This is a genomic window from Streptomyces sp. NPDC042638, from assembly GCF_040647235.1.
Classification (GTDB): domain Bacteria; phylum Actinomycetota; class Actinomycetes; order Streptomycetales; family Streptomycetaceae; genus Streptomyces; species Streptomyces rameus.
The window spans coordinates 228,774-341,173 of sequence record NZ_JBEZBT010000001.1; the positions used below are offsets into that span (position 1 = coordinate 228,774).

General features: G+C 71.2%; 106 protein-coding genes, 2 tRNA genes, 1 pseudogene and 1 riboswitch (1 of these 110 only partly in view). Of the genes and pseudogenes, 70 read left to right on the plus strand and 39 right to left on the minus strand.

Annotated elements, in window-relative coordinates; genetic code table 11:
• Positions 1-453: 453 nt before the first annotated feature.
• The 9 genes from AB0B40_RS01015 to AB0B40_RS01055 all read left to right on the plus strand — a co-directional run bounded on the left by AB0B40_RS01015 (position 454) and on the right by AB0B40_RS01055 (position 11,201).
• On the plus strand, positions 454-1,776 hold the full coding sequence (locus AB0B40_RS01015; protein WP_345052961.1) for a cytochrome P450: 1,323 nt from the start codon (positions 454-456) through the stop codon (positions 1,774-1,776).
• Between the two features lie 168 nt (positions 1,777-1,944).
• A complete protein-coding gene (locus tag AB0B40_RS01020; protein WP_362261867.1) occupies positions 1,945-3,036 on the plus strand; it encodes a transglycosylase family protein in 1,092 nt (363 codons plus the stop codon).
• A 183-nt stretch (positions 3,037-3,219) separates the two neighbouring features.
• A riboswitch (cyclic di-AMP (ydaO/yuaA leader) is annotated at positions 3,220-3,394 on the plus strand.
• 4 nt (positions 3,395-3,398) lie between these two features.
• The gene (locus AB0B40_RS01025; RefSeq protein ID WP_362261870.1) at positions 3,399-4,100 is read left to right on the plus strand and encodes a transglycosylase family protein; all 702 of its coding nucleotides are present in this window, start codon (positions 3,399-3,401) and stop codon (positions 4,098-4,100) included.
• 308 nt (positions 4,101-4,408) lie between these two features.
• The gene (gene eno / locus AB0B40_RS01030; RefSeq protein WP_345052954.1) at positions 4,409-5,695 is read left to right on the plus strand and encodes a phosphopyruvate hydratase; all 1,287 of its coding nucleotides are present in this window, start codon (positions 4,409-4,411) and stop codon (positions 5,693-5,695) included.
• 107 nt (positions 5,696-5,802) lie between these two features.
• Entirely contained in the window at positions 5,803-6,279 is a 477-nt protein-coding gene (locus tag AB0B40_RS01035; RefSeq protein ID WP_345052951.1) for a septum formation initiator family protein, read from the plus strand.
• 49 nt (positions 6,280-6,328) lie between these two features.
• Complete coding sequence (locus AB0B40_RS01040) at positions 6,329-6,856, plus strand: DUF501 domain-containing protein (RefSeq protein WP_345052948.1); 528 nt, start codon at positions 6,329-6,331, stop codon at positions 6,854-6,856.
• Between the two features lie 110 nt (positions 6,857-6,966).
• On the plus strand, positions 6,967-7,920 hold the full coding sequence (locus AB0B40_RS01045; protein ID WP_345052946.1) for a Ppx/GppA phosphatase family protein: 954 nt from the start codon (positions 6,967-6,969) through the stop codon (positions 7,918-7,920).
• Between the two features lie 396 nt (positions 7,921-8,316).
• Positions 8,317-9,696 (plus strand): NAD(P)/FAD-dependent oxidoreductase, encoded by a 1,380-nt coding sequence (locus tag AB0B40_RS01050; RefSeq protein ID WP_345052943.1) that lies wholly within the window; start codon positions 8,317-8,319, stop codon positions 9,694-9,696.
• Positions 9,697-9,908: 212 nt separating this feature from the next.
• The gene (locus tag AB0B40_RS01055; protein ID WP_345052941.1) at positions 9,909-11,201 is read left to right on the plus strand and encodes a cyclopropane-fatty-acyl-phospholipid synthase family protein; all 1,293 of its coding nucleotides are present in this window, start codon (positions 9,909-9,911) and stop codon (positions 11,199-11,201) included.
• Between the two features lie 69 nt (positions 11,202-11,270).
• Here AB0B40_RS01055 and AB0B40_RS01060 read toward each other — a convergent pair whose 3' ends face one another.
• Positions 11,271-13,799 (minus strand): FtsX-like permease family protein, encoded by a 2,529-nt coding sequence (locus AB0B40_RS01060; protein ID WP_362261876.1) that lies wholly within the window; start codon positions 13,797-13,799, stop codon positions 11,271-11,273.
• Entirely contained in the window at positions 13,799-14,569 is a 771-nt protein-coding gene (locus tag AB0B40_RS01065) for an ABC transporter ATP-binding protein (protein WP_345052936.1), read from the minus strand. Before AB0B40_RS01065 ends, AB0B40_RS01060 begins: the two co-directional genes overlap by 1 nt.
• Positions 14,570-14,979: 410 nt before the next feature.
• On the opposite strand from AB0B40_RS01065, the gene AB0B40_RS01070 reads away from it, so the two are divergent.
• The 3 genes from AB0B40_RS01070 (at position 14,980) to AB0B40_RS01080 (ending at position 15,877) form a co-directional block, all read left to right on the plus strand.
• A tRNA-Leu gene (locus AB0B40_RS01070) sits at positions 14,980-15,063 on the plus strand.
• A gap of 321 nt (positions 15,064-15,384) precedes the next feature.
• Positions 15,385-15,603, plus strand: coding sequence for a hypothetical protein (locus tag AB0B40_RS01075; protein ID WP_345052933.1), 219 nt, complete (start codon positions 15,385-15,387; stop codon positions 15,601-15,603).
• Positions 15,575-15,877 (plus strand): hypothetical protein, encoded by a 303-nt coding sequence (locus AB0B40_RS01080; RefSeq protein ID WP_345052931.1) that lies wholly within the window; start codon positions 15,575-15,577, stop codon positions 15,875-15,877. Before AB0B40_RS01075 ends, AB0B40_RS01080 begins: the two co-directional genes overlap by 29 nt.
• Before the next feature lie 357 nt (positions 15,878-16,234).
• Here the strand turns inward: AB0B40_RS01080 and AB0B40_RS01085 are convergent, their stop codons facing one another.
• Together AB0B40_RS01085 and AB0B40_RS01090 are read right to left on the minus strand one after the other, a co-directional pair.
• The gene (locus tag AB0B40_RS01085; protein ID WP_345052928.1) at positions 16,235-16,825 is read right to left on the minus strand and encodes an HD domain-containing protein; all 591 of its coding nucleotides are present in this window, start codon (positions 16,823-16,825) and stop codon (positions 16,235-16,237) included.
• Between the two features lie 13 nt (positions 16,826-16,838).
• Complete coding sequence (locus tag AB0B40_RS01090; protein ID WP_345053009.1) at positions 16,839-17,987, minus strand: helix-turn-helix transcriptional regulator; 1,149 nt, start codon at positions 17,985-17,987, stop codon at positions 16,839-16,841.
• Between the two features lie 173 nt (positions 17,988-18,160).
• Here AB0B40_RS01090 and AB0B40_RS01095 point away from each other — a divergent pair, with 173 nt between their 5' ends.
• From AB0B40_RS01095 to AB0B40_RS01145, 11 genes are all read left to right on the plus strand, one after another.
• Positions 18,161-18,883, plus strand: coding sequence for a hypothetical protein (locus AB0B40_RS01095; protein ID WP_362261881.1), 723 nt, complete (start codon positions 18,161-18,163; stop codon positions 18,881-18,883).
• A gap of 233 nt (positions 18,884-19,116) precedes the next feature.
• Complete coding sequence (locus AB0B40_RS01100) at positions 19,117-19,329, plus strand: hypothetical protein (RefSeq protein WP_362261884.1); 213 nt, start codon at positions 19,117-19,119, stop codon at positions 19,327-19,329.
• Between the two features lie 286 nt (positions 19,330-19,615).
• Positions 19,616-19,750: a hypothetical protein gene (locus tag AB0B40_RS01105; RefSeq protein ID WP_345052918.1), complete on the plus strand. Its 135-nt coding sequence runs from the start codon at positions 19,616-19,618 to the stop codon at positions 19,748-19,750.
• Between the two features lie 107 nt (positions 19,751-19,857).
• A complete protein-coding gene (locus AB0B40_RS01110; RefSeq protein ID WP_362261888.1) occupies positions 19,858-21,009 on the plus strand; it encodes a TfuA domain-containing protein in 1,152 nt (383 codons plus the stop codon).
• A complete protein-coding gene (locus AB0B40_RS01115; RefSeq protein WP_362261891.1) occupies positions 21,006-22,151 on the plus strand; it encodes a YcaO-like family protein in 1,146 nt (381 codons plus the stop codon). The genes AB0B40_RS01110 and AB0B40_RS01115 overlap by 4 nt, the downstream gene beginning before the upstream one ends.
• Complete coding sequence (locus tag AB0B40_RS01120; RefSeq protein ID WP_362261894.1) at positions 22,144-22,797, plus strand: class I SAM-dependent methyltransferase; 654 nt, start codon at positions 22,144-22,146, stop codon at positions 22,795-22,797. The genes AB0B40_RS01115 and AB0B40_RS01120 overlap by 8 nt, the downstream gene beginning before the upstream one ends.
• A gap of 147 nt (positions 22,798-22,944) precedes the next feature.
• Positions 22,945-23,955, plus strand: a complete 1,011-nt coding sequence (locus tag AB0B40_RS01125) for an NAD(P)H-dependent glycerol-3-phosphate dehydrogenase (RefSeq protein WP_345052909.1) — start codon at positions 22,945-22,947, stop codon at positions 23,953-23,955.
• A 738-nt stretch (positions 23,956-24,693) separates the two neighbouring features.
• Positions 24,694-24,767 (plus strand) — tRNA-Leu (locus AB0B40_RS01130).
• Positions 24,768-24,960: 193 nt separating this feature from the next.
• Positions 24,961-25,290, plus strand: coding sequence for a MazG-like family protein (locus AB0B40_RS01135; RefSeq protein WP_345052906.1), 330 nt, complete (start codon positions 24,961-24,963; stop codon positions 25,288-25,290).
• A 307-nt stretch (positions 25,291-25,597) separates the two neighbouring features.
• Complete coding sequence (locus tag AB0B40_RS01140; protein ID WP_345052904.1) at positions 25,598-26,773, plus strand: 4-hydroxybenzoate 3-monooxygenase; 1,176 nt, start codon at positions 25,598-25,600, stop codon at positions 26,771-26,773.
• A gap of 150 nt (positions 26,774-26,923) precedes the next feature.
• The gene (locus tag AB0B40_RS01145; RefSeq protein ID WP_345052901.1) at positions 26,924-27,784 is read left to right on the plus strand and encodes a Bax inhibitor-1/YccA family protein; all 861 of its coding nucleotides are present in this window, start codon (positions 26,924-26,926) and stop codon (positions 27,782-27,784) included.
• Positions 27,785-27,840: 56 nt separating this feature from the next.
• Here the strand turns inward: AB0B40_RS01145 and AB0B40_RS01150 are convergent, their stop codons facing one another.
• On the minus strand, positions 27,841-28,071 hold the full coding sequence (locus AB0B40_RS01150) for a DUF4287 domain-containing protein (RefSeq protein ID WP_345052900.1): 231 nt from the start codon (positions 28,069-28,071) through the stop codon (positions 27,841-27,843).
• A 99-nt stretch (positions 28,072-28,170) separates the two neighbouring features.
• Here AB0B40_RS01150 and AB0B40_RS01155 point away from each other — a divergent pair, with 99 nt between their 5' ends.
• Complete coding sequence (locus tag AB0B40_RS01155) at positions 28,171-28,482, plus strand: hypothetical protein (RefSeq protein WP_345052898.1); 312 nt, start codon at positions 28,171-28,173, stop codon at positions 28,480-28,482.
• Between the two features lie 27 nt (positions 28,483-28,509).
• Here AB0B40_RS01155 and AB0B40_RS01160 read toward each other — a convergent pair whose 3' ends face one another.
• The 3 genes from AB0B40_RS01160 to AB0B40_RS01170 form a co-directional block, all read right to left on the minus strand.
• Complete coding sequence (locus AB0B40_RS01160; protein ID WP_345052895.1) at positions 28,510-29,292, minus strand: hypothetical protein; 783 nt, start codon at positions 29,290-29,292, stop codon at positions 28,510-28,512.
• Between the two features lie 283 nt (positions 29,293-29,575).
• Positions 29,576-30,793 carry an acetyl-CoA C-acetyltransferase gene (locus tag AB0B40_RS01165; RefSeq protein WP_345052892.1) on the minus strand — a complete coding sequence of 406 codons (1,218 nt, stop codon included), beginning with the start codon at positions 30,791-30,793 and terminating at the stop codon, positions 29,576-29,578.
• Between the two features lie 173 nt (positions 30,794-30,966).
• On the minus strand, positions 30,967-31,986 hold the full coding sequence (locus AB0B40_RS01170) for an SGNH/GDSL hydrolase family protein (RefSeq protein WP_345052890.1): 1,020 nt from the start codon (positions 31,984-31,986) through the stop codon (positions 30,967-30,969).
• Between the two features lie 158 nt (positions 31,987-32,144).
• Here AB0B40_RS01170 and AB0B40_RS01175 point away from each other — a divergent pair, with 158 nt between their 5' ends.
• Entirely contained in the window at positions 32,145-33,536 is a 1,392-nt protein-coding gene (locus AB0B40_RS01175; RefSeq protein WP_362261901.1) for a cystathionine beta-synthase, read from the plus strand.
• A 996-nt stretch (positions 33,537-34,532) separates the two neighbouring features.
• Here the strand turns inward: AB0B40_RS01175 and AB0B40_RS01180 are convergent.
• Positions 34,533-34,982 carry a hypothetical protein gene (locus AB0B40_RS01180; protein ID WP_345052886.1) on the minus strand — a complete coding sequence of 150 codons (450 nt, stop codon included), beginning with the start codon at positions 34,980-34,982 and terminating at the stop codon, positions 34,533-34,535.
• Between the two features lie 10 nt (positions 34,983-34,992).
• Positions 34,993-36,405 (minus strand): cytosine permease, encoded by a 1,413-nt coding sequence (locus tag AB0B40_RS01185; RefSeq protein WP_362261905.1) that lies wholly within the window; start codon positions 36,403-36,405, stop codon positions 34,993-34,995.
• A 130-nt stretch (positions 36,406-36,535) separates the two neighbouring features.
• On the opposite strand from AB0B40_RS01185, the gene AB0B40_RS01190 reads away from it, so the two are divergent.
• Together AB0B40_RS01190 and AB0B40_RS01195 are read left to right on the plus strand one after the other, a co-directional pair.
• The gene (locus AB0B40_RS01190; RefSeq protein WP_345052882.1) at positions 36,536-37,378 is read left to right on the plus strand and encodes a MurR/RpiR family transcriptional regulator; all 843 of its coding nucleotides are present in this window, start codon (positions 36,536-36,538) and stop codon (positions 37,376-37,378) included.
• 155 nt (positions 37,379-37,533) lie between these two features.
• Entirely contained in the window at positions 37,534-38,088 is a 555-nt protein-coding gene (locus tag AB0B40_RS01195; protein ID WP_362262044.1) for a hypothetical protein, read from the plus strand.
• Positions 38,089-38,095: 7 nt separating this feature from the next.
• On the opposite strand, the gene AB0B40_RS01200 is transcribed toward AB0B40_RS01195, so the two are convergent.
• The 5 genes from AB0B40_RS01200 to AB0B40_RS01220 form a co-directional block, all read right to left on the minus strand.
• The gene (locus AB0B40_RS01200; protein ID WP_345052880.1) at positions 38,096-38,470 is read right to left on the minus strand and encodes a hypothetical protein; all 375 of its coding nucleotides are present in this window, start codon (positions 38,468-38,470) and stop codon (positions 38,096-38,098) included.
• 10 nt (positions 38,471-38,480) lie between these two features.
• Positions 38,481-38,972: a roadblock/LC7 domain-containing protein gene (locus AB0B40_RS01205; RefSeq protein WP_345052878.1), complete on the minus strand. Its 492-nt coding sequence runs from the start codon at positions 38,970-38,972 to the stop codon at positions 38,481-38,483.
• Between the two features lie 31 nt (positions 38,973-39,003).
• Positions 39,004-39,819, minus strand: coding sequence for a transcriptional regulator (locus AB0B40_RS01210; RefSeq protein WP_345052876.1), 816 nt, complete (start codon positions 39,817-39,819; stop codon positions 39,004-39,006).
• Complete coding sequence (locus AB0B40_RS01215) at positions 39,816-40,199, minus strand: hypothetical protein (protein ID WP_345052873.1); 384 nt, start codon at positions 40,197-40,199, stop codon at positions 39,816-39,818. The genes AB0B40_RS01210 and AB0B40_RS01215 overlap by 4 nt, the downstream gene beginning before the upstream one ends.
• 179 nt (positions 40,200-40,378) lie before the next feature.
• Positions 40,379-41,737: a diaminopimelate decarboxylase gene (locus AB0B40_RS01220; protein WP_362262047.1), complete on the minus strand. Its 1,359-nt coding sequence runs from the start codon at positions 41,735-41,737 to the stop codon at positions 40,379-40,381.
• A gap of 199 nt (positions 41,738-41,936) precedes the next feature.
• Between AB0B40_RS01220 and hutU the strand changes: the two genes are divergently transcribed.
• The 4 genes from hutU to hutI are packed head-to-tail and all read left to right on the plus strand — an operon-like array spanning position 41,937 to position 47,369.
• On the plus strand, positions 41,937-43,601 hold the full coding sequence (gene hutU / locus AB0B40_RS01225) for a urocanate hydratase (RefSeq protein WP_362261910.1): 1,665 nt from the start codon (positions 41,937-41,939) through the stop codon (positions 43,599-43,601).
• Positions 43,598-44,815 (plus strand): allantoate amidohydrolase, encoded by a 1,218-nt coding sequence (locus AB0B40_RS01230; protein WP_345052869.1) that lies wholly within the window; start codon positions 43,598-43,600, stop codon positions 44,813-44,815. Before hutU ends, AB0B40_RS01230 begins: the two co-directional genes overlap by 4 nt.
• Positions 44,812-46,149: a formimidoylglutamate deiminase gene (locus tag AB0B40_RS01235; protein ID WP_345052868.1), complete on the plus strand. Its 1,338-nt coding sequence runs from the start codon at positions 44,812-44,814 to the stop codon at positions 46,147-46,149. The genes AB0B40_RS01230 and AB0B40_RS01235 overlap by 4 nt, the downstream gene beginning before the upstream one ends.
• Before the next feature lie 44 nt (positions 46,150-46,193).
• Positions 46,194-47,369: an imidazolonepropionase gene (gene hutI, locus AB0B40_RS01240; protein WP_362261914.1), complete on the plus strand. Its 1,176-nt coding sequence runs from the start codon at positions 46,194-46,196 to the stop codon at positions 47,367-47,369.
• 534 nt (positions 47,370-47,903) lie between these two features.
• Here hutI and AB0B40_RS01245 read toward each other — a convergent pair.
• The gene (locus tag AB0B40_RS01245; protein ID WP_362261917.1) at positions 47,904-48,800 is read right to left on the minus strand and encodes an RNA polymerase sigma factor SigF; all 897 of its coding nucleotides are present in this window, start codon (positions 48,798-48,800) and stop codon (positions 47,904-47,906) included.
• Positions 48,801-49,046: 246 nt separating this feature from the next.
• On the opposite strand from AB0B40_RS01245, the gene AB0B40_RS01250 reads away from it, so the two are divergent.
• From AB0B40_RS01250 to AB0B40_RS01275, 6 genes are all read left to right on the plus strand, one after another.
• Entirely contained in the window at positions 49,047-49,424 is a 378-nt protein-coding gene (locus AB0B40_RS01250) for an STAS domain-containing protein (protein ID WP_161293920.1), read from the plus strand.
• Positions 49,425-49,822: 398 nt separating this feature from the next.
• A complete protein-coding gene (locus AB0B40_RS01255) occupies positions 49,823-50,392 on the plus strand; it encodes an ATP-binding protein (protein WP_345052862.1) in 570 nt (189 codons plus the stop codon).
• Between the two features lie 164 nt (positions 50,393-50,556).
• On the plus strand, positions 50,557-51,255 hold the full coding sequence (locus tag AB0B40_RS01260; protein ID WP_362261922.1) for an LPXTG cell wall anchor domain-containing protein: 699 nt from the start codon (positions 50,557-50,559) through the stop codon (positions 51,253-51,255).
• Between the two features lie 600 nt (positions 51,256-51,855).
• Entirely contained in the window at positions 51,856-52,683 is an 828-nt protein-coding gene (locus tag AB0B40_RS01265; protein WP_362261925.1) for a hypothetical protein, read from the plus strand.
• Positions 52,680-53,780, plus strand: a complete 1,101-nt coding sequence (locus tag AB0B40_RS01270) for a hypothetical protein (RefSeq protein ID WP_362261928.1) — start codon at positions 52,680-52,682, stop codon at positions 53,778-53,780. Before AB0B40_RS01265 ends, AB0B40_RS01270 begins: the two co-directional genes overlap by 4 nt.
• A gap of 2 nt (positions 53,781-53,782) precedes the next feature.
• On the plus strand, positions 53,783-55,081 hold the full coding sequence (locus tag AB0B40_RS01275) for a hypothetical protein (RefSeq protein WP_362261931.1): 1,299 nt from the start codon (positions 53,783-53,785) through the stop codon (positions 55,079-55,081).
• Between the two features lie 88 nt (positions 55,082-55,169).
• Here the strand turns inward: AB0B40_RS01275 and AB0B40_RS01280 are convergent, their stop codons facing one another.
• Positions 55,170-56,675, minus strand: coding sequence for an oligopeptide:H+ symporter (locus AB0B40_RS01280; RefSeq protein ID WP_345052851.1), 1,506 nt, complete (start codon positions 56,673-56,675; stop codon positions 55,170-55,172).
• 493 nt (positions 56,676-57,168) lie between these two features.
• Here AB0B40_RS01280 and AB0B40_RS01285 point away from each other — a divergent pair, with 493 nt between their 5' ends.
• On the plus strand, positions 57,169-57,846 hold the full coding sequence (locus AB0B40_RS01285; protein ID WP_030653180.1) for a response regulator transcription factor: 678 nt from the start codon (positions 57,169-57,171) through the stop codon (positions 57,844-57,846).
• A gap of 41 nt (positions 57,847-57,887) precedes the next feature.
• On the plus strand, positions 57,888-59,159 hold the full coding sequence (locus tag AB0B40_RS01290; protein ID WP_345052848.1) for an ATP-binding protein: 1,272 nt from the start codon (positions 57,888-57,890) through the stop codon (positions 59,157-59,159).
• Between the two features lie 43 nt (positions 59,160-59,202).
• On the opposite strand, the gene AB0B40_RS01295 is transcribed toward AB0B40_RS01290, so the two are convergent.
• Entirely contained in the window at positions 59,203-59,712 is a 510-nt protein-coding gene (locus AB0B40_RS01295) for a GtrA family protein (RefSeq protein ID WP_345052846.1), read from the minus strand.
• Between the two features lie 182 nt (positions 59,713-59,894).
• On the opposite strand from AB0B40_RS01295, the gene AB0B40_RS01300 reads away from it, so the two are divergent.
• The 4 genes from AB0B40_RS01300 to AB0B40_RS01315 all read left to right on the plus strand — a co-directional run bounded on the left by AB0B40_RS01300 (position 59,895) and on the right by AB0B40_RS01315 (position 64,059).
• Positions 59,895-61,034 (plus strand): 5-(carboxyamino)imidazole ribonucleotide synthase, encoded by a 1,140-nt coding sequence (locus AB0B40_RS01300; RefSeq protein WP_362261936.1) that lies wholly within the window; start codon positions 59,895-59,897, stop codon positions 61,032-61,034.
• Complete coding sequence (gene purE / locus AB0B40_RS01305) at positions 61,031-61,552, plus strand: 5-(carboxyamino)imidazole ribonucleotide mutase (protein WP_362261939.1); 522 nt, start codon at positions 61,031-61,033, stop codon at positions 61,550-61,552. The genes AB0B40_RS01300 and purE overlap by 4 nt, the downstream gene beginning before the upstream one ends.
• Positions 61,553-61,557: 5 nt before the next feature.
• Positions 61,558-62,754, plus strand: a complete 1,197-nt coding sequence (locus AB0B40_RS01310; protein ID WP_362261942.1) for a dipeptidase — start codon at positions 61,558-61,560, stop codon at positions 62,752-62,754.
• Between the two features lie 168 nt (positions 62,755-62,922).
• The gene (locus tag AB0B40_RS01315; protein WP_362261945.1) at positions 62,923-64,059 is read left to right on the plus strand and encodes a dipeptidase; all 1,137 of its coding nucleotides are present in this window, start codon (positions 62,923-62,925) and stop codon (positions 64,057-64,059) included.
• Positions 64,060-64,091: 32 nt separating this feature from the next.
• Here the strand turns inward: AB0B40_RS01315 and AB0B40_RS01320 are convergent, their stop codons facing one another.
• Both AB0B40_RS01320 and AB0B40_RS01325 read right to left on the minus strand, forming a co-directional pair.
• Positions 64,092-64,484 carry a VOC family protein gene (locus AB0B40_RS01320; RefSeq protein ID WP_345052833.1) on the minus strand — a complete coding sequence of 131 codons (393 nt, stop codon included), beginning with the start codon at positions 64,482-64,484 and terminating at the stop codon, positions 64,092-64,094.
• A 60-nt stretch (positions 64,485-64,544) separates the two neighbouring features.
• Positions 64,545-64,913, minus strand: a complete 369-nt coding sequence (locus tag AB0B40_RS01325; protein WP_345052831.1) for a VOC family protein — start codon at positions 64,911-64,913, stop codon at positions 64,545-64,547.
• An 83-nt stretch (positions 64,914-64,996) separates the two neighbouring features.
• Between AB0B40_RS01325 and AB0B40_RS01330 the strand changes: the two genes are divergently transcribed.
• Complete coding sequence (locus tag AB0B40_RS01330) at positions 64,997-65,503, plus strand: CGNR zinc finger domain-containing protein (protein WP_345052828.1); 507 nt, start codon at positions 64,997-64,999, stop codon at positions 65,501-65,503.
• 86 nt (positions 65,504-65,589) lie between these two features.
• Here AB0B40_RS01330 and AB0B40_RS01335 read toward each other — a convergent pair whose 3' ends face one another.
• The gene (locus AB0B40_RS01335; RefSeq protein ID WP_362261949.1) at positions 65,590-66,933 is read right to left on the minus strand and encodes a UDP-glucose/GDP-mannose dehydrogenase family protein; all 1,344 of its coding nucleotides are present in this window, start codon (positions 66,931-66,933) and stop codon (positions 65,590-65,592) included.
• 180 nt (positions 66,934-67,113) lie between these two features.
• Here AB0B40_RS01335 and AB0B40_RS01340 point away from each other — a divergent pair, with 180 nt between their 5' ends.
• Positions 67,114-68,271, plus strand: a complete 1,158-nt coding sequence (locus tag AB0B40_RS01340; RefSeq protein WP_362261951.1) for an acyl-CoA dehydrogenase — start codon at positions 67,114-67,116, stop codon at positions 68,269-68,271.
• A gap of 199 nt (positions 68,272-68,470) precedes the next feature.
• Here AB0B40_RS01340 and AB0B40_RS01345 read toward each other — a convergent pair whose 3' ends face one another.
• Positions 68,471-69,646: a site-specific integrase gene (locus AB0B40_RS01345; protein WP_362261954.1), complete on the minus strand. Its 1,176-nt coding sequence runs from the start codon at positions 69,644-69,646 to the stop codon at positions 68,471-68,473.
• 146 nt (positions 69,647-69,792) lie between these two features.
• Between AB0B40_RS01345 and AB0B40_RS01350 the strand changes: the two genes are divergently transcribed.
• The 11 genes from AB0B40_RS01350 to AB0B40_RS01400 all read left to right on the plus strand — a co-directional run bounded on the left by AB0B40_RS01350 (position 69,793) and on the right by AB0B40_RS01400 (position 77,646).
• Positions 69,793-70,344 (plus strand): hypothetical protein, encoded by a 552-nt coding sequence (locus AB0B40_RS01350; RefSeq protein ID WP_362261956.1) that lies wholly within the window; start codon positions 69,793-69,795, stop codon positions 70,342-70,344.
• Positions 70,345-70,432: 88 nt separating this feature from the next.
• Positions 70,433-70,585, plus strand: coding sequence for a helix-turn-helix domain-containing protein (locus tag AB0B40_RS01355; RefSeq protein ID WP_227025923.1), 153 nt, complete (start codon positions 70,433-70,435; stop codon positions 70,583-70,585).
• 64 nt (positions 70,586-70,649) lie between these two features.
• Positions 70,650-71,279, plus strand: a complete 630-nt coding sequence (locus AB0B40_RS01360; protein WP_362261959.1) for a hypothetical protein — start codon at positions 70,650-70,652, stop codon at positions 71,277-71,279.
• Positions 71,280-71,722: 443 nt separating this feature from the next.
• Complete coding sequence (locus tag AB0B40_RS01365) at positions 71,723-71,998, plus strand: helix-turn-helix transcriptional regulator (RefSeq protein WP_362261962.1); 276 nt, start codon at positions 71,723-71,725, stop codon at positions 71,996-71,998.
• The gene (locus tag AB0B40_RS01370; protein ID WP_362113612.1) at positions 71,988-72,158 is read left to right on the plus strand and encodes a hypothetical protein; all 171 of its coding nucleotides are present in this window, start codon (positions 71,988-71,990) and stop codon (positions 72,156-72,158) included. Before AB0B40_RS01365 ends, AB0B40_RS01370 begins: the two co-directional genes overlap by 11 nt.
• Before the next feature lie 15 nt (positions 72,159-72,173).
• Positions 72,174-72,884 carry a hypothetical protein gene (locus AB0B40_RS01375; protein ID WP_362261965.1) on the plus strand — a complete coding sequence of 237 codons (711 nt, stop codon included), beginning with the start codon at positions 72,174-72,176 and terminating at the stop codon, positions 72,882-72,884.
• 1,132 nt (positions 72,885-74,016) lie between these two features.
• Positions 74,017-74,763 (plus strand): histone-like nucleoid-structuring protein Lsr2, encoded by a 747-nt coding sequence (locus AB0B40_RS01380; RefSeq protein WP_362261968.1) that lies wholly within the window; start codon positions 74,017-74,019, stop codon positions 74,761-74,763.
• 62 nt (positions 74,764-74,825) lie between these two features.
• Positions 74,826-75,167, plus strand: coding sequence for a hypothetical protein (locus AB0B40_RS01385; RefSeq protein WP_362261971.1), 342 nt, complete (start codon positions 74,826-74,828; stop codon positions 75,165-75,167).
• Entirely contained in the window at positions 75,164-76,603 is a 1,440-nt protein-coding gene (locus tag AB0B40_RS01390; RefSeq protein WP_362261974.1) for a DUF3987 domain-containing protein, read from the plus strand. Before AB0B40_RS01385 ends, AB0B40_RS01390 begins: the two co-directional genes overlap by 4 nt.
• Before the next feature lie 180 nt (positions 76,604-76,783).
• On the plus strand, positions 76,784-77,101 hold the full coding sequence (locus AB0B40_RS01395) for a hypothetical protein (RefSeq protein WP_362261977.1): 318 nt from the start codon (positions 76,784-76,786) through the stop codon (positions 77,099-77,101).
• Positions 77,102-77,187: 86 nt separating this feature from the next.
• Positions 77,188-77,646 (plus strand): HNH endonuclease signature motif containing protein, encoded by a 459-nt coding sequence (locus tag AB0B40_RS01400; protein WP_362262050.1) that lies wholly within the window; start codon positions 77,188-77,190, stop codon positions 77,644-77,646.
• Between the two features lie 73 nt (positions 77,647-77,719).
• On the opposite strand, the gene AB0B40_RS01405 is transcribed toward AB0B40_RS01400, so the two are convergent.
• Positions 77,720-77,899 (minus strand): hypothetical protein, encoded by a 180-nt coding sequence (locus AB0B40_RS01405; RefSeq protein ID WP_362261980.1) that lies wholly within the window; start codon positions 77,897-77,899, stop codon positions 77,720-77,722.
• A gap of 959 nt (positions 77,900-78,858) precedes the next feature.
• On the opposite strand from AB0B40_RS01405, the gene AB0B40_RS01410 reads away from it, so the two are divergent.
• Positions 78,859-79,002: a hypothetical protein gene (locus AB0B40_RS01410; protein WP_362261983.1), complete on the plus strand. Its 144-nt coding sequence runs from the start codon at positions 78,859-78,861 to the stop codon at positions 79,000-79,002.
• A 251-nt stretch (positions 79,003-79,253) separates the two neighbouring features.
• On the opposite strand, the pseudogene AB0B40_RS01415 reads toward AB0B40_RS01410, so the two are convergent.
• From AB0B40_RS01415 to AB0B40_RS01435, 5 genes and pseudogenes are all read right to left on the minus strand, one after another.
• Positions 79,254-79,410, minus strand: a pseudogene (locus tag AB0B40_RS01415) (DUF397 domain-containing protein); the annotation flags it as partial.
• A 93-nt stretch (positions 79,411-79,503) separates the two neighbouring features.
• Entirely contained in the window at positions 79,504-79,728 is a 225-nt protein-coding gene (locus AB0B40_RS01420) for a hypothetical protein (RefSeq protein ID WP_362261986.1), read from the minus strand.
• A gap of 332 nt (positions 79,729-80,060) precedes the next feature.
• Entirely contained in the window at positions 80,061-80,891 is an 831-nt protein-coding gene (locus tag AB0B40_RS01425) for a helix-turn-helix transcriptional regulator (RefSeq protein WP_362261988.1), read from the minus strand.
• Positions 80,888-81,412 carry a DUF6879 family protein gene (locus AB0B40_RS01430; protein WP_352141651.1) on the minus strand — a complete coding sequence of 175 codons (525 nt, stop codon included), beginning with the start codon at positions 81,410-81,412 and terminating at the stop codon, positions 80,888-80,890. Before AB0B40_RS01430 ends, AB0B40_RS01425 begins: the two co-directional genes overlap by 4 nt.
• Positions 81,396-81,587, minus strand: coding sequence for a hypothetical protein (locus AB0B40_RS01435; RefSeq protein WP_030115393.1), 192 nt, complete (start codon positions 81,585-81,587; stop codon positions 81,396-81,398). Before AB0B40_RS01435 ends, AB0B40_RS01430 begins: the two co-directional genes overlap by 17 nt.
• 497 nt (positions 81,588-82,084) lie before the next feature.
• On the opposite strand from AB0B40_RS01435, the gene AB0B40_RS01440 reads away from it, so the two are divergent.
• Entirely contained in the window at positions 82,085-82,450 is a 366-nt protein-coding gene (locus AB0B40_RS01440) for a four-helix bundle copper-binding protein (RefSeq protein WP_345052813.1), read from the plus strand.
• Between the two features lie 66 nt (positions 82,451-82,516).
• Here AB0B40_RS01440 and AB0B40_RS01445 read toward each other — a convergent pair whose 3' ends face one another.
• Positions 82,517-83,842: an LCP family protein gene (locus tag AB0B40_RS01445; RefSeq protein WP_362261993.1), complete on the minus strand. Its 1,326-nt coding sequence runs from the start codon at positions 83,840-83,842 to the stop codon at positions 82,517-82,519.
• A gap of 117 nt (positions 83,843-83,959) precedes the next feature.
• Here AB0B40_RS01445 and AB0B40_RS01450 point away from each other — a divergent pair, with 117 nt between their 5' ends.
• Positions 83,960-84,508, plus strand: a complete 549-nt coding sequence (locus AB0B40_RS01450; RefSeq protein WP_345052808.1) for an acyl-CoA thioesterase — start codon at positions 83,960-83,962, stop codon at positions 84,506-84,508.
• A gap of 97 nt (positions 84,509-84,605) precedes the next feature.
• On the opposite strand, the gene AB0B40_RS01455 is transcribed toward AB0B40_RS01450, so the two are convergent.
• The gene (locus AB0B40_RS01455; protein ID WP_345052806.1) at positions 84,606-85,985 is read right to left on the minus strand and encodes an LCP family protein; all 1,380 of its coding nucleotides are present in this window, start codon (positions 85,983-85,985) and stop codon (positions 84,606-84,608) included.
• A gap of 251 nt (positions 85,986-86,236) precedes the next feature.
• Between AB0B40_RS01455 and AB0B40_RS01460 the strand changes: the two genes are divergently transcribed.
• Positions 86,237-87,265 carry a glycosyltransferase family 2 protein gene (locus tag AB0B40_RS01460; RefSeq protein WP_362261998.1) on the plus strand — a complete coding sequence of 343 codons (1,029 nt, stop codon included), beginning with the start codon at positions 86,237-86,239 and terminating at the stop codon, positions 87,263-87,265.
• Positions 87,266-87,322: 57 nt separating this feature from the next.
• On the opposite strand, the gene AB0B40_RS01465 is transcribed toward AB0B40_RS01460, so the two are convergent.
• The 4 genes from AB0B40_RS01465 to AB0B40_RS01480 all read right to left on the minus strand — a co-directional run bounded on the left by AB0B40_RS01465 (position 87,323) and on the right by AB0B40_RS01480 (position 93,427).
• The gene (locus tag AB0B40_RS01465; RefSeq protein WP_362262001.1) at positions 87,323-88,969 is read right to left on the minus strand and encodes an LCP family protein; all 1,647 of its coding nucleotides are present in this window, start codon (positions 88,967-88,969) and stop codon (positions 87,323-87,325) included.
• Between the two features lie 82 nt (positions 88,970-89,051).
• Positions 89,052-90,878 (minus strand): LCP family protein, encoded by a 1,827-nt coding sequence (locus AB0B40_RS01470; RefSeq protein WP_345052799.1) that lies wholly within the window; start codon positions 90,876-90,878, stop codon positions 89,052-89,054.
• 231 nt (positions 90,879-91,109) lie between these two features.
• Positions 91,110-92,297 carry an LCP family protein gene (locus tag AB0B40_RS01475; protein ID WP_345052797.1) on the minus strand — a complete coding sequence of 396 codons (1,188 nt, stop codon included), beginning with the start codon at positions 92,295-92,297 and terminating at the stop codon, positions 91,110-91,112.
• Positions 92,298-92,671: 374 nt separating this feature from the next.
• Entirely contained in the window at positions 92,672-93,427 is a 756-nt protein-coding gene (locus tag AB0B40_RS01480) for a TIGR03089 family protein (protein ID WP_345058589.1), read from the minus strand.
• 111 nt (positions 93,428-93,538) lie between these two features.
• On the opposite strand from AB0B40_RS01480, the gene AB0B40_RS01485 reads away from it, so the two are divergent.
• The 5 genes from AB0B40_RS01485 (at position 93,539) to AB0B40_RS01505 (ending at position 99,196) form a co-directional block, all read left to right on the plus strand.
• On the plus strand, positions 93,539-95,143 hold the full coding sequence (locus AB0B40_RS01485) for an N-acetylmuramoyl-L-alanine amidase (protein WP_362262053.1): 1,605 nt from the start codon (positions 93,539-93,541) through the stop codon (positions 95,141-95,143).
• Between the two features lie 238 nt (positions 95,144-95,381).
• Complete coding sequence (locus tag AB0B40_RS01490) at positions 95,382-96,464, plus strand: NDP-sugar synthase (protein ID WP_345058587.1); 1,083 nt, start codon at positions 95,382-95,384, stop codon at positions 96,462-96,464.
• A 243-nt stretch (positions 96,465-96,707) separates the two neighbouring features.
• The gene (locus AB0B40_RS01495; protein ID WP_345058585.1) at positions 96,708-97,544 is read left to right on the plus strand and encodes an NmrA family transcriptional regulator; all 837 of its coding nucleotides are present in this window, start codon (positions 96,708-96,710) and stop codon (positions 97,542-97,544) included.
• A gap of 36 nt (positions 97,545-97,580) precedes the next feature.
• A complete protein-coding gene (locus AB0B40_RS01500) occupies positions 97,581-98,618 on the plus strand; it encodes an AraC family transcriptional regulator (protein WP_345058583.1) in 1,038 nt (345 codons plus the stop codon).
• On the plus strand, positions 98,618-99,196 hold the full coding sequence (locus AB0B40_RS01505) for a DUF1772 domain-containing protein (RefSeq protein WP_362262056.1): 579 nt from the start codon (positions 98,618-98,620) through the stop codon (positions 99,194-99,196). The genes AB0B40_RS01500 and AB0B40_RS01505 overlap by 1 nt, the downstream gene beginning before the upstream one ends.
• Before the next feature lie 228 nt (positions 99,197-99,424).
• On the opposite strand, the gene AB0B40_RS01510 is transcribed toward AB0B40_RS01505, so the two are convergent.
• Genes AB0B40_RS01510 through AB0B40_RS01525 form a run of 4 tightly spaced genes read right to left on the minus strand, consistent with a single transcriptional unit; the run spans position 99,425 to position 103,319 of the window.
• A complete protein-coding gene (locus AB0B40_RS01510) occupies positions 99,425-100,438 on the minus strand; it encodes a DNA-3-methyladenine glycosylase 2 family protein (RefSeq protein ID WP_345058581.1) in 1,014 nt (337 codons plus the stop codon).
• 59 nt (positions 100,439-100,497) lie between these two features.
• Positions 100,498-101,835 (minus strand): coenzyme F420-0:L-glutamate ligase, encoded by a 1,338-nt coding sequence (locus tag AB0B40_RS01515; RefSeq protein ID WP_362262009.1) that lies wholly within the window; start codon positions 101,833-101,835, stop codon positions 100,498-100,500.
• A complete protein-coding gene (gene cofD / locus AB0B40_RS01520; protein WP_345058577.1) occupies positions 101,832-102,791 on the minus strand; it encodes a 2-phospho-L-lactate transferase in 960 nt (319 codons plus the stop codon). The genes AB0B40_RS01515 and cofD overlap by 4 nt, the downstream gene beginning before the upstream one ends.
• A 33-nt stretch (positions 102,792-102,824) precedes the next feature.
• Entirely contained in the window at positions 102,825-103,319 is a 495-nt protein-coding gene (locus AB0B40_RS01525; protein WP_345058575.1) for a cysteine dioxygenase family protein, read from the minus strand.
• A 676-nt stretch (positions 103,320-103,995) separates the two neighbouring features.
• Here AB0B40_RS01525 and AB0B40_RS01530 point away from each other — a divergent pair.
• From AB0B40_RS01530 to AB0B40_RS01540, 3 genes are all read left to right on the plus strand, one after another.
• Positions 103,996-104,259, plus strand: a complete 264-nt coding sequence (locus AB0B40_RS01530) for a WhiB family transcriptional regulator (protein ID WP_003975777.1) — start codon at positions 103,996-103,998, stop codon at positions 104,257-104,259.
• Between the two features lie 221 nt (positions 104,260-104,480).
• Entirely contained in the window at positions 104,481-108,248 is a 3,768-nt protein-coding gene (locus AB0B40_RS01535; RefSeq protein ID WP_345058573.1) for a glycosyltransferase, read from the plus strand.
• On the plus strand, positions 108,245-109,762 hold the full coding sequence (locus AB0B40_RS01540; RefSeq protein WP_362262014.1) for a DUF5719 family protein: 1,518 nt from the start codon (positions 108,245-108,247) through the stop codon (positions 109,760-109,762). Before AB0B40_RS01535 ends, AB0B40_RS01540 begins: the two co-directional genes overlap by 4 nt.
• 71 nt (positions 109,763-109,833) lie before the next feature.
• On the opposite strand, the gene AB0B40_RS01545 is transcribed toward AB0B40_RS01540, so the two are convergent.
• Complete coding sequence (locus AB0B40_RS01545; RefSeq protein WP_345058569.1) at positions 109,834-110,220, minus strand: metallopeptidase family protein; 387 nt, start codon at positions 110,218-110,220, stop codon at positions 109,834-109,836.
• A gap of 350 nt (positions 110,221-110,570) precedes the next feature.
• Between AB0B40_RS01545 and AB0B40_RS01550 the strand changes: the two genes are divergently transcribed.
• Together AB0B40_RS01550 and AB0B40_RS01555 are read left to right on the plus strand one after the other, a co-directional pair.
• A complete protein-coding gene (locus tag AB0B40_RS01550) occupies positions 110,571-110,996 on the plus strand; it encodes a DUF3499 domain-containing protein (protein ID WP_345058567.1) in 426 nt (141 codons plus the stop codon).
• Between the two features lie 264 nt (positions 110,997-111,260).
• On the plus strand, positions 111,261-112,400 hold the 5' portion of the coding sequence (locus tag AB0B40_RS01555; protein ID WP_345058565.1) for a phosphomannomutase/phosphoglucomutase. 225 nt of this gene lie beyond the right edge of the window; 1,140 of the gene's 1,365 nt are visible here — the first part of the coding sequence; the start codon lies at positions 111,261-111,263; its stop codon lies off the right edge, out of view.

Consider the following 112,400-nt stretch of genomic DNA (forward strand, 5'->3'; position numbering starts at 1 on the left):
GGACGGGCGGAGGCCCGGTCAACCGGCGGAGGCCCGGCGGACCGGCGGAGGGAGGGCGACGAGGCGGGGTGAGCGACTCCGGCGTCCGGTGACCGGCGGGGCCCGATGGACCGGTGGAGGCCCGGCGGACGGGCGGTGGCACGGTGAACCGACGGCGGCCCGGCGGACGGGCGGAGGCCCGGCGAGCCGACGGTGGCCTGGTCAGCCGGTGGTGGCCCGGCGGACGGGCGGTGGCCCGGTGGCCGGTGGAGGCCAGGCGGACGGGTGGAGGCCCGGCGAGCCGGCGGGGCCCGATGGATGGGCGGAGGCCCGGTCAACCGGCGGTGGCCCGGCGGACCGGCGGAGGCCCGGTGGACCGGCGCGGGGCCGGTGCCGCGAGGCGGCCGGGCTCGGGCACTCCGCCGCACGCAAGGCCCTCGGCGAGTCGTCCGAGGGGCCGGATACCGTCGAGGAGTGAGCGAACAGCACCACCCCGACGGGCCTCGTCCCGACCAGCCGGCCCCCGAGCAGCCCCGGCCCGCCTCCGGCCGGCCGGCGCCCGCCCTCTTCACGTGGGAGTTCGCCGCCGACCCCTACCCCGCCTACGCCTGGCTGCGCGAGCACGCCCCCGTGCACCGGACACGGCTGCCGAGCGGTGTCGAGGCGTGGCTGGTCACCCGGTACGCCGATGCCCGGCAGGCCCTGGCCGACCAGCGGCTGAGCAAGAACCCGGCCCATCACGACGAGCCCGAGCACGCCAGGGGCAAGACCGGCATCCCCGGCGAGCGCAAGGCCGAGCTGATGACCCATCTGCTGAACATCGACCCGCCGGACCACACCCGGCTGCGCCGCCTGGTCAGCAAGGCGTTCACCCCGCGCCGGGTCGCCGAGTTCGCGCCCCGGGTGCAGGAGCTGGCCGACCAGCTCATCGACCGGTTCGCCAAGACCGGCTCCGCCGACCTCATCCACGAGTTCGCCTTCCCGCTCCCCATCTACGCCATCTGCGACCTGCTCGGCGTCCCGCGCGAGGACCAGGACGACTTCCGGGACTGGGCGGGCATGATGATCCGGCACGGCGGCGGGCCCCGCGGCGGGGTCGCCCGGTCGGTGAAGAAGATGCGCGGCTATCTCGCCGAGCTGATCCACAAGAAGCGCGAGGCGCTGCCCGCCACGCCCGCGCCCGGCGAGGACCTGATCTCCGGCCTCATCCGCGCCTCCGACCACGGCGAGCACCTCACCGAGAACGAGGCCGCCGCCATGGCCTTCATCCTCCTGTTCGCCGGCTTCGAGACGACCGTCAACCTCATCGGCAACGGCACCTACGCCCTGCTCACCCACCCCGAGCAGCGTCGGCGGCTGGAGGAGTCCCTGGTGCGCGGGGAGACGGAGCTGCTGGCCACCGGCGTGGAGGAACTGCTGCGTTACGACGGTCCGGTGGAGCTGGCCACCTGGCGCTTCGCGACCGAGCCGGTGACCGTCGGCGGGCAGGACATCGCGCCGGGAGATCCGGTGCTCGTCGTACTCGCCGCCGCCGACCGGGATCCGGAGCGGTTCGCCGACCCGGACGTGCTGGACCTCGGCCGCCGCGACAACCAGCACCTCGGGTACGGCCACGGCATCCACTACTGCCTGGGCGCGCCGCTCGCCCGCCTGGAGGGCCAGACCGCGCTCGCCACCCTGCTCACCCGCCTGCCCGACCTGCGGCTGGGCGCGGACCCGGCCGAGCTGCGCTGGCGCGGCGGACTCATCATGCGCGGCCTGCGCACCCTGCCGGTGGAGTTCACGCCCGCCCTGTGAACACAGCCTCCGCAAGGGAACATGACGGACATTCAACTCTGTGATCTTCACGTTATCTGTGCGGCATGAACTTGTGACAAGTGATCGTATGCCTATACGTTCACCCATCAGCGCGGCGAGCGGCACCATCCGCCGCGCCGGTCCTGCTGTCGCTCGAAAGGCATCTGCATGCTCTCCGGGAACGGTCGACACCGTCGCCCCCGCCAGGCCCCGGCTCTCCTCGTCGCGGCCGGAGTGACCGGCTCCGCCATCGCCATCCCACTCCTCGGCGCGGCGAGCGCCAACGCGGCGGAGGGCACCACGTGGGACAAGGTGGCCGAGTGCGAGAGCGGCGGCTCCTGGAGCGCGGACACCGGCAACGGGTACTACGGCGGTCTGCAGATCGCGCAGGACGACTGGGACAAGTACGGCGGCTCCCAGTACGCGGCCAGCGCCGACCAGGCCAGCCGCCTCCAGCAGATCGCCGTCGCCGAGAAGATCCTCGCCGACCGGGGTACGACCCCCTGGGCCACCTGCGCGCTGCTGTCCGGCCTGACCTCCGACTCCGGCTCCGCGGACGTCGACACGGGCGTCGGCGGCTCCGGTGGCACCGGCGGTTCGGGCGACTCGTCCGGTCCGGCCGACTCCTCCGGCACAACCGACACCTCCGGCACCCCCGGTGCCTCCGACTCGTCCGGTCTGCCGGATTCGCCGCCCTCCACCGGGGCCGGCACCGGCTCTGACGACCGTTCTGGCTCCGGGACCGGGTCGGGATCCTCGTCCGACAAGGCCGACAGCCCTACCCCGAAGCCGGGCAAGGACGCCGGTGTGCCCACCGGACCCGCCGGATCCAACGGGACCAACACCCCCAAGTCCGACAAGTCCCCCTCGCGGGGCCCCGGAAGCCCACAGGGAACGGATAACACCCCCGCGGCCACCCCGGACGCCGCGACCGAACCCAACGCCCAGCAGGCCGCCGGTTCTTGGAGTCTGGTCGACACCGGGGCCCTCAGCAGTGGCGGACGTCACCGCGGGGCAAGTGCGGACGAAGGGGTGACAAACGGTCAGGACGCTCCCCGCTCCGGTCGGCACGCCTCGAGTGAACCGGGCACCTACACCGTCCGCGAGGGCGACTCCCTGATGTCCATCGCCGACTCCCTTGACGTCGACGGCGGGTGGCGTGCGCTCTACGCCGGGAACGAGAAGGCGATCGGGGCCGACCCGAATCGCATCACTGCCGGTCAGACCCTGGAAGTCGGGGGCGAAACGGGCGGCGAATAGAGGGAGTTGACGCCCCACTTAGCGCCCTAATGTCCGGTTTGGCGAAAGTGTGGGATGAGTCTCAGAAGCCCTGATCGTCTTTGAAATTCCACGGATCGCGTGTCTACGGTCGAGGCCGCTCGTCACCACGAGCCCCGGCAGCCACCACGCCGAATCCTGCCAGTGGTTGCCCGGGAACAGTCGTCGCGTCAAGCGCCGTAGGCAGGAGCGGGGGACCCAAGGTAGGCGCCGGGGCCAGCAGTTGAAGCTGGAACCGGCTGGGGGTGAAGCCGCACTCCGCGCAAGCGGGAGGTGCGGCCGGGCAACTCAACCGGCCCGAACCCGACAGCTCACCTCGTAGGCGTCGGTGAGGGGATCGATCCATGCTGTTTACCGGCAAGGGCAAGCACCGCCGTCCGTCCAAGGCCGTCCGCGCCGTCGCGCTGGCCGGTGTCACCGGCGCCGCCGTCGCCGCCCCGCTGATGGCGGCCGGCAACGCCTCCGCCGCCACCACCTCCGAGTGGGACGCGGTCGCCCAGTGCGAGTCCGGCGGTAACTGGTCCATCAACACCGGCAACGGCTACTACGGTGGCCTGCAGTTCTCCGCCTCCACCTGGGCCGCGTACGGCGGCACGCAGTACGCCGCCACCGCCGACAAGGCGAGCCAGTCCCAGCAGATCGCCGTGGCCGAGAAGGTTCTCGCCGCGCAGGGCAAGGGCGCCTGGCCGGTCTGCGGCACGGGCCTGTCGAGCACCCCCAACGGCGGCTCCGCCCCGAGCGCCCCCTCGACCCCGGACTCGGGCAGCGGCACCACCACCACCCGTTCCACCGGCCAGCAGGCCGCCTCCCGCTCCGCCGAGCGTCCGGCCGCGTCCACGACCAAGAGCAAGACCGTCACCACCCCGACCGGCAAGACGGTCAAGAAGGGCGACGGCGAGTACGAGGTCGTCACCGGTGACACCCTCGGCAGCATCGCCGGCAAGCACCACGTCCAGGGCGGCTGGCAGAAGCTGTTCGAGCTGAACAAGGACATCGTCCAGGACGCCGACCTCATCTACCCGGGCCAGCAGCTGCACCTGAAGTGACATCCGGCCCCGAGCCGGCCCGTCGGGCCCGCGCATCCGTGCGGGCCTGACCGAAGGCCCCCGTGCGGGCCACCCCCGTCCCCACGGGCCCCCGTCCCGGTGCGTGTTCCCCCGTACGCACCGGGACGGGGCTTTTTGTGCCCACCGCGCGCGGAAGTTCACCGGATTCCTTTGTTTCGTACAGAAACAAAAGGTACCGTCGCCTTGTCCACGGGACGGTCGGTCGGTGGCCGAGGGCCCCGGGACGGTTAGGCTCTAATCGCAAGGCACACCAGCCCCGCACCGTAAGCGTCACATCCAAGAAGGAGATGCTCGTGCCGTCCATCGACGTCGTCGTAGCCCGGGAAATCCTGGACTCCCGAGGCAATCCCACGGTCGAGGTCGAGGTCGGCCTCGACGACGGCAGCACGGGTCGTGCCGCCGTCCCGTCCGGCGCCTCGACCGGCGCCTTCGAGGCCATCGAGCTGCGTGACGGTGACCCCAACCGTTACCAGGGCAAGGGCGTCGAGAAGGCCGTCCTCGCCGTCATCGAGCAGATCGGCCCGGAGCTGGTCGGCTACGACGCCACCGAGCAGCGCCTGATCGACCAGGCCATGTTCGACCTGGACGCCACCGACAACAAGGGCTCCCTCGGCGCCAACGCCATCCTGGGTGTCTCCCTGGCCGTCGCGCACGCCGCCTCCGAGGCCAGCGACCTGCCCCTCTTCCGCTACCTGGGCGGCCCGAACGCGCACCTGCTGCCGGTGCCGATGATGAACATCCTGAACGGCGGCTCGCACGCCGACTCCAACGTGGACATCCAGGAGTTCATGATCGCCCCGATCGGCGCGGAGTCCTTCTCCGAGGCCCTGCGCTGGGGTGCCGAGGTCTACCACACCCTCAAGAAGGTGCTGAAGACCAAGGGCCTGTCCACCGGTCTGGGCGACGAGGGCGGCTTCGCCCCGAACCTGGAGTCCAACCGCGCCGCCCTCGACCTCATCGTCGAGGCCATCAAGCAGGCCGGTTACGTCCCCGGTGAGCAGATCGCGCTCGCGCTCGACGTCGCCGCGTCCGAGTTCTACAAGGACGGCAAGTACGAGTTCGAGGGCAAGTCCCGCTCGGCCGCCGAGATGACGGAGTACTACGAGGAGCTCGTGGCGGCCTACCCGCTCGTCTCCATCGAGGACCCGCTGTTCGAGGACGACTGGGCCGGCTGGAAGGTCATCACCGACAAGCTGGGCGACAAGGTCCAGATCGTCGGCGACGACCTCTTCGTCACCAACCCGGAGCGCCTGGCCCGCGGCATCGAGGAGGGCTCCGCGAACGCCCTGCTCGTCAAGGTCAACCAGATCGGTTCGCTGACCGAGACCCTGGACGCCGTCGAGCTGGCCCAGCGCAACGGCTTCAAGTGCATGATGTCCCACCGCTCCGGCGAGACCGAGGACGTCACCATCGCCGACCTCGCCGTCGCGGTGAACTGCGGCCAGATCAAGACCGGTGCCCCGGCCCGCTCGGACCGCGTCGCCAAGTACAACCAGCTGCTGCGCATCGAGGAGATCCTCGACGACGCCGCGGTGTACGCCGGCCGCTCCGCCTTCCCGCGCTTCAAGGGCTGAGGCTGACCCAACCTGGCGTAAGGCTTAGCCAGTCGTACGTACGTCCCCGTACCCGGTCCCGTACCGTGTGCGGGGACGTACGCGCGTGTGAACGGGAGGCGGGGAAGATGGCCGTGAAGGACCGGGACCGGTTCTCCACCGCGACCAGGCTCAGGCTGCTCGGCGAGCAGACGGCGGCCCGCGTCTACCGCTCCCAGACCAAGCGGCAGGCCCGCCGCTCCCGGCTCACCGGCCGGGCGGCGCTGCTCGCCCTGGTGCTGTGCACGCTGATCGTCGCGCTCGCCTACCCGATGCGTCAGTACGTCTCCCAGCGCGCCGAGATCGCCGAACAGCGACGGCAGCAGGAGCAGGCGCGCGAACGCGTCGAGCAGCTGCGCGACCTCAAGGCGCGCTGGCAGGACGACGCCTACGCCGAACAGCAGATCCGGCGCAGGCTGCACTATGTGAAGCCCGGCGAGACCGGGTACGTGGTCATCGACCCGGGCGCGGCCAAGCAGTCCCGCGCCGACCTCGGGGCCGCCCACCGGCCCTGGTACGCGAACGTCTGGGACGGCGTCGACAAGTCCGACGCCTCCGACCAGTGACCGGCCCGCCGGGCCGGTAGACCGACAGAAAGCCAGTCTGAAAGCAGTCATGCAAACGCCTCCGCCGCCCACTCCGCGCACCGAGCCCACCGACGCGGACGTCGAGGCCTTCAAGCAGCAGCTGGGCCGCCCGCCGCGGGGCCTGAGGGCCATCGCGCACCGCTGCCCGTGCGGTCAGCCGGACGTCGTGGAGACGGCACCGCGCCTGCCCGACGGCACGCCCTTCCCGACGCTGTACTACCTGACGTGCCCGAAGGCGTCCTCCGCCATCGGCACGCTGGAGGCGAACGGCGTGATGAAGGAGATGACCGAGCGGCTCCAGAGCGACCCCGAGCTGGCCGCCGCCTACCGCGCCGCGCACGAGGACTACATCCGCCGCCGGGACGAGATCGAGAAGCTGACGGGCTTCCCGAGCGCGGGCGGCATGCCGGACCGGGTGAAGTGCCTGCACGTGCTCGTCGCCCACTCCCTGGCCGCCGGACCGGGCGTGAACCCGCTCGGCGACGAGGCCCTCGCGATGCTGCCGGAGTGGTGGCGCAAGGGCGCGTGCGTCGTGCCCGAAGCCGCCGAGCAGTGACCGCCGGCCGGTCCGGCGCCGGGGGAGCGCCCCCGGCGCCCCCGCCTTCCGGCTTCCTGTCCGCGCCCGCCCGCCGCCCCTCCCGGTCGGCCGACACGAAGGACCTGTCCATGACCCGCGTCGCCGCCATCGACTGCGGTACCAACTCCATCCGGCTGCTGGTCGCCGACGCCGACCCGGGGACCGGTCAACTGACCGACCTGGACCGTCGGATGACGATCGTGCGGCTCGGCCAGGGGGTCGACCGCACCGGACGGCTCGCCCCCGAGGCGCTGGAGCGCACCTTCGCCGCCTGCCGTGAGTACGCGGCCGTCATCAAGGAGCACGGCGCCGAGCGCCTCCGCTTCGTCGCCACCTCCGCCTCCCGGGACGCCGAGAACCGTGACGACTTCGTGCGGGGCGTGCTGGACATCCTCGGGGTGGAGCCCGAGGTCATCACCGGTGACCAGGAGGCCGAGTTCTCCTTCACCGGCGCCACGAGGGAACTCTCCGGCCGCACCGACCTCGCCCGGCCCTACCTGGTCGTGGACATCGGCGGCGGCTCGACCGAGTTCGTCGTCGGCGACGACCACGTACGCGCCGCCCGGTCGGTGGACGTCGGGTGTGTGCGGATGACCGAGCGGCACCTGGTGCACGGGGACGAGGTGAGCGACCCTCCCGGCGAGGAGCAGGTGGCCGCCATGAGGGCCGACATCGAGGCCGCCCTGGACCTCGCCGAGGAGACGGTGCCGCTGCGCGAGGCGCGCACCCTGGTGGGCCTGGCCGGGTCCGTCACCACGGTGTCCGCCATCGCCCAGGAGCTGCCCGAGTACGACTCGGCGCGCATCCACCACTCCCGGATCTCCCGGGACCGCGTGCGCGAGATCACCGAGTGGCTGCTGCGCTCCACGCACGCCGAGCGCGCCGCCGTCCCGTCCATGCATCCCGGCCGGGTCGACGTCATCGGCGCGGGCGCCCTCGTCCTCCTCGCGATCATGGAGCGGACCGGTGCCGAGGAGGTCGTGGTGAGCGAGCACGACATCCTCGACGGCATCGCGTGGTCGGCGGCTGAGCAGGGTCGATGACGTTTGAGCGGCCTCGGGGGCGCCGTGCGGGGCCCCCGGGCGCGACCGCGCGGAAAAGTTCGTGAAGTTCTTCACAAGGATTTCCCCGGTGGCGGGCCCCGCAGGGGCGTCCGTTGGCCTTTTCGGGGGATCAAAGGCCGTTTGAACATGTTCAGATGAGGGTCGCGGGAGGGCTGGGGAGAGGGTCGTCCCGAGGGTGCCGCGGGGTCCTCGCAAGGGCCTCGCCGGCCTGGAGGAGCAGCTCACACGGCATTGACAACGGGGCGAAGCGCCCTCCGGTTCCCTCTCCTCGGCATGACCTGCGTCACGCGGGTCGCGGAGTTTAACACAGGCCCTCTGGATGCTTGTGAAGGGGCGCACGAGCGACCCCCGTGGGGCGGGTGGATACTCGATGGCATGAGCACCACGGAGCGTCCCAGGATCCTCGTAGTAGGCGGTGGGTACGTAGGCCTGTACGCAGCTCGGCGCATTCTCAAGAAGATGCGCTACGGCGAGGCGACCGTCACGGTCGTCGACCCCCGGTCGTACATGACCTACCAGCCCTTCCTCCCCGAAGCCGCCGCCGGCAACATCTCCCCTCGCCATGTCGTCGTCCCGCTGCGACGCGTGCTGCCCAAGGCGGAGGTCCTCACCGGTCGGGTCACCACCATCGACCAGGACCGCAAGGTCGCCACGATCGCCCCGCTGGTCGGCGAGGCGTACGAGCTGCCCTTCGACTACCTGGTCATCGCGATGGGCGCGGTCTCCCGCACCTTCCCGATCCCCGGCCTCGCCGAGCAGGGCATCGGCATGAAGGGCATCGAGGAGTCCATCGGCCTGCGCAACCACGTCCTGGAGCAGCTGGACAAGGCCGACTCCACGACCGACGAGGAGATCCGCCGCAAGGCCCTGACCTTCGTCTTCATCGGCGGCGGCTTCGCGGGCGCGGAGACCATCGGCGAGGTCGAGGACATGGCCCGGGACGCGGCCAAGTACTACAAGAACGTGTCCCGCGAGGACATGCGCTTCATCCTCGTCGACGCCGCCGACAAGATCCTGCCCGAGGTCGGCCCCAAGCTCGGCCAGTACGGCAAGGAGCACCTGGAGAGCCGGGGCGTGGAGATCTACCTCTCCACCTCGATGGACTCCTGCGTCGACGGCCACGTCGTGCTGAAGAACGGCCTCGAGGTCGACTCCAGCACCATCGTGTGGACCGCCGGTGTCAAGCCGAACCCGGCCCTCAGCCGCTTCGGTCTGCCGCTCGGCCCGCGCGGCCACGTCGACTGCGAGCCGACCCTCCAGGTCAAGGGCACGGACTACATCTGGGCCGCCGGTGACAACGCGCAGGTCCCGGACCTCGTCGGCCGCAAGGCGGGCAACGAGAACGCCTGGTGCCCGCCGAACGCCCAGCACGCGCTGCGCCAGGCCAAGGTCCTCGGCGACAACGTGATCTCCGGCCTGCGGGGCTTCCCGCAGAAGGAGTACGAGCACGCCAACAAGGGTGCGGTCGCCGGTCTCGGCCTGCACAAGGGCGTGGCGATGATCGTCATGGGCAAGATGAAGATCAAGCTCAAGGGCCGCCTCGCCTGGTACATGCACCGTGGCTACCACGGCATGGCGATGCCGACCTTCAACCGCAAGATCCGCGTCTTCGCCGACTGGACGCTCGGCATGTTCCTCAAGCGCGAGGTCGTCTCCCTCGGCGCCATGGAGAACCCCCGCGAGGAGTTCTACGAGGCCGCCAAGCCGGCGCCGGTCGCCGCCGCGAAGACCGAGGAGAAGGCCAAGGCCTCCTGACCTCAGGTCACGAACCGACCGAAGGACCTCCCGCCATCCGTGGTGCGGGAGGTCCTTCGGCGTTGTACGGCCACCCCGGATCCCCGCCCCAAATACATGCCCCCTACAGCTGTTTTGCTCAGTTGTAACTCCTTTGCGGGACTGCGCCGAGCGCCCCGCGGTGTTTACGTGGTGAACGGACATCCGGGATCGTCGTCTTGGAGGTGTGCGCCATGGCCGACGCCGCGTCGCGGCTGAGGAGTCTTGCCGAGCAGGTGCTGGGAACGCCGCTCCCCGTGCGGGTGCGGGCGTGGGACGGGTCGCTGGACGGACCACCTGAGGCACCCGCGCTCGTCATCCGCAATCGCCGCGCCCTGCGCCGCATGCTGTTCAAACCGGGCGAGCTGGGTCTCGCCCGTGCCTGGGTCGCCGGCGACCTGGACATCGAGGGGGACCTGTACACCGCGCTCGAGGCGGTGGCCGGGCTGGTGTGGGAGCGCGGGGAGGACGCCCGCGGCCTGCTCCAGGCGGCACGCGATCCGGACGTACGCGCCGCCGTCCGTGAACTGCTGAAGCTCGCCGGCCCGCCCCTGCCGCCCGCCCCGCCCCAGGAGGAGGTCCGCAGACCCCGGCGCCACCTGCACACCAGGCGCACCGACAAACGGGCCATCAGCCACCACTACGACGTCGGCAACGACTTCTACGAGTTGGTCCTCGGCCCCTCCATGGTGTACTCCTGCGCCTACTGGGAGGACGCCGGAACCCTGGAGTCCGCCCAGCGCGACAAGCTCGAACTGGTCTGCGCCAAGCTGGGCCTGAAAGAGGGTCGGCGGCTGCTGGACGTCGGCTGCGGCTGGGGCTCCATGGCCATCCACGCGGCCCGCGAGCACGGCGTGAGCGTCGTCGGGGTCACCCTCTCCCAGGAGCAGGCGGCGTACGCCCGTAAGCGCGTCGCCGAGGAGGGGCTGACGGACCGGGTGGAGATCAGGGTCCAGGACTACCGGGACGTCACGGACGGCCCCTTCGACGCGATCTCCTCCATCGGCATGGCCGAACACGTCGGCGCCGAACGCTATCTGGAGTACGCGCGCCTGCTGTACGCCCTGCTGGGACCCGGCGGCCGGCTGCTCAACCACCAGATCGCCCGGCGCCCGCAGCGGGACGAGTCGTCGTACGAGGTCGACCCGTTCATCGACGCCTACGTCTTCCCCGACGGTGAACTCGCCCCCATCGGCACCACCGTCACCCAGCTGGAGCGGGCCGGGTTCGAGGTGCGGGACGTGGAGTCCCTCCGCGAGCACTACGCCCGCACCCTGCGCCGGTGGGTGGCCAACCTGGAGGCCGACTGGGACCGCGCCGTCCGGCTCGCCGGCCCCGGTCGCGCCCGCGTCTGGCTGCTGTACATGGCCGCCTGCGCGCTCGCCTTCGAACGCAACCGCATCGGCGTCAACCAGGTCCTGGCGGTGCGTACCCCCGAGTCCGGCGCCTCCGGACTCCCGCTGCGGCCCCGCACCTGGCACGGCTGACGCCCGCCGCCCCACCGGTACGACAAGAGGGGCCCCGCGGTGGCGAGGCCCCTCCGGTGTGCCGTACCGCTACTCGGCCTTGATGGCCGCCAGCATGTTCATCCGGGCCGCGCGGCGGGCCGGCCACAGGGCGGCCAGGATGCCGACCGTGCCCGCCAGCAGCAGGAAGACCGCCAGCCGGCCCCAGGGCAGGACCAGTTCGTACGTCGGCATCTTCGTGCCCAGCAGCTCACCGGCCGCCCAGCCGAAGAACACGCCCAGTCCGATGCCCAGCACACCGCCGAACAGGGAGATCACCAGGGACTCCAGGCGGACCATCCGCTTGATCGCCCGGCGGTCCAGGCCGATCGCGCGCAGCATGCCGATCTCCTGCGCACGCTCGAAGACGGACATCGCCAGGGTGTTGATGACACCGAGCACGGCGACGATCACCGCCATGCCGAGCAGGCCGTAGACCATGTTCAGCATCAGCGTGAACATCTTCGCGATCTCGTCGGAGATGTCCTGCTTGTCCTGGACCTTGATCGCCGGGTTGGACCCGAGGGCCCGCTCCAGCGTGTCCTTGGCCGTGCCGGACGCGCCGTCCACGGTCTTCACCATGACCTGCATGTCGGCCGGGTCGGCCAGGTGCGGGGTGAGGACCTTGTTGTCGAGGATGACGCCGTTGAGCATGTCGTTGCCCTCGTACACGCCCGCGACCGTCAGCCGCTCGGCCTTGCCGTCCTCGAAGTGCGCGGTGAACCGCGAACCGGCCTTCCAGCCGTGCTCCTTCGCCCGGTCCTCGTCCACGACGACCCGCGAGCCGCCCACCGAGAAGGAACCGTCGGTCACCTTCAGGTCCGTCAGCCTGCCGATCACCTTGCCGTCGACGCCGGTCAGGAACTCCGTGCCGCCGTCGATGCGGGACTCGCCGTTGCGCAGCGGGCTGCTGGCGGTGACACCGTCGGCGGCGGCGAGCTTCTTCGCCACCTCGGGGGAGAGCGGGCCGCGGTTGGCCATCGAGACGACGTAGTCGGCGCGGATCGCCGAGCCGGCCATCTTGTCGATCGAGGTCTGCAGACTGCCCGCCATCACCGTCATGCCGGTGATCAGGGTCAGGCCGATCATCAGCGCGGAGGCGGTGGCCGCCGTACGGCGCGGGTTGCGCACCGAGTTCTGGCGGGCCAGCTTGCCCGACACCCCGAAGGCGCGCAGCACCGGCGCGGCGGCGGCGATCAGCGGGCGGGACAGCAGCGGGGTGAGCACGAACACGCCGATGATGAGCAGGACCGCGCCGATGCCCATCGCGCCCTGTCCGGAGTCGGCGTTCATCCTCGTGCCGGCGAGGACCACCGCGACGCCGGCCGCCGCGAACAGCGAGCCCAGCGTGTTGCGCAGCACCAGCGACTTGGTGGTCGCCTTGGCGTGCACGCTGCTCATCGCCGCCACCGGCGGGATTTTCGCGGCCCGGCGGCCGGGCAGCCACGCGGCCAGCATGGTGATGAGGATGCCGACGGCCAGGGCGGTCGCCACCGTGCCGGGGCTGATCACCAGTGGTCCGTCGGGCAGGCTCGCACCGAAGGACCCCAGCAGGGAGCGCAGGCCCGCGCCGATGCCGATACCGGCGGCCAGACCGGTCACACCGGCGACCGCACCGACCGCGAACGCCTCGATGAGCACCGACCGCGTGACCTGGCGGCGGGAGGCGCCGACCGCCCGCAGCAGGGCCAGCTCCCGGGTGCGCTGGGCGACCAGCATGGTGAAGGTGTTGGCGATGATGAACGTGCCGACGAACAGGGCGATGCCGGCGAAGACCAGCAGGGCCTGCTTCAGACCGCTCATCGACGAGGAGATCGTCCGCGCCTGGTCGTCGGCGAGCTGCCGGCCCGTGGTGGTCTCGACGAGCTTCGCGGGCAGGGCCTTGTCCAGCGCGGCCTTCAGCGCCGTCTGACCGGTGCCGGCCGCGGCCCGCACGTCGATCTCGTCGTACGTGCCCTTCTTGCCGAACAGGGCCTGGGCGGTGGGCGTGTCGAACAGGGCGAGGCTGCCGCCCGCGGCGACGTTGCCGTCGTCGGTGGTGAAGATGCCGCTGACGGTCGGGGTGAGGACCGGGCCGTCGACGGAGAGGCGCACGGTGTCGCCGACCCGGTAGCCGGCGCGCTTCGCGGTCCCGGAGTCGATCAGCACCTCGCCCTTGCCGTGCGGGGCGTGACCGTCGACCAGCGGGTAACGGGGGTCCTTCGTGCCCCAGTAGTTGCCGCCGGCGGACTGCCAGTCGCCGCCGACGAGCTTGCCGTCCTTGTCGGCGACGGCGGTGAAGCCGCTCACGACACCGGTGGCGGAGGCGGCGCCCGGGACCCGCGCGGCCCGGTCGAGCAGGGCCTGGGTCAGCTCGGGAGTCCTGCCGACCTTGTCGCCCTTGGAGTCCTGGTACTCGGGCCGTACGGCGACGTCGACCCGCTCGAAGCCCTTGGCCGAACTCTTCTGGTAGGCGTCGGAGATGGTGTTGGTGAAGACCAGCGTCCCGGAGACGAACGCCACGCCGAGCATGACGGCGAGCACGGTCATCAGGAGCCGGGCCTTGTGCGCGAGGACGTTGCGCAGGGCGGTGCGGAACATCAGCTGGTACGGCCCTTCGCGTCGAACTGCTTCATGAGGTCGAGCACGGAGTCGGCGGTGGGGCCGTGCATCTCGTCGACGATGCGGCCGTCCGCGAGGAAGACCACGCGGTCCGCGTAGGCGGCGGCCACCGGGTCGTGGGTCACCATGACCACGGTCTGGCCCAGCTCCCGCACGGAGTTGCGCAGGAAGCCGAGCACCTCGGCGCCGGAGCGGGAGTCCAGGTTTCCGGTGGGCTCGTCGCCGAAGATGATGTCGGGCTTGGAGGCGAGGGCCCGGGCGACGGCCACGCGCTGCTGCTGGCCGCCGGAGAGCTGGGAGGGCCGGTGGCTGAGTCGCCCCGACAGCCCCACCATCTGGATGACCTGATCCAGCCACGCCTTGTCCGCCTTGCGGCCGGCGATGTCCATCGGGAGCGTGATGTTCTCCAGCGCGGTCAGCGTCGGCAGCAGGTTGAACGCCTGGAAGATGAAGCCGATCTTGTCCCGGCGCAACCTCGTGAGCTGCTTGTCCTTCAGCTTGCCCAGCTCGGTGTCGCCGATGCGCACCGATCCCTCGGAGAAGGTGTCCAGACCGGCGACGCAGTGCATCAGCGTGGACTTGCCGGAGCCGGACGGCCCCATGATCGCGGTGAACTCGGCCTGCCGGAAGTCGACGGAGACCCGGTCCAGGGCGACCACCCGGGTCTCACCCTGTCCGTAGATCTTCGACAGCTCCGTGGCGCGTGCGGCCACGGCGGTGGTCCGGCCGGCGGTGGGTGTGGTGGTCACGGGAGGGTGCTCCTGACGGGATGACGTGTGGTGTGGGGACCGTTCCATCGTCCCGGCGCGGAGCGCGGGTGTAGTCAGCCGCTGTTCCGGTTCCGGGGGGCGACTCGGGTCGGACGGCGGGCCTGCGTGTCATACCTGGGGAGGACGGCCGACCCCGAGGTCTCGGCGCCCGGGATGTCCGGCGTCATGTCAAGAACCGGTGGACCACCCTTGTTCTGGAGGTGAAATTCCGTCATTTCGCGTACGCGCGTGCACCCGTCCCGTCAGGCTGTTGGCAAGTGCGGATGGCCTGTTCCGTGTGCTGATGCACCCTCAGACGTCAATAAAATAAGACAACATCGGTCCACCCTTCCGCTGTCCGGGGGACGGGTCCCGATAGGCTCGGAACCTCGTTGCGGAGCCCATGGCCTGCCCGGATGGTGGAATGCAGACACGGCGAGCTTAAACCTCGCTGCCCCTTCGCGGGCGTGCCGGTTCAAGTCCGGCTCCGGGCACCTCTTCGCCTCTGACGCCCCCTCGGATCCGCCGTACGACCGCTGACAGCGGGGTCGGTGCGGTCGGAGACTCGCGCGCAGCTCCTGATGAAGAAGAATTCACCAGGAGAACAGTGGGGCACCGTCGCCGGGAGCCGCGTGCCACCGCCGCGGGGCCAGGGGAGGGGTGACCGTCCTCCCGCATGTACTCCTCGGGCAGGGTGACGTCCTGGAGGTTGTGCCACCAGCGGGTTTCCGGCAGCAGGAAGTAGCCGTACGTGAAGCCGACAGGGCTTCAACGCCCAGACCGCCCGGTACACCTGCCGTCAACCGGGGTGCGGCATGGTCTATCCGGAGGCGGTGGACGAGCTGCCCGGGCCGCTCACCCTGCCGGCGAACTTCACCGCCGAGGACGTGTCGGCGGCCATCACCGCCCAGGCGGAAGAGCGCCACCGGCTGCTCCTGGACCGCGTGGACGCTGCCTTCCGAAGGCACTACCGCATCGAGCACCCCGAGGCACTGGAGGAGATCCATGGGACACCGGCACAGGCCGCGCGTTGACCGCGCCCGCCACCAGATCGAGCGGGCCGCCCACCTGCCCGCCTGCCCGTGGTGCAAGCACCCGTCCAGGCCCACGACGTCCAGGCCGGACAGCGGGGTGTGCAACCGTGGCCACGAGGAGCAGTCCTGCCGGGACTGCCGCACGATCCGGGACAACCTGACCGACCCGTCGCGCGCCCTGTGGAACTTCGCCCGGATCATGGCGAGCCCGCCCCGCGTGAAGGCGCCGCTGGCGTTCGGGCGGCCGGTCGCTGGCGCGGGCCGCCAGGCGTAGGACCCCGGCCTGGGGCGTTGTCAGTCCCTGGCCGTACGGTGGTGGTGTCGAAGCTGCCGATGCGCTCGGACGCATGTGAAGCGCACCGCCCCGGCGTGGAAAACCGGGACGGGGCGCACCCATGAGGTCAAGCTGCGGGCGCCCAGCAGGTGCACCGGCTGCTGCGGGCATCCGCCCATGGCTCAAGCAGCCGCGCCCACTGCTCGGACCGCTGGCGGCTGACGGGCTGGCGCATCAGGTTCCGGATCTCCTCGTTGATGTCGTCTGCACGCGTGCAGGCGCGCCCGCAGTGCGGGGGAGGGGTGGGCATACCACCACGTTATGGGCCAGGTCTGACACTCGCCCCCGCCCGGTGGTTCAGTGCGGTGTCTCGCCGAGCGCGGCCCGCAGCCAGTCAAGGGAGCCGGTTGCGAGCACGGCGTCCGCCAGGGCCTGGCCGCTCTTGGTGGTGATCCGGCCGCGGCTGTTGTCGATCCACCGTTGCGCGTTGACGTATCCCTGATCGCGGTACTCGATGCCCTGGATCATGCACTCCAGCTTGTCCGCGTCCCTGGCGCAGATGGCCTCCGGGCTTTCCTTGGCTTCGTATTCGCCGACGAGAGCGCGGATGGCATCGGCCAGGCCCTCGGGCATGCCGGCGACCTGGTCGACGGTGATGGCGCGCGGGTCCGCCTCGCCCTGTGTGTACTTCTTGCCCAGGTGGTTGACGTCGCCGGTGCGCGTCTCCTGGGAGTCGTGCCACACGGCGAGGAACGCGGCCCGGGCCGGGTCGGCGCCCTCCAGTTGAGCGATGATCGTTGCGATAAGGGCGGTGCGCCAGGAGTGATCCGCCACCGTCTCCGGGTCCTTGACGCCGGCCATCCACCACCCGGACCGCTTGGTGTTCTTGAGCGTCCCCGCCTCGAACAGGAAGCGCGCTACCGCCGTCAGCTCCTGGTCCTCGGACACCGTCGGGCTCCTCTCACGCCTCGGCGAGGCGGATCGCGTACCGGATGCTCTCCAGCTCCCGCCGCGCGCGCGACGAGAGGTCCCCGTTATCCAACATGATCGGAAGCTTCTCGCGTAGGGCGCGGGCGGCTTGGCCGGACCGGAGCAGGTTGGGGCGGACCTGGAGCAGGTTGGGGCGGACCTGGAGCAGGGCCCACACGCTGTGGATGTTGAGGTCCACGTAACCGTGCTGGGGAGCGATGCCTGCCACGAGGTGGGCGAGGAGCTTGCCACCGTGCCAGTGGCCCAGGGATCCGTCCGCGATGAAGTCGTCTGAAAGCTGGGGCACGGGTGCCTCTCCCACCCAGTACGCCCAGTACGCCAGGTTGGCGGCCTCGCCGGGGTCATCGTCCTGCAGGGCGGTGTCGATGAAGTGGGCCATGCGGTCACGGTCGCCGTGGCGAGCGGCGACCGCGGCCACGGAGCGGTTGTTGAGCCAGGCCGTCAGCCAATCGTCGGGGCGTTCGGTGCGCTGCTGGTGGGCCAGCCAGTCGGCGGTGTCCGCCTCTCGGTCGTACCCGGACAGGTAGAGGGCCTGGCGGCGCAGCAGGAACTGACCGGGCCCGCGCGCCTGTTCCGCTGTAGCCCGCATGGTCTTGAAGAAGGTGCGCCGTTCGGTCGCGGTGAGCTGGGGCCCGGTCGGGGCGGGGCCTCGGCGGGCGCGGGCCGGCCGGGGTAGGGCGCGGACGGGGCCGGGGGCAACGCCGTTGAGCGGCCACACCAGGACTTCTGCGAGTTCCCGCTGCATGACCATGGCGCCCAGTGGGCTCTCCTCGACGGGGGTGTCCTGGTCCAGGGCGCTGGCCAGCAGCACGTCCGCCTCGAGGGCCCGCTCCAGCGCCTGGAGCAGGACGGGGGAGGTGCCCATCTGCATGAGCTGGTGGCGTAAGCCGAGCATCTGGCCGACAGGCACGGCGGTGAGGGGACGCCGGCCGGTCTCCCACCCGGCGATCGTGTCCGTGGACACCCGCAGCCGCTCGGCCGTCTCGTCCTGGGTGTAACGCTGCTGCTCGCGGATCACCCCCAGGACGTACCCGCTGAGCAGGCCCGTCCGAGGCCGCGCAGTCCGACCCGTACTGCCGGTCAGGGTTTGTCGAGAACTTGGCTGCATGTGCAGTCCAATCCTGGTGGTTTGACCGTAACCACCTGTACTCACGGTCACTTCAGGGGTGCTGCACGACTACGTACGGTCGTGGCTATCCCTGAATCAGGCTACTTGGGAGGCCGCGAGACATGGGCACGGTTCAGCATGTTCACCACCCGTCGGTGCCACCACCAGATACCAGAGCAGACGTTGTGAGCGGCGCCGAGCGGCGCCTGGCCGTCGAGCACTGGCTCCTCTCTGCGGCCGAGGGCCGCGTCCGGGCCCGCCAGGAGTGGCGGACAGACGGAGTGGCTCTGCTGCGCTGCGGCGGCGTGTTCAGCGTCGTACAGATCAGCGCGACCGTCGTCCACGCTGCGGTCTGCAGCGAGGAGCCGCAGGCCGTCAACGACTACCTGGCCCGCGCGCTGCTGAGCCCGGCGTTCGTGGACCGCGAGCTGCTGCGCTACTACATCCTGGTGGGGTCCAGCGCGGGCCTCCGGCGGGAGTGGTCGCGCAAGGGGGACGACGCCGCGTTCATGGGCGTCGGTCACTACCTGGGTGTCCCGGCCGTGGACGCTGTCGACCTCACTGCCCGCACCGCCTGGTGCGTGGAGATGGCCAGCCTCGGGGACCTCGCCCCGGCTGATGCCGTCTCCAAGAGCACCGCCGTACCGGCGCTGCGCCCGCTGGACGACGAGGCGGAGGGCGGCCGGGGCCTGGCCCTGGTGGCCGCCCTCTCCTGCCAGTGGGGCACGGACCTGCTGGGGTGGGGCAAACGCGTCTGGGCGGACACCGAGCCCGAGCAGGTCCAGGCCGCACAGTCGGCCGCCGGCGTCCCGATGTACGCCACCCGCCAGGCCCAAGCGCTGTACGTGCTCATAGTGATCGCGCTCGGCGTGCTGCTCACCCTGGCCGTCGTCTCCGGAGCGCCGTGAACGCGTCGTGGTTCACCGGCGACTGCTGGCGGTGTGAAGCCGCCGACCTGCCCGTGGTGTGGGTCGGCCCCATTCAAGCGGAGGGCCAACACGCCCCCCTCAATCTGTGCGCCCCCTGCCTGACCGCTGTGGAGCGCAGGTTCTGGCAGCACGTCATGGGCCACCGTCCCCGTCCCGCTCCCGCAACCGGCTGCGAGTACAACGCTCGCCGCCCCCACGTACCGAGGAGCACCATGCACCAGCAGCACGGCAAGGCTGCCGCCCCCGTACAGGTCGTGTCGCTGTCGTTCACCGGCCTGGGCATCCGGGCCCACGCGGACGGACGGACCGACCGGGAGGCATGGCGGCTCATCTGTGAACGGCACCCGCGCCTGGCGCTGGCCGCCGGCGCGTACGCCCTCACGCTGGGCGGCGTGGCTGCGGCGGCCCTCGTGCGCCTGCTGTGACCCGCCCCTGATCACCCGCCCCGGGCCGGTCGTTTGCGACCGGCTCCCCAGCCACGGACCCGCACCCCTCCCGCGTGGTCCCCGGCCCGGGGTGGGCCCACGTCCCGGCTGGTCCTCCGTGGGGGAGCGACGGCAGCCCGGGACACAGCGGCCCCGGCCGCCGCCGAAACAGCAGCCGGGACCGTCCCTGAAACTCCGCGCCGACTGGTCGCCCTTGAACGGGCGGCGCGGGCAACGCCCGGGAGGCACCCGCCTCGCCGGGAGGATCGATTGGAAGGAACCGGACATGGTGTCGAAGGCTCAGGAAGCAGCGCAGGCCACCGAGCAGGTCGCGGACGGCGCGGACGTGGAGGCGCTGGTGGACACCGCGGCGGTCGTCCGCAGCGAGGACGTGGAACAGGACGAGTGCTACACGTTCTGATCCCGATTCGACGGCCGGCGTCCGGCCACATGGTGGTGGCCGGGCGCCCGTCCCATCTGTGCACCCCTTTGGAGACCAAGGTGATTCACGTCTTCACCGGGCCCACGTTGAGCCCGGATGACCCTGCCCTCCAGGGCAAGGGTCTGCGGATCCGGCCCCCTATCGGGCACGGTGACCTGTTCGACCCGGAGATCGAGGCCGGGGACACGGTCGTCATCATCGACGGCGTTTACCACCAGGCGCCGGCCGTGAGGCACAAGGAGATCCTTTGGACGCTGGGGCGGGGCGTCCGCGTCATCGGCGCGGCAAGCATCGGTGCCCTGCGCGCCGCGGAGCTGGGCGACAGCGGCATGATCGGCGTCGGCTCCGTGTGGCAGTCGTACGCCAACGGCCAGCTGACCGGCGATGACGAGGTCGCCGTGGCCCAGTCCACCGAGGGCGACCTGAGCGCCTGCACGTGGCCACTGGTGCGCGTCCGGCAGATCATCGCCATGGGCCGGTCGCAGCGCGTCCTCGACACGGCGCAGGCGGACCGCCTCCTGAGCGTCCTGGCCGGCGTCTACTACGCCCATCGGTCCTGGGACGCGCTGCGGCTGGTGAGCCGAGGGGAAGCCCCGGAGTTCGCCCGGTGGCTGGCGAAAGCGCTGGCCGCTGACCGGCACTTCGGGGACGTGAAGCGGACGGATGCCCTGTCGGCGGTCGCCCTGGCGTGCGACCTCGCCGGCCTGCCCGTGAAGCGCGTGGGCGGCCTGATCTGGCAGACCCGGTGCTTCCGGCAGTGGGCTAACCGGTTCGCCGCGCAGGACACGGAGCAGGGGCGGCTCCCGACCCTGCTGCGGGTCACCTACCAGCAGGTGTTCGACCCAGAATTCAAGCGGCTGTGGTGGGAGCACCTGGAGAGCAACGGCGTGCCGGAGCTGCCGCCGGCGCTCGCGTGCGCGGTGACCAACCCGCGTACGGACCTCACCGACGCGGTGACGGTGGCCCGCCTCCTCGCGCACGAGACGGAAGGGGACCGGGCCGACGTCCCCCGGTACGCGGAGATCAACGCGGAGGCCGGACGGGCGTACCGCGGGTTTTTCCCGGAAGCGATCAAAGAGCAGGTGGTGCGGGACATGCTGGCCGCGGTGTGGGGGACCGGTCCGGACGGGCTGGAGGAGGAGGCGTGGCGGCGCGGGTTGCAGGGCGTCCGGGAGGCTGTGGACGCGGCGCGCCCGCTCGTGCTCGGGTTCCTCCGCGACCAAGAGGCGGTCCGATGAGCGTGCTCACGCCCGGAACCCTGCGCACCCGCACGCCGGAGGACACCTGGGCCGCGCTGCAACCGGAACTCCGGCGCCTGGGTATCAGCCGGGTCGCCCGGTTGACCGGCCTGGACTATCTCGGCATCCCCGTGTGGACGGCCGTGCGGCCGGCCGCACGCACCCTCGTGACCTCCCAGGGCAAGGGCGCGACCGACCTCCACGCGCGGATCTCGGCGGTGCTGGAGGCCGCGGAGCTGTACCACGCTGAGCAGGCGATCGCGCCGGCGGCGCGCGGCACACACCGGGAGCTGCAACGGCGGTACCCGATGAGCGCGTTGCCGGTGAAGGTCTGGCACCCGGCGCTGCTCGACGTACCGCTGGAATGGGTGGTGGGGCGCGGCCTGGTCACCCAGGAGGAGGTCCTGGTGCCGGCGGACCTTCTGCGGCGCGAGCTGCACCACGACGCGGCGCGACCGGAGGTGTTTGCCGTCACGAGTAACGGCCTGGCATGCGGCAACAGTCGGGCCGAGGCGACGCTGCACGCGCTGCTGGAGACCGTGGAGCGGGACGTACTCCACCGTGACTGGAAGTCGGGCGGGCGGCGGCGGACGCTGGTTGCCCCGGCCTCCGTCACCGACCCCTACTGTGCCGACCTGATCCAGCGGTTCCACGGCGCCGGCATGTGGCTGGAGCTGGTGCACGTCGGCGGCCCGTACGGCATCACGGTGTTCGCCGCCTACATCTGGTCGGAGGACTACCCGATCGTCTTCGCCGGGTCCGGCTGCCACAACCTGCCGGAGATCGCCCTCTCGCGCGCGCTCACGGAGGCCGCGCAGTCCCGCCTCACCTGCATCGCGGGCACCCGAGACGACCTCGACTCCCACGAGGCCGCGTTCGCCGCCCAGCCCGGGCGGCCGGAGCTGGCCGACCTGCCCGTCGGCACCTGGGCGGACTTCGCCGGCCTGGCCGTCGACCTGGAGCCAACCGTGCCCGGCCTCCTCCGCGAGACGGTGACGCAGGTCACCGGGCTCACAGGGCGCGAGCCGATTACCGTCAACCTGTGGCACTCGGAGGCGTACGCCGCGGTGAAGGTGGTCGCGCCGGGCCTGGAGATGCGCATCACCCGCTCCATCCCCCGGACGAGGGAGCGGCATGGCTGACCCCCAGCTGACCGTCGTGGAGCAGCAGTTAGGCGCGGTGTACGACGCCATGCACGCTGCTCGGGCCCGGACCACGATCGTGGGCGGCCTGTACGGACAGGCCATGGGCGACCTGTACCCGGCGGAGGTGGCCGCATCCAGCTCCACCGACTGGGCGCTGCTCGGCACCATGGTGGCCAACCTCCGCATGCAACCCGGGCAGCGCCTGGTGGACGTCGGCTGCGGCACGGGCGGCGTGGGCCTGTGGCTGGCCCGGGCGCTGGCCGCCTGCGTGACCGGAGTGGATGTGTCCTCGACGGCGCTCGGCCTGGCCGCCGCCCGCGCTCGGCACTTCGGCCTGCCGGCGGAGTGCGCGGATTTCCGTCTGGGCTCCCTGGGCTCCACCGGGCTGCCCGCCCGGTACGCGGACGGCCTGGTGTGCGTGGACGCCCTGGGGCACGAGAAGGACCGGCGCAAGGCGCTGGAGGAGATCCGGCGTGTGCTCACCGGGCGCCCGGGCGGTCCTCACGTCCGGCCGGTCCCAGGCTCGGCAGGCGCTGCCGCCGTGGAGCGAACAGGCGCAGCGAACCGGCCTGATCCTGGACGCCGAGGAGGAGCGGCCCCACGAACCCGCGATGTGGCAGCGCGTCTACCGGTCGTGGGTTGAGCATGAGGCGGAGTTGCGCGAGCAGCTCGGCCACGCGCAGGCGGACAGCATGCTGACGGAGGCAAGGACGCGCGGGCCAGCACTCCGAGATCGGGTGGCCGTCGCCGTTACATTGAGGCGCCCCGAGGACTGAAAGGGATGGACCGCATGTCACGTCGTGTAGCCGTCTACGGAGCCGGGTCCTGGGGAACGGCTTTCGCCCTCGTCCTCGCGGATGCCGGTTGTGACGTCACCCTGTGGGGGCGTCGGCCGGAGCTCGTGGACGCCCTCAACTCCACCCACAGCAATCCGGACTACCTGCCCCAGGTGAAGCTGCCCGGCACCGTGTGGGCGACGACCGACCCGGCCGAGGCGGCCCACGGCGCGCACCTCGCCGTCCTGGCCGTGTCCGCGCAGAAGGTCCGCCCGCTCCTGGAGGAGTGGCGGCCTCAGTGGACGCCGGACACGGTGTTCGTGTCCCTCATGAAAGGGATCGAGCTTGGCACCGGCATGCTCATGAGTCAGGTGATCGCGGAGACGACCGGGGCGGCGGCGGAGCGGATCGCCGTGTTGTCCGGGCCCAACCTGGCCGCGGAGATCGTGGACCGCATGCCCGCGGCAAGCGTCGTCGCCTGCGCCGAGGAGAGGACCGCGGCGGCCGTCCAGGAGGCGTGCCACACCCACTACTTCCGGCCCTACACCAACACGGACGTGGTGGGCTGTGAGCTGGGCGGCGCCATCAAGAACGTGGTGGCGCTCGCGGTAGGCGTTACGACCGGTATGGGCCTGGGCGACAACGCCAAGGCTGCGCTGATCACGCGCGGCCTGGCGGAGGCCACCCGGCTCGGCGTTGCCATGGGCGCCAGCCCGCTGACCCTGGCGGGCCTGGCGGGCATGGGCGACCTCGTCGCCACCTGCTCCTCCACGCTGTCCCGGAACCACACCTTCGGCCGCCACCTCGGCCGCGGCCTGACCGTTGAGGAGGCCCGGGCCGCCACCACGCAGACGGCGGAGGGTGTGGCCTCCTGCCAGGCCGTCCTGGGCCTGGCGGAACGCCACGGCGTGGAGATGCCCATCACGAGTGCCGTGGTCGACATGATCCACGGCGGCCGGGCGCCGCACGAGGCTGTGCGTGAACTGATGTCTCGGGCGCCGAGGTCGGAGAGCGTCCGCCGCTGACCGGGGGCCGACCCCCGCCCGCCGCCCCGGCCCTGACGGCCGGGGCGGCGCGCCCTTACCTCCACTGAACGACGAGCCACCCAGGACAAGCCGTGCGCTCCCACGGGAGCACCAACCCGCCTCTGGCTCCGTCTGGTTGGGTCTGGTCCGGGCCGGTCCGGTCTCGTGGGGGGCGAGCTGGACAGACGCTAAACTCGCAGGTCAGTCGGGGTTACCTCTTCCGGTTCAAGTCCGGCTCCGGGCACTACCACCCGCACCGGCGGTGCCCCGGGGAAATGCCGCCAGGGGGCGTTCCGTTTTTTCCTGACTGGCGCACGGCTGGCGCACCGCTGGCGCACGGCCGGTCCACGCTGCCTTGCTCGGCCGTCTGTGGCGTACGTGAAACCGATGACGGGCAACGACGGCTAGGTCACGAGCTACCGCGTCCGCCGGCGTCCAACAGGTGGAGCCCCCCTTGCGGGAGCGCGACCCCTGCAAGGGCGTCCGGCTGCCGCGCGCGGACGACGAGGGCGCACTGGGCTCCCCGGTGACCCCGGACGGACGCCCGTTCCTGCTTGTGTCCGGAAGGAGTGGGCGTCTTTGCGTCACCTCTTGACCATTTCCCGCCTGTGTAGGCGGCGGGTGCGGGGACGGGTGGTTACGCACGGCATGATGGGGCCGAAGTGCGGCCTCCGGAACGGACTGTGACGGCCAGTCACGTGCTCGCGCCGGCTGCGGCCCACCTCGCCCTGGGGCCGGGCCCGGGTGGCGCAACTGGCAGACGCAACCGCCTTAAACGCGGGCAAGTGTGGGTTCGACTCCCACCCCGGGCACCGACCAGCGCGCCCGTCCTCCACGCCAGGGGGGCGGGCGCGTTCGTGTCGTCATGTCCGGCCTGATGAGCAGGAGGGCGGCACCGCCGGCCGTGACAACCCCGGTCGGGGACACAGTTGCCCCCGCCCTGTTCTGACCGGAGGACTGTTGATCAACAAAGCGATGGGGGCCGGCCCCAGGGAGGAAGAAGCGATGGGAGACCGTACCTGGGAGCAGGTGGGCCGGCTGCGCGAGTGGCTGGACCAGGAGGCCGCGGAGGCGGCGCCGGCGGACGTGCGCCTGCTGCGCGTGCTGAAGATCGGGGAAGAGTTCGGGGAGGTGTCCGAGGCGGTGCACGGGGCGCTGGGCGCCAACCCGAGGAAAGGCCACTCGCACACGTGGGAGGACGTCCAGAAGGAGCTGGCCGACGTCATCGTGACGGCCATGGTCGCATTGGCCACGATCACTCCGGACGCCCGGCAGACGTTCGAGGACCGGCTCGACGCCCTGGTGGACCGGGTGCTGCCGGATCCCCGGAGCTAGACCAGCCACCACCCGTCGCGCTGCCCCGGCCGGAGGCCGCTCGCCGCGGCGCACACGACCCCCGCCGGCCCCGGCCGTCCGCCCACCCCAGCAGGCGGCCGGAGCCCGCGCGTTCACGGGACCAAGTCCAGCCCAGGAGGCGTTCGGCACTGCCGACGATCCCCGTTCCCGGACCGTTGACAGCGGCACCCGTGCGGTCGGAGACTCGCGCTCGGAAGTAGGTGAAATAAAGTTCACCAGACGAACATCGCGGGCGAGCTGTGGCGGGGTCCTCCGTGGCGGCGACGTGGCCGAGAAGGGACGACCGATGCGCACCACCGTCGGGATCATCGGAGCCGGACCGGCCGGGTTGCTGCTCGCCCGGCTGCTGCACCGCGCCGGCATCGACTCCGTCGTCCTGGAGAGCCGTGACCGCGCCTACGTCGAGCACCGGCAGCGGGCCGGGATCCTGGAGCAGGGCACGGTCGATGTGCTGCGCGCCGCCGGGGCCGGGGAGCGGATGGACCGGGAGGGGCTGCGGCACGACGGGATCGAGCTGCGGTTCGACCGGCGCCGGCACCGCGTCGACTTCCCCGCGCTCACCGGCGGGCGGTCCGTGACCGTCTACGCCCAGACGGAGGTGTGCAGGGACCTCATCGCGCTCCAGCTGAGGGAGGGCGGGCCGCTGCTGTTCGAGGCCGAGGCGCTGGCGGTGGAAGGGGCGGAGGGCATCCGGCCGCGGATCCCGTTTCGGCGGCACGGGCGCGAGGACGTGCTGGAGTGCGACTACGCCGTCGGCTGCGACGGCTTCTGGGGAGTGGCCCGCGCCGCCTTCCCGGCCGCACTGTCCCGGGTGTTCGAGCGGTCGTACCCCTACGCCTGGCTCGGCATCCTCGCCGACGTCGCACCCTCGCACGACGAACTCGTCTACGCCCGCCACGAGCGCGGGTTCGCCCTGCTGTCCATGCGGTCGCCGGCCGTCTCCCGGCTCTACCTCCAGGTGCCCGCCGGCACGGAGGCCGGGCAGTGGGGGGACGAGGAGATCTGGGACGAGCTGGAGCGCCGCTTCGAGACCGGTGACCACTGGCGGCTGGAGCGCGGGCCCGTCACCCAGAAGTCGGTCACGCCCATGCGCTCCTTCGTGCACGAGCCGATGCGGCACGGCCGGCTCTTCCTCGCCGGCGACGCCGCCCACATCGTGCCGCCGACCGGCGCCAAGGGGCTGAACCTCGCCGTCGGGGACGTCGTCACCCTCGCCCGGGCCCTCGCCCACGAGAAGGAGACCGGTTCCCCGGACCTCCTCGACGCCTACTCCGCCACCTGTCTGCGCCGGGTCTGGCAGGCCGAGCGGTTCTCCTGCGACATGACGACGCTGCTGCACCGCGCCCCGGACGGCACCCCCTTCGACGCCCGCCTCCAGCTGGCCCGCCTGGAGCGGATCGCCGCCTCCCGCGCGGCCGAGACCGACCTGGCCGAGGCGTACACAGGGTTTCCGCTCGGTTAGCCGTCCGTCCATGGCCGGGAATCGGACGCGCGCGTAGCGTGTTGCGCAGCGTGGCAGGGGAAAGATCCTCCTCAAGTATCATGGTCGGTCCTTTGCCAATCCATTACTCTTGAGCCCAAGGCTGCGTTTCGGCGGTCATGGAGGAGTGAAATGAGGAGCAGTAACCCGGTCTTCTCGCGACGGGGGTTCAGCCGCGACAACGGCTATGCCGGTTTCCACACCGCACCGCAGGCCGGGTACGCACAGGGCGGTCCCTACGCGCAGAACCCGTACGCGCAGAACCCGTACGCGCAGGCGGACGTCCAGCAGGGCGCCCCGCCGCAGGCCCCGGCCACCACCGACCGGATGACCATGGACGACGTCGTCGTCCGCTCGGCCCTCACGCTCGGCACGGTCGCCGTCGGCGCCGTCCTCGCCTGGGCCCTGCTGCCGGTCTCCGGCACCAGCTACGGCCTGGCCGTCGGCGCCGCGCTGATCGCCTTCGTCCTGGCGATGGTCCAGAGCTTCAAGCGCACCCCGGTGCCCGCGCTGATCCTCGGGTACGCCGCCTTCGAGGGCGTCTTCCTCGGCGTCATCAGCGAGATGTTCAACAGCCGGTGGAACGGCGCGCCGTTCCAGGCGGTGCTCGGCACCATGGCGGTCTCGGGCGCGACCCTGCTGGTCTACAAGGCCGGCTGGATCCGCGTCACCGCCCGCTACGCCCGCATCGGCATGGCCATCGCGATGGCCTTCCTGGTGGTCACGGCGGTCAACCTGCTGCTGGTCGTCTTCGGCGTCGCCGACAACGGCGGACTGCGCAGCTTCGGCCCGCTCGGCGCGATCGTCGGCATCATCGCGATCCTGCTCGGCGCGTTCTTCCTGACCCTCGACTTCAAGCAGATCGAGGACGGCATCGCCTACGGCGCCCCGCGCAACGAGTCCTGGCTCGCCGCGTTCGGCCTCACCATGACGCTGGTGTGGATCTACGTGGAGATGCTGCGGCTGGTGGCGATCTTCAGCAGCAACGACTAGCGTCCGCGCCGGACGTGCGCTGGGCCCCGGGCAACCCGCCCGGGGCCCTTCCGCGTTCAGAGCAGCTTGCGCGCCGCCCGCCTCAGGTCGAACTCGTGCACGATCGCCTTGGCGTGGCCGTACGCCAGGTCGTACTCGTGCCGGAGCCAGCTGACCTTCTCCTCGAAGCGGAAGAGCGCGGGGCCTTCTTCGACGGTGCGCAGCCAGTCGGAGACCTCACGACCGGTGCAGTGTGGGATGCGGGCGAGCAGATTGCGGTGGGTCTCCTCAGAGAACACGTGGGACATCGGCGCCTCCGAACGCAAAGGGGATGTAAGCCGGTCCTTCACGTCACCGTGCCTGAGCGTTCGCGCGTTGGCAACAGTGCGGCGCGTTACGCTCGGCGGGTGGTTGATACGACGCCCTTGACCCAAGCAGTGGATCACTTCGCCGACCGGTTGCGGGCGGCACCGCAGAGCCGGCTGCAACGCAGCGCCGCGGCCGAGGCATTGGCCATGGCGCGGGAGCTCTCCCGGTGGGCCCAGTCGCTGGAGGAACCCGGCTGCGAGCCCCGGGAGATGCCGGACGCGGGGATGTTCGCCGTGGCGGACCAGATCCTGGTGGCCGCGCACGACCTGGCGGTGGCGCTGCGAAGCGACGACCAGGTCGCCGAGGCCGTGCGATTGGTGGAGGAGGCGCGGCAGCGGGCGGGGGTCTGAGAACCGCCGGAGGCGTCAGAGGGCCCGTCAGAAGGACGCGATGACCCGGTCGGCCAGGATGTAGACCATGTCCCCGCCGCACGCGAACGTCAGCGTGTACGCGCCGGACACGCCCGAGCCGCCCAGCAGGTACGGGGACTCGCCCGACTCCACCGCAGCGGCCAGGCGCTCCGCCGTCTCACGGTGGCCCGGCGTCATGCACAGGGTGGTGCCGTCGGCGAAGACGTAGACGTCGAGCGTGCCCAGCGGGCCGGGGCGCACGTCGGCCAGCTCCACCTGCTCGGTGGCCAGCTGTTCCAGGGTGGTCGCCGTGCGCTCCTGGTCGTTCACGGCCGGCGACTGCACCGGTACGAAGTCCGGGTGCGAGGGGTGCCGGCGGCGGGCCGCGGCCAGCTCAGGGGACTCCCCGGGGAACTCGTCGGCGTCGGTGACCGGCTCGGACACCGGCTCCAGGCCCGCGAAGTCCGCCTGCCGGGGCATGAACAGATCGGCCTCGGGCAGACCGAACAGCGACGGCGCCTCGGAGGCGTCACGGGCCTCCTGAGCCGCCCAGAACGCGCGCGCCTCGGCCAGCTCGCGCTCCCGCTCCTCGGCGAGCGCCTCGGCCACGGCCGCGCGTATCTGGTCGGCGTCGGCGGCGGCCCGCGCGTGCGGCAGCAGGACGCGCGCGCTCGCCGCCCGGTCCTGGCCGAGCTGCCGCTGCAACTCGGTGAGCTGGCGGCGCAGCTTCAGGACGGTACGCAGGACGGCGACGCCCACGGCGCCGGTGGCTGCCGTGGTGAGCAGCAGGGCGATCGGCATGGCGCTCACTGACATACTCCCGGTTCAAAGTCGACCCCCGACTTCCTACATCAGCTTGAAGGGCGGACTAACCAGCTGTCAGTGCGTAACGTCACGAAACGGACAGATCTTTGGGCTCGCGCTGTGGTCGTGCGCTGTGCCGATCCCCGCTGACCTGCATCGATGCGACCGGCGAGCGACATAGGTCACATCCTGGGGGAGATTCGATCACGGAAAGGCCCAAAACCTTGGTGTTTCCCGGGTTCTGGGCCCTTCTGCGACGTAACGTGCGTGGTCCGCTACGGACGGTGGGTCAGCTGAGGCGCTCGATGACCATCGCCATTCCCTGGCCGCCGCCGACGCACATCGTCTCCAGGCCGAACTGCTTGTCGTGCCACTGCAGCGAGTTGATCAGCGTGCCGGTGATCCGGGCGCCCGTCATGCCGAAGGGGTGGCCGACGGCGATGGCGCCGCCGTTGACGTTCAGCCTGTCGATGTCGATGCCGAGGTCCCGGTAGGAGGGGATCACCTGGGCGGCGAACGCCTCGTTGATCTCGACCAGATCGATGTCGTCGATGGTCAGGCCCGCGCGCCGCAGCGCCTGCTTGCTGGCCTCGACCGGGCCGAGGCCCATGATCTCGGGCGAGAGGCCGGAGACACCGGTGGACACGATCCGGGCGAGCGGGGTCAGGCCCAGCTCGCGGGCCTTGGTGTCGGACATGATGACGACGGCCGCGGCGCCGTCGTTGAGCGGGCAGCAGTTGCCGGCGGTGACCAGGCCGTCCGGGCGGAACACCGGCTTCAGGCCGGCCACGCCCTCCAGGGTGACGCCCGCGCGGGGACCGTCGTCCTTGCTGACCACGGTGCCGTCGGGCAGCGTCACCGGGGTGATCTCGCGCTCCCAGAAGCCGTTCTTGATGGCCTGCTCGGCGAGGTTCTGCGAACGGACGCCGAACTCGTCCATCTCCTGGCGCGTGACGCCCTTGGCGCGGGCGAGGTTCTCGGCGGTCTGGCCCATCGCGATGTACGGGTCGGGCAGCAGGCCGTCCTCGCGCGGGTCGTGCCAGTCGGACCCCTCGGACTCGGCGACGGCCTGGGTGCGGGCCTCGGCCTCGGCGAACAGCGGGTTGCGCGCCCCCGGCATGTCGGAGCTGCCGTTGGCGAAACGGGAGACGGTCTCGACGCCGGCCGAGATGAAGACGTCGCCCTCGCCCGCCTTGATGGCGTGCAGCGCCATGCGGGAGGTCTGCAGGGAGGAGGAGCAGTAACGGGTGATCGTGCAGCCCGGCAGGTGGTCCATGCCCATCTGCACGGCGACGATCCGGCCGAGGTTGTGGCCCTGCTCGCCGCCGGGGAGGCCGCAGCCGAGCATCAGGTCGTCGATGTCCCGCGGGTCCAGCTCGGGGACCTTGGCGAGCGCCGCCTGGATGATCGTGGCGGTCAGGTCGTCGGGGCGCAGGTCCTTCAAGGAGCCCTTGTTCGCGCGGCCGATGGGGGAGCGGGCGGTCGAGACGATGACGGCTTCGGGCATCACGGCTCCAGTGACAGAAGGTGGGCAGGGCCGGTTGGGAAGTTACCCGGCCGTACGTGCGAGGTCATCGGTGTCGGGGTGTGACACTGACCGCATCTTACTAAGCGCTTGCTTGGTTGTGGGAGACGTTCTCGGCCGGTCATGGGCACGTTCTCGCCCGGTCACGGGGGACGTCACAGCGGCCGAGTCGCCGGCTCGGCCTCCGGCACCCGGCGCCGGCGCCGGCGCTTGAGCAGGGCCCACGGTCCCCGCGGCCCCGTCGGCATCGCCGCCGTCACCTCCGTGCCCGCCTCCGACGCCGCCTCGGCCGCGGCACGGGCGACCGGCAGGAAACCCTCGCGACGCGACACGTCCGGCCGCTCCTCCTCCGCCGGCCACAGGCCCAGCGCCGCGCACAGCGTGGGGAGCACGGCCATCGCCGCCGTCGCGTAACCCTCGGCCGAGGGGTGGTAGTTGTCCGGCCCGAACAGCTCACGCGGGTTCGCCTCGAACTCCGGGCCGAGCAGATCGCCCAACGACACCGTGCGCCCGCCCTGCTCCACCACCCCGATCGTCTGGGCCGCCGCCAGCTGCCGGGACGCCCGCCGGGCCAGCCAGCGCAGGGGCTGCTGCACCGGTTCGATGGTGCCGAGGTCGGGACAGGTGCCGACCACCACCTCGGCGCCGGCCGTGCGCAGCCGCCGTACCGCCGCCGACAGGTGCCGTACCGAGCGGGTCGGCGGCATCCGGTGCGTCACGTCGTTCGCGCCGACCATGATCACGCAGATGTCGGGGACCGGGAAGGCGCCGGACAGCACCAGCGCCACCTGGCGGTCCAGGTCGTCGGACCGGGCGCCGGGCAGGGCGACGTTCCGCAGTTCCACCGGGCGCTCCGCCACCGCCGCGAGACCGGAGGCCAGCAGCGCCCCCGGCGTCTGGCCCGCCCGGTGCACGCCCTGCCCCGCCGCCGTGGAGTCGCCGAGCATGGTCAGGCGGAGGGGAGGTTCGCCGGGGATGTCGTAGGCGTGCCCGTACACCCCGTCGGCCACCGGTACCCGGCCGCCGCTGCCGTTGCCCACATGGCGCCGCGCCAGCCGGACCTCCGCCAGCACCAGGCCGACGGTCGCCGCACCGACCAGCCCGACCCCGCCACCGCCGTATGCCGCTCCGGCCGCGATGCGCCGGGCCACCCTCGCCCTCGACATGTTCGTCATGCGTCGCCGCCACCTCCTCGTAGCCGTATCCACTCCTTGCCCCGTACGGACCGTGCGTCAATCTCAACGCGGAGTGAACGGCCTTCCCGGCCACACAGCTGGCCTTAGGCTGGCGACACCACTACGAACACATCTTTTTGCAGCGACCGGAGACAACGGTGCGATTCCACGACTCGATGATCAGCCTCGTCGGCGACACCCCGCTGGTGCGGCTCAACAACGTGACCAAGGGCATCCAGGCGACCGTCCTGGCCAAGGTGGAGTACTTCAACCCCGGCGGTTCCGTGAAGGACCGCATCGCCCTGCGCATGATCGAGGCCGCCGAACAGAGCGGGGAGCTGAAGCCGGGCGGCACGATCGTCGAGCCGACCAGTGGCAACACCGGTGTGGGGCTTGCCATCGTGGCCCAGCAGAAGGGCTACAAGTGCATCTTCGTGTGCCCCGACAAGGTGAGCACCGACAAGATCAACGTGCTGCGCGCGTACGGCGCCGAGGTCGTCGTGTGCCCGACCGCCGTGGACCCCGAGCACCCGGACTCGTACTACAACGTCTCCGACCGGCTCGTCCGGGAGACCCCCGGCGCGTGGAAGCCCGACCAGTACTCCAACCCCAACAACCCGCTCTCGCACTATCACTCGACCGGCCCCGAACTGTGGGAGCAGACCGAGGGGAAGATCACCCACTTCGTGGCGGGCGTCGGCACCGGCGGCACCATCTCCGGCACCGGCAACTACCTGAAGGAGGCCAGCCAGGGGAAGGTCAAGGTCATCGGCGCCGACCCCGAGGGCTCGGTCTACTCCGGCGGCTCCGGGCGGCCGTACCTGATCGAGGGCGTCGGTGAGGACTTCTGGCCGACCGCCTACGACCGCACCGTCGCGGACGAGATCGTCGCCGTCTCCGACAAGGACGCCTTCCAGATGACCCGCCGGCTGGCCAAGGAGGAGGGCCTGCTGGTGGGCGGCTCCTGCGGCATGGCCGTCGTGGCCGCGCTGGAGGTCGCCGAGCGGCTCGGCCCGGACGACGTCGTGGTGGTCCTGCTGCCGGACAGCGGTCGCGGCTACCTCTCGAAGATCTTCAACGACGAATGGATGGCCGACTACGGCTTCCTGGAGGACGCGGGCCCCAGCGCACGCGTCGCCGACGTCCTGAACGACAAGGCGGCCGGTGCCATCCCGTCGCTGGTGCACATGCACCCGGAGGAGACCGTCGGCGAGGCCATCGAGGTGCTGCGCGAGTACGGCGTCTCGCAGATGCCCGTCGTCAAGCCGGGCGCAGGTCACCCGGACGTGATGGCCGCCGAGGTCGTCGGCTCCGTGGTGGAACGGGAGCTGCTCGACGCCCTGTTCAGCAAGCGGGCCTCGCTGGAGGACCCGCTGGAGAAGCACATGTGCGCCCCGCTGCCCCAGGTCGGCTCCGGCGAGCCGGTCGGCGACCTGATGCAGGTGCTGGGCACCGCGGACGCGGCGATCGTCCTGGTCGAGGGCAAGCCGACCGGCGTGGTCAGCCGGCAGGACCTGCTGGCCTTCCTCGCCAAGGGCGGCAACAAGTAGGCACGTCCCGGTGAATGGCGGGTGACCTCGGCGAACGTGTGGTGACCTCGGCCGATCGAGCCGGCTCGCAAGTGGTACGAGCGTGTCACGTGCGCGCAGCACCCGCTTAACACGGGTCCGCCACAGTGGTGGGTGTCGGCAGGGCGGGATCGGCTCCCCGTCCAGGCCGGCGCCGAACGGCGCCAAGGACCTCCGGAGCGGCTCCCGGACCTCCATGGACGCCACGGACGCGCAAGCCCGGCCTGACCCGGCCCGCGTCCCTCGCGGGGACCGCCGTCGTCCCGCCCCCCGGCAACGGGGGTGCGGCGGTCCCCGCGCAATTCTTCCGCGGCCCCGACCGCCGCACGACGGCAGCGCCCGGCGCTACGGCGGGCCCTTACCACCGGGCGACGGCCGCGCCCCAGACGGGCGACGAACACCGGCCCCGGCCGCCGCCGTCGACGCTTCCGGCCGCCCCGGCCCATCGGCCTCTGCCTCCGGCACGTCGGCCTCCGCCGCCCACGCCTCCGACCGCTTCCGGCATGGCGGCTTCCGCCGCTCAGGACTTCGGCCGCTTCCGGCATGGCGGCTTCCGCCGCCCACGCCTTCGGCCGCTTCCGGCACGCCGGCCTCCGCCGCCCACGCCTCCGGCCGCTTCCGGCATGGCGGCTTCCGCCGCTCAGGACTTCGGCCGCCCCTGGCATGTCGGCCGCTGCCCGTGCCTCGGCCGCTTCCGGCCGCCCCTGGCGGGTCGGCTTTCGCTGCCTGCGCTTCCGGCCGCTCACGGCACGCCGGCTTTCGCCGGCCACGCCTCGGCTCCCCCGGCACGCCGGCTTCCGCCGCCCACGCCTCCGGCCGCCTGCGGCACGTCGGTCGCCTGCGGCACGTCGGGCGCCCTCGGCACGTCGGCCTCCGCCGCTCACGCCTCGGCCGCCTGCGGCACGTCGGGTGCCCCCGGCACGTCGGGTTGTGGTGTCGGCGGTTCGGCCGGGGTGGGGGCCGGGGAGGTGGGTTCGGTCAGTCGTCGCGGGGGGACCGGTCCCGGCCGTGGCCCGTGAACAGCTCCGGGTTGAGGCGTACGGCCTGTGCCGCGTTGACGCCGACGATGCCGATCCAGGTGACCACCATCCCGGACATCCCGGCGAGACCGCCGGCGATCGCGGACAGCGGGATCGCCAGGACCAGCGTGATCAGCGCGAAACCGTAACGCTCGCCCCAGGAGTCGACCGCTTTCGGCCGCCGTGACTCGCGGGCCGTGGCCATCTGCTGCTCCGCCAGCTGCCGTCGCAGCCGGCGGTCCACCGCGTCGTCGATCCGCCGCTCGACCTTCCCCAGGAAGGAGTCCACCAGGGCGGAGTCGTAGTCGTCGCCCAGTTCCCGGCGGGCCCGCACGGTCGCGTCGAGTTCCTTCCGCAGGTCGGGGTCCTTCCTGAGACCGGCGTCGTCATGGGGATCGAGTGTGTTCATGCCGGTCAGCCTAGAGAGCGGTCCGCTGCGCCGCACTGGGGTCAACCCCCGGTTCCGGGGCCGGGAGAACCACCCTCCCGCGGCGCGCGACCAGCCAGTACAGCAGCGCGGGCACGGCCAGGCCGACGATCCAGGAGACGTCCGCGCCGCCGAGGGGATCCACCAGCGGGCCGGTGTAGAAGCTCGTGGCGAGGAAGGGCAGCTGGGCGAGGAGCCCGGCCGCGTACACGGCGAGGGCGTCGAAGCGCCAGGCGCCGTAGCGGCCGTTCGGGTCGGTGAGGGCCGGGAGGTCGTAGCGCTCCCTGGCGATCAGGTAGTAGTCGACCAGGTTGATCGCCGACCAGGGCGTGAAGAACGTCAGCAGGAACAGCAGGAAGTCCTTGAAGGAGGACAGGAAGCTGTCCTTGCCCAGCAGGGCCACCGTGGTGCCGGCCACCATGACCAGCGCGATGTACGCGGCCCGGCCCGCCCGGGACAGCCGCCGCTGCCCGCGGAATCCGCTCACGCACGTCACCATCGACATGAAGCCGCCGTAGGTGTTCAGGACGTTGACGGTGAGCTTGCCGAGCGCGATGACGAAGTAGAAGAAGGACGCGGCCAGGCCCGTGCCGCCGAGGGCGACGACATAGCCGACCTGGCTGTCCAGGAACCTCTCGCCCGCCGTGGCCGCCACCAGCACCCCGAAGGTCATCGACCACTGCGAGCCGAGCGCCGAGCCGGACAGCGTCCACCAGAAGGTCGCCTTCGTGGACGTCGTACGCGGCAGATAGCGGGAGTAGTCCGCCACGTACGGGCCGAACGCCAGCTGCCAGGACGCCGACAGGGACACCGCCAGCAGGAACACCGGCAGCGAGAAGTGCGCGTCGTGCAGCAGCGCGGAGACGTCGGCACGGTCCAGCAGTCGTACGGCGAGATAGACGAAGGCGAGCGCGCAGACGGCGCTCGCGACGCGGCCGAGGGCGTGGATGACCCGGTAGCCGACGGTCGCCGTGACCGCCGTGACGGCGGCGAAGACGACGATGCCGGTCGTGTCGTCCGTGTGCGTCAGCTCGCCCACCGCCTGCCCGGCGAGCACGCTGCCGGACGCGAAGAAGCCGACGTACATCACGACCACCAGCAGCAGCGGTACGACCGCCCCGCGGACCCCGAACTGGGCCCGGGACTGGATCATCTGCGGCAGGCCGAGGCGCGGGCCCTGGGCGGAGTGCAGGGCCATCACCGCGCCGCCGAGCAGGTTGCCGAGCAGCAGGCCGGTGACCGACCACACCACGTCACCGCCGAAGACGACCGCCAGGGCGCCCGTGACGACGGCCGTGATCTGCAGGTTGGCCCCGAGCCACAGCGTGAACTGACCGAAGGCCGTGCCGTGCCGTTCCTCGTCCGGGACGACGTCGATGGAGCGCAGTTCCACAAGCTGTGCCATGCGTTCTCCCCACACTGGGCTGTATAACGGTATGCAGCGACACACTTTCTGAATACGCGGCCTGTGTTTGTCAATGCCCCGGCGCTGTACTCTCCCGGGGCGGCGAGGAGATCTGGAGGGGGAGTACGGAATGAGCGTGACCGACAGTCCGGCGAACCGGTTGCAGGCGCTGTTCGAGGGTCACCGGCTCACGCCGACCCAGCGCCGCATCGCGCACAGCATGGTGCGCCGGGCCGCCGACGTGCCCTTTCTGTCCAGCGTGGAGCTGGCCGAACTGGCCGGGGTCAGCCAGCCGTCGGTGACCCGGTTCGCGGTCGCCCTCGGCTTCGACGGCTATCCCGCCCTGCGCAGGCACCTGCGCGAGGTCGTCCCGGCCGAACCGGCCACCGAGGCCGGCGCCTACAACGAGTACCAGCAGGCCGTCGAGGCCGAGATCGAGAACCTCAGGCACCTCGCCGAACTGCTCGCGGACCCGCGCCCGGTGCAGAAGGCCGGCCGGATCCTCGCCGCCTCCCGCCCGCTGCCGGTGCTCGGACTGCGCGCCGCCGCCTCCCAGGCGTACGGCTTCGCCTACTTCGCCGCCAAGGTCCACCCGGACGTCCGGCTGCTGAACGAGGGCGGCACGATGATCCACGACCGCATCGACGCCGCGGTCCGTGCCGGCGCCACCGCGCTGCTGTGCTTCGCGCTGCCCCGGCATCCGCGCGAGGTGGTGGACACCCTCGCCTACGCCAGGGACGCGGGCCTGACCGTGGTCACGGTCGCCGACTCGGCGTTCGCGCCGGTCGCCAAACACTCCGACCTGCTGCTGCCCGCCGCCGTCGGCACCGGGCTCGCCTTCGACACCGCGTGCGCGCCGATGCTGCTCGGCCGGGTGCTGCTGGAGGCGCTCTGCGACGATCTGCCGGACGCCCAGGCCCGGTTGGAGGAGTTCGACGCACGGGCGGCGGCCCGCGGGCTGTTCGTCGAATGAGCGGGGGACCCCGCCGCTCTCAGATTCGTCTCACGTTCCGCCGGTAACGTCCTCGCGAGAGTGGTGCGCTGTGAGGACACGTGACACGGGAGGCTGACGTGGCGCGCGCAGGACGTGAAGGACGCGCAGGGCGCGGCGGACAGGGACTGGCCCGGGTGGCCGTCGTCGTACGGGCGGGTGTCGCCCCGCTGTGGTGGCTCGGGGTGGTCGCCGCGGGGACCGGTGCCGTTCCGGAGGGACTGACCGGGCGCCGGATCGGCGTCCTGGCCGGGGCGGCGCTGTTCCTGGTGGGCGCCGCCGGCGTGGCGCTGGCCCGCCGGGGCCGGTACACGGCCCTCGCCCGCGGGGCGGCCCGCGCGGGCAGGTACGACGTGCTGCAGGACCGCGCGGTGACCGTGCGCGCCTGGCGCCGCGGGCACCGCTGGTGGCTGCTGCTGGGCTGGGCGGCCGCCCTCGGCTCCGCCTTCGTCGTGCCCGCGGCCGGCGGCATGCTGCTGGCCGGGCTCGGCACCGGGCTGCGGCTGAAGGCCGTCTGGCTCGGACGGCTGGAGCGGGCCGGTCAGACGCTGCTGTGGGTACGCGTCGACTGGCTCGACCGCAGCGGCGGGCGCCCGGCCGGCAAGGCCGTCAAGGGGCTGCGGGGCACGGGCATCGCGGCCGGCGACGCGGCCCCGGGCGGGGCGCGCCGCCGTACCCCGGCGCTCGTCTGAGGAGCCGTCAGACCTCCAGCTCCTCCTCGATCCGCTTCAGCTGGTGCCGGGCCATCGCCAGGTTGGCCCGGCTCGCGTCCAGGACCAGGTAGAGGAACAGGCCGTTGCCGCCCCGGCTCTTGAGCAGACGGATCAGGTGGTACTGGTCCGACAGGCTGATGAGGATGTCCTCGATCTCGCTCTTGAGACCGAGCATCTCCATCGTGCGCATCTTGGCGCGGATGACGTCCGTGTTGCCGGCCGCGGCCACGTTCAGGTCGAAGCTCTTGCCGCCGCCCATCGTGCCCAGCGCCATGCCGCTGGTGTAGTCGACGAGCGCGACGCCGGTGGCACCCTCGATCGAGGTGAGGGCTTCCTTCAGTGCGGTCTCGGTGTTGGCCATGGTGGTCCTCTCAGCTGTCTGTCGCGGTGCGTGTCTCGGTGGTCGTGGCGCGTGGCGCGCGTGCGGTGCGGGTGCGTGCGGGCGGGATCCGGGCGGTCGTGGGTACGGCCCGGGCGGCGGCCTCGGCGGCGTCCAGCAGCTCCCCGATGCGGGCGCCGGCCCGGCGGCCCTCCAGGTGCAGCCGGCCGACGTTGACCCGGTCCTGGGCGAGCAGCGTCAGCACGGCGGTGCGGCCGGCCGCGTAGGTGGCGATGTAGCCGCGCTCGCCGCGCACCAGCAGCTCCCGGAAGCCGCCGTGCCCGGTGGCGTCGGTGACCCGTACGGCGACGCCGAGCGCGGCGGCGGTCAGCGCGGCCAGGCCCTCCGGATCGACGCCAGGGGTGTCGTGGGCGACGACGAGACCGTCGACGCCGGCCGCGAGGGCGCCGGTGAGCTGTGGTACCCGGGTGCGCAGCCGCAGCAGCTCGTCCAGGACGGTCCGCAGGTCCTCTTCGGCCACCATCAGGTGTCTCCTCTCGGCGGGGCGGTGCCGTTCAAAGCGCCTCCAGCGCATCCCTGAGCCTCTTCAGCAGCGCGATGTCGGGGTCGGTGGTGACCGGGTGGTGCGGGGGCGGCGCGAGGGCCGGCGGCGCCGGTGCCGCCGGCCTGATGTGCCCGGCCGCCGTGAGCCGGCGTACGTCGACCAGGGTGTGGAACGCCTGCCGGCCCAGGTTCCGGGCGATGTCGGCGGCCGTGCGCAGGCCGTCCACCCGGTCCAGGACGGCCCGCTGCCGGGGCGTGACCGGCGCGGCCGGGGCACGCCCGGCGCCCGGGGCCGCGCGGACCAGCGGGGCACTGTCGGCGGCCGGGTCGGGCCACATCCGGTGCAGCAGCAGGCGACGGCGCAGTGTCTCGCGCTCCAGGGCGACGACCGGGACCGAGGGCAGCGGGCCGAGCCGGGGCGCCGGGTCGTACCGGAAGTGGCCCGGGGTGCTGCTCGGGGCCAGCGCGAAGTACCCGGCGTCGTACAGCGCGTCCAGGTGGCACAGCTCCAGCGCGCCGGTGGGCAGCACCCCCGAGCGCAGCAGGAGTTCGGCCGCGTGCGGGGGGCCCGGGCTCTGTGCCGCGGCCCGCTGCCAGGCGGCGCCCGCGAGGGTGCCGTGGGCCGTGAGGAGCACGTCGAGGCCCGGGGCGTGGGGGCTCTCGGCGTGCACCACCCGGCCCTCGGCGAGGTGCAGGACGCCGTGTTCGCGGACCAGGACGCCGGTGGCCCGCTCCTCGGCCAGCCGGGTCAGCATCGGTGACACGGCGCGCGTGACCCTCCTGTCCCGTATGGGGAGCGCCGGCGGAGGGGTCCTGACCACGGTCACCCCAGCACCAGCCGGGCGGCCATCTCGCCGAGCCGGATCCGGGCGAGGGCGAGGTTGCCCTCCTCGCGGCCGAGCCACAGGTGCAGGAACACGCTGCTGTCGAAGGACGTGTCCACGAAGCGCAGCAGGTGATAGCTGTCACCGTTGCTGATGATCACGTCCTCGACGGGCGGCGGGTCGTCGCCGTGCGCCGTGAAGGTGCCGTGTTCGGCGGCTATTCGGGCCAGTTCGGCGGCCTCGGCGGCGGTCGTCTCGTGGTCCCCGCCGGGGGCCTCCCCGACCGTGCCGAGGGCCAGTCCGCTCGTCCAGTCCACCAACGCGGCTCCCCTGGCGCCGGGCAGCCTCATCGCTTCCAGCAGACACTCGTCGATTCCGGGCACCGTGGCTCCCCTCCCGCCTGGGACTCCGGCTGAGTGACGTCGACACTACGCAACGTGTGCGCGAGAGGTGAGGCCTTTGGCATTTTCCGGTGGAACATGCGTCCGGCGTACTAGTGTTGTTCAACTGGCGTGTGTTGCGCGGCCGTTGATTCAGTTGTTCGGCAGATGGCCGGGGTGTGTCAACGGCTCCCGGGTGCGTGGAGGGCGGTGAGTGCGGACGCGTGCGCCCCTCCGGACTCCGCCACGACCTCGGCGACGGTCTGCGCCTCCCGCACGGTCGCGAAGGCCGTGCCGCCGCCGTCCGGTGCGAAGCCGTGGATCCCCGGCCGGGTCAGGGAGTTGTAGGCGTAGTGGTGGGCGAAATAGTACGCGCCGGTGTCCAGCGCCGCCGCGTAGTCGCCCTGTTCCAGCGGGGGCAGCGCACGTCCCTCGGCGAGCAGGTCGCCGGAGAAGCAGGCCGGACCGGCGATGTCCTGCTCCACCGCCGGCCCCGTCTTCGGCCGCCCCTCGGCGTCGTACGCGGCGATCCGCAGCGGCCAGCTGCCCGGCGCGTACACCGTCCGTGTCGCCACCTGCACGCCCGCGTGCGTCACCGCGATCCGCCGCCCGCCCGCGCTCTTGGCGTACTCCACCCGGGCCACCACCGTCCCGTGCTTGGCGAGCAGCGACCGCCCGAACTCGGTCACCAGTCCGTACCGCCCGTCGAACAGCCCCGGCACCCGGGCGGCCAGCAGGTGCGCGTACTGCGCGTACGACGGTGCCGTCCCCTCCGAGGCGAGGTTCACCGGCAGCCCGCCGCCGATGTCGACCGTGTCGACCTGCCGCCGCCCGGCTGCGGCGTTGATCTCCTCCGCGAGCGCGTACACCTGCGCCACTCCCTCGGCCAGCAGCGGCAGCGGGATGCCCTGCGAGCCGGTGTGCGCGTGCAGCCGGGTCAGCCACGGCCGCCGCGCGTACGCCCGGACGACCCAGTCGCGCGCTCCCTCGTCCCGCAGCGCCACGCCGAACTTCGAGGTCCGGGTGGCCGTCGAGGTCGCCCCGATGGTGCCCCCGCCGATCTGCGGGTTGACCCGCAGGCCGAGCGGGGACCGGGTCGGCGCGGTCCCGACCAGGGCGTCCAGGCGGTCCAGCTCCTGGGGGTTGTCCGCGTTCACGGCGATGCCGAGGGCCAGTGCCTCGCGCAGCTCCGCCGGTGTCTTCGCCGGGGAGTCCAGCACCGTCCGGGCGGACGGCACCCCGGCTGCCCGGGCCAGCGCCAGCTCGCCGGGGCTCGCCACCTCCGCGCCGATGCCCGCCTCGTGCAGCAGGCGCACCACCGGCACCAGCGGGGTCGCCTTCACCGCGAAGGCGTGCAGCACCGGAGTGCCGGGTGCCGTGACCGCGTCGAAGGCCGCCCGCAGACCGGCCGCCGCCTCCTGGATGCCGACGACGTCCAGCAGCCCCACCACGGCCGTGTCCGGGCCCAGCAGCCCCTGCTCGACCGCGGCCCGCACCGCCCGGTCCCGCCGGGCCACCCGCTCCCGGGCCTCGCTGTCGATCGCCCGCTCGTGCTCCTGCGTGTACTCCCGCTCCACGGTTTCCCCGTCCTGTGTCGGCTACGGCTTCCCTGTCCTGTGTCGGTCACCGGTGTTCCCAGCCAAACACCCGCCGGGCGCGGACGTGGCCGCCCCGATCTATTGACTAGCTCTATTCAGAACGACAGGATGTGAATAGACGTAGGCATGAAGGAGGCAGACGATGTCGGGACCCCGCCCCGTACGAGCGCCGCGCGGTACGGAACTCAGCGCCCTGGGATGGCAGCAGGAGGCCGCCCTGCGGATGCTGCAGAACAACCTCGACCCCGAGGTCGCCGAGCACCCCGACAAGCTCGTCGTCTACGGCGGCACCGGCAAGGCCGCCCGTGACTGGCGCTCCTTCGACGCGATGGTCCGCACCCTGCGGACCCTCAAGCAGGACGAGACCATGCTGGTCCAGTCCGGCCGCCCGGTCGGCGTGATGCAGACCCACGAGTGGGCCCCGCGCGTCCTCATCGCCAACTCCAACCTGGTCGGCGACTGGGCCAACTGGGAGGAGTTCCGCCGTCTGGAGGCCCTCGGCCTGACCATGTACGGCCAGATGACCGCCGGCTCCTGGATCTACATCGGCACCCAGGGCATCCTCCAGGGCACCTACGAGACCTTCGCCGCCGTCGCCGCGAAGAAGTTCGGCGGCACCCTGGCCGGCACGATCACGCTCACGGCCGGCCTCGGCGGCATGGGCGGCGCCCAGCCGCTCGCCGTGACCATGAACGACGGCGTGGCCCTCTGCATCGACTGCGACCCCCGTGCCATCGAGCGCCGCATCGAGCACCGGTACCTGGACGTCAAGGCCGACAACCTCGACCACGCGCTGCAGCTGGCCACCGAGGCCCGCGACGCCCGCCGCCCGCTGTCCATCGGCGTCCTCGGCAACGCGGCCGAGCTGGTCCCGCAGCTCCTCGCGATGAACGCGCCCATCGACATCGTCACCGACCAGACCTCCGCCCACGACCCGCTGTCGTACCTGCCGGTGGGCGTGGCCTTCGAGGACATGGCCGACGCCGCCGCGAAGGACCCGGCCGGCTTCACCACCCGCGCCCGCGAGTCGATGGCCAAGCACGTCGAGGCCATGGTCGGCTTCCTGGACGCCGGCGCCGAGGTCTTCGACTACGGCAACTCCATCCGCGGCGAGGCCCGGCTCGCCGGCTACGACCGCGCCTTCGCCTTCCCCGGCTTCGTCCCGGCCTACATCCGCCCCCTCTTCTGCGAGGGCAAGGGCCCCTTCCGCTGGGCGGCCCTGTCCGGCGACCCGGCCGACATCGCCAAGACCGACAAGGCGATCCTGGAGCTGTTCCCCGAGAACGAGTCCCTGGCCCGCTGGATCACGATGGCCCGCGAGCGCGTCCACTTCCAGGGACTGCCCGCCCGCATCTGCTGGCTCGGTTACGGCGAGCGCGACAAGGCCGGCGAGCGTTTCAACGACATGGTCGCCTCCGGCGAGCTGGCGGCCCCGCTGGCCATCGGCCGCGACCACCTCGACTGCGGCTCCGTCGCCTCCCCGTACCGCGAGACCGAGGCCATGCTCGACGGCTCCGACGCGATCGCCGACTGGCCGCTGCTGAACGCCATGGTCAACGTCGCCTCCGGTGCCTCCTGGGTCTCCATCCACCACGGTGGCGGCGTCGGCATGGGCCGCTCCATCCACGCCGGCCAGGTGACGGTGGCCGACGGCACCAAGCTGGGCGGGGAGAAGATCCGCCGGGTGCTGACCAACGACCCCGGCATGGGCGTCATCCGGCACGTGGACGCGGGGTACGACATCGCGGAGTCCGTCGCCCAGGAGCGCGGGGTCCGGGTGCCGATGCGCGAGGGTGACCTGGCGTGACCTTCCACAGCATGTGGGCGGAGCTGCTGCCGATCGGCCGCAGCTCCGCCTCCGGCGGCTACCGCCGTTTCGCCTGGACGGGCGCCGACGCCGAGTGCCGGGCCTGGTTCAGGGAACAGGCCGAGGCGCGCGGGCTCACGTACGAGGTGGACCGGAACGGCAACCAGTGGGCCTGGCTCGGGGACCCGGCCGCCGGGAACGCCGTCGTCACCGGGTCGCACCTGGACTCCGTGCCGGACGGCGGGGCCTTCGACGGACCCCTCGGCGTCGTGTCCGCCTTCGCCGCGCTGGACGAACTGCGCGACCGGGGAGCGCAGTTCGGCAGGCCGCTCGCCATCGTCAACTTCGGGGACGAGGAGGGCGCCCGGTTCGGGCTCGCCTGTGTCGGCTCCCGGCTCACCGCCGGGCAGCTGACCGTCGAACAGGCCCACCGGCTCACCGACGGCGACGGAGTCAGCCTGCCGCGCGCCATGGAGGCCGCCGGGTACGACCCCGAGGCCATCGGGCCCGACCCCGGACGGCTGGCCCGGATCGGCGCCTTCGTGGAACTGCACGTCGAACAGGGCCGCGCGCTGGACCTCTCCGGCGACCACGTGGGCATCGCCAGCGCCATCTGGCCGCACGGCCGCTGGCGGTTCGACTTCCGCGGGGAGGCCAACCACGCCGGTACGACCCGGCTGGCGGACCGCCGCGACCCGATGCCGTCCTACGCCGAGACCGTGCTCGCCGCCCGCCGCGAGGCCGAACTCGCCGGCGCCGTCGCCACCTTCGGCAAGATCGCCGTCGAGCCGAACGGCGTCAACGCCATCCCCTCCCTGGTGCGCGGCTGGCTCGACTCGCGCGCCGCCGGCCAGGAGACCCTGGACAGCGTCGTCGGCGCCATCGAGAAGGCGGCCCGGGAGCACGCGGACGCCCACGGCGTCGACCTCGACGTCGTCCGGGAGTCCTTCACCCCGGTCGTCGAGTTCGACCACGCCCTGCGCGACGAACTCGGACGCATCCTGGGCCAGGACACCGGCCTGAAGGTGCCGGTTCTCGGAACCGGTGCCGGACACGACGCCGGAATCCTCTCCGGGAGCATCCCGACCGCCATGCTGTTCGTACGCAACCCCACGGGTGTCTCGCACTCCCCGGCCGAGTTCGCGGCCGAGGACGACTGCGTGGCCGGGGTGCGCGCACTCGCCGACGTACTGGAAGGGCTGGCCAGCAGGTGACCGACGCGACGTACTGGCTGGAGCACGCCTGGCTCGACCCCCACGTCGAGCCGGGAGTCGTGATCGAGGTCGCGGACGGCCGGATCAGCGCCGTCCGCACCGGGACACCCGCGCCGCCGCCCGGCGCCGAGGTGCTGCGCGGGCTCACCCTGCCGGGCCTCGCCAACGCCCACTCGCACGCCTTCCACCGGGCGCTGCGCGGCACCGTCCAGGTCGGCTCCGGGACCTTCTGGACCTGGCGCGAGGTCATGTACGGCGTCGCCGACCGGCTCACCCCGGAGAGCTATCACGCCCTGGCCCGCGCGGTGTACGCCGAGATGGCGCTCGCCGGCGTCACCTGTGTCGGCGAGTTCCACTACGTGCACCACGCCCCCGGCGGCACCCCCTACGCCGATCCCAACGCCATGGGTGAGGCGCTGATCGCCGCCGCCGCCGAGGCCGGCATCCGGATCACCCTCCTCGACACCTGCTACCTCTCCGCGGGCTTCGGCGAACCGCCCAACGCCCACCAGGCGCGGTTCTCCGACGGCAGCGCGGAGGCGTGGGCCGAACGCTGTGCAGTTCTCAAGGAGCGGCAACACGCGCGGATCGGGGCGGCGATCCACTCCGTACGGGCCGTACCCGCCGGACAGCTGGGGACCGTGGCGAGCTGGGCCGAGCAGCGGCGGGCCCCGCTGCACGTGCACCTGTCGGAGCAGACCGCGGAGAACGACGCGTGCCTCGCCGCGCACGGCCGCACGCCCGCCCGGCTGCTCGCCGACCACGGTGTCCTCGGGCCGCGCACCACCGGCGTGCACAACACCCACCTCACCGACGAGGACATCAGCCTGCTCGGCGGCACCGGCACCGGTACCTGCATGTGCCCCACCACCGAGCGGGACCTGGCCGACGGCATCGGCCCGGCCGTCGCCCTCCAGCGGGCCGGCTCCCCGCTCTCCCTCGGCTCCGACAGCCACGCCGTCATCGACCTGCTCGAAGAGGCGCGCGCGATGGAGCTGGACGAGCGGCTGCGCACCCGCACCCGGGGCCACTGGACCGCCGCGGCGCTGCTGCGGGCCGCCACCGCCGACGGTCACGCCGCCCTCGGCTGGGCCGACGCCGGCACCATCGAGCCGGGCGCACTCGCCGATCTGACGACGATCGCCCTGGACTCGGTCAGGACGGCGGGGACACTGCCCAGACTGGGCGCCGAGACGGCCGTATTCGCGGCGAGCGCGGCGGACGTACGGCACACGGTCGTGGGCGGCCGGCACGTCGTACGCGACGGTGCGCACACGCTCGTGCCGGATGTGCCGCGGGCGCTGGACAGCGCGGTCCAAGCCCTGCGGGGCTGAGAGACGCCCGGCCGAGGAACGCCGAACCCCACAAGGACGACACCATGAGCAGCAGCACGGTCATCACCAACATCGCCACGCTGGTCACCAACGACCCCTCCCTGGGCGACGGATCCCCCCTCGGACTGGTCCAGGACGCGGCCGTCGTCATCGAGGGCGACCGCGTCGTGTGGACCGGTGAGTCAAGCAAAGCACCCGCCACTGACAACCGGGTCGACGCGGGCGGCCGGGCGGTGCTGCCGGGCTTCGTCGACTCCCACTCCCACCTGGTCTTCGCGGGCGACCGGACGCAGGAGTTCAACGCCCGTATGTCCGGCCGCTCCTACACCGCGGGCGGCATCCGCACCACGGTCGCGGCCACCCGGGCCGCGAGCGACGCGGAACTGGAGGCGAACCTCACCCGTTATCTCGACGAGGCCCTCCGCCAGGGCACGACGACGTTCGAGACGAAGTCGGGCTACGGCCTCACCGTCGAGGACGAGGCGCGCGCCCTGCGCCTCGCGGCGAAGCACACCGACGAGGTGACGTTTCTCGGCGCGCACATCGTCTCCCCCGACCACGCCGACGACCCGGCGGCCTACGTCGCCCTGGTCACCGGCGAGATGCTGGACGCCTGCGCCCCGCACGCCCGCTGGATCGACGTGTTCTGCGAGAAGGGCGCCTTCGACGGCGACCAGGCCCGCGCGATCCTCACGGCCGGCAAGGCGAAGGGCCTGCACCCGCGCATCCACGCCAACCAGCTCTCCTACGGCCCCGGCGTCCAGCTGGCCGTCGAACTGGACGCGGCGAGCGCCGACCACTGCACGCACCTGACGGACGCGGACGTCGACGCCCTCGCCCACGGCAGTACGGTCGCCACCCTGCTGCCCGGCGCCGAGTTCTCCACCCGCGCCGAGTGGCCGGACGCCCGCCGTCTCCTGGACGCGGGCGTGACGGTCGCCCTCTCCACCGACTGCAACCCGGGTTCGTCCTTCACCTCGTCGGTGCCCTTCTGCATCGCCCTGGCCGTCCGTGACATGCGGATGACCCCCGACGAGGCGGTCTGGTCGGCCACGGCGGGCGGCGCGGCCGCCCTCCGCCGCACCGACATCGGCCGTCTCACCCCGGGCGCCCGCGCGGACCTGATGCTCCTGGACGCCCCGAGCCACGTCCACCTGGCCTACCGGCCGGGAGTGCCGCTGGTCAGCGGGGTGTGGCGCGGCGGCGTACGCGTCGTCTGACCGGCGGTCGGAGGCAGGGGCGGGCGGGGCGGTCGGTACGTTCTCCCCGGCGGCGGCCGGCTTCGAGCGGCTCGGCCGGCCGTCGGCGGTCCGGCCGGCCGGACCGCCGACGGCGCACCGGTCAGGCGGTCTCCACCGCGGCGCCCCCGGCCTCCACAGGGCTGCTGCGAGCCTCCAGCGGGCGGCTTCCGGCCCCGCCCCGGCCCCACAGGCCCCCACAGGGCTGTCTTCGGCGGCCACCGGCGTACTCCCGGCCGCTGCCGTGCCCGGCCGCGTTCCGTCCCCGGTCCGCCACCGTCCGTCCGGGGCGCTCGCCGGCGTCGTGCACAGCCCGCTCCTCCCGCCGGTGACCGCTCGAGGGTCCGGGTATGAGGGTCGGGGTGCCGGGTACCCGGCAGCCGGTGAACCGGGCCGCGGACACGGCGAAGCGGCCCGGCGTCATGGGCCGGGCCGCTTCCCGCAGGCCGTTCCGGCTGTCCCGTCCCGCCCTCGAGGCCCCGTTCGCACGGGCCGCTCACACGGGCCGGACGGAGGTCACTCCTCCACCGTCAGCCCCTTGCGCAGCCGTACCAGCGTGCGCGACAGCAGCCGGGACACGTGCATCTGGGAGATGCCCAGTTCCTCGCCGATCTCCGACTGGGTCATGTTCGCCACGAAACGCAGGGAGAGGATCTGCCGGTCCCGGGAGGGGAGTTCGGCGATCAGGGGCTTGAGCGACTCGATGTACTCGATGCCTTCCAGCCCGTGGTCCTCGTATCCGATGCGGTCCGCCAGCGCGCCCTCGGAGTCGTCCTCCTCGGGCTGGGCGTCCAGCGAGGAGGCGGTGTACGCGTTCGAGGCGGCCATGCCCTCGACGACCTCGTCGTTGGAGATGCCGAGGCGCTCGGCGAGTTCCGTGACCGTGGGGGCGCGGTCCAGCTGCTGCGCCAGCTCGTCGCCCGCCTTGGCGAGGTCGAGCCGCAGCTCCTGCAGCCGGCGCGGGACGCGCACGGACCACGAGGTGTCACGGAAGAACCGCTTGATCTCGCCGATGATGGTCGGCATCGCGAATGTGGGGAACTCCACACCGCGGGAGAGTTCGAAGCGGTCGATCGCCTTGATCAGGCCGATGGTGCCGACCTGGACGATGTCCTCCATCGGCTCGCTGCGGGAGCGGAAGCGGGAGGCGGCGAACTTGACGAGCGCGAGGTTGAGCTCGACGAGGGTGTTGCGGACGTACGAGTACTCGTACGTCCCCTCCTCCAGCGACTCGAGACGCTCGAAGAGAGTCTTGGACAAGGCCCGCGCGTCGACCGGGCCGATCTCGTCGTACGGGGGGATCTCCGGGAGTCCCTCGAAGGGATCGAGGGCGTCGATGGGATGATCCAGTTGTTCCGGTGGGGGTGTCGACGTCGCGATCGGGGTATGCGATGCGTCGAGCCGGGGTGACATGGGTGTCCTCCATCGTTCTCGGCATATGGCTGCCGAAGCCAGTACGTGCACTGCGGTGTGCGGCGCCTCCGAAGCCGGCGTGTAGAAATGTGTGTCGTTACTAGCCCTACCCGCTGCACCGAGAGAGTCGCAAGTGCATTCTGTGCCGCTATGTCCGATTGTGTGCGGATGTTCGGGTGTCGGAGTGCGCATGGAAGGCGTAATGTTCGAGGGCATCAGCAGCCACGACCTCGGGAGAGAGACGGCATGGACCACGGGACGGTCGGCAGCGCACAGTCGGGCCGGCTTCTGGTGGAGGTGCGGGAAGAGGGCTCCAGCGCCGTTGTGACACCGGCGGGTGAGCTCGATCACCACACCGCCGATCTTCTGCGCGAGCCCCTCGACGACCTCCTGGACAAGGGCTTCTCGCGGCTTGTGGTGGACTGCTCACGCCTGGAGTTCTGCGACTCCACGGGGCTGAACGTCCTGCTCGGCGCGAGACTGAAGGCGGACGCCGCCGGTGGCGGGGTCCATCTGGCCGGAATGTTGCCGGTGGTCGCCCGCGTGTTCGAGATCACAGGCGCGGAGGCGGTCTTCACCGTTCACGACTCCGTGGAGGCGGCCCTGGCCGACGGTGCCGACTGAACGCGCCGCGCCTCCCCCTCCGGCCCGGTCCGCGCACCGGCCCCCGTCGGCGTTGCGTGAGTCACGCCGAACACGGTGGTGTTCTCGCGGATCGGTCGGGCAGGAGAGGGCAGAAGAAGGCAGGAGGCGTCCTGCAGGCCGCCGGCCGCCGGATCCCGCGGGATCCGGCGAACGGCCCGGGCGGGGCGCGCGGACGAACGGCCTGGACGGAACGCGCGTCCGGCGGACGGGCGGGTACGGGACCCCGCCCGATCGGCGGGCGCACGGCGCCCGACCGGTGGCCGGTCGCCGTGACGGCCGGCCGGCGCCCGCGGTGCCGCGCCCTGAGCCGGACTGCTGCCGGACTGTTGACCGGACTTTTCCATCCTGAACTGGTGAATCGGTGAGGTGAAGCGCTGATGAGCACCACCCGGCCTTACTCGCCGGGCGACCGCGGCCCGGAGCCCAGCGGCGCTTCCGGGGCGTCCGAGGGGGATGCGCCCGCTGTCGGCGCAGCCACGGGGGCGGCCGCGCCGTCCGTGCCGTCCGGTCCGACCGACGGCACACCGCAGGTCCGTGGCCGGCAGGTGCGCAGACTCCGCCTGGAGGGCGAGAGCGGCGTCGTCCCGCTCGCCCGTGATTTCACCAGGCAGGCGCTGTACGCCTGGGGCTGGCTGCCCGCCGCCACCGCGGACCAGCGGGCCGCCGCCGAGGACGTCCTGCTGGTCGTCTCCGAACTGGTCACCAACGCCTGCCTGCACGCCGAGGGGCCCGACGAGCTGCTGCTCTCCTGCGACAACAAGGTGATCCGGGTCGAGGTCTCCGACCGGGGCGCCGGCCAGCCGGCCCCGCGTACCCCGCACCGCGCCGGACGCCCCGGTGGCCACGGCATGTTCATCGTGCAGCGGCTGTGCCTGGACTGGGGCGTGGTCCGCGTCCCCGACGCTCCGGGCAAGAGGGTGTGGGCGGAGCTGGGTGCGCCCGCCTGACCGTCCCGGCGGTCACCAGGGTCCCCGTCTCCACTCCAGCATCACGTCGCACACGCCGGCTCAGCACAACTCCGGCGTGTGACGCGTCTTCCTTCCTCACGGCTCCGGGCGTACCTTGACGCCGAATCTGATACGTCGTCAGGAATGAACGGGGTGGACCGACCGTGTCGTACCCGAAACGAACCTTCGCGCTCGCGTCCGCCGCGGCCCTGGCCGGCTCCGCGGTGCTGCTGGCCGCCCCGGCGGCCCACGCCGACGTCGTCGACGTCAACTACCGCTGCCAGACGCCGATCGGAGTCAAGAGCGCCCTCTCGCCCATCGACATCAGGGGCGTCAAGAGCGGCAGCGGCTACCGGATCACCATGTCCTGGCAGAAGGGCGTCTCCTCCAGCCCGGTCGAGCTGGGCAAGGGGGCGATGAGCCCGAGCGCGACCATCGGGCTGGGCGGCGCCGACAGCGGCACGCTCGCGGTCAGCGGCCCCGCCAACGCCGCCGCCATCCCCGCCAACACCCCCATCAAAATCAGCGACTTGAGCGGCACCTACACACCGAAGAAGAGCGGCAAGGTCACCTTCACGGCGGGCACGCTCACCATCAGGGCGCTCGGTACGACCACGACCTGCACACCGACCAACAGCCCCAAGGCGTCCCTGACCCTGGACGTGACGGCACCCGGCGGTGCCTCCTCCGGCGGATCCTCCTCGTCCGCCTCGGGTGGCTCCTCCTCCGGAGGCAGGCAGCTGCCGCAGACCGGCCCCGAGGACTCGGCGGTCGCCCTCGGCACGCTCGGCGGCACGGTCCTCCTGGCCGGCGCGGCGGCGGCCCTGTGGCTGACCCGGCGGAACCAGACCGCCCACCGCTGACCGGCCCCGACCGGACCCGGGACCGAGCCGCCGCCCCGGCCGGACCGCACCCGCCGCCCCGGCGCCGCCCGCTGAACCGCCCGGCCACCACCGCTGGAGCCGCCCATGCAGCCCGCCGCAAGCGTCCTCGGCCCGTCCCCGCGTCCCCCACGCACGCTGCCGAGCCCCTCGCGCACCGCGCGGACCCTGCGCGAGCCTTCGCGCTCCCCACACACGCTGCCGACCCCCTCGCGCACCGCCCGGCCCCTGCGCGCGCCTTCGCGTCCCTCGCGCACGCTGCCGACCCCCTGGCGCACCACCCGGCCCCTCCGCCGGCCGTCCGCGTTCGCCGCTCTGCTCCTGCCGTTCGCCACCCTGCTGACCGGTGCCGCGCCGCCCGCCGCAGGCGTCCTCGGCCCGCCCCCGCGTAGCCCGCGCACGCTGCCGCGCCCTTCGCGCATGCCCCCGCGCCCACCGCGCACCGCGCACATGCCCCCGCGCCCATCGCCCACCCCGCGCACGCTGCCGCGCCCATTACGCACTCAGCCGCGCACCCCGCGCACCCCGAGCACCCCGCGCACGACCCAGCGCCCCGTATGCCCCCCACGTACGCCCCCGCGCGTGCTCGTCGCCGTTCTCGCCGTTTCGCTCCTGGCGGTCGCGCTGCTCGCCGCCGCGCCGCGGGCCGTCGCGCGGCCCGGCGGGTGGTCGCTCGCGCCTCTGGGGGGCGGGCGGCCCGCGTTCTACGCCGAGGGCGTGGCGGGCACGGTCCTGCGGGACACGGTGGCCGTGACCAACCCCGGGCGCACCCCCGTCGCGGTCCGGCTGCGCGGCGCCGGTGTCCCGGCGGTGTTCGCCCGCAGCGGCCTGCGGATCCCTGCCCGGACCCGCGCCGAGGTGCCCTTCACGGTGACCGTGCCGCGGGACGCCGGGCCCGGCGACCGCACCGGCGCGATCGTCGCGCGGGACGAGCGCGGCCGTACCGCGACCGTGCCGGTCCGTTTGCGTGTCGGCGGCCCCGCGCTTGCCGCGCTGACCGTCGAGCACCTCGCCGTACACGCCGACCGGATCACGTACGAGCTGGTCAACCGCGGTACGACCCCCCTCGTGCCGAGGGTCGCGGTGCGTGCCGACGGTGTCTTCGGCCGGGTCCTGGACCGGGCCCCGCGTCCCCTGCCCGTCCGGTTGCCGCCGGGTGCCCGCCGCACGCTCAGCGAGCCGTGGTCCGACCGGCCGGTGCTGGACGAGGTGCGGATCCGGCTGACGGTCACGGCGGGCGGGGCACGCGACACCGCGGACGCGTCGACCGCGTGCGTGCCGTGGGGCGCGGTGGCCGGCTGCTCGGCGGCGGTGGCCGCCGGTACGGCCGTACTCCTGCGGCGGCGCGGCGACCGCGCGCGGTCCGTACCCCGCCCGGCCGCGGCCGAGCCGACGGGAACGGTGTCGTGAGGCGGATCGTGCTGCCGGCCCTCGCCGCGCTGCTGCTGGCCCTCACAGGCCCGGCCGGCCAGGCCGGGGCGGCGGTCGGACCGGCGGTGAAGCTGTCGGTGTCCCAGGCCGGTACCGGCGGTTCGGTCACCGTCAGCGGCACCGGCTGGCGGCCCGGCGCGCTGCTGATGATGCTGGTGTGCGGGCGGGCCACCCCGGCCCGAGGCGTCATCGGCGGCACCAACTCCTGCGCCAACGGCGACGGCAGGGCCGTGACCACCGACGCCTACGGCCGCTTCAGCCGGAAACTGCCGGTCGCCGAACCGCCCGTACCCTGCCCCTGCGTCGTCCACGTGGCCACCGTCACCGGCGCCGGGGCCGAGGCGGACACCGTCCTGGAGGTCGCCGGGCATCCCGTGAGCCCGTTGCCCGCCGAGCGCTCCGCGGGCCGGCTGGCGGTGCTCTCCGACACCCGGCTGACCGGCTCGGGCGGCCTGCTGACCTGGTTCGGGGCGCCGCCGAGCCGCACCCTGGTCCTCACCGTCGGCAACACCGGCGCGGGCGCGATCGAGAACCCGGTGTTCCGGGTCGGCACCGCGCACGGCGTCTTCGCCCCCGAGTGGGACGAGCGGCAGTGGCACGGCACCCTGCAGCCGGGGGAGAAGGCGCAGATCGAACTGCCGGTCGAGCTGTCGGCCGGGGCACACGGCGACTACACCGTGACGCTGCGGTACGCCGGCCGGGTGCTCGCCGTGCAGCCGTGGGCGGTGGGCCGGCCGTGGGGCGTGACCCTGTTCTGGATCCTGCTCTGCCTGGTCGTCCCCGCCGCGCTGTTCCGCGTCGGCATGGCCGTGGTGGACCGGGTCCGGCCGCGCCGTCCGGGCGGCGCCGGCCACCGGCGGCGCCTGCCCCGGCCCGCGGTGCGCCCGCGTCCGCCCCTCCCACGCTCCCGTACCGGCGGCCCACCGGCCCCCGCGGCCGCTCCGGCCGACACGACTCCGACCCTGCCGTGGTTCACCCCGGACTCCGCTCCGGGCGGCCCGGCCGGCCGGTCCTCCGCACCGCACGACGACAGCCCGACGAGTCCTACGACTCCCACCACGAAGGGACCCACGTGAGCATGCGAAGGAGAGGCCCGACGGCCGGGAGGACGGGCGCCCTGCTGGTGCTCTGCGCGGCGGGGGTCCTGCTGGGCCCCGCGGTGGCCCCCGCGCAGGCGGCCGAGGTGTCGTACGCCACCCACTGCGTGCCGCCCGCGGGCATCGACCCCGTCGACGGCACCACGAAGGTCGAGATCACCGCGCCGGCGACGGCGAAGGTGGGTGACACGGTGGACATCGGGTGGAAGTTCGTCCAGGCGGCGTCCAGGAACCCGGACATCATCGACCTGCCCGCGAACTCCGTGCAGCCGTCCGGTGTGCTGAAGGCCGCCGGTGCGCAGACCGCCGACGTCGCGATGCGAGGACCCCGGGAGAACCCCGCGATCCCCAAGGGCGGCGCCATGGTGCTCTCGGACATGAAGGGCGCGCTGAAACTGACCGCGGCGGGCGAGGTGACGCTGACTCCGGACGCGTACACCGTCAACGCGATGTCGACCGACACCAAGTGCGCGCCCAAGGAGACCGTGCAGAAGGCGGCGACGATCCAGGTGACGGCGGCCGGCGGCGGCACGCCCACCGCGACGCCCACCGGGACGACGACGCCCACCCCGACGCACACCGCCACCCCGACGCACACCGCCTCCCCGACGGCGACCGGCGGCACCGGACAGACCGACTTCACCGGCAAGGAGGTGCAGGTCCCGTACGCCTGCAAGACGCCGATCGGCGACAAGGCCGCGACCTCGCCGGTGCAGATCAACGCCAGGAGGAACGGCGGGAGTTACGCCCTGACCGTGCAGTTCAAGAAGTCGGTGATGGACAGCCCCGCGCAGATCCCGAAGGACTCGGTGAAGCCGTCCATGGAGGTGGTGCTGGGCGGCGCCGACAAGGGCACGGTGCACGTGGAGGGGCCGGCCAACGCGAGCCCCGTCAAAGCGGGCGACCCGATCGAGATCCCCGACCTCACCGGCGTCTACAAGCCCGGCGCGAGCGGTTCCTCGACGCTGTCCCCGGGCGTGCTGACGGTCAAGGCGCTCGGTACGACCACCACGTGCACGCCGGTGAAGACGGCGGTCTCGCTCACCCTGGACACCACCGGGCAGCCCGGCGGCGCCGCGGGCGGCACCTCGACCTCCGGCGGCTCGTCGTCGTCCGGCGGCACCTCCGGTGCGAGCGGCAGCGGCGGCGGCGACGGCGGGCTCGCCGAGACCGGCGCCGGCGACCACGGCGCGCTGAAGGCCCTGGGCCTGGTGGCGGGCACGGCGATCCTGCTGGGTGCGGCGGTGTTCACCTGCATGCCACGGCGCAGGACGCGGTGACCGGCGCCCCGCGCCGCCCCGGAAGACGCCAGGAGGGCCGCCGCACCCGTCTGGGTGCGGCGGCCCTCCGCCGGGCACGTCCGAACGACTAGTTGACGTTGCCCATCAGCTTCTTGACCTTGTTGCGGTACATCCACACCGCGACACCGGCGACCACGGCGAGCCCGGCCTCCAGGGCCACGAAGCCCATCTTGTCGAGGTTGACGCCGCCGATGGCCGGGTTCGACAGCAGGGCGGTGACGGAGTCACCCGCGGTCACCGCGAGGAACCAGACGCCCATCATCTGGGAGGCGTACTTCTTCGGCGCCATCTTCGTCGTCACGGACAGACCCACCGGCGACAGCGTCAGCTCACCGACCGTCTGCACGAAGTAGATCGCGACCAGCCACATCGCTGCGGCCTTGTGACCGCCCTCGGCGATCGACAGCGGGGCGAGGAAGACGAAGAAGGACGCGCCGACCAGCACCAGGCCGGAGGAGAACTTCACGATCGTGCTCGGCTCCTTGCCGCGCCGGTTCAGCCACAGCCACAGCCAGGCGAAGACGGGCGCCAGGGCCATGATCATGACCGGGTTGACCGACTGGTACCAGGAGACCGGGAAGTCCCAGCCGAGGACCGAGTTCTCGGCGCTCTTCTCGGCGAACAGCGACAGGGTCGAACCGCCCTGGTCGTAGATCATCCAGAAGACGGCGGCGGCGACGAAGAACCAGATGTACGCCGACACCTTCGAACGCTCGGCGGTGTCCAGGTCCTTGTCCCGGTGGATGCGGGCGATGACCAGGATCGGCACGATCAGACCGATGAGCGTGAGCGGGATCAGCGCCCAGTTCAGCGTGAAGTGGCCGGTGCCGCCGACGACGCCGTAGAAGACCGCGGCGACGGCCAGCCAGATCAGGCCCTTGCGCAGCGTGGCGGCCTTCTCCTCGGCCGACAGCGGGGTCGGGACCTCGCCGCTCCTGGCGTTCAGGTGGCGCCCGCCCAGCAGGTACTGGACCAGACCCAGCGCCATGCCGAGCGCGGCCAGCGCGAAGCCCAGGTGCCAGTTGACGTTCTCACCGACGGTGCCGATGACCAGCGGCGCGACGAACGCACCGAGGTTGATGCCGATGTAGAAGAGGGTGAAGCCACCGTCGCGGCGCGGGTCCTCCGGGCCGTCGTAGAGGTGGCCGACCATCGTCGAGATGTTGGCCTTCAGCAGACCCGAACCTATGGCGACGAGGACGAGGCCGACGTAGAAGCTCGCGGCGGCGGGCACCGCGAGGCACAGGTGGCCGAGCATGATGACGATGCCGGAGACGGCGACCGTCTTGCGGGGGCCGAGTACACGGTCGGCGAACCAGCCGCCGGGCAGGGTGAGCAGGTACACGAGCGACAGGTACACCGCGTAGATCGCGCTCGCCGTGCCCGCACTCAGGTGCAGGCCACCCGGGGCCACCAGATACAGCGGGAGCAGAGCCCTCATGCCGTAGTAGGAGAAACGCTCCCACATCTCGGTCATGAAGAGGGTGGCCAGTCCGCGGGGGTGGCCGAAGAAGGTCTTCTCGGAACCGGGGGTGCCCGGTCGGACCGAGTCCTTCGTCAGGCTGGACGCCATGGTCGTTCCTTGCTGGTCGGGACGCGCGGCTGGAGCGTTGCGCGCCCGGTGGGGGTGCGGCCGGCACCGGCAGGTCGGTCGTCCACCCCCACGCCCAGGGGGAGCCCGTTCCGGATCGCGGAGCGGCGGACGCGACCACCGGGATCCACGCCCCACGACGCTGCGTCGCGTCCGGAGCCCGGCCAGAGGTCATTCCTTTCAAGGCTGATCTTGGTCAGCCCGTACACAAAAGAGACCTTCAGCGTCTACTGCCCGCCAAAGGTCCCCGGTGTGTACTACAGGCGTTCAGGTCACCATACGGCAGGACACTGCCGGATATGGAAGGTCTTGAGACGCGGATCACAGGTGTCGCGGGAACCGCGGGCGCGGGTTCGAAGGCCCCTTCTACGATCGCATCCCCAGGTCAATGGTTCGTACCAGTGGAGCGCGAAGGTAAGAATCCCTGGAACGGATCACGCCCCGGCACCGCACGCGGGCGGTCTACCATCACCTCATGACCCGTGTACTGCTCGCCGAGGACGACGCGTCCATCTCGGAGCCGCTGGCCCGCGCCCTGCGCCGGGAAGGTTACGAGGTCGAGGTGCGCGAGGACGGACCCGCCGCGCTCGACGCCGGAATGCAGGGCGGCGTCGATCTGGTCGTGCTGGACCTGGGCCTGCCCGGCATGGACGGCCTGGAGGTCGCCCGCCGGCTGCGCGCCGACGGCCACACCGTGCCGATCCTCATCCTGACCGCACGGGCCGACGAGGTGGACACCGTCGTCGGCCTGGACGCGGGCGCCGACGACTACGTCACCAAGCCCTTCCGGCTCGCCGAACTGCTCGCCCGGGTACGGGCGCTGCTCCGGCGCGGTGCCGCCGAGCCGCAGCAGCCGCCGGCCACGCACGGGGTGCGGATCGACGTCGAGTCGCACCGCGCCTGGATGGGCGACGAGGAACTCCAGCTCACCGCCAAGGAGTTCGACCTGCTGCGGGTGCTGGTGCGGGACGCCGGCCGCGTGGTCACCCGGGACCAGCTGATGCGCGAGGTCTGGGACACCACCTGGTGGTCGTCGACCAAGACGCTCGACATGCACATCTCCTGGCTGCGCAAGAAGCTCGGCGACGACGCGGCGAACCCGAGGTACATCGCGACGGTGCGGGGCGTGGGCTTCCGTTTCGAGAAGAGCTGAGCCCGGGCCCAGCGATCACCACAGGCCACAGGTAGCGGAGCATGCGCCGACGTCTCATCCAGTCCACCCTCGCCGTCGTCCTCGTGGTGATCGCCGTCTTCGGGATCTCCCTGGTGATCGTGGAGACGCGGACGATCAGCAACAGTGCCCAGGAGCGGGTGGAGTCGGAGGCGGTCCGGCTGGCCAGCATCGTGGACAGCCGGATCCTCGCCGCGGAGAACGTCAACGCGGACGTGCTGCGCAACCCGGTCAGCAAGGACCAGTACGCGGTCATCCGGATGCCCGGCAAGGCGCCCATCGAGATCGGCAGCAGGCCCGAGGGCGACACCATCCACTCCACGCAGCACGGCGAGGAGGGCGAGACGGTCACCGTGCAGGAGCCCCGCTCCGCCGTGACCCGGGAGGTCGGCCGGACCCTGCTGATCATCGCGCTGGTCGCGCTGCTCGCGGTGGTGGCGGCGGTGCTGCTCGCCGTGCGGCAGGCCAACCGGCTCGCCTCCCCGCTGACCGACCTCGCCGAGACCGCCGAGCGCCTCGGCTCCGGCGACCCGCGTCCGCGGCACAAGCGGTACGGCGTCCCCGAGCTGGACCGGGTCGCCGATGTGCTGGACTCCTCCGCCGAGCGGATCGGGCGCATGCTGACGGCCGAGCGGCGCCTCGCGGCCGACGCCTCCCACCAGCTCCGTACGCCGCTGACCGCGCTGTCCATGCGTCTGGAGGAGATCACCCTCACCGACGACCCGGACACCGTGAAGGACGAGGCCACCATCGCGCTGACACAGGTGGAACGGCTGACCGACGTGGTGGAGCGGCTGCTGACCAACTCGCGCGACCCGCGTACCGGCTCCGCGGTCTCCTTCGAGCTGGACGAGGTGATCCAGCAGCAGCTCGCCGAGTGGCGGCCCGCCTACCGCAGTGCCGGCCGGGCCGTCGTCAGCTCCGGCAAGCGGCATCTGACCGCGGTGGGCACGCCGGGCGCGGTCGCCCAGGTGCTGGCCGCGCTGATCGAGAACTCGCTCATGCACGGTGGCGGCACCGTCGCCCTGCGCACCCGGGTCACCGGGAACCAGGCCGTGATCGAGGTCACCGACGAGGGGCCGGGCGTGCCGGCCGACCTCGGCGCCCGGATCTTCGAGCGCACGATCAGCGGCCGTAACTCCACGGGCATCGGCCTGGCCGTCGCCCGGGACCTCGCGGAGGCCGACGGCGGCCGGCTGGAGCTGCTCCAGGCGCAGCCCCCGGTCTTCGGCCTGTTCCTCTCCCGCACGCCCCCGGCACGCAAGACGGACGAGGACCGGCCGACGGTCCGCTAGCGCGGGACCGTCGGCCGGCGAGAACCGTCCGCTGTCGAGGAAGTTACGGAACGCGCTGCCGCGGCGCGGGCTGCTGCTGCGACGACTCCCGGTCGAGAATCGATTCCGCGCTCGCCACGGTCTCCCGGGCCGGCAGCGTCCGGAACACCCAGCTGCGGTACGACCAGAACCGGAACAGGGTCGCGACACCGATGCCGACGAACTTGAAGACGTTGCTCTGCAGCGGGCTGTCCCAGCCGAAGCCGTAGGTCGCCAGGTAGAGCAGGCCGTTCTCGATCACCAGGCCGACCGCGCTGAACAGCAGGAACAGCGTGAGTTCCTTGGTGCGGCCGCTCTTGTCGCGGTCCCGGTAGGTCCAGTACCGGAAGCCGACGTAGTTGAAGACGATGGCCACGACCGTCGCGATGATGCTGGCACGCACGACCGGCAGGTCGGAGACGTGCCGGACCAGGTTGAAGACGGCGAGGTTGACCAGGACGCCGGCGCCGCCGACAGCCCCGAACTTGGCCATCTCGCGTACGAGCCGTTGCAGCCCCGAGGAACGAGGTTCCATGGCTGTGCAGCTCCCGTCGGTAGATTTCGACAACCCTGCCATGCTAGCCGGGCGGCCCGGCCCGTGCCCGTGGACCGTGCCACAGCTGGGAAACAGGTCGGAAAGAGGGGGGAAAGTGCCGGGTAAGAGCGCGTGAGAGGGACGCGATCCGGCCACCCCGGTACGGCCGATACGCTAGGGGTGTGACGTTCCCGGTAGTCGGCATGGTCGGCGGGGGGCAGCTCGCGCGTATGACGCACGAAGCGGGCATCCCGTTGGGCATCAGGTTCAAGCTTCTCAGTGACACCCCTCAGGATTCCGCGGCGCAGGTCGTGAGCGATGTCGTCATCGGCGACTACCGCGACCTGGACACGCTGCGTGCGTTCGCGCGGGGTTGCGATGTGATCACCTTCGATCACGAACACGTACCCACCGAGCACCTCCGGGCCCTGGAGGCGGACGGCATCCCCGTGCGCCCGGGACCCGACGCGCTGGTGCACGCCCAGGACAAGGGGGTGATGCGCGCCAGGCTCGACGCGATCGGCATCCCGTGCCCCCGGCACCGGATCGTGGCGGATCCGGAGGACGTGGTCCGGTTCGCGGGGGAGGGGGACGGCTTCCCGGTCGTCCTGAAGACCGTCCGCGGCGGCTACGACGGCAAGGGCGTGTGGGTCGTGGAGAGCGCCGAGGAGGCCGCCGACCCGTTCCGGGCCGGTGTCCCGGTGCTGGCCGAGGAGAAGGTCGACTACGTCCGCGAGCTGGCCGCCAACGTCGTACGCTCCCCGCACGGCCAGGCCGTCGCCTACCCGGTGGTCGAGTCGCAGCAGGTCAACGGCGTGTGCGACACCGTGATAGCCCCCGCGCCCGACCTGGACGAGGACCTCGCCCTGCACGCCGAGCAGATGGCCCTGACCATCGCGAAGGAACTGGGCGTCGTCGGACACCTCGCCGTCGAGCTGTTCCAGACCCGCGACGGCCGCGTCCTCGTCAACGAGCTGGCGATGCGCCCGCACAACTCCGGGCACTGGACCCAGGACGGCGCGATCACCTCGCAGTTCGCCAACCACGTCCGCGCGGTCCTGGACCTGCCGCTGGGCGATCCGCGCCCGCGCGCCCCGTGGACGGTGATGGTCAACGTCCTGGGCGGCGACTACCCGGACATGTACTCCGCGTACTTGCACTGCATGGCCCGCGACCCCAAGCTCAAGATCCACATGTACGGCAAGGACGTGAAGCCCGGCCGCAAGGTCGGACACGTCAACACTTACGGCGACGACCTGGACGATGTGCTGGAACGCGCCCGTCACGCAGCCGGCTACCTGAGAGGGACGATCACCGAATGAGCCCGGTCGTAGGCATTGTCATGGGGTCGGACTCCGACTGGCCCGTCATGGAGGCCGCCGCCAAGGCCCTCGACGAGTTCGAGATCGCCTACGAGGTCGACGTCGTCTCGGCGCACCGCATGCCCCGCGAGATGATCACCTACGGTGAGCAGGCGGCCGACCGCGGGCTGAAGGCGATCATCGCGGGTGCGGGCGGTGCCGCCCACCTGCCCGGCATGCTCGCCTCCGTCACCCCGCTGCCGGTCATCGGCGTGCCCGTGCCGCTGAAGTACCTCGACGGCATGGACTCCCTGCTGTCGATCGTGCAGATGCCGGCCGGTGTCCCGGTCGCCACGGTCTCCGTCGCCGGTGCCCGCAACGCCGGGCTGCTCGCGGCCCGGATGCTCGCCGCGCACGACGAGGACCTGCTGCACCGGATGCGTGACTTCCAGCAGGACCTCAACGACCAGGCCACCGAGAAGGGCAAGCGGCTGCGCAGCAAGGTCGAGGGCGCCGGCGGCTTCGGCTTCGGGAAGTGACGCCGGTGAACTCGTCGGCCCCGCTGGACACCGCCCGTGCGCTGCTGCGCGAGTTCCCCGTGGTCGACGGGCACAACGACCTGCCCTGGGCACTGCGCAAGCAGACCGGCTACGACCTGGACGCCCTGGACATCGCCGGTGACCAGCACGAGCACCTGCACACCGACCTGCCGCGGCTGCGCGAGGGCGGGGTCGGCGCCCAGTACTGGTCGGTGTACGTGCCGAGCGAGCAGCCGGAGCCGGTCGCGGCCACGCTGGAGCAGATCGACTGCGTCCGGCAGCTGCTGGCCCGCTACCCGGCACAGCTGGCGCCCGCGCTGACGGCCGCGGACATGGAGGCGGCGCGCCGGGACGGCCGTATCGCCTCCCTGATGGGAGCCGAGGGCGGCCACTCCATCGCCAACTCGCTGGGCACCCTGCGCGGCCTGCACGCCCTCGGCGTCCGCTACATGACGCTCACCCACAACTCCAACGTCGACTGGGCCGACTCCGCGACCGACGAGCCGGCGGCGGGCGGCCTGACCGCCTTCGGCCGCGAGGTCGTGCGGGAGATGAACCGCCTCGGCATGCTCGTCGACCTCTCGCACGTCGCGGCGACGACGATGCGGGACGCCCTGGACGCCGCCGCCGCCCCGGTGATCTTCTCGCACTCCTCCGCCCGGGCCGTGTGCGACCACCCCCGCAACATCCCCGACGACGTCCTGGAGCGGCTGCCCGCCAACGGCGGCGTGGCGATGGTGACCTTCGTACCGAAGTTCGTGCTCCAGGCGGCCGCGGAGTGGACGGCCGCGGCCGACGAGAACATGCGCGCCCACGGCCTGCACCACCTGGACACCAGCCCCGAGGCCATGCGGATCCACCGCGCCTTCGAGGAGCGCGCCCCGCGCCCGGTCGCCACGGTGTCCACGGTGGCCGACCACCTGGACCACATGCGCGAGGTGGCCGGCATCGACCACCTCGGCATAGGCGGCGACTACGACGGCACCGCCTTCACCCCGGACGGCCTGAACGACGTCTCCGGCTACCCCAACCTGCTCGCCGAGCTGCTCGGGCGCGGCTGGTCAGAGGCCGACCTGGCCAAGCTGACCTGGCAGAACGCGGTGCGCGTCCTGGGCGCGGCGGAGGACGTCGCCCGGGATCTGACGGCCACGCGCGGACCCTCCCTCGCCACCATCGAGTCGCTGGACGGCGCGAAGGACTGAGGCGCCGCGGCAGGGGCGGCCGGCCCGCCCGGCCGCCCCTGCGGTGTACCCCCGAACGCCCCACTCACCAGGAAGGTTCACCGCGCTCCGTGCGACCGTGTCGGTACGCCAGCCACAGCACGCCGTAGCTCACGACCGACGTAGCCCACGAGACGTACGGAGCCCGACATGGCCGACCTGCAGGACGACATCCCCACCACGACCGAGGTCGGCGAGGACGACATCCTGCCGGACGCCCCTCCCCCCGTACCGGCGTCGCTCGGCCGGGGATACACGCCTGCGGAACAGCCGGACGCCGACCTGCTGGCGCGGGCGCGCACCCTGCTCGCCGAACACCCGGTCGCCGACGGCTACAGCGGCCTGCCCTGGGCCCTGCGCCATCTGCCCTGGTACGACCTGGAGCTGGGCGAGGCCGCCGTCGACACGGGCATGCCCCGGCTGCGCGAGGGGCATGTCGGCGCCCTGTTCTGGTCGCTGCACCTGCCCGAGGGGCCGGGCGGCGGGTGCGCGGTGGCGGCGGCCCTGGAACAGCTCGACCTGGTGCGCACGGTCATCGAGGCCCACCCGGAGGGGCTGCGGCTGGTGCGCACCGCCGGGCAGATCATCGACGCCCGCAACCGCGGCCGGGTCGCCGTGGTGCTGGGTCCCGCGCCCGGCGCCGCGCTGGAGGACTCCCTCGGCATCCTGCGCGTCCTGCGGGACCTCGGACTGCGGGTGCTCACCCTCGCGGGCACCGCCTGGGCCGGCGCGTCGGGACTCACCCGGTTCGGGGAGGAGGTCGTGCGGGAGATGAACCGGCTCGGCGTGCTCGCCGATGTCACCGGTGCCTCCCCGGCCACCGTCGAGCGGACCGTCGCCCTGTCCAAGACCCCGGTCCTGTGCACCCGCTCGGCCGCCCGCGCCCTGCGCCCGCACCCGGCCAACCTGCCCGACGAACTGCTCGTCGCCCTCGGCAGGGCGAAAGGCCTGTGCATGGTGCCGCTGACCGCCGAGCAGACCGGCCCTACCGTCCCGGACGTCGCCGACCATCTCGACCACGTCCGCGACGTGGCCGGCCCCGAGTGCGTCGGCCTGTCCGGCACCTACGACTCCGGGGTCGTCCACCCCCGCGACCTCGCCGACGCCTCCCGCTACCCCCACCTGATCGCCGAACTGCTGCGGCGCGGCTGGTCCGAGACCGAGCTGTCCCTGCTGACCTGGGGGAACGTCCAGCGGGTGCTGCGCAGCGCGGACTTCACGGCCCGCGCCGCCCAGCACCGCCGGGACGCGTCGACGGTACGGATCGGCGACCTGGACACCCTCTAGGACGCGGCCACGGCCGCCCGCTCAGGCCGCGGTCACGGCTCCTCGATCCGGCACAGGCAGAAGGGATGCCCGGCCGGGTCTGCGTACACCTGGAAGTCCTTCTTCTCGCGGTCCTCCAGGTCCAGCGGGCGGGCGCCGAGCGCCAGCACCCGCTCGTGCGCCGCGTCGACGTCCGCCCAGGTCGGGCCCGCGTCGAAGTCGAGATGGAACTGCTGGCCGTTGCGGTCGGCGCGCGGCCACTCCGGCGGGGTGTGCCCCTCGGCCCGCTGGAAGGCCAGCCGCGGGCCGTCCGGGACCCGCAGGACGACCCAGTCGTCGTCCTCGGCCTGCGGGGTGCCTCCGGCCACCGCCGCGTAGAAGGCGGCCAGCGCGCGCGGGTCGGGACAGTCGAGCACGATGGAACGTAAACGTGCCACGGACGCCATGATGTCCTCCTAGTTCTCCCCGGTTCTCCCCGGTTCTCTCCGGTTGTTCCTGATCCGCCTTCAGCAGGCGCACAGACAGAACGGGTGCCCCGCAGGGTCGGCGTAGACACGGAAGGTCCGGGACCGGTCGGCGGTGTCCAGTGCCCGCGCGCCCAGTTCCAGCACCCCTTTCTCGGCCGTGTCCAGATCCTCCACGGCCAGGTCCAGATGGAACTGCTGGGACTGGTCGGCCGCGGGCCACTCGGGCGGCACGAACCCGGGCGCCCGCTGGAAGGCGAGCGCCGCCCCGCCGGGCACCTTCAGGTCCACCCAGTCGCCGTCCTCGGGGTCCTGCTCCACCGTGCCGCCCAGCACAGCGGCGTAGAAGCCGGCCAGCGCACGGGGGTCGGGACAGTCCAGCACCACGACGTCGAGTGTGGCGAGAGCCATGACTACCTCCTGGTGTTACCCACAGAGACGGGTAACCGGTAACGGTTACCGCATACTCCCGCACAAGGGGTAACGTCGCAAGCATGAGCGAGAGATCGGCCGCTCCCGGTGGCCTGGCCCTGGTCGAGGCACTGGTGAACACGCTGGACATCGAGACGGGCACCGACTCGCTGGACACGCCGGAGGGCCGCGGTCACCTCGGGATCACGCGGGCGGGGCTCGCCGGGGCCCGCGAACTGCGCGAGGCGCTGCGGGCCGCGCTGCTCGCCCACGCCGGCCACCCGCCGCACCGCGCGGTCACCCCGCTGGGCACCCTGCTGGCGCGGGCCCCGCTGTACGTCGCCGTCGACGACCACGACGGCTCGGCCCGCCTCGCCGCCGCCGACACCGGCCCCCTGCTCTCCCGGGTCGCCGCCGCGGTCGCCGAGGCACTCGTCGCCGGCACCTGGACCAGGCTCAAGGCGTGCGAGGCCGACACCTGCCACTGGGCGTACTACGACCGCAGCCCCGCCGGCCGCGGGCGCTGGTGCTCGATGCAGGTGTGCGGCGCCCGTGCCAAGATGCGCCGGTACCGGGCGAAGGGGCCGTGAGGTACGGCGGCTTGGTGCAGAATGCGGACAGACGCCGGTTCGGCCGACTGAGCCTCGGCCGAACCGGCGTCACCCGTTCCGTGCCGTCAGGCCGTCGGGCGGCCCATCGCGCGGTACGTCCAGCCGGCCCGGCGCCACAGCTCCGGGTCCAGGGTGTTGCGCCCGTCCAGCAGCAGCCGGGCCGCCGCCACCTCGCCCAGCGCCGCCGGATCCAGCTCGCGGAACTCCCGCCACTCGGTCAGGTGCAGCACCACGTCGGCGCCCCGTACGGCCGCCCGCGCGGAGTCGGCGTAGCCCAGGGTCGGGAAGACCCGGCGGGCGTTCTCCATGCCCTTCGGGTCGTACACCGTCACCTGGCCGCCCTGGAGGTGGATCTGGCCCGCCACGTTCAGCGCGGGGGAGTCACGGACGTCGTCCGAGTCCGGCTTGAAGGTGGCGCCGAGCACCGCCACCCGCTTGCCGAGGAACGATCCGCCGCCCAGCGCCTCCCGGGTCATCTCGACCATCTGGCCCCGCCGGCGCATGTTGATGGAGTCGATCTCGCGCAGGAACGTCAGCGCCTGGTCCGCGCCCAGCTCACCCGCCCGGGCCATGAACGCCCGGATGTCCTTGGGCAGGCAGCCGCCGCCGAAGCCGATCCCGGCGCGCAGGAACTTCTTCCCGATCCGGTCGTCGTGCCCGATGGCCTCAGCGAGCTTCGCGACGTCACCGCCGGCGGCCTCGCACACCTCCGCCATCGCGTTGATGAAGGAGATCTTGGTCGCGAGGAAGGAGTTCGCGGCCGTCTTCACCAGCTCGGCCGTGGGGAAGTCGGTGACGACGAACGGCGCACCCTCCTGCGTGGGCGTCGCGTACACCTCGCGCAGCAGTTTCTCGGCGCGCTCGCTGCGCACACCGACCACGATCCGGTCCGGGTGCAGGGTGTCCTGGACCGCGAAGCCCTCACGCAGGAACTCCGGGTTCCACGCCAGCTCGGCGTCGCCGCCCGCCGGCGCGTGCTCGGCGAGGTAGGCGGCCAGCCGGTCGGCGGAACCCACCGGCACGGTCGACTTGCCGACGACCAGCGCCGGGCCGCGCAGATGCGGGGCGAGCGAGGCGATCGCGGAGTCGACGTACGACATGTCACAGGCGTACTCGCCGTGCTTCTGCGGGGTGTTCACGCACACGAAGTGCACATCGCCGAAGGCGCCGACCTCGGCCCAGTCGGTGGTGAACCGCAGCCGCCCGGTGGCCCCCTCGATCCCGGCCACGTGCCTGCGCAGCAGCTCCTCCAGGCCCGGCTCGTACATCGGGGTCTCGCCGCGCTCCAGCATGGCGATCTTCTCGGGGACGACGTCCAGACCCAGCACCTCGAAGCCCAGCTCGGCCATGGCCGCGGCGTGCGTGGCGCCTAGGTAGCCGGTGCCGATCACGGTGATCCTCAGGCTCATGGGTGCGCTCCAGCTCGGGTACGTCGGCAGTGCGGAGCCGAGCATAGTCGGGCCGCCCACCGGGCAATTTCCCCGCTGTCGTGTAGCTCACGTAGGCGTCCCGCGGGCGGCCCTCTAAAATTCGAGTTACTTAACGGTAATTAGCGTCAGTATCACTGCGTCTTTGGAGCGTGAGAGACCGTGGCCGGATCGGCTGACTTCGACCTGTACCGCCCGTCCGAGGAGCACGACATGCTCCGGGACGCCGTCCGTTCCCTGGTCGAGGCGAAGATCGCGCCGTACGCCGCGGCGGTGGACGAGGAGGCCCGCTTCCCGCAGGAGGCCCTCGACGCCCTGGTGGCCAACGACATGCACGCCGTGCACGTCCCCGAGGAGTACGGCGGCGCCGGCGCCGACGCGCTCGCCACGGTCATCGTGATCGAGGAGGTGGCCCGCGCCTGCGTCTCCTCCTCCCTGATCCCCGCGGTGAACAAGCTGGGCTCGCTCCCGGTGATCCTCTCCGGCTCCGAGGAGCTGAAGAAGAAGTACCTGGGGCCGCTGGCCAAGGGCGACGCGATGTTCTCGTACTGCCTCTCCGAGCCGGACGCGGGCTCCGACGCGGCCGGCATGAAGACCAGGGCCGTCCGCGACGGCGACCACTGGATCCTCAACGGCGTCAAGCGCTGGATCACCAACGCCGGCGTCTCCGAGTACTACACGGTCATGGCCGTCACCGACCCGTCCAAGCGCTCCAAGGGCATCTCCGCCTTCGTCGTCGAGAAGTCCGACCCGGGCGTGTCCTTCGGCGCCCCGGAGAAGAAGCTCGGCATCAAGGGCTCCCCGACCCGCGAGGTCTACTTCGACAACGTCCGCATCCCCGCCGACCGCATGATCGGCGAGGAGGGCACCGGCTTCCTGACGGCCATGAAGACCCTCGACCACACCCGCATCACGATCGCCGCCCAGGCGCTCGGTGTCGCCCAGGGCGCCTTCGACTACGCCAAGGGTTACGTCCAGGAGCGCAAGCAGTTCGGCAAGCCGATCGCCGACTTCCAGGGCGTCCAGTTCATGCTCGCCGACATGTCCATGAAGATCTCGGCGGCCCGCGCGCTCACCTACCAGGCCGCCGCGGCCTCCGAGCGCGGCGACGCCGACCTCACCTACCTCGGTGCCGCCGCCAAGTGCTTCGCCTCGGACACCGCGATGGAGGTCACCACCGACGCCGTCCAGCTCCTCGGCGGCTACGGCTACACCCGCGACTACCCGGTGGAGCGCATGATGCGCGACGCCAAGATCACCCAGATTTATGAAGGAACGAACCAAGTTCAGCGGATCGTGATGGCGAGGAACCTGCCTTAGCAGGGTTTTTGCAGGTCAGAAGCTGTTTCGAAGGTCCGGAGGGACGCCCTCGGCTTTCTGTCCGTTGCGGCCCGATCAGGGCCGTTCCTGGGCGTCATGCTGGGGGAATCCTGGGCCGACGCTGGACTGAAAACAGCCACTGACCTGCACAAACAACACAGCCCCCGGCGCGACGCCGGGGGCTGTTGTCGTACGCGGATCAGGCGACCTCCGATGCCTCCGTCGGGTCGTCGGCGCCGGGCGTCAACATCGTCGCGATGGCGGCCCGACCGCGCTGCTCGGCCCCTTCGAAGATGTAGTGGTAGTGCTCCCTCAGCACGTCCGTACTGCTGTGGCCCATCCAGTCGGCCACATCGTTCTCGGGGACTCCGGCGTACAGCAGCCGCGACCCGTAGTAGTGCCGGAGTGAGTGGGCCTTGCAGTACTTCACCTGTCCCTTGCCCAGAGCCTCCATCCAGACCTTCGGGTAGAAGTACGACGCGTAGAGGTAGCCGGTCCGCGTCACGTTGGGGAAGAGAAGCCGCTCCGGCCCCCATACGCCGTGGTTCTTGATGTGCCGCCGAAGCTCGAAGGCGACGTTCGGCGGGAGGGGGACGGAACGCCCTGGCTCGCCTTCGTCACGAGCCTTGATGTGCCGACGCTGGATCGCGCTGTTCTTCCCTGACTCGGTGTCTCCGTCCTCCGCAATCTGGAAGTCGACGCGAAGCGTCTCGGCCTTGAAGTCGATCTGATCGCGGGACACCGCCATGGCCTCACCCAGCCGCAGGCCGCACCCGGCCATGAGCCACAGCATCGCGCGGTATCGCGGAGGAGCGGCATCCAGCATCGCCAGAACTTCCCGCGTCGTGAGCCGCCTTGCGGTGCTCTTCTGCTCCCGGATCTCCTTGGCGCGGCTTCCGGCGCCCTTGACCTTCTTGCACGGGTTCCGGCCGATGATCTCGTTAACGACAGCCCAGTCCATCATCCCGGAGAAGAACGAGAATCGCTGACGGCGTGTGCGGGCGGAGAGCTTCCGGTCCTGCTCCATCCACAAGAGCCACTGCTCAACGTCTGCGACCTTCAGGGACACGATGGAACGGGCCTTGAAGAACGGCTCAATGGTCGTGTTGAGGATGGACCGGTACTGCTTCTTGGTGCTGTTCTCCAGCTTCCTTTGATTGGTCCACTGCTCCCACACGGCCGTCACGGGCTGCTTGCCCAAGCGGTCGTCCAGGTAGGTCCCGGCGTCGAGTTCCTGTTCCTTGCGCTTGCGCTGGTCGTCAGCCCGCTTCTTGGTCTCGAACGTCTTCTGTCGCTGCTTGCCGTCCGGGTCGTACCAGAACGTCGTCCACTTCTTCGGGCCGTCCTTTGACCGCGCGACCCATGCCCTTGCCACTGAAGCGGCCCCCTCCTGCTGCTGCCGACGTACGGGCCCACCCCGCCGTCGCGCCGGTCACTCCCCGGCGTTTCCAAGTTTGCACGTCGACCACCCTGGGTTGTCAACACAGGGTGGAACCCCCTGGGTGTGTTAACTTGAGTGATATGGAAGCGGATGACAGCGGGTTTGAGATCACTCAGCAGCAGGGCGCCTGGGTGGTCCGCATGTGGTGGCCCGTGGGGCCGGTCAACGGGGGGCCACAGCGGATCACCATCGAGCCGGCCGAAGGTGCCCCTGCTCGTGAGGTGGCACGGGGTATCTCGACCACTGTCCTGCGCAGGCTCGATGTAGCCGCAGCCCTGGAGCTGGCCAAGCAGGCTCCCGAAGCCCAGCGGACGTTGGAGGAGGTGGCAGGGAAGCTGAACGAGATGGGAGAGGCGGCGGGGCTCTCCCTGGAGGGCGAAGGCGTCTCAGAGCGGTACTTGACCTTGCTTGTAGCCACGTACACCGCCATGGCGGATTTTGGGGCTCCTGCGCCCATTCCATGGCTGGCCCGGCTCATCGGCCGCCGACCTGAGACGGTGAAGGATCACCTGAAGCGGGCGAGAAGGGACGGCTTCCTGACCACAGTTGCCGGTAAGGCGGGTGGAGAGTTGACGGACAAGGCCAAAGCCATACTTGAGGAAATGGCTGAAGCAGGTAGCCAAAACGGCTGAACCACCTAGCACTTAATACGCATTGAGCCCCCGAGGGTCTTCGGGGGCTTTCTTGTTTCTTGGAGGATGAATGGCGTACCCGAGACTGATGACCGTTGACGACGTGGCCAACTACCTGAGCAAGCCCCGTTCCTGGGTGTACGGGAACTGGAAGGCCGAACAGATCCCGTTCCGCAAGGTGGGTCAGTCCCTTCGCTGCCGACCGGCCGACTTGGAAAAATGGCTGGACGACCAGAATTGAAGAACTGCAATACGCGAACGCCCCCGAGGTAATTCGGGGGCTTTTTGTTTGCCGAGAGGACTGCGTGACGAAGACGATCCCGCCGATGGGCGAATGGGGACAGGCCGATTTGGAACGGCGTGCGGATGCACTTCTAGAGGCGGCTGGGGAACAGGCATCCGAAGAGTGGCCGGGCTTCTGGCCGGAGCGGGAAGAAGGGGAATTTGATCGAATAGCGGCGGCGCATACCGGGATGGTTCCTTTGAGTTGGGTTCCCATCGTGGCGGCACTTCCGGGCTTCGACCCAGAGTTGAACCGTCGAGACCTGGAATCCCTCATGCGGGAGCGGCCCGGTGCGGAGCAACCCGACCATTACGGCGAACTGGTCTCCCTTCTTGCCCAAGCGGAGGAAGCCAGCGCGCAATACGGCTCCGGTTTCACGGTGGAGCGTCGCAACTCTCCCCCCGAGTTCTGTCAATGGACCGGATGCTGTGAGCCTCTGTATGCCTCGCAGACGGTACAAAAGCGTGGACGGCCCCGAAGGTACTGCCAGGCTCACCAGAAGGCAGCCAAGGCCCGCACGCGGCGTTCGCGGTATGCGGGAATCCGAGTGGGGCAGCACAGGAACCTCGTGTACGACTTTGACGGCCTGGAGGAGCAAGACCTGTCCGGCTACCGAGAGCTGTGGGGCCGGATCAACACCACCGGAAGGTGACAGCGGTAGCCGCTTCAGGGCGTCCCCCGCCTGTGTCGCATTTATTCAGAACAGTGGAGGAGCGATCCTCTGGGGCCATGCACACTCGGCGGTGTGCCTCTGGCACGGCCTACACGGCCGGGCAGTTCCCAAGTCGTTACGGGGCTCTGCGGAAACCTCCCTGTGAGATGACAACGTAGAGAAACACTCCTCCTCTTGCTCTCTGCTGATCTCGTTCACAGTGGGGGGTAAGGGGGGGCAGTGTCTTCTCTTACGTTGTCCTCTTGTGAGGTGTAGGGCCGCCCCCCAAGCGGCCCTCTTCACTCGGATTCTCAGTCAGAGGATTTTAGGTCAAGTGGAGTGATAGTCGCCTCTGTGGCATCACCGGATTTCTTCACCTCTCAGCCACCCAGTGGCCCTGTCTTTTGCTCTTCTTGTTACTCACTCGAATGCTTGGAGGAACCATGTATGACCCTGAGAAGGGAAAATCTCGACGTCTCAGTTTGGGAATCACCGTCAAGGAGCTAGCCGATCAAATCGGGTGCAGCACCCAGGCTGTCTACCAGTGGGAGCGTGGTGAGCGTAAGCCGAGCCTGACTACGTTCGTGGTCATTGCTCATCACCTCCGGATTCCGATCGCTTCCCTGGTCGAACAGGCCGGAGGGGATGAGAACTCCGCCCGAGCGATTCAGCTTGCCGAGATTCATCGCATAGCCAAGGAGAACAACGATGAACGATGACCCGATGCGCGCAATGATCCGAGCCGAAATCCTGAAGGCGATGCAGGAGGCCAGGCCCGCGCAGTACACGCGGGACGATCTCGCCCGCATGTCGCCGGAGCAGATTTCCCAGGCCCGACGCTCGGGCCATTTTGATGACCTGATGTTCGGCCGTAACTGAAATATGAGGAGACCCATGCCCATCATTCACCGAGGATTTGATCTGTCGGCATTTCAGCTCTCTGACGAGACTCTGGAATTGATTCGCAAGCGTGACGATCTGGAGGAACGTCATCGCAAGTACAGAATGGAGAATGCGGACTGCGCTCGTCAGTACATCGATGACAGCCACGGCCGTACGTCGCGTGAGTACTACGTTCCCGCGTTGCGCAAGGCGGATAGGGAACTCAGGAAGCAGGAGATGCAGGCAGTATCCGAGGGCCGACCGCTTCCTGATCGTGACGAGGCTCTGGCCGAGGTCCGTTCCAGAGTGAAGGAGTACGAGCGGGTAGAGCCTGCACTGGCCCTTGCCGTGGAACAGGCCGAATCCGCAGTGACTCAGGCCATCGTGAAGGAGCTGCCGGAGCTGGCCCGCCAGGGGTTCGAGCAGTCTGAGCGTGCACTGAAGCAGTACCGGGCCGCAATCGCCAAGGCAGAAGCGGCACGCGCCCAGTTGGCAGGCAGCGTCAGCCGTTTCCTGTGGGCTACAACCGGGGGAGAGCTGGCCTGGCCCAAGTGGCGCGGATTCTCTGGCGCCCTGGGCGAAGAGGTGAACGCCTGGCGGACCACTTCGGACGGCCGACTCACTTTCGACAGCGCCAAGGACCTGGGCCTGATCGACCAGTACCGAGGCAACCGGGCTGAGTTCGGAGACTTCGTCGCACCGCCTGAGGAAGATGCCGCTTAACAGTGCGCGGTCACATAACAGTCGTTCCCTGTTCCTGATTCTGGATTGGTTCGGGCTCCCGCTGATAGGTGGCGGGGGCCCGTTCCTTTTCACCATCCATTGATCACGCACGGCTCGGCCGGCCGTGACTGCCCGTTTTTCGGAGGAAGCATGCCTAAGGCTCGTCAGCCCCATTCACCAAACAGCCGTTATCGCGAATCGCAGAAGCTCACTGTTCTCCCACTGGAGCACAATTTGCCAGTACCGGAGCTTCCGGCAGGCCGTGACTGGTCGGATCACGAGCGGGCCTACTGGGTTGAGCTGTGGGAGACGCCGCAAGCGTCACAGTGGGACGATTCCACGGCCGGTGTCGTGGCCGCTGTGGTCGTCTACTGGTCCGCGATTCTCGCTGGTATGGCCTCGAACACTCAGCACATGGAATACCGGCACCTTGTAAAGGCTCTGGGGCTCACTCCGGAGGGAATGCGTACGCTCGGGTGGGTGATGGGCGATGAGTAAGAAGGTGGCCCGCCGCAAGGCTGCCCAGGCCGTCGGCGCAAGGGATATCAGCGCGTCACATGTAGTGGGTGTGGAGTACCCAGACATCAGCACATTTGAGAACGGCCCCATAGGGGAAACGCGCATTCAGTGCAATGTTTGCTGGGATCTGCACTGCCTGCATATTGCCTGGCTTGCGTGTGATGAAGAGGAGCCGTGGCGTGACGGTCGCAGGCACGATCCGGGAAAGTGCTTCGAGTGCCCGGATGGCGTGAATGGGTGAACGGGATGGCCGCCTTCCCCGCCGGCCTCACCGACCCCGAAAATTGATTGGCTGACACACGATGGATGGCTAGCGCCCCCGGCGGGTCCGCGCTTATCGAATTGAGGTATTACCCCCACCTCTGACCAATAGTCAAACATGCCTCTGACCTGCGGCGATGCACCTTCCATTACTCTCCGATTTTCCTCGTCACTAGGAATTCAAGTTATCGGAGCGTTATTCGATATTCTCGAAATTCGCGCCCGCATTTGATATGGTGGATACATTGCTTCGCAGGGAACGAAATGCGGAGCGGTGGTCGCGCTGATGGACTGATTCCAGCGGACCTGACTACTTCTATCCAGTCGCATCTATTCCTGGGGGCTATTCGCCATGCGCAAAACGGTTCTTGTCCCGGTCGAGTACACCTTTTGCGATGCGCACATTGCGCGTGACGGTTCTGAGGTAGAGGCCGCGTCATCTCTGACGCTGGGCAAGGACACGTGGCACCTGTGCTTGGAGCATGACGTCACATTCGGTCGTTACCTCTGCGATGCGTTGGGCGCTCCGTCTGAGAACCAGATCACACCGAATGAACCTGAGCCTGTGCCGGTTGTTGAGCCTGTCTCGGAGCCGGAGCCGGAGCCGGAGCCGGAGCAGGAAGCGGCACCCGTGGCTGAGTCCGACCCTGCGTCGTTTCGATCCGTGATGATCGCTGGTGAGGTTCCCGGGTACGACTGGGAAGACGCGCGGGAAGCAGTGCGCAACCTTGGCTATGAGGTGGTGGGCCGGGCCGATGGCAGTACGGTTCTGCTGATCCTTGGGGAGGGCGGCGACCGGAACGGCACCAAACTGCGCGATGCGGCAGGGCGCTCCGTCCCCGTGATGGACGTACGCAAGCCGGGCCGCTTCCGTGACGCGATCCGGGCCGGAGAACTGGTCGGCGGTGATCCGCTTCCGCAGCCCGCCAAGATTGACCGCTCCGGAATGAGTGAACGTGAGCGGAACCGTGCCGTACGAGAGTGGGCGCGAGAGAACGGCTACTCCATCCCCACCAAGGGACGCATCCCGATGCATGTACGGCACGCCTACGAACTGACGCACCGGGACGCGTCGGAGGGAAAAGCGGCAGCGGCCTGAGTGCCGCGCCCACAGTGACGGCCGCTGACTGCGGCCGTCATCCCCGGCCCACTGATCTGAGTGTGTGGAAGAACGCCACCGGATACGGAGCGGGAAGCAAACCGAGCAAGAGCGACTACGCGCCCGGTAGCTGGGTGATCTGGACGACCCCGAACGGCAGGCGCCGGATGGGAATCGTCAGCGATGACCCGTTCACCCTGGCCGCTGTGAAGCGGTCGGCCCAGGTCGGGCAGACCAGGGAAGCACAGTGCAAGGCCGTGGTGATCCCGGCCGACGGGGGCGACGTGCTACCGCTCAGCCCCAAGAGCAAGAAGCACCCCCAGGCAGTCATCAAGGACGGGGGCCGGTGGCGACCCGTCCGCGCCCACAACCAAACCAACTCCCAGAAAGCGCAGGCAGCATGAGCGCCCCTGTTTTGTACGGTCCGATCGGTCGCGCGGTTCGCAAGATCGCCCCCTTCCTGGAAACGGATGCGCTGGGGGTGTACGTGGCCGCCCTGTCGATGTGGTCGGCCGCTATCGGCGGCACGGTCAAGGTGTCATCCCGTGGCAACGCCCGTCCCGTGCTGCTGTGGTCCGCCCTCGTGGCCGGTACGGGCAGGGGGAAGGGAACCGCGCTGCGGGCCGCGCATCACGTGCTGGACGCTTCCCTGGGCCGCTTCCTGGCCACGCACACCACGTCCGGGATCACTTCCGGGGCCAGCATGGTCAACCATTTGTGGGACCAGCAGGAAGCCACGGCCGAGACCGAACACGGTCGGGATGTGCGGACGGTCGTGATCGAGGAGGAATGGACCGAGGTACTGAAGCGGGTCAAGCGTGACCCGTCCTTCACCACCAAGCTCCGCGCTGCCTGGGACGGTGTAACTCTCCGCAACACCACCAAGGATGAGGCCCAGGAAGTCCGCGATCCCGCCATGGTCCTGCACGCGCACATCACCCCGTCCGACTGGACCAAGTACGTGGGCGAGTCGGAAGCGGCCGGAGGCTCGTACAACCGCATCCTGCCGTTCCTGCTCGGCTCCGTGCCGATGCTCGATGACGATCGGGTGACCCTGCCGAAGGTGGACGGGTGGGAGCTGTCCGACGCCTACGGCTGGGCCACTGCCCGGCCCCGTGTGGTCACCCTCGGGGAGGACGCCCGGCCCTTGTGGCGGATCGTACGGCGCTATGCGCGCATCCTTGGTGAGGCACTGCCGGAAGGGCAGGCCGTATTCATCGAACGGACGGCAGAACAGACGCTGAGGGTTGCGGCCTGTCTCGCCGCTTCTGAGTGCTCCGAGACGATTACGGGAGAGATGCTGTCTGCCGCGTTCACTCTGGTTCGGCGGTCGGTGCAGGACGCCGTACGCATCACCAAGGGGGCTACCTCTCCGAAGGTGAAGCGACAGCCGCTCAGCCTCGCGGACAAGGTCCGGGCCCGAATCGAGATGCACGGCGGGCGGGCCATGTCCTCTCAGGTTCTTCCGTTCGTCGGGGCAACGGCCGCTGAGGTCAAGGCACTTCCCGGAATCGTCGTGGCCGTGGAGCGGTCGGGCAAGACGGGCCGACCGACCACCGTTTTCTCACTCCGCGGTGACAGTTCCGGTGACTCTGCGGCGCAGCCGGCCAGCACGGCCAGCAACAGGAACCGGGACACTTCCCGTCACGCTGAGCCGCAGCCGGCCAGCGCGGAGTGTGAACAGAACCGCGCAACTGTCGTCCGCCTGGACGCCTATCGTCCGGAACCGAAACGGGCCCCGGAGCCTGCGCCGGAACCGAAGCGGTCGGTTCGCCCGCCGGTTTCCGTGACCGAGCGGCCCGAACCGCTCGGAGAGAACCCGTTCCGCGCACTGCTGTAGCAAATCAATCAGCCCCCGGACTACTTTCCGGGGGCTTCGTTCTTTCAGCGCTGTCCATAGTCACGGGCCAGGAGTCTCATCTCCTCGCCCCTCCTTCACTGGAGCCCCTCTTCTCGTTCACGAATCAACCACTTATGATCACCGATCACACGAACCATGTGGGGGGGGGGGTACATCTATATGCAAACGGCACAGGGCCAGCGCCCGCTCAGAACCATCGTTCACCGCTACGGCTGGCCGAAGGTGCTTCTCGTCGCCTGCATCATCGGCGCCTCAGGCGGCTGGATCAGCTCGCAGGTCAACCACAACGACGGGCCGCCGGCCTGTGCGAAGCGGTGGGCTGGCGTGTCCGGCGTAAGTAACGCGGACGCGAACAAGATGGTCGAGTGTGACGACCAGATCGACAAGTGGTGCGCGAAGAACCACCCGGAAGATCCGGACGGCTGCTCAAACAACATCACCATCGACGGCGACGCTCGCAACGTCGGCAAGGACTGAAACTGGTGTTCCTCAAGAGTCGGAGACGTCGACAACACCGTGTTTGGGTGTGGTTGTGCGTCCTTGAGGCCAACGACGGTTGCTGTGTGTACTGCGGCGGGGCCTCAGAGACCATGGATCACGTCATACCGTTCTCTGACGGGGGAGCCGACGACATGTCGAACCTCGCGCCGGCCTGCCACCGTTGCAACCGGCAGAAGGGCGACAAGACTCCGGCTGAGCTGTACATCGGATGGGACCTGCGCCACCGGTGGAGTGGGAACGGCACAGCCCAGAAGTCAGACTTCGGCGGTAAGAGTCTTCGGGACATGTATCTGTCTGTACATGAAGGAGTGCTGGGGCTGCTCGATGACCTCGACACGGTTGCAGCCGAGATAGCAGACCCGAAACGCCGATCGTGGTTCCTCCGTGAAACGCCCGGGAATTATCCCTACGACCTAGGCGTGGATTGGTATCGCGCGTGCTACGCCGAGAAGGTTGCAAAGGCTAAAGCGGAAGGATGGCCGGACATGACTCCCGAATGGCTGAGGCGAAGTAGTACCTAAACAAAGAAGAGCCCCCGGCCGAAGCCGGGGGCGATTTATTTCCTTATCGCAGCCCGAGGTGGACCCCTCTACCTCAGTCAGTGGGCTGCTGCGCTCGGAACCGAGCACTCTGAGCCTCCTTCGTGGCCTGAAACTTCGCCACGCGCTCATCGGACTCGATCTTGAACCGTTGGGTCTCCGCGTCCAGGGCGTCCCTGCGCCGCTGAGTGGTGGCGTCGATCTTTGCCTTGGCGACGGTGGCGGCGGCGGTCACAGAGGCCGCTACTGCGCCGCTCGCGAGGATCTCATTGAACAGTTCAGGCTCGGCCTGACGTTGAAGTGCCTGGGTGGCGCTTTCGATGGCCCTTTGCTGAGCAGTGCCAGTAGGACTAACGCCCCGCCGAAGATTGGCCAACCGACCCCGAACATCGCTCGGCGCTCTGAAGACCTGAGGGCCTGACTCGGACCTCCTGAGCCCTTGGGGGCTGTCGGACGGGGAGTTGGACGTCGGTTGCCCGTGGGGCCGTGGCCGTCGAGGTAGGGGCGCCCGAGGTACGCCATCAGGCGGGGCTGAGCGGCCTTCATCCTCGTTCGACGCAGCGCAGTTGTTGGCCTGGCTAATGTGCCAACTCCAGGCGATCCGCGGATCAGCTACCTCGTGTTCAGACACATTGCCAGCGTAGCGACGCCAGGGAGGCCATGGGAGCATGAAGGCGTAAGTGCCCTTGGCCCACAAGGCCGTTGGGCTGTCAGGCCCGTGAAAGACGGCTGGACAGCGGGAGCCAGCGCGGCAGGACTTCGCCGTAGTCGCGTGACGCCAAGTTCATGACGATATGCCAGCTCCGGCACCACCGGAGTGAAGAGCATCGCAGCAAGCCTCCGCCGCAACGCCTGCGACCCTCGTCGCCCCCTCGCACTCCTCGGCCCCGGATGATCGCGAACCGGGCGTCATTCGAGTACGCCGAAGTCCCGGGCATGAGGCCATCCAAGTAGAACTTCCTGCGGATGATCTTCTCGCTTTGACGGGCGAATGAGCAGCGAAAACCGCCATAAAGGCCACGCGGCAATTCCAGAATCACCGCAAAGAGGGCAAGGGAGCGAGGGGTAGTGGCACTCGGTGCCATTTCTAGGCCTCGCTGGCGACCCCGAGTGCACTCTCTGAGGCCTACGTGGGGATAGTAGAGGTCTGTAGGGAAATCCAGCTCTACAAGCGACTTGATGGAGGGTCAGCGAATGGAGCCCGAGCAGAATGCCCCGGTCCTGGACATCCGTGTTGGCGGTTTCCGGATGACCGTGCAGCGCGTCCCCGTGCGGTTGTTGACGGCCCTGATCACCTGTGCCGGGTCGGCGATCACCGCTTGGATCACCGCTCGGTGAGCGCACAGCGGAAGGTAGGGGCAGGATCGCCGCGGGGCTACCGTCGAGTCGCCCCCGACCAGTGGACAGATCATCATGAACCGGACGTCAAGTAACTACGCCGACGCCCTGGCCAGCGCGATGGGCTCGGCAGGAGCCGCAGCAGCGGACTTGGCCTGACGACGCTCGATCTCCTGAAGCGCGAGCTGGCCAGCTCCAGCGAGAGCCTACGCAGTGGCGGTCTTCTGGTCCTGCTTCCGCTCGTGAATTGCAAGCGGCTGCGCGTTCAGCCGCTTGAGATCACGCAGCCCTAGCGTCCTTACCGGTGCGGGCCAGGGTCACGAACCCCTCGGTACAGGGGCCGCTGCACGCCTGGACGAACGAGGTCCCGCTGATGTCGAGCGCGTACAGGTCGGTTCCGTTCTTCATCACTGCACCTTCCTGCTCAACTAATCGTGGCCATGACTGACCGCCGCCGCCCTACCGGGCGGGAGTCCAGGTCCTCACAACTGCGGCGGGGTTTTACTCGGCGCGAACAACCATGGCGAACGAGGTCCTGATACGTCGGAAACCGGCGTGACCGGAGCGGCCCGTGTGGCTCATGCACTCCACATCGACGGACGCCGAGTCGGTGGAAGGTGTCGCCTTCCACTTGCAGTGCAGACACTCGGCCTCGAACGTCACGTCCGTGTCGGGATGCTCGGTGATCCGGTGCATGACGTACCGCATCGCCGCTCTGACGCTCACAGCCCACCCCTACTGCTCCGCGCGTTGGCTGTGGCGACTCTGCCGCTCAGTCCCGCTGACGGGCTATTCGGCGGGGGCTTGTAGTCAGGACACTTCGGGCTCCCGCACTCACACCGAGGCCAGTGCAAAGCCGAACTCGGCGCCAGGTCCGCGCCTTCGGGGCCAAGGTCGCTCTTCTGCACCATGAGCACGCCGCCGACGCCGAACGCTCCGGAGAGACGGGAGAGGAACTGTCGGGCCTCACTGCTGCCCAGATGATCAGCCGCTTCGGTCCCATGTGCCTTGCTGTCGCTCACCATGGCCCCCATCTTCGGCGGCCCACGATTGCGCCTCTAGCCTGTTTCCTGTTCCCGCAAAAAGTCGTTGCGGATGCTTTCGATCAGATCCCGCATTTCGTCGCCGGCCAGCGCGGCTCGCTCGAATCCTTCGAACTTATCAACGTAGAGACTCACATCTCGCGGGTCCGTAACGACGACTTCGGCATGGACGGTTTCAACCGTCACCATGCGGTCGTCACGGATGACGAAGGCATGATTTGCGATGTCATGTTGCTGAACTCGCAGAGGGACTATCCGGATGTCCACGTGGGAGAGCCGCGAAATGGAGACGATGCGATCAAGCTGAGCAGCCATCATCTGTGGTCGCACGATGCGCCAGCGCAGAACAGGTTCGGTGATGATGAACCGGAGCGACTTTGCGTTGTCGTAGAGAACCGCTTGCCGTTCGAGTCGCCCATTGATCGTTCGCGTGAGTGCGTCTTCACTCAGATTGTGCCGTTGCAGAATGGCCCTGATGTACTCGGGAGTCTGGAGCAGGCCTGGAACGAGCGCGGGTTGAAACAGCCGCAGTACAGACATCTGGGCTTCCAAAGCCTTGGCGGCCTGCTGGCCCTTGTGGACCCCGATCCGCTTGAGCAAGCGCCACGCCGTCGCCTCCGTCGCAGACGCGCGTGCGGCTTCCGCGTACTCCGCTTTGACCTCGTCCGAGACACCGATGGCGGTCAGGATGCGCTCTACGTCCGTGGCGCTGGGTGCCAGCTTCGCATTCTCGATCTTGGACAGCTTGGACGGAGACATGAGGGCGCTGCGGGCCACCGCTTTGGCTTCCTTGCCGGATGCCACTCGCAGCGCCCGCAGCGCGGCTCCAAGCTGTGCTCTGTTCACGTCCCGTACTTGGCCCACCATTCGGTGAACGGTTCCGCGTGCGCGAGAGCCGCATCACGGTACCGCGTGAATTCCGCTGTTCGTTCCGGCGGTAGCACTTCCGATCCCAGGTACTTTCCGCTTCCGTCGTAGTTCATCACGGCCACGGATTCGGAGTCGAAGAACCAGAAATCCGGAACGTTCTCCAGGGGGTTGGGTTTGTCGGTGATGTCGAGGATGAAGAACTCTTCACCCCCGCTCACATTCTTGTGGTAGCCCCAGCCGAGTTCGAACCTGAGATAGTCCGTGAGCGGGCGGGACAGGATATGGACCCGGTATACCCGCTTCCCCTTCTCGGTGTGCGAGCGTAGTTCTTCGATCCAGCCTGCGTTGTAGTCGTCAGGCTGTGGCTCCCCGGCCAGGAATGCCTGATAGGCGTCGACGCTCCCGGACTTGCTGTAGTCATCCAGGGTCTCCAGCCGGAATGCCTCGCGTTCGAATGCCTCGAAGAGGTCGCCGAGGGTCCTAGATGAGGTTGTCACGGATGGCCTTCTGGATCAGTTCCATCGGGATCTCGACCAGGGTTTCGTGCGCGGGAATCTGAAGCCCGTGGTCGGTCGGCGTCTCGCCCTGTACCAGGAAGGTGCCGCGATCCGTGGCGTAGATCGTCGGGCAGTCCTTGATGTCGCACGTGCTGACCAGCTTGGTGACCTTCATGGTCTGGGTTCCCCTCTCCCGTGCCGCTGCCAGTACCCCGCCTCTGGGTTGATGCTCCCGAGGGCTGTGCGCACCGGTCAAGCGATCACGGTTGACGGAACGGGAAACCGCGTAACTTGCGTCGGGCCTGCTCGTATACCGCGCGACTGGCGGCGGGGCCTCCAGCGCGCCTCGGGCCTGCACAGACTGTTGACGATCATGGGGAAATGCTGGGGAGGCCCTCTCTAGGAGGGGTCTTCGTGCAGGTCAGGGTCGTATGACCTGTAAAGCACGCAGATCTATGAGGGCACGAACCAGGTCCAGCGGATCGTGATGGCCCGCAACCTGCCCTGACGGGCCGCGGTTTCGCAGCGCATGGGAAAGGCGCCCCCCACGGGGCGCCTTTTTGCCGTCGTGGCGGACCTCCCGACCGGTCGGTCACATGCGGGGCCGGGCGCCGGGACGTAGGACGGAAGCACACGGGGTCCGCCACGGGCCCCCGCCTCCCAGGAGGAGCCATGACCCAGTCGCAGATGACACCCGCCCCCACCCAGCAGATGCAGGAGTGCATCGAGGCCTGCATGAGCTGCCACAGCATGTGCGAGGAGACCATGAGCTCCTGCATGCAGAAGGGCGGCGGCCAGCAGCAGATGCAGATCATGCGCGCCCTGCTGGACTGCACCGAGATGACCCGCATGTGCGCCGACATGATGATGCGCCGCTCGCCCATGTCCGCCGAGATGTGCATGCTCTGCGCCAAGGTGTGCGACATGTGCGCCGAGGCGTGTATGTCCATGCCGGACGACCAGCAGATGATGCGCTGCGCGGAGGCGTGTCGCCGCTGTGCGCAGACCTGCCGGGCGATGGCGGGCGCCGGCATGTGAGCCTGCCCCGGCCGACAGGACCAGGGGCACCCGCGCGGGGGCCCCTGGTCCGCGTACGGCGGTCGGCTAGTTGCCGGAGACGGTGACCCTCTCGTCGTTGTTGAGCTCGTCCACCAGCGTCTTCACCTTCGCCTTGTCCCAGACGAGGTTGCCGCCGGTGGAGCCGGAGATCGGCATGTTCATCGAGGTGCCGTCACCGCCGCTGACCCCCTTCATCGCCCAGAACATCGAGCCCAGGTCCCACAGGGACATGTCCTTGTCGACGATCAGGGAGTCCAGGCCCGCACCCATGGTCGGGTAGAACTTGAACGGGTTGAGAATCGTCGACGGGGTCGCCACCTGATGGGCCAACGCGGCCAGGAACTTCTGCTGGTTCTTGGTGCGCTGCAGGTCGGACGCGGCGAACGCGTGCCGGGTACGGACGAACGCGAGGGCCTGCTGACCGTTCAGGGTCTGCTTGCCGGCCTGGAAGTCGGCGCCCGACCACTTGTCCTTGAAGCCCTTGTCGATGGTGATGTCGACGCCGCCGACCGCGTCCACGATGCTGGCGAAGCCCTGGAAGCCGATCTCCACGTAGTGGTCTATGTGCAGTCCGGTGTTGGCCTCGACCGTGCGCACCAGCAGCGTCGGCCCGTCCTCGGCGTAGGTCGCGTTCAGCTTCGCGTGCCGGCCCTGCGCGGGGTAGACCTTCCCGGACGTCGAGCCCTTGTACGAGGGGACCACCACGTCCGAGTCGCGCGGCAGCGAGATCAGCGTGTCGCCGTTGCCGCCGACGTGCAGGATCATCATCGAGTCCGTGCGCTTGCCCTCGGCACCGCCGGTGTGCAGCTTCTTCTCGTCCGCCTTGGACATGCCCTCGCGGCTGTCCGAGCCGACGATCAGGTAGTTCGTGCCGTCGCCCGACTGCGGTCTGTCGATGACCTTGGACAGGTCCACCTCGCGGCGCAGCTTGGAGTCGGCCCAGAAGTACGTCGCGACCGATGTGACGATGACCACGGCCGCCAGCGTGATCGCCGTCCACTTGATCCGGCGCCGCCAGTTGGGCGCGGGACGCGGGGCGCGGCCGGGCGTGCCCGCCGGGTCGTCCGGTCCCCGGCCGCCGGGGGAGCCGTAGACCTGGCCGGTGTTGTAGCCGCTGTCGTACTCGCCGTAGCCGGCGCCGTCGTCATGTCCCCGGCCGTCGACGTACGACGGCTGCTGCGGCACGCCGGCCCCGTACGGCGGCGCCGCCGGGCCGGTGTTGCCGTACGCCGAGCGCGGTCCGGGCGGTACCGCCGGGCCACGCCGCACCTGACGCATCGCGCGGGCCCCCTCCGGCTGTGCGCCGGCGCTGCCGCGTCCGTAGCGCGGGCCACGGTTGTCGTCGGACCATCCCTCGGGCCAGTCATTCATGCGCCCCAGTGTGCCGGGCGGCGAGGTGTACTCCATAGGGCTGTCGGAAAATCAGGGCGCCGCTGTTGCGAAGACGACACAAATTCCGCGAATGACCGTCGGCATAAGGTGGAGGGCATGACAGACCAGGCCACGGAAGTGGAGCCGGACATCCCGGGCAAGCCCACGTCCGCCTCGCGCACCACGCTCAGCCACATCATGACCCACAGTGACACCAACCTGCTGGGGACGGTGCACGGCGGCGTGATCATGAAGCTGGTGGACGACGCGGCGGGCGCGGTGGCCGGCCGGCACTCCGGCGGTCCCGCCGTCACCGCGTCCATGGACGAGATGGCGTTCCTGGAGCCGGTCCGCGTCGGCGACCTGGTCCATGTGAAGGCACAGGTGAACTGGACCGGCCGGACCTCCATGGAAGTCGGCGTGCGCGTCCTTGCCGAGCGCTGGAACGAGTCGACCCCGCCCACCCAGGTCGGCTCGGCCTACCTGGTCTTCGCGGCCGTGGACGCGGACGGCAAGCCGCGCCGCGTGCCGCCGGTGATGCCGGAGACCGACCGCGACCGCCGCCGTCACCAGGAGGCGCAGATCCGCCGCACCCACCGCCTGGCCCGCCGCCGGGCGATCCGCGAGCTGCGCGAGAGGCGGGCGGCCGAGGGCTTCGAGGACTGACAGGGACCGACGGGGACTGACAGAGACCGACAGGGACCGACAGGGACCGACAGGGACCGACAGGGACCGACCAAGGCCGGCCGGCCGTGGGCCGGCGTCAGGTGTCCCGGGAGCACACCACCTCGCTGCCGCGCACCACGCTCTGCTCGGGCTGCCCCGGGTCGTCGAAGCGCACCTTGCGGACGTCCCTGAAGTCGGCGCCGGCCGTCACCTTCAGCAGCGGTCCCTGCCCCGGCGCCGGGCGCAGTTCGCTGCCCGGCAGGGCCGCCGCGAGGGAGCGGGCGGAACGGTCCCAGCGGGGGTCGTAGAAGATCACGGTGCGCGGCACGTGCGCGGGGGCGGTCACCGGTCGGCGGGTGGTGGCGAAGCCGGTCGCGGCGAGCGCCGCGTCGAGCCGCTTGGCCAGTCCGACCGTGCCGGAGCCGTTCGCCACCTGGACCCGGATGGTGTCCGGGGCCACCTCCACCGGCACCGGGCCCTGCGCCGGGCCCCGGCGCGGGCGGTCCGCGGTGAGCGGCTTGTCGTCACGCAGCGCCCCGAACAGCCGGTCCGCCTTGGCCTGGTCCCACTTCAGGGTCGAGCCGATGTTCTTGACCTGGTAGTTCAGCTGCCCGACGGGCACGGTGGTGAACTCCGAGGAGGACGGCGAGAAGCTCCGCATCGCGCGGCCGAGGTCGAGCAGCTCGTCGGTGCCGAACCCGGCGTCGGCGCGGACCGAACCGAGCACCGCCCGGGTCACGTCCCGGAACCGCATCGGGTTCAGCAGCACCCCCGAGGAGGTCGCCTTCTCGATCAGCGCGGCCAGGAACCGCTGCTGCCGCCTCATCCGGCCCAGGTCGCTGGCCCCGTCGACGTGCCGGGCGCGTACGTACTGCAGCGCCTGCCCGCCCAGCAGGGTGTGCGTGCCGGCCGCGAGGTCGAGCCCGGTGTACCCGTCCTTCAGCGGCGTCGGCGTGCAGACCTTGACCCCGCCGAGCACGTCCACGGTCTTCATGAAGCTGGTGAAGTCGACCTCCAGATAGTGGTCGATCTTCACGTGCGTCATGCTCTCGACCGTGCGGATGGTCAGCTGGGGGCCGCCCTCGGCGTAGGCCGCGTTGAGCTTGACCGGGTGCGGGCCGTGCCGCTGCCCCGAGTTCTGGTCGACGTGCGCGGGCATCTCGGCGTAGGAGTCGCGCGGCAGGCTCACCACGGTGGCCCGCTCCCGGTCCTCCGAGATGTGCACGATCATCATGGTGTCGGTGCAGTGACAGGGCGCCCCGCCGAGCCGGTAGGCGCGCCGGTCCTGCTCGCTGATCTTGTCCCGGCCGTCGGTGCCGACCAGCAGGATGTTCATGCCGTGGCCGGCCTCGGGCCGGTTCTTCATGTCCTTGAAGGCGTCGATCCGGGTGATGCCCGCGTCCAGGCTGGAGACGACCGCGTGCCCGATCCCGGCGGAGGCGAGCACCACCACCGACAGCGTGGTGACCGCACGCATGGCCCAGCGTGGCCGCCGGGGCGGCCGGACGGACCGCACGGGCCGCTCGCGCGGGGCCGGTACACGGCGGGATGGCTGCGGTCGGCGCTGCGGCGGCGCCGGGGACCGGGGCGGGCTGGGCAAGGGACACACCTCCGGACGAGGCCGTACGCGGGATCCGGGAGCACAGTAGGCCGATACGATCTCCAGCCCGCGCCGCAGGCCCGGCGGCGCGCACCCGTGTCCCCCGTTCGCGGTAACGTGAGGCCCCTATGAACGCCAAGCCCGACGTGCGGCTCCCCGCTGTGTCCGTGATCATGCCTGTCCTCAACGAGGAGCGGCATCTGCGTGGTGCCGTCCAAGCGATCCTCGCGCAGGAGTACGCCGGCGAGATGGAGGTCGTGATCGCCCTCGGTCCGTCCACGGACCGCACGGACGAGATCGCCGCCGAGCTGGTCCGTGACGACCCGCGCGTGCACACCGTTCCCAATCCGACCGGCCGCACCCCTGCCGCGCTGAACGCGGCGATCAAGGCCTCCCGGCACCCGGTCGTGGTCCGCGTCGACGGCCACGGCATGCTCTCGCCGAACTACATCGCGACCGCGGTCCGCCTCCTGGAGGAGACCGGCGCGCAGAACGTCGGCGGCATCATGCACGCCGAGGGCGAGAACGACTGGGAGCACGCCGTCGCCGCCGCGATGACCTCGAAGATCGGCGTCGGCAACGCCGCCTTCCACACCGGTGGCCAGGCCGCCCCCGCCGAGACCGTCTACCTCGGCGTCTTCCGGCGCGAGGCGCTGGAGCGACAGGGCGGCTACAACGAGGAGTTCATCCGCGCCCAGGACTGGGAGCTGAACTTCCGCATCCGCGAGGCGGGCGGCCTGATCTGGTTCTCGCCCGAGCTGAAGGTGTCGTACCGGCCGCGGCCGTCCGTGCGCGCGCTGGCCAAGCAGTACAAGGACTACGGCCGCTGGCGGCACGTCGTCGCCCGCTACCACTCCGGCTCCATCAACCTGCGCTACCTGGCCCCGCCGACGGCGGTGTGCGCGATAGCGGCGGGTCTGGTCGTCGGCGCGGTGCTGACCCCGTGGGGCCTGGTGATCCCCGGCGGCTATCTGGCCGCGATCGTCGCGGGCTCCGTCCCGGCCGGCAAGGGGCTGCCCCTCAAGGCCCGGCTGCAGATCCCGGTGGCCCTCGCCACCATGCACATGTCCTGGGGCTGGGGCTTCTTGACCAGCCCGAAGTCGCTGGCGAGGAAGGTCATCGCCTCCCGGCGGCCCGCGGTCCTCGACGCCGTCTGAGTTGTGGACGAGGGGCCCCTCCCCGGCGGGAGGGGCCCCTCGTCGCCGTTCACCCGGCTACCACTGGTAGACGCTGTACACGTCCATGCACTTCGTGGTGTCCGAGCCGTTGACGGCGTCGGAACCGTCGGGCAGGTCGCCGGCCTTCGGCTTGGACTGCTTCGGGTACGACGTGCCAGTGCGCCAGTCCGCGCCCACCACGACCGTGACCCCGGACACGTCGGTGGACTTCTGCACGGAACTCATCGGGATCCCCAGCGCCTTGGCCACGGCCTGGGCGTCACCCTCCAGGTCCGCGCTCGGATAGCGCACGAGCGTCTTGTCCTCGGCCAGGCTCCCGGAGGCGTCGGCCTGTGCCCGGGAGTAGCCCTTCTGCACGAGCACCTGGCCGATCGCCGACGCCCGCTGCCGCACCGCGGCCTCGGTGGAGGACCGGGTGGCGTTCTGCACGAGCACCCCGAGCCGGGCCGCGTCGACCGAGGGCTTCCCGGCCGGCTTGGCCTTGCCCGTGTTCCCCGCCGGCTCCGGCTTCCCGCCGTTCTTGTCGAACGGCACGTCGTCCCGGAGCATCTGCCACATCTTGTCGGCGCCGGCCTCGTCGGGAACGACGTGGTTGCCGTTCTGCGGGTCGCGCTTGTTGGGCATGGTCACCGAGGTGATGCGGTCCGAGGGCACGGACTTCATCTGCGTGCCGAGGGCGTACAGCTTCTTGACGGTACCGATCTCCTCCGACACCTTCAGCGACTTGGTGGCCGCGTCGGCCAGGTCCATCAGCCGGCCGGTGTCGGTGAACACGTTCTGCTTCTTCAGCGTACGGATCATCGAGTTGAGGTACATGTGCTGGGCGCGGGCCCGCTTCAGGTCGTCGCCCCAGGCGTGCCGCGTGCGCAGCCACTGCAGCGCCTGCTCGCCCTGCACCTTGTGCGTGCCCTTCGTCAGCTTCAGGCCGGACCCGCCGGGCACGTCCGGCGTCGGGTGGTCCCACACGTTCTGGTTCACGCAGACGTCGACGCCTCCGATCGCGTCCGCCATCCGCACCACGCCCGCGAAGTCGATCGTCATCCAGTGGTCGATGTAGACCCCGGTGAGGTTCTCCCAGGTGAGCAGCGTGCAGCCGGCGCCGCCGCGGGCCAGGGTGACGTTGATGATGTCGTTCGTCGGCGGATAGACCTTGCCGCTGTCGGGGTCCTTGCACTGGGGGATGTCCACCCGGGTGTCCCGCGGGATGCTGACCATGGCGGCGCTCTTGCGGTCCGCGGAGAGGTGGATGAGCATCTGCACGTCCGCGAGCGGCGGATCGCCCGCGTGGCTCCGGTTGCCGCCCAGCTTCAGGTTCTCCGCGGAGTTCCGGCTGTCGGAGCCGATCAGCAGGATGTTCAGCGGGGTCTGGCCGGCCGCGTTCGGCGCCGTCCTGCGGGCCTTGGAGTCGTCGCCGTTGGCCCGCGCGCCCTTCTGGATGTTGGCGTTGAGATGGCGGTAGTACAGGTATCCGGCGCCCGTGGTGCCGAGTATCACCACCGCCAGTACGGTCGCCGACCAGCGCAGCACGCGCCGTCTGCGCCGTCTGCGGTCGGTCTTCGGGCCCCCCGCCCGCCGGCCGCCGGCGCGCCGGCCGGAATGCGCCGGCGTGTTCGAGGTCTTCGGTGTGAGCGACATCGTGTCCTCGACCGCCGGAGCCTCCCCGCGCACCTCGCTCTGCGCCAAACCCCCTGCCCTCCCCGCCCTCGCACAAACAAGCGGGCCCGTCCCGCGCCAGGTTAGACGCACGACGGGCCCCTTGGGTTACCTACGAAGCGCACTGAACCTTGTCGGCCGTGGACTTGTTGACCTTCGGCGCCTTCGTCGGCGGCTTCAGGGAGACCCCCGCACCCTTGAAGTCCTTGCCCAGGGTCAGCGTCATCTCGGGCAGCCCCTGCGCGTTGGTCACGCTCTGCCCCGGCTTCAGCGCGGCCCCGGACAGGCCCAGGATCGCGGCCAGCCGGCGTGCCTGGGCCGCCTGGTCGGGGGCGTACTCCAGCGTGGTCTTGGCCAGTCCGGCCGGGGCGTTGCCGGCGTTCTCCGACTTGGTCACGCCCTCGTCGTTCTGCAGCCAGTTCAGCGCCGCCTGCGCGCTGCCGCCCGGCGCTCCGCCGTTGAGGATGCGCACCCGGACCTCGGAGGCCGGTGCCTGGGTGCCCTTGAGCCGGGCGGCCTGGGCGTCCTTGGCGGCCTTCTGCTTCTTCTTCACGTCGGTGAAGGAGACGTCGTTCTGGATGGCCTCGAAGACCTGCGGCGCCAGAGCGGGGTCGACGATCACCGTCTTGTGCACGACACCGTCGGCCGGGTTGTCCCTGACCGGCACCGTCGTGAACGTCAGGTTCTTCGGGTTGAGCTTGCCCAGCTCCAGCCCCAGGTCCTTCAGCTTGCCGATGCTGTCCAGCTTGTCGTCGACGGTCAGCGCCTTGGTGCCGGCCTCCGCCAGCTTCAGCATCTTCGTCGGGCTGGTGAGCGTGGCGTTGCCCTTCAGCTTGCGCATCAGCGCGCCCAGGAACTGCTGCTGGAGCCCGATCCGGCTCAGATCGCCGCCCAGGCCGACGGAGTGCCGGGTGCGCACGAACGCCAGCGCCTGCTCACCGGAGATCTTGTGGGTGCCCTTGGACAGCTTCAGATGCGAGTCCCGGTCGTCGATGTCCTTGCCGAGGCAGACCTCGACGCCGTCGACCGCCTCGGTCAGCGTCTTGACCGCGTTGAAGTCGGCGACCATGAAGTCGTCCGGCTTGATCCCGGTCAGCTCGGTCACCGTGCGCATGGTGCAGCTGGGCGTACGGCCGTCCTGACCCAGGCTCGTGTTGAAGCGGACGCTCTGCGAGCCCGCGATGACCTTCTCGCTGCCGTCGTCCTGCTGGGTCGGGCAGTCCGGGACGTCGACGATCAGGTCGCGCGGGATGCTCAGCGCGGTGGCGTTGGACCGGTCCTTGGAGACGTGCAGCAGGATCGTGGTGTCGGCGTGCCCGACGCTGCCCGCGTCGCCGTAGCCCTCGTTGCCCGCCCCGGTGCGCTTGTCCGTGCCGATCAGCAGGATGTTGATCGCCTCGTCCTTGCTGAAGCCGCCGGTGCTGGCGCCGTCGTCGGACACGGACGTGATGTTGTCGTTGAGGTGCTTGATGTAGAGGTAGCCGGCGGCCGACACGGCGACCAGCACGAAGGCCATGGACCCGCCGGTCCACAGCAGCACCTTCTTCGTCCTCGACTTCTTCTTCGCCGGCTGCCGCCGGGACGCGCGCCGCCCCTGGGCCGCCTCCGGCTCAGCGCCCCGGCGCCGGGCCGAACGCGGGGGCGGCACGTCGGTGCCACGTGACCGGGGCGTCTGCCCGGCTTCCGCGGGCGTCTGCCCGGCTTCTCCGGCTGCCTGCCGGCTCTTCCCTGGCGTCTGCCGGGTCTCCCCGGCCGTCCGCCGGGCACGGCCGCCCGCCGCGCCGGACCCGTCCGGTGAGGACGGTCTGCGCGGTCCCGGCACCGGCGACTGCGCTGCGGAAGGGCTCAGTCGCAGTTCGTATTCGCCGGTGTTCGGATTGAGCACCCACTGGTCTGCGGGATCGATGTTGTCCGCCCGCCCACGGCCTTGCGCGTCCACGGTTGTCCGAATCCTCCGTCGGGGCCACGCGGCGCCTTCCCCCTACAAGGCGCTCGGGTCTCGGTGAATCAGTGCACGCCCCCAGGACGGACCTCGCGGCCAGGTGCACCGGATCGCTCACACTATCCGCCCAGTTCAGCGTCGAGCGACGCCGGTGACAAATTCGATGTGCCTACAACCGGGCAATCCGTCTCATTTACTGAACGGAAGTTCGCCGACTTGGTGCGCGCGTTACTCGCAGGGGTGTTCGGCGGCGGTGTATCCGCGGAAGGTGGGGGCGGGCGAGGGGCCGTCCTGGCCGCCCGGCCGTGTGTTCCCCCCAGGAACATTCTGTGAATTCTCGGGCCTCACCGCCACCGGCCGGTCGGCCCGCAGCCGGGCGAACAGCTTCTCGGCCTCCGGCTCCACGAGTTGGTCACGGTTGGCGTTGTAGACGTACGACTCCCTCGGCACCGTCAGGAACCGCACCTGTTCGGTGGGGATGTCACGCAGACCGCGCACCAACTGGTACAAACCGCGCAGATTGGCCAGTTCCGGATCGGTGGTCAGCGCGGAGGTCGCCGCGTCCAGCAGCGGATACAGCTTCACCGGGTTCAGCAGGACGTCATTGCTCTGCACCTTGTTGACGAGCGCCCCGAGGAACCGTTGCTGCCGTTCCATCCGGTCGGTGTCGCTGCCGTTGCCGAGCGACTTGCGGGCGCGCACGTATCCGAGCGCCTGCTCCCCGTTCAGCGTGCTCCTGCCCGCGGGCAGCTTCAGCTTCGCCGCCTTGTCGTCCACGGGTTCCCGCAGGCACACCTCGACGCCGTCGACGGCGTCCACCATCTCCTTGAAGCCGCTGAAGTCGACGACCATGTGGTGGTCGATCCGGATGTCCGTGAGCTTCTCGACGGTCCGGATCGTGCACGCCGAACCCCCGACCTGGAAGGCGTGGTTGAACATCGCGAACACCGGGTCGCTGCGCGTGCCGTCCTCCTGCCGGCAGGAGGGGACGTCCACCATCAGGTCCCGCGGCAGCGAGACGGCCGTGGCGCTGCCCCGGTCGGCGGCCAGGTGCAGCAGGATCGTCGTGTCCGAGCGCTCGCTGCCGAGGTCCCTGCCGTACTTGCCGTTGCCGTCCCCGGCCCGGGTGTCGGACCCGATCAGCAGGATGTTCTGCGCGCCGCGCACCAGCGCGGTGGGCCGCTCCCGCTCGTAGCGCGCGAGCTCGGCGGCGGCGGCCTCGTCGGCGGTGATGTTGGCACTGAGCTTGGCGTAGGCGGCCCAGCCGGCGCCGGCGGCCACGACCAGGACCACGGCCGCCCCCAGCGCGCAGTTCCGCAGCCGGCGCCGCCCCCGGCGTCGTATCAGCCCGTCTCCGGTGGCGGAGGCTCCCGCCCCGGCACCGGGACCGACGGGCTTGCCTGCGGTGTCGGTCACGGTGGAGCCATCCCCTCATGGCGTACGAGCGTCGCGTCCTGCACTTACGACGATGGCGGGGGAGGGGGGCCCGGAGCGCCCTTTGCTGCTCCGAACGGGGGACAGGGGCGGGAGGGGAGGGGGGAGAGGGGTGGGGGCAGAGGGAGCGGGGGTGGGGACGGGGGCGGGAGGGGCAGGGGGCAGGACCGGGAGGGGGCAGGGGCGCGGGGCCGTCCTGATGCGCGGTCGGGCCGCGCGGGTGCGGGAGGCCGCGGCGGATACGGGAGGCCGCGGCGGGTGCGGGAGGCCGCGGCGGGTCCGCGGCCGGCCATCTGCCGGGCGGTGACGGCCACCCGCTGGGCGCGGTGGGCCACCCCGCCGGGTACGCAGGTGGCCTACCGCCGCACCGCGCTCACCCTCTCGCTCTCGATCCGCTTGGCCAGCGCCTCGTCGTCCGCCCGCTCCAGGTTCCGGCACAGCACCACGGACCCGCCGACGGCCAACGGCGCGAACAGGCCCGCGCTGAGCCCCTCCCACGTGTCGTACGGCAGTCCGGACAGCAGCCTCGCCCCGGGCCCCGTGAGCCCCAGGGTCCCCGCCTCCGACGAGGCCCGTTCGACGACCTCCGCCCCGCTGAACTCCCGCCCGGCGACGATGAGCGCCGGCTCCTGCGGATCCACCGGAGCGAACGGGGCGAACCGGTCGCCCTGTCCCGGCACTTCCACGGCGTAGTCGGCGAACCCGGGCGGAGTCTGCGGGAAGCGTCCGCCGAGGGGCCGCAGCGCCAGTGCCACACGCTCACCGGTGCACGCGCGCGCGGCGTCGAGCGAGTCCGGCCCGCTCACGACGACGTCGGCCGCCGCCGGATCCCCGGCGACGTCCGCGACCGCGCCCACCGAGGAACAGGCGAGCAGCCACACCGCGGTCTGCCAGTGCGCGGGCAGCAGCAGCGCGACGCGGTCGCCCGGCCCGGCGGACAGGTCGCCCTGCAGGAGGTTGGCGGTCTTGGCCACCCAATTGGCGAAGGTGGCCACGGACAGTTCGACACGTTCGCCCGTGGCGTCGTCGTAGAAGGTCACCAGCGGGCGGCCGGGGTCCGCGGAGAGTGCGGAAGTCAGCAGGTCGGCAGGGGTGCGATCGGTGGCGTTCACCCGGCACAGGGTACGCGCGGGCGGGCGTCCGCACCGGGGGGCGGGGCCACCGGTTCGGCGGAACGTCTTCCGACGGCCCGTCAGTTCGCTTATGGACATGTGGGTATGAATATGTACAAGATCGTGCACATGCGTGGATTCCTCACTTATTCCCCTGGCGTCTCCCCGCTCGCCGTCTGCTCGATCGGCGCCACCTGTGCCGCGGTCCTCGCGCTGGCGCCGGCCCTGCCCGCGACCGCGGCGACCGCGGCGACCGCGGCGACCGTCGAGTCCGGCCGGACGCAACGGTCCGCCACCGCGAGCCGGCCGGCCGAGGCCGGGATCCCGGGCAGCACCCGGTCGCTGCCGCTCGTCCCGCTCTCCCGTGAGCGCGTCCTGGGCGCGGCGCCGGCGCAAGGGCTGTACCGCACCGGCCTGGACCGGTTCGCGCTGGTCGGCGTCGTCTGGGACGACCCCGGCACCGAACTGCACGGCCGGGTGCAGGTGCGTACCCGGTCCGTCGTGAAGCGGGCCTGGTCCGGCTGGCAGGACGTCGAGACGCACAACGCCGACCACGGCGCCGACCCGGGCACACCGGAACACGCGTCCCGGCAGCTGCGCGGGGCGACCGCGCCGCTGTGGGTCGGCGCCTCGGACGGCGTGGACGTACGGGTACGCGCGGACGGCACGGGCGGTGCCGTAGGCACGGGCGACGGCGCGGGCGGCGCGGACGACGGCGCGGGCGGCACGGACGCCGGAGACGGCGGAAATAGCAGCAAGAACGGCAGGAACAGCGAGAACGGCGAGAACAGCGAGAACAGCAAGAGCGGCGAGGGCGGTGCGGGCAGGCGCGCGGCAGCTCCGCGGTCCCCGCTGCCCTCGGGACTGCGTCTGGAACTGGTCGACCCCGGTGATGAGGCGGGGGAGGGGACGGACCCGGGCGAGGCGGTGCCCGCGGACCTCCCGGCCGACGAGCCGCCCCGCACCGAACTGGACACGGAGGCCGCGATCGCGGCCTCGGGTGCCAACTCCGACATCACCGCCTTCGGCGCCACCGAGATCCCGGAACTGGACCAGTCGGCCACCGAGGACGAGCTGATCCGGCTCCAGGGCCCCACGCGGACGAAGCCGTACATCGGGCCGCGCCCGCGGATCGTCACGCGCAGGGGCTGGGGCGCCGACGAGTCGCTGCGTGAACGCGGGTTCGCCTACACGAAGAAGATCAAGGCGGCCTTCGTGCACCACACGGCCACCGGCAACAAGTACACGTGCGCCCAGGCCCCTTCCGTCATCCGCGGTATCTACCGCTACCACGTCAAGAGCATGGGCTGGCGGGACGTCGGCTACAACTTCCTCGTCGACAAGTGCGGAACCATCTACGAGGGCCGGGCCGGCGGAGTGGCCAAGGCGGTGCTCGGCGCGCACACCCTCGGGTTCAACACCAACAGCATGGGCATCGCCGTGATCGGCACGTACGGCACGAGCAAACCGGCCGCCGCCGCGGTGACGGCCGTCGCCAGGCTCACCGCGTGGAAGCTCGGACTCTATGGGGTCAATCCGAGCGGAAAGACATATCTCACGTCGGGTGGTGGCAATCTCTACCCCAAGGGGAAGAACGTACGACTGAACGTGATCTCCGGCCATCGCGACGGGTTCGCCACCGAGTGCCCCGGCAAGCGGCTCTACGCCAAGCTCGGCACGGTCCGCTCCAGCGCGGCGCGCTATCAGGGGCGCTGAGGCCGGGGCCCGCGTGCACCGCCGTCGGGGGGACGGGTGGGGCGGCTCGGGGTACAGGCGGGGCCGGTCGGCCGGGGGGCCGGGCCGGGGCGGTCGGGGGAAACCGCACGCCGGTCTCGCGGGTCACCGCGTGGCCGCCGAAGGCGTCGTCGCACGGTCTGCATACACTGACCGGCCGAAACGAGAACGAGAGTCAACGAGTAGTTCGGCCGGTCCCGGCAGGAAGCAGAGACGACAGGTGACAGAAGCGATCCTCCTGGTCGGTGGCAAAGGCACCCGGCTGCGGCCGCTCACGGTGCACACGCCCAAGCCGATGGTCCCCGCCGCCGGGGTGCCGTTCCTCACCCACCAGCTGGCGCGGGCGCGAGCGGCGGGCGTCGACCACATCATCCTCGCCACCAGCTATCTGGCCGAGGTCTTCGAGCCACACTTCGGCGACGGCTCCGCGCTGGGCCTGCACCTGGAGTACGTGACGGAGGAGGAGCCCCTCGGCACGGGCGGTGCCATCCGCAACGTCGCCGCCCGTCTGCACTCCGGCCCCGACGACCCGGTGCTGATCTTCAACGGCGACATCCTGACGGGCCTCGACATCAGGGCCCTGGTCGACACCCACGAGTCCACCGGCGCGGACGTCTCCCTGCACCTGACGAAGGTGACCGACCCGCGCGCCTACGGCCTCGTCCCCACCGACCCGGCCGGCCGCGTCCTCGCCTTCCTGGAGAAGCCGCAGACGCCGGAGGAGATCGTCACCGACCAGATCAACGCGGGGGCGTACGTCTTCCGCCGCTCGGTCATCGACACGATCCCGGCCGGCCGCCCGGTCTCGGTCGAACGTGAGACCTTCCCCGGGCTGCTCGCCGCCGGCGCCCACCTCCAGGGCATGGTCGACTCCACCTACTGGCTGGACCTCGGCACCCCGGCCGCCTTCGTGCGCGGTTCGGCCGACCTGGTGCTCGGCCGCGCGCCGTCACCGGCCGTCCCGGGCCGCTGCGGCGACCGCCTCGTCCTTCCCACGGCCAGGGTGGCGCCGGACGCCAAGCTGACCGGCGGCACGGTGGTGGGCGAGGGCGCGTTCGTGGCGCGGGGGGCGCGGGTCTTCGGCTCGACCATCCTGCCCGGCGCCGTCATCGAACCCGGCGCCGTCGTCACCGACTCCCTCATCGGCAGCCGCGCCCGCGTCGGCGAACGTTCCGTCCTCACCGGCACGGTCGTCGGCGACGGCGCGATCGTGGGCGCCGACAACGAGCTTCGCGAGGGGGTACGGGTGTGGTGCGACGCCCGTATCCCGGCGGGAGCGGTCCGGTTCTCCTCGGACCAGTAGAGGACGCCACTGCCACTGCCACTGCCGCGTCCGCGGCGGCTGCTGCCGGCTTCCGGAGTGCTTCCGCTCCCGCTCCGGTAGCCGGTGCGGCCTTCGGTGGTCGCCGCAGGTGGTCTGGTCGCCGCAGGAGGTCCGGTCGCCTTCGGCAGTCGCCTTCGGCGATCTTCCTCCCGTAGACGCCTGCTTATGCATCCGAGCGTTGTGGCCATGGCCGTCGCCGTCTCGCTGCCGTTGACTGATCGCATGACGACGCAACGAGGTACGGAAACGACAGCCCCTGAGACGCTGGTCATCGGCGGCACCGGAAAGACGGGACGGCGCGTCGCGGAGCGGCTGGCCCTCCGGGGCCTGCCGGTGCGCGTCGGCTCACGCTCCGGTCAGCCGCCCTTCCGGTGGGAGGACCCCGCTACCTGGGAGCCGGCGCTCGACGGTGTCACGGCCGTCTACGTCACCTACCATCCCGACCTGGCCTTCCCCGGAGCCGCCGAAGCGGTGGGCGCCTTCTCCGAGTTGGCCGTCCGCAAGGGCGCCCGCCGCCTGGTCCTGCTCTCCGGCCGCGGCGAGGAGGGCGCGGTGCGCAGCGAGGACCGGCTCAAGGCGTCGGGGGCGGACTGGACCGTCGTACGGGCCAACTGGTTCGACCAGAACTTCAGCGAGAGCTTCTTCCTCCAGCCGGTCCTGGCCGGCGTGCTGGCGCTGCCCACCGAGGACGCCGTGGAACCGTTCGTCGACGCCGACGACATCGCGGACGTGGTCACCGCCTCCCTCACCGACGACACGCACGTCGGCCGGACCTACGAGGTCTCGGGCCCCCGGCTGCTGAGCCTGCACGACGTCGCCGCCGAACTGTCCGAGGCCACCGGCCGCGAGATCAGGTACACGCCGGTCTCCCTGGAGGAATATCGCCGGCAGCTGGTGGAGAACGGTCTGCCGGCCGAGTTCGCCGATCTCTTCCGCCTCCTCCTCGACGGGCGCAACGCCAGTGTCACGTCCGGTGTGCGGGAGGCTCTCGGACGACCGCCCCTGGATTTCACCGAGTTCGCCAGGAAGACCGCCGCCACCGGCGTCTGGTCCGTCTGACGGCTGCGTGTCCGCCCGCTCTGACACAGTCGCCCCATGGATGTTCTGGCCGGCCTGCTGCAAGGCCCGAAGGCACGCGGCGCGTTCGTACTCAAGTCGGTGTTCCGGCCGCCTTGGTCGCTGCGCGTCGAGGACCGTGCTCCCGTGTCCCTCGTCACCATGGTCCGCGGTGACGCCTGGGTGGTGCCCGACCGCGCGACGCCGGTCCTGCTGAAGCCGGGCGACCTCGCGGTGCTGCGTGGGCCCGACCCGTACACCGTCACCGACGACCAGGGCACCGACGTGCGGGTGATCGTGGGCCCCGACCAGCGGTGCACCACCGTCGACGGCATCGATCTCACCGACTCGATGGCGCAGGGCGTGCGCACCTGGGGCGAGCCCGACGCACCGGACGCCGCCGTCATGCTCAGCGGCACCTACCAGGCGCCGGGCGCGGTCGGCCGCCGCCTGCTCGACGCGCTCCCCGCCCTCCTCGTGCGGACCGCCGCGGGCACCGACGACCCGCTGATCCCCCTGTTGGCCCAGGAGATCGCCCGCGAAGAACCGGGACAGGAACTCGTCCTCGACCGCCTGTTGGACCTGCTCTTCGTGGGACTGCTCCGGGACTGGCTGCGACAGCCGGAGCACGGCGTCCCCGCCTGGTACCAGGCACAGTCCGATCCGACCGTCGGCCCCGCTCTCCGGCTGCTCCACGACGACCCCGCCAGGCCCTGGACGGTGGCGTCGCTGGCCCGCGAGGTGGGCGCCTCCCGGGCGGCCCTGGCCCGCCGCTTCAGCGCGGTCGTGGGGGAGCCGCCGATGGCCTACCTGGCGCAGTGGCGGCTCACCCTCGCCGCCGACCTGGTGTGCCGGCCGGACACCACCCTGACCGAGGTGGCCCGCCAGGTGGGCTACGGCAGCGCGTTCGCGCTGAGTTCGGCGTTCAAACGCGTGCGGGGCGTGAGTCCGCAGGAGTACCGGGCGAGCGGCGGCGAACCGGTACTGGCCGCCCGGCCCGCGTCGGCGGGGACGGTCGTCCTGGGGTCGCCGCCCGCCCGCCCGTCAGCCGTACATCCGAGCACAGTGAGGACTTGATGATGTCAGTGGATCCGCGCCGTTCCGGCGGCGCAGCCGGTGTGCTGCTCACCGTGGGCTGCGTCGCGATGGGCCTGCTGTCCGGCCTGTTCTACGCCTACGACCTGTCGGTCATGCCGGGGCTCTCCCGGCTGGACGACGCCGCCTATCTGACGGCGATGCGGAACTTCAACGACGCGATCGACAACAGCGGTCCGTTCGCGGTCGTCTTCCTCGGTGCCCTCGTGGCCACGGTGTGGGCCGCCGTCGCCGAGCACCGGCGAGGGCGCGGGGCCGCGGCCGCGTGGGCGGCCGGGGCCGGCGTGCTCTACCTGGCCGTGCTGGTGCTCACCGTCTCCGTGAACCTGCCGCTGAACAGCGAACTCGCCCGTCTCGGCGACCCGGCGAAGGCTGCGGACCTGTCGCTGGTCGACCGGTTCAAGGGCGTCTGGTCGGCCGCCAACCTCGTGCGGACCCTCCTGACCACGGCCGCGGTCGCGTGCCTGGCCCAGGCGCTACGGCTGCACGGCGCGTCCACCGCCCCGCCACCGCCGACCGCCCCTCACCTCACCGCCGACCGCCCCGCAGTCCACAACTGACCGCCCGGTACCTCTCCGCCTGGCCGCCCCGCGGTTCGCGGCCGTCCGATCCGTATCTCTCCGCCTGGCCGCCCCGCAGTGCGCAAATGCCGCCCCGCAGCCGAGAACCGGCCGGTCCGCATCACGCAGTCGGCCGCCCCGCATCACGCAGTCGGCGCCCCGCACCTGACAACCGGCCGCCCTGGAGCAGTCCGCCGGCCCATACCTCGCAGTCGGCCGGCCCACACCTCACAGCCGGCCGATGTCACCGACGGTCATCCGCGGCGCCCGCCGGGGCGGCACCCTCCCGCTCAGCAGGATCAGCCGGGCCGCCCGATGCCGCTGGCCCGCGTACGGCTCGAGCAGCCGCAGCATCTCGGCGTCGTCCGCGGTCCGGTCCCCGGCCAGCGCCCAGCCCACGATGCCCGGCAGATGAAGGTCTCCCACCGTGACCGCGTCCGCCGCGCCGTGACTGCGCTGCACCACCTCCGCCGACGTCCACGGCCCGATCCCCGGGACCACCTCCAGGCGCGCCCGGGCGGCGTCCGGCTCCATCCCGGTCGCCTCCTCCATCCGGGCGGCGACCCGAACGGCCCGCAGGATCGTCGACGCCCGCTTGTCGTCGACCCCGGCCCGGTGCCACTCCCAGGAGGGAATCAGCGCCCAGGTCCGGGGCGCCGGCATCACGTACATCCGCCCGGGCGCGGGGCCCGGCGCCGGCTCCCCGAACTTCCGCACGAGCATCCGCCACGCCGCGTACGCCTCGACGGTCGTGACCTTCTGTTCCAGTACCGACGGGATCAGCGACTCCAGTACCAGCCCGGTCCGGGTCAGCCTCAGCCCCGGGCGCCGGTGCCGGGCCAGTGCCACCACCCGGTGCCGGGGCACGAAGGCGTCGGCGTCGTCGGCCGCGCCGAGCAGTGCGGGCAGCCCGTCCAGCAGCCACGCGGCGCCCGGACCCCACGCCTCGCCGAGCACCTCACCGCCGTACGCGCGCACCCGCAGCGTGCCCGGTCCGGCGGGCGTACGGCAGGCCCGCCACACGGAACCGTCCGGAGCGGCCCGGAACGTCGGGTCGCCGGGTCCGCGCCGCAGCGGCCCGAGCGTCAGCCCGAGGTCGAGCGGCCCCTCCGGCACCCACCGCCGCACCCGCGCCGGCGCCGCCGGCTGCCGCGGTATCCCGGCGGCGGGCCCCGCGGGTACGGCGACCTGCCCGCCGCGCACGGTCGCGCGGGTGGGTCGCGGGGCGAAACGTCCTGCCACTGATGAGGTCCTAGGGGCGCTGGGGCTGTCCTACGAGACTAGGCGGTGTCCGGGGCGGTTCACCGCACTTCGACGAACGCCCCCGCGTCCCGCTCCGGCCGCGCCTTCGGCACCTGTGCCGGACGGCCGACCGCGACCGCGCCCATCGGGTCCCAGTCGGCCGGCAGTTCCAGCACCTCGCGCACCACGTCCCGGCAGAACATCGTGGACGACACCCACGCCGAGCCCAGCCGCTCCCCGGCCAGCGCGACCAGCAGGTTCTGCACGCCCGCGCCCGTCGCGACCACGAACATCTCCCGCTCGGCACCGTCCCGCCGGGCGTCCCCGTAGGTGTGCGAGCCGTCCATGACGAGACAGGGCACGATCAGGTACGGCGCGTCGCGCAGGACGTCACCGCGGCGGATCCGCTTGCCGATGAACTCCTCGCTCTTGCCGTCCCGGCGCAGGTCGGCGATCCAGGCGTCCCGCATCGCGTCGAGCAGCCGTACCCGTGACCGCTCCGACTCCAGCAGCACGAACCGCCAGGGCGTGGTGTGGTGCGGGGCGGGCGCGGTGACCGCCGCCGCCACCGCGCGGCGGACCGCGCCGGGGTCGACGGGCTCGTCGGTGAAGGCCCGCACGGTACGGCGCTGGGTCACGGCCTCCCGGACCGCCTCCGAGGTGCCGAGCCGGAACATGTCGTCGGCCGCGTCGCGCACCAGCGCCCGCGCGCCCTCGCTCGCATCGTCGGCTTCGGGCCGCACCGCGTGCGACAGCCCGCGTACGACGGCCACCGGGCGGGCGGCCGCCTTTCCCTTGACCAGGTCACCGGCGGCGGCCAGCTCGTCCGCCGTGGCCACGACGGTCGCGCTGAGCGGGTTGCCGTGCGCGTCCGTGCCCCCGCGCAGATCGTCCAGCACGCGCACCCCGGCGGCGCCGATCGCCACGTCCGTGAGCCCCGCGCGCCAAGGCCGCCCGAAGGTGTCGCTGACGAGGACACCGACGTTGACGCCGAGGGCGTCGCGCAGGCCGGCCCGGATCGCGCGCGCGGACGCGTCCGGGTCCTCCGGCAGCAACAGCACGGTGCCCGCGGGGGTGTTGGAGGCATCGACCCCGGCGGCGGCCATGACCAGGCCCTGCCGGTTCTCCACGATGCGCAGGGTGCCGCGCCGGGCCACCACCCGGACCGTCTCGGCGTCGATGGCGGCCTCCCGGTCGGCCGCCCGCACGACCCGTCCCTCGGCCTTGGAGACGATCTTGGAGGTGACGATCAGCACATCACCGTCGGCCAGGCCCGGCTCGGCCGCGGCGATCAGCTTGGCGATGTCGTCGCCCGGCTGCACCTCGGGGATGCCGGCGGGGGCCCAGACCCTGTACTCCGGCCGGTCGTCCGCCGCGGCGGATGGCGTTGTGCTCATGCCCCGCGCACCTCCTCGGCGAGCGCCAGCGCCTCCCGGGCCATCTGCGCGGTCGCGTCCACGTCGGTCATCATCAGGGGTACGGCCCGGCAGCGGATGCCGTCCGCCTCGACCCGTTCGACCACGTCCGCGTCCACGGTGTCGACCAGCCAGCCGTCCAGCAGCCCCGAGCCGTAGTGCTCGGCGACCGCCGCGGCGGTGGACTCCACGCCGACCGCGGCGAGCACCTTGTCGGCCATCCCGCGCACGGGCGCGTCCCCGACGATCGGGGAGAGGCCGACCACCGGCACGCCCGCGTCGGCGATGGCCTCGCGGACGCCGGGGACGGCGAGGATCGTGCCGATGGACACGACCGGGTTGGACGGCGGGAAGAGGATCACGTCCGCCTGGGCGATGGCCTCCAGCACGCCCGGGGCCGGCTTGGCCTGCTCGGCGCCCACCGGGACGACCGCCTCGGCCGGGACGGAGGCGCGCAGCCGTACCCAGTACTCCTGGAAGTGGATCGCCCTGCGCTCGCCGTCCACCTCGACGGCCACGTGCGTCTCGACCCGGTCGTCGGTCATCGGGATCAGCCGCACGCCCGGCTTCCAGCGGTCGCACAGCGCCTCGGTGACCGCGCTCAGCGGATAGCCGGCGCCGAGCATCTGCGTCCGCACGATGTGCGTGGCGAAGTCCCGGTCACCGAGCCCGAACCACTCCGGTCCGACCCCGTAGGCCGCCAGTTCCTCCTTGAGGTGGAAGGTCTCGTCGGTCCGTCCCCAGCCCTGCTCCTCGTTGATGCCGCCGCCCAGCGTGTACATCACCGTGTCCAGGTCCGGGCAGACCTTCAGACCGAAGAGGTGGATGTCGTCGCCGGTGTTGCCGATGACCGTGACGTCCGCGTCCGGCACGGCCCGCTTCAGACCGCGCAGGAAACGGGCACCGCCGATGCCGCCTGCCAGAACCACAATGCGCATGCGCCAAGTCTCGCAGGCGGGTCCGACAACGCGTCAGGCAGTCACCGCACGCGCCTCGCAGAGCGGGGAGGCGTGCATCGGCATCTCGGTCAGTCCCGGGGCGTACACGTGCAGGCTGACCGCCGGCTCCAGCGCGTCGTTGACGACCTCGTGGACGTACCCCGGCGCGAAGACGTGCTGGGCGCCCGCCGCCAGCACGCGTGTGCCGCGTGCGCAGTGCTCGGTGAGGGTGCCCCGCAGAACGGTGAACACGCCGGAGGAGCGGCCGTGGTCGTGCCGCCCGCTGCCCTGTCCGGGCACCCAGGACAGCAGCCACACCTCATAGCCGGGACCGGTGCGCAGCCGGTGGTACCAGCGGGTGGTGGCGTCGTACCGGACGAGGTGCGCCCACTGGTCCCGGTCGGCGGCGACCGAGCGGGCGAGCCCCACGAACTCGGCGACGGTGGCCGGGTGCTCGCGCGGCGGCTGGAGCAGGTGCGGTACTTCGAGGATGTCGCCGGCGATCTGGAGGTCGTTGTCGCTGTTCATCGGGATGCGGTGGTCCTCGGCAGAAGAGTGGGGCTGGAGCTGGGGTGACGCGTACGGTCCGCCCGGGTCACGGGCGGGCGGGGTGCCCTGGATGGGGGATCAGGGAGCGGTGAACGCGACCGAGCCGTGATGGGCTCGGGAACAGCCGGAGCGGGCTCGGCTCAACAGCTGGGACAGCAACAACAGCTACAGCGCGCGCGGGCGGCACCGAGGGACCCGGCGGTGCGGGTCGAGGTGAGTGCCAAGTTCGCGAGCATGCCCAATAGGACATCGGTTCACACCCGCACTGTCAACTCGGGGCCCGGTATGTGGGACATGTTTCACCTCATCCGGTTCATCTGCCAGGTGAAAGGTTTGCTCTCGGGGGTACCGGGACACATGGGGCACATCCGAGCGCTGGAGCGTCCCGGAACGGGATCGAACACGGGGACGTCTTTCTCCGTACAGAGATCTGTACGGGGTTCGGCTGGCCCCGCGGGTCCGGCTGCGTGTCAAGGTTTATGGCGATTTGAACACTTTCCGCTTGGCCTTGGTTCCGCAGAGTGAATAACGGGCCCAATAGCAGATCTCGGCTTGACTCGCCCGGAGCAGCACACTTGTAATTTCACTCGTGTCGTTCAGCCGAAATCGGTAACGGCCACGCCACGGGGACGCGAAAGACAGACGAGGGGCGCACATGACCGAGCTGGTGCAGCAACTGCTGGTCGACGACGCGGACGAGGAACTCGGCTGGCAGGAGCGCGCGCTGTGCGCCCAGACCGACCCCGAGTCCTTCTTTCCCGAGAAGGGCGGCTCCACCAGAGAGGCGAAGAAGGTCTGCCTCGCCTGCGAGGTCCGCTCCGAGTGCCTCGAGTACGCCCTCGCCAACGACGAGCGCTTCGGCATCTGGGGCGGTCTGTCCGAGCGCGAACGCCGCCGCCTCAAGAAGGCCGCCGTCTGAAGAACGGCCGCACGCGCGCGTGGCACGCGCGGGCACACGCGCACGCGTGCACACCAAAACGTCACGAACGGCCCGTCACCGGTGGGTTATCCACAGGGGGCGGGCCGTCGTCGTGGCCAGCCGATAGTGTGGTCGCTCGTCCGAGACGCACCGCTGTCCCCTCGACGCACGAGGAGACGCAGGCGTCCACCGCAGTCCATCGAACCGGGGCCCGTACCTCGATGTCCGTGCACAGCCATGCGGCAGCCCAACGCGACGCCGCCACCGCCGTGTTTGACCCGACCCGCCCGCCCGAGTTCCCGCGTCATGTGGTGACCGCGGTCCTCGTCTCCCACGACGGCGCCCGCTGGCTGCCCGACGCGCTCGCCGGGCTGCTCGGCCAGGAGCGCCCCGTCCAGTACGCGGTCGCCGCCGACACCGGCAGCGCGGACCACTCCGCCCAGCTGCTCACCGACGCCCTCGGCGACACGAGTGTGCTGCACCTCGCCCGCCGCACCGGCTTCGGCCAGGCCGTGGAGGAGGCGAGCCGCACCGCGCCCGTCCTCACCCCGGAGGACCTGCCGTACCTCAAGCGCCCCAGCGGCTGGGACCCGGTCACGCGGACGTGGCGCGACGACGCCTACGACCTGCCCGAACTGCCGCACGGCGAGCCCATCCAGTGGCTGTGGCTGCTGCACGACGACTGCGCCCCCGAACCCGACGCCCTGGCCCAGCTGCTGCGCGTCGTCGACAACGAACTCGAACTCGGCCGCGACGACGTCGCGGTCGTCGGCCCCAAGCTACGCGGCTGGTACGACCGCCGGCAGCTGCTGGAGGTCGGCGTCTCCATCGCCCACTCCGGCCGCCGCTGGACCGGCCTGGACCGCCGCGAACAGGACCAGGGACAGCACGACCACGTCCGCGCCGTGCTGTCCGTCTCCACCGCCGGCATGCTCATCCGCCGCGACGTCTTCGAACAGCTCGGCGGCTTCGACCGCCGGCTGCCCCTCATGCGCGACGACGTCGACCTGTGCTGGCGCGCCCACACGGCCGGCCACCGCGTCCTGGTCGCCCCCGACGCGGTCGTCCGGCACGCCGAGGCCGCCTCCCGCGAGCGCCGCACGGTCGACTGCGCCGGCCGCACCACCGCGTCCCCGCACAAGGTCGACAAGGCCGGCGCCGTCTACACCCTGCTCGTCAACACCCGCACGGCCGCGCTGCCCTGGGTGCTGCTGCGGCTCGTTCTCGGCACCGTCCTGCGCACCCTCGCGTACCTCGTCGGCAAGGTTCCCGGCCAGGCCGTCGACGAGATCCGCGGCCTGCTGAGCACCCTGCTGCGGCCCGAGCGGATCATCGCCGCCCGGCGCCGTCGCGGCCCCGCCCGGATCGACAAGGGCGAACTGCGCCAACTGTTCCCGCCGCCCGGCGCGACCGTCCGGGCCACCGTGGAACAGATCGCGGGCAACCTCACCCGGGACAGCGACCTCGACACCTCCTCGGCCGGCCGGCACGGCGGCGCCGTGGAGTCCGGGCCCGGCGGCGACGACGCCGACTTCCTCCAGGTCGAGCAGTTCGCCCGGCTCAAGCGGATCGCCCGCAAACCGGGCCCGGTGCTCTTCCTCGCGCTGCTGCTCATCGCCCTCGTCGCCTGCCGTGCCCTGCTCGGCGGCGGCGCGCTCACCGGGGGCGCCCTGCTGCCCGCCCCGGCCGACGTGGGCGGCCTCTGGTCGCGCTACGCGGACGGCTGGCACCCGGCGGGCGCCGGCGGCACCCCGTCCGCACCGCCCTACCTGGCCGTCGTCGCGACCCTCGCCTCGCTCCTGTTCGGCTCCACCGGACTCGCCGTCACCGTCCTGCTGGTCGGTTCCGTGCCGCTCGCCGGATTCACCGCCTACTTCGCCTCCCGGCCCCTGGTCGCCTCCCGGCTGCTGCGCGCCTGGGCGGCCATCGCCTACGCCTTCCTGCCCGCCACCACCGGGGCCCTGGCCGGCGGCCGTGTCGGCACCGCCGTCCTCGCCGTGCTGCTGCCGCTCATCGCGCGCGCGGGCATCGCCGCCAGCGGCCTGGCCAACCGCACGGGCGCGCGCGGCAGCTGGCGCGCCACCTGGGCGTACGCCCTGCTGCTGACCATCACCACCGCCTTCACCCCCGTCGTCTGGCCCATCGCGCTGCTGCTCGGCCTCGGCGTGCTCGTGCTGCGCCGCCGCGACCTCGTCGGCCACGGGCCGCGCTTCCTCGCCCAGCTCGGCACCCCGCTGCTGGTCCTCGCCCCCTGGTCGCTGACCCTCCTCCCGACCGGCTTCTTCCAGGAGGCCGGCCTGGAGTACGGCCCCTCGGCCGCCTCCGCGCTCGACCTGCTCGGCGCCTCTCCCGGCGGCCCGGGCACCGTGCACGGCCTGATGCTCATCGGCATCGTGCTCGCCGCGCTCGCCGCCCTCCTGCGCTCCGAACGGCAGCTCGGCATCCGCGCCGCCTGGGCCGTCGCCCTGGTCGGCCTGGTCCTCGCGGTCCTGTCCAACAAGTCCGCCTGGGCCGGGCCCGCGACCCTCGTCTACGGCATCGCCCTGCTGGCCGCCGCCGCCCTCGGCGCCGACGGCGCACGCGCGCGGGTGGCCGAGCAGAGCTTCGGCTGGCGCCAGCCCGTCGCCGCCCTGATCGCCTTCGCCTCGGCAGCCGGCCCGCTGCTCGTCGCCGCCGGCTGGATGATCCGCGGCGCCGACGGCCCCCTGGAGCGCAGCGCCCCGGCCCAGGTGCCCGCGTTCGTCGCCGAGGACACCACCGGCGGCGAACAGGCCCGCACCCTGGTCCTGGACAGCGACTCCACCGCACGCGTGCGCTACACCCTGGTCCGCGGCGCCGGCGCCCGCATGGGCGATGCCGAACTCACCGCGGCCGGCGGCAGGAACGCCCGCCTGGACAAGATCGTCGCCAATCTGGTCGCCGGCTCCGGCGCCGACCAGGCCGACGAACTCGGCGGCTTCGCCGTGCGCTACGTCCTCGTCCACAAGGGTGCCCCCCGCGAGATCACCCGCGTCCTCGACGCCACCCCCGGCCTGGCCCGTCTCAGCCAGCAGAACGGCAGCGCCCTGTGGCGCGTCGACCAGGAGGTCGCCCGCGCGGCCATCGTGCCCGCCGCCGGCCAGGGCAAGGCCCAGCCGGTCACCGCGGGACCGGTGGAGATCCACACCACCATCCCCGCCGGCTCCGGCAGCCGCGTCCTGCGCCTCGCCGACAGCGCCGCCGACGGCTGGACGGCCACCCTCGACGGCAAGGCGCTCACCCGCACCACCGTCGACGGCTGGGCCCAGGGCTTCCAGCTGCCCCCCGCCGGCGGCAGGCTGGACGTCACCTACGACGCCCCGCTCGCCCACACCGCCTGGCTCTGGGCGCAGGGCGCGCTCGCCGTCGTCCTGGTCGTCCTCGCCCTGCCCGGCCGCCGCCGCGACGTCGACGACGACCTGCCCGAGGAGCAGCCCGTGCCCGCCCAGGCCACCGCCGGCGAGGGCCGCCGCGCCCGCCGCCTGCGCGCCCAGGCCGAGGAGGCGTCCGCGGAGAACCAGGACGGCGCGCCCCCGGTGCCGGACCAGCCCCACGTGCCACCGGCTCCGGACCAGCCCCCGGCCGCCGTACCCCACCAGCAGTCGTACGACACGGGGGTCCCTCCGGCCGAGGAGAGCCAGGACTGGGGGACGGACCCGGCCGCCTACGGGCAGACCGGCTACGACGGCTATGCCCCCGACCCGTACCAGACCGCCACGGGCTACGACCAGCAGGCGTACCAGCAGCCGGACCCTTACCAGACGGCCCCGTACGACCCGTACGCGTACAACGGCACCGCCGACCAGGTGCCGTACGACCCGACGGCCTACCAGCAGCAGGGTTACGACCCGGAGTACGACCCCGCCCAGCAGGGTTACGACCCGGAGTACGACCCCGCCCAGCAGGGCTACGACCCGGCCCAGCACCCCCACGGCACCGGCAGCCAGCGCCCCGACGGGAGCCAGCAGTGAACCGCACCACCCTGTCCCTGATCGCCGGTACGACCGCGCTGGCCGCCGTCACCGCGTTCGCCTCGCTCGACTCGCCGTCCGCCGCCAAGGCCGCCCCCGAGGCAGCCGCCCAACTGCCCGTGGAGCGCACCGGCCTGCTCTGTCCGGCACCGAGCATGTCGGACATCGCCGACACGTCGTACACCTCCTTCACGCCCGTCACCAAGGGCGCCGCGAGCGGCGGCACGGCGCAACTGCGGGCGGCCGACGGGCAGTCCGCGGACGGTCCGGCCGGCGCGCAGAAGGGCGGCAAGAGCGGCAAGGGCTCCGGGAAGAAGGGCGATCAGCCGGTCCTCACCCCGAAGGCGCCGGGCACGCCGGTCACCGGCGACACCTCGGGCGCCGAGACGCCCGCGCTCATCGGCACCGCGGACGGCGGGTTCGCGCCGGGCTGGACCGTCCAGGAGACCACCGAGGTCGCCGCCGGCACCGGCCGCGGCCTCCAGGGCGTCAACTGCACCGGTGCCGACACCGAGTTCTGGTTCCCGGGCGCGGACACGGGCGCCGGCCGTACCGACTACGTGCACCTGACCAACCCCGACGACTCCGCCGCCGTGGTCGACGTCGAGCTGTACGGCAAGGACGGCGCGATCAAGTCCTCGCTGGGGGAAAACCTCACCGTCAAGCCGCACGCGAGCGACGCGATCCTGCTCTCCACGCTCACCGACGAACGTCAGTCCGGCCTGACCGTGCACGTCAGCGTCCGCAGCGGACGGGTCGGCGCGGCCGTGCAGGCCCTCGACGACAAGGTGGGCGGAGACTGGCTGGCCGCTGCCGCAGACCCGGCCGCGAGCCTGGTCCTGCCCGGCATCCCGAAGGACGCCACCGACGTCCGCCTGATCGCCTTCACCCATGGCGACGACGACGCCGACCTGAAGATCCGCCTGGCCTCGCCCGACGGCCTGATCACCCCGGCGGGGAACGAGACCCTGCACGTCAAGTCCGGCACGACGACCACGGTCGACCTCGGCGACGTCACCCGTGGCGAGGCCGGGTCCCTGGTCCTCACCCCCACCGACCAGGCGGTCCCGGTCGTCGCGGCCCTCCAGGTGATCCGGGGCAAGGGCGACAAGAGGGAGACGGCGTTCATCCCGGCCGCCGCCGCCGTGGGCACGCGCGCGACCTCGGCCGACAACAGCGCGAAGGGCACCACCCTGGCCCTGACGGCGCCCGGCGGCACGGCCACGGTCAAGGTGACCGCCTCGGCGGGCAGCGAGGGCGGAAGCCCGGTGACCAAGACCTACACCGTCAAGTCCGGTACTACCCAGGACGTCGACGCCCCGGTCCCCACGGGCCTGAAGGGCACGTACGCCCTCACGGTGGAACCCGTCTCCGGCGGTCCGGTCTACGCCTCCCGTACGCTGGCCGCCACCGAGGGAGGCATCCCCGCCTTCACCGTCCAGACCCTCCCGAACGACCGCGGCATGGTGGCGGTACCGCAGACGCAGGAGGACCTGTCGATCCTGCAGAAGTAGCCCGCCCGCGCGTGGGCAGGCGATCCGCCTCTCCGCTCAGCCACTGAGCGGTGCGCGAGGCCTGCCGGTCCTCAGTCCTCCCCGTACCGGGGGTCCACGGTCTCCGGCGTCAGCCCGAGCAGCTCGGCCACCTGCTCCACGACCACCTCGTGCACCAGCGCGGCCCGCTCGTCCCGCCCCTTGGTCCGGATCTCCACCGGCCGCCGGTACACGACCACCCGGGCCCGTCGTCCGTCACCCGCGGGGATGGTCCCGCCGAGCGGCACGGTCTCGTCCTCCCACACCGGGTGGTCACCCCGCCCGTCCAGCCGGGGCACCTCCAGCACGAGGAAGTCGATGTCGGCCAGCTGCGGCCACCGCCGCTCCAGGCGCTCCACGGAGTCCTGCACCAGGTCCGCGAACACCTCGGCGCGGCTGGCCGCCAGCGGCACCTGCGGCGGCGCGATCGGCCCTCGCATGCCCCGCCCGTGGCGATCACGGCGACGGGGCCCGGGGCCGGTGGCACTGGGCGGTACACGGTTGTCCATCACTGGTGAAGCCTAGTCCCCGCACCCTCCGCCCGTCCGGCTCCACGCGGCAACCGGCCTCGGGCCCCCATGTCGCAGGATGACCATTCCGGCCAAGGTCTGGCTCGTTTCCATATCTCTACAGGACCGTCGAACTCAAGGCTATTGACGGTGTTTGTGCCGACTCATGACCGGGCGCGGTTCCTCGGGATAGGGGCCGGAAGTCCGTCCGTGCAGGTCAGCGGATCCCGTTCGAAAGGGTGTGTGAGACGGTTCACGGGTCGACACGGTGGAGTGACCTGGTGGAGAGTCGTCGCGGCCCGCTCAAGAGTGCGGTACCGTCCAACGTCGTGAGCCCTGTACGTCGCTGTTCGCGAACCGCTTGCGGCCGACCCGCCGTCGCGACGCTGACGTACGTCTACGCCGACTCGACCGCGGTCCTCGGCCCGCTCGCCACCTACGCCGAACCGCACTGCTACGACCTGTGCGCCGAGCACTCCGAGCGCCTCACCGCCCCGCGCGGCTGGGAGGTCGTACGACTCCTCGACGGCTCCGCGCCGGCCCGGCCCAGCGGAGACGACCTGGAAGCGCTTGCCAACGCCGTGCGCGAGGCCGCCCGCCCCCAGGAGCGCGCGGCCGAGGCGGGTGGCGGCGGTTCCCGCGCCGTCGATCCCATGGAGGTCGCCCGCCGCGGCCACCTGAGAGTCCTCCGCTCCCCGGACAACTGAGCGCACGGAGAACTGAGCGCACGGAGACCCCGGACAACTGAGCGCACGGAGAACTGAGCGCACGGAGAACTGCACGCGCACGGAGAGCCGAGCGCACGGCGGAACGCCGAACGCCACCCCGCGCCACCGCCACAGGGCGTGACGGGCCGCCCGCCCGGGCGTTACGGGTGAGGGGCCACCGGGCCTCCACCCGGCGTCCGCGTACCTCGCCCAGCTCCCGACGGGTAGTTTGTGGGCACCCATAGGACTTTCAGGAGGTTGGCCGTGGCTGCGGATCTGTCGCAGATCGTGAAGGCGTACGACGTACGCGGAGTGGTGCCGGACCAGTGGGACGAGACGCTGGCCGGCCTCTTCGGCGCCGCCTTCGCGGAGGTGACGGGAGCGACGGCCATCGTCGTCGGGCACGACATGCGGCCCTCGTCCCCCGGCCTCTCGCGCGCCTTCGCGCGCGGCGCGGCGGACCAGGGCGTGCACGTCACCGAGATCGGCCTGTGCTCCACGGACCAGCTGTACTACGCCTCCGGCGCGCTGGACCTCCCGGGCGCGATGTTCACGGCCTCCCACAACCCGGCCCAGTACAACGGCATCAAGCTGTGCCGCGCGGGCGCCGCCCCCGTCGGCCAGGACACGGGGCTCGCGGAGATCCGCGCCCTGGCCGAGCGCTGGCTGACGGAGGGCGCCCCGCGACCGGTGGCCCGGCCGGGAACCCTCACCTCGCGCGAGACGTTGGACGACTACGCGGCACACCTGCGCTCCCTGGTCGACCTCACCTCGATCCGCCCCCTGAAGGTCGTGGTCGACGCCGGCAACGGCATGGGCGGCCACACGGTCCCCACGGTCTTCGCCGGCCTGCCGCTGACCCTCGTCCCGATGTACTTCGAACTGGACGGCACCTTCCCCAACCACGAGGCCAACCCGCTCGACCCGGCCAACCTCGTGGACCTGCAGAAGCGGGTCCCGGCCGAGGGAGCCGATCTCGGCATCGCCTTCGACGGCGACGCGGACCGCTGCTTCGTCGTGGACGAGCACGGCGACCCGGTCTCGCCGTCCGCGGTCACCGCCCTGGTCGCCGCGCGCGAACTGGCCCGCAACGGCGGCAAGGGCACCGTCATCCACAACCTGATCACCTCCCGCACAGTCCCGGAGGTCGTACGGGAGAACGGCGGCACCCCGGCCCGCACCCGGGTCGGCCACTCCTTCATCAAGGCCGAGATGGCCCGCACCGGCGCCATCTTCGGCGGCGAGCACTCGGCCCACTACTACTTCAAGGACTTCTGGAACGCCGACACGGGCATGCTCGCCGCCCTGCACGTCCTCGCGGCCCTCGGCGGCCAGCAGGGCCCGCTGTCCGCCCTGACCGCCCAGTACGACCGCTACACCGGCTCCGGCGAGATCAACTCCACC

What these genes read in the sequence shown, in the direction of transcription:
- AB0B40_RS01020 (WP_362261867.1), top strand. Translation starts at nt 1,945, where the DNA reads ATGCTCTCCGGGAACGGTCGACACCGTCGCCCCCGCCAGGCCCCGGCT.
- AB0B40_RS01025 (WP_362261870.1), top strand. Translation starts at nt 3,399, where the DNA reads ATGCTGTTTACCGGCAAGGGCAAGCACCGCCGTCCGTCCAAGGCCGTC.
- eno (WP_345052954.1), top strand. Translation starts at nt 4,409, where the DNA reads ATGCTCGTGCCGTCCATCGACGTCGTCGTAGCCCGGGAAATCCTGGAC.
- AB0B40_RS01035 (WP_345052951.1), top strand. Translation starts at nt 5,803, where the DNA reads ATGGCCGTGAAGGACCGGGACCGGTTCTCCACCGCGACCAGGCTCAGG.
- AB0B40_RS01040 (WP_345052948.1), top strand. Translation starts at nt 6,329, where the DNA reads ATGCAAACGCCTCCGCCGCCCACTCCGCGCACCGAGCCCACCGACGCG.
- AB0B40_RS01045 (WP_345052946.1), top strand. Translation starts at nt 6,967, where the DNA reads ATGACCCGCGTCGCCGCCATCGACTGCGGTACCAACTCCATCCGGCTG.
- AB0B40_RS01050 (WP_345052943.1), top strand. Translation starts at nt 8,317, where the DNA reads ATGAGCACCACGGAGCGTCCCAGGATCCTCGTAGTAGGCGGTGGGTAC.
- AB0B40_RS01055 (WP_345052941.1), top strand. Translation starts at nt 9,909, where the DNA reads ATGGCCGACGCCGCGTCGCGGCTGAGGAGTCTTGCCGAGCAGGTGCTG.
- AB0B40_RS01060 (WP_362261876.1), bottom strand. Translation starts at nt 13,799, where the DNA reads ATGTTCCGCACCGCCCTGCGCAACGTCCTCGCGCACAAGGCCCGGCTC.
- AB0B40_RS01075 (WP_345052933.1), top strand. Translation starts at nt 15,385, where the DNA reads ATGGTCTATCCGGAGGCGGTGGACGAGCTGCCCGGGCCGCTCACCCTG.
- AB0B40_RS01080 (WP_345052931.1), top strand. Translation starts at nt 15,575, where the DNA reads ATGGGACACCGGCACAGGCCGCGCGTTGACCGCGCCCGCCACCAGATC.
- AB0B40_RS01100 (WP_362261884.1), top strand. Translation starts at nt 19,117, where the DNA reads ATGCACCAGCAGCACGGCAAGGCTGCCGCCCCCGTACAGGTCGTGTCG.
- AB0B40_RS01105 (WP_345052918.1), top strand. Translation starts at nt 19,616, where the DNA reads ATGGTGTCGAAGGCTCAGGAAGCAGCGCAGGCCACCGAGCAGGTCGCG.
- AB0B40_RS01115 (WP_362261891.1), top strand. Translation starts at nt 21,006, where the DNA reads ATGAGCGTGCTCACGCCCGGAACCCTGCGCACCCGCACGCCGGAGGAC.
- AB0B40_RS01120 (WP_362261894.1), top strand. Translation starts at nt 22,144, where the DNA reads ATGGCTGACCCCCAGCTGACCGTCGTGGAGCAGCAGTTAGGCGCGGTG.
- AB0B40_RS01125 (WP_345052909.1), top strand. Translation starts at nt 22,945, where the DNA reads ATGTCACGTCGTGTAGCCGTCTACGGAGCCGGGTCCTGGGGAACGGCT.
- AB0B40_RS01135 (WP_345052906.1), top strand. Translation starts at nt 24,961, where the DNA reads ATGGGAGACCGTACCTGGGAGCAGGTGGGCCGGCTGCGCGAGTGGCTG.
- AB0B40_RS01140 (WP_345052904.1), top strand. Translation starts at nt 25,598, where the DNA reads ATGCGCACCACCGTCGGGATCATCGGAGCCGGACCGGCCGGGTTGCTG.
- AB0B40_RS01145 (WP_345052901.1), top strand. Translation starts at nt 26,924, where the DNA reads ATGAGGAGCAGTAACCCGGTCTTCTCGCGACGGGGGTTCAGCCGCGAC.
- AB0B40_RS01150 (WP_345052900.1), bottom strand. Translation starts at nt 28,071, where the DNA reads ATGTCCCACGTGTTCTCTGAGGAGACCCACCGCAATCTGCTCGCCCGC.
- AB0B40_RS01165 (WP_345052892.1), bottom strand. Translation starts at nt 30,793, where the DNA reads ATGCCCGAAGCCGTCATCGTCTCGACCGCCCGCTCCCCCATCGGCCGC.
- AB0B40_RS01170 (WP_345052890.1), bottom strand. Translation starts at nt 31,986, where the DNA reads ATGACGAACATGTCGAGGGCGAGGGTGGCCCGGCGCATCGCGGCCGGA.
- AB0B40_RS01180 (WP_345052886.1), bottom strand. Translation starts at nt 34,982, where the DNA reads ATGAACACACTCGATCCCCATGACGACGCCGGTCTCAGGAAGGACCCC.
- AB0B40_RS01185 (WP_362261905.1), bottom strand. Translation starts at nt 36,405, where the DNA reads ATGGCACAGCTTGTGGAACTGCGCTCCATCGACGTCGTCCCGGACGAG.
- AB0B40_RS01190 (WP_345052882.1), top strand. Translation starts at nt 36,536, where the DNA reads ATGAGCGTGACCGACAGTCCGGCGAACCGGTTGCAGGCGCTGTTCGAG.
- AB0B40_RS01200 (WP_345052880.1), bottom strand. Translation starts at nt 38,470, where the DNA reads ATGGCCAACACCGAGACCGCACTGAAGGAAGCCCTCACCTCGATCGAG.
- AB0B40_RS01205 (WP_345052878.1), bottom strand. Translation starts at nt 38,972, where the DNA reads ATGGTGGCCGAAGAGGACCTGCGGACCGTCCTGGACGAGCTGCTGCGG.
- hutU (WP_362261910.1), top strand. Translation starts at nt 41,937, where the DNA reads ATGTCGGGACCCCGCCCCGTACGAGCGCCGCGCGGTACGGAACTCAGC.
- hutI (WP_362261914.1), top strand. Translation starts at nt 46,194, where the DNA reads ATGAGCAGCAGCACGGTCATCACCAACATCGCCACGCTGGTCACCAAC.
- AB0B40_RS01245 (WP_362261917.1), bottom strand. Translation starts at nt 48,800, where the DNA reads ATGTCACCCCGGCTCGACGCATCGCATACCCCGATCGCGACGTCGACA.
- AB0B40_RS01250 (WP_161293920.1), top strand. Translation starts at nt 49,047, where the DNA reads ATGGACCACGGGACGGTCGGCAGCGCACAGTCGGGCCGGCTTCTGGTG.
- AB0B40_RS01255 (WP_345052862.1), top strand. Translation starts at nt 49,823, where the DNA reads ATGAGCACCACCCGGCCTTACTCGCCGGGCGACCGCGGCCCGGAGCCC.
- AB0B40_RS01275 (WP_362261931.1), top strand. Translation starts at nt 53,783, where the DNA reads ATGCGAAGGAGAGGCCCGACGGCCGGGAGGACGGGCGCCCTGCTGGTG.
- AB0B40_RS01280 (WP_345052851.1), bottom strand. Translation starts at nt 56,675, where the DNA reads ATGGCGTCCAGCCTGACGAAGGACTCGGTCCGACCGGGCACCCCCGGT.
- AB0B40_RS01285 (WP_030653180.1), top strand. Translation starts at nt 57,169, where the DNA reads ATGACCCGTGTACTGCTCGCCGAGGACGACGCGTCCATCTCGGAGCCG.
- AB0B40_RS01290 (WP_345052848.1), top strand. Translation starts at nt 57,888, where the DNA reads ATGCGCCGACGTCTCATCCAGTCCACCCTCGCCGTCGTCCTCGTGGTG.
- AB0B40_RS01295 (WP_345052846.1), bottom strand. Translation starts at nt 59,712, where the DNA reads ATGGAACCTCGTTCCTCGGGGCTGCAACGGCTCGTACGCGAGATGGCC.
- purE (WP_362261939.1), top strand. Translation starts at nt 61,031, where the DNA reads ATGAGCCCGGTCGTAGGCATTGTCATGGGGTCGGACTCCGACTGGCCC.
- AB0B40_RS01315 (WP_362261945.1), top strand. Translation starts at nt 62,923, where the DNA reads ATGGCCGACCTGCAGGACGACATCCCCACCACGACCGAGGTCGGCGAG.
- AB0B40_RS01320 (WP_345052833.1), bottom strand. Translation starts at nt 64,484, where the DNA reads ATGGCGTCCGTGGCACGTTTACGTTCCATCGTGCTCGACTGTCCCGAC.
- AB0B40_RS01325 (WP_345052831.1), bottom strand. Translation starts at nt 64,913, where the DNA reads ATGGCTCTCGCCACACTCGACGTCGTGGTGCTGGACTGTCCCGACCCC.
- AB0B40_RS01330 (WP_345052828.1), top strand. Translation starts at nt 64,997, where the DNA reads ATGAGCGAGAGATCGGCCGCTCCCGGTGGCCTGGCCCTGGTCGAGGCA.
- AB0B40_RS01335 (WP_362261949.1), bottom strand. Translation starts at nt 66,933, where the DNA reads ATGAGCCTGAGGATCACCGTGATCGGCACCGGCTACCTAGGCGCCACG.
- AB0B40_RS01350 (WP_362261956.1), top strand. Translation starts at nt 69,793, where the DNA reads ATGGAAGCGGATGACAGCGGGTTTGAGATCACTCAGCAGCAGGGCGCC.
- AB0B40_RS01355 (WP_227025923.1), top strand. Translation starts at nt 70,433, where the DNA reads ATGACCGTTGACGACGTGGCCAACTACCTGAGCAAGCCCCGTTCCTGG.
- AB0B40_RS01365 (WP_362261962.1), top strand. Translation starts at nt 71,723, where the DNA reads ATGTATGACCCTGAGAAGGGAAAATCTCGACGTCTCAGTTTGGGAATC.
- AB0B40_RS01370 (WP_362113612.1), top strand. Translation starts at nt 71,988, where the DNA reads ATGAACGATGACCCGATGCGCGCAATGATCCGAGCCGAAATCCTGAAG.
- AB0B40_RS01375 (WP_362261965.1), top strand. Translation starts at nt 72,174, where the DNA reads ATGCCCATCATTCACCGAGGATTTGATCTGTCGGCATTTCAGCTCTCT.
- AB0B40_RS01380 (WP_362261968.1), top strand. Translation starts at nt 74,017, where the DNA reads ATGCGCAAAACGGTTCTTGTCCCGGTCGAGTACACCTTTTGCGATGCG.
- AB0B40_RS01390 (WP_362261974.1), top strand. Translation starts at nt 75,164, where the DNA reads ATGAGCGCCCCTGTTTTGTACGGTCCGATCGGTCGCGCGGTTCGCAAG.
- AB0B40_RS01395 (WP_362261977.1), top strand. Translation starts at nt 76,784, where the DNA reads ATGCAAACGGCACAGGGCCAGCGCCCGCTCAGAACCATCGTTCACCGC.
- AB0B40_RS01410 (WP_362261983.1), top strand. Translation starts at nt 78,859, where the DNA reads ATGGAGCCCGAGCAGAATGCCCCGGTCCTGGACATCCGTGTTGGCGGT.
- AB0B40_RS01435 (WP_030115393.1), bottom strand. Translation starts at nt 81,587, where the DNA reads ATGAAGGTCACCAAGCTGGTCAGCACGTGCGACATCAAGGACTGCCCG.
- AB0B40_RS01440 (WP_345052813.1), top strand. Translation starts at nt 82,085, where the DNA reads ATGACCCAGTCGCAGATGACACCCGCCCCCACCCAGCAGATGCAGGAG.
- AB0B40_RS01445 (WP_362261993.1), bottom strand. Translation starts at nt 83,842, where the DNA reads ATGAATGACTGGCCCGAGGGATGGTCCGACGACAACCGTGGCCCGCGC.
- AB0B40_RS01450 (WP_345052808.1), top strand. Translation starts at nt 83,960, where the DNA reads ATGACAGACCAGGCCACGGAAGTGGAGCCGGACATCCCGGGCAAGCCC.
- AB0B40_RS01455 (WP_345052806.1), bottom strand. Translation starts at nt 85,985, where the DNA reads ATGCGTGCGGTCACCACGCTGTCGGTGGTGGTGCTCGCCTCCGCCGGG.
- AB0B40_RS01460 (WP_362261998.1), top strand. Translation starts at nt 86,237, where the DNA reads ATGAACGCCAAGCCCGACGTGCGGCTCCCCGCTGTGTCCGTGATCATG.
- AB0B40_RS01485 (WP_362262053.1), top strand. Translation starts at nt 93,539, where the DNA reads ATGTACAAGATCGTGCACATGCGTGGATTCCTCACTTATTCCCCTGGC.
- AB0B40_RS01495 (WP_345058585.1), top strand. Translation starts at nt 96,708, where the DNA reads ATGACGACGCAACGAGGTACGGAAACGACAGCCCCTGAGACGCTGGTC.
- AB0B40_RS01500 (WP_345058583.1), top strand. Translation starts at nt 97,581, where the DNA reads ATGGATGTTCTGGCCGGCCTGCTGCAAGGCCCGAAGGCACGCGGCGCG.
- AB0B40_RS01505 (WP_362262056.1), top strand. Translation starts at nt 98,618, where the DNA reads ATGATGTCAGTGGATCCGCGCCGTTCCGGCGGCGCAGCCGGTGTGCTG.
- AB0B40_RS01515 (WP_362262009.1), bottom strand. Translation starts at nt 101,835, where the DNA reads ATGAGCACAACGCCATCCGCCGCGGCGGACGACCGGCCGGAGTACAGG.
- cofD (WP_345058577.1), bottom strand. Translation starts at nt 102,791, where the DNA reads ATGCGCATTGTGGTTCTGGCAGGCGGCATCGGCGGTGCCCGTTTCCTG.
- AB0B40_RS01525 (WP_345058575.1), bottom strand. Translation starts at nt 103,319, where the DNA reads ATGAACAGCGACAACGACCTCCAGATCGCCGGCGACATCCTCGAAGTA.
- AB0B40_RS01530 (WP_003975777.1), top strand. Translation starts at nt 103,996, where the DNA reads ATGACCGAGCTGGTGCAGCAACTGCTGGTCGACGACGCGGACGAGGAA.
- AB0B40_RS01535 (WP_345058573.1), top strand. Translation starts at nt 104,481, where the DNA reads ATGTCCGTGCACAGCCATGCGGCAGCCCAACGCGACGCCGCCACCGCC.
- AB0B40_RS01545 (WP_345058569.1), bottom strand. Translation starts at nt 110,220, where the DNA reads ATGCGAGGGCCGATCGCGCCGCCGCAGGTGCCGCTGGCGGCCAGCCGC.